Origin of the sequence: Pseudomonas lini (genome assembly GCF_964063345.1) — a bacterium.
GTDB classification, from domain to species: Bacteria; Pseudomonadota; Gammaproteobacteria; order Pseudomonadales; family Pseudomonadaceae; genus Aquipseudomonas; species Aquipseudomonas lini_B.
In genome coordinates this window covers 5620787-5732806 of the sequence record NZ_OZ061318.1, presented here as the reverse complement: position 1 = coordinate 5732806, position 112020 = coordinate 5620787, and the positions used below count along the sequence as shown (strand labels likewise).

General features: G+C 59.5%; 117 protein-coding genes and 4 pseudogenes (2 of these 121 only partly in view). 46 read left to right on the top strand and 75 right to left on the bottom strand.

The features are described 5' to 3' along the window. From AB3226_RS26235 to AB3226_RS26225, 3 genes are all read right to left on the bottom strand, one after another. Positions 1–21: the 5' portion of an ABC transporter permease gene (locus AB3226_RS26235; protein WP_367375234.1), read on the bottom strand. Its footprint begins 1017 nt before the window's first position; the window shows 21 of its 1038 coding nt (coding positions 1–21); the start codon lies at positions 19–21; the stop codon falls past the left edge of the window. Positions 22–84: 63 nt separating this feature from the next. Then, positions 85–1695, bottom strand: coding sequence for an ABC transporter substrate-binding protein (locus AB3226_RS26230; RefSeq protein WP_367375233.1), 1611 nt, complete (start codon positions 1693–1695; stop codon positions 85–87). A gap of 72 nt (positions 1696–1767) precedes the next feature. Next, a complete protein-coding gene (locus AB3226_RS26225; protein ID WP_367375232.1) occupies positions 1768–2922 on the bottom strand; it encodes a mandelate racemase family protein in 1155 nt (384 codons plus the stop codon). 360 nt (positions 2923–3282) lie between these two features. Here AB3226_RS26225 and AB3226_RS26220 point away from each other — a divergent pair, with 360 nt between their 5' ends. From AB3226_RS26220 to AB3226_RS26210, 3 genes are all read left to right on the top strand, one after another. Further along, positions 3283–4008 carry an oligogalacturonate-specific porin KdgM family protein gene (locus AB3226_RS26220; protein WP_367375231.1) on the top strand — a complete coding sequence of 242 codons (726 nt, stop codon included), beginning with the start codon at positions 3283–3285 and terminating at the stop codon, positions 4006–4008. A 93-nt stretch (positions 4009–4101) separates the two neighbouring features. Continuing rightward, the gene (locus tag AB3226_RS26215; RefSeq protein WP_367375230.1) at positions 4102–4944 is read left to right on the top strand and encodes an NAD-dependent epimerase/dehydratase family protein; all 843 of its coding nucleotides are present in this window, start codon (positions 4102–4104) and stop codon (positions 4942–4944) included. After that, the gene (locus tag AB3226_RS26210; protein WP_367375229.1) at positions 4941–5834 is read left to right on the top strand and encodes an SMP-30/gluconolactonase/LRE family protein; all 894 of its coding nucleotides are present in this window, start codon (positions 4941–4943) and stop codon (positions 5832–5834) included. Before AB3226_RS26215 ends, AB3226_RS26210 begins: the two co-directional genes overlap by 4 nt. 17 nt (positions 5835–5851) lie before the next feature. On the opposite strand, the gene AB3226_RS26205 is transcribed toward AB3226_RS26210, so the two are convergent. From AB3226_RS26205 to AB3226_RS26180, 6 genes are all read right to left on the bottom strand, one after another. Next, positions 5852–6595, bottom strand: a complete 744-nt coding sequence (locus AB3226_RS26205; protein ID WP_367375228.1) for a FadR/GntR family transcriptional regulator — start codon at positions 6593–6595, stop codon at positions 5852–5854. Between the two features lie 218 nt (positions 6596–6813). Continuing rightward, positions 6814–7662, bottom strand: coding sequence for an ureidoglycolate lyase (locus AB3226_RS26200; RefSeq protein WP_367375227.1), 849 nt, complete (start codon positions 7660–7662; stop codon positions 6814–6816). 37 nt (positions 7663–7699) lie between these two features. Next, positions 7700–8440 (bottom strand): SDR family oxidoreductase, encoded by a 741-nt coding sequence (locus tag AB3226_RS26195; protein WP_367375226.1) that lies wholly within the window; start codon positions 8438–8440, stop codon positions 7700–7702. After that, complete coding sequence (locus tag AB3226_RS26190; protein ID WP_367375225.1) at positions 8437–9819, bottom strand: MFS transporter; 1383 nt, start codon at positions 9817–9819, stop codon at positions 8437–8439. Before AB3226_RS26190 ends, AB3226_RS26195 begins: the two co-directional genes overlap by 4 nt. Before the next feature lie 90 nt (positions 9820–9909). Then, a complete protein-coding gene (locus tag AB3226_RS26185; protein WP_367375224.1) occupies positions 9910–11490 on the bottom strand; it encodes an aldehyde dehydrogenase (NADP(+)) in 1581 nt (526 codons plus the stop codon). A 127-nt stretch (positions 11491–11617) separates the two neighbouring features. Further along, a complete protein-coding gene (locus AB3226_RS26180; protein WP_367375223.1) occupies positions 11618–12568 on the bottom strand; it encodes a LysR family transcriptional regulator in 951 nt (316 codons plus the stop codon). A gap of 114 nt (positions 12569–12682) precedes the next feature. On the opposite strand from AB3226_RS26180, the gene AB3226_RS26175 reads away from it, so the two are divergent. Together AB3226_RS26175 and AB3226_RS26170 are read left to right on the top strand one after the other, a co-directional pair. Then, complete coding sequence (locus tag AB3226_RS26175; RefSeq protein ID WP_367375222.1) at positions 12683–13864, top strand: fumarylacetoacetate hydrolase family protein; 1182 nt, start codon at positions 12683–12685, stop codon at positions 13862–13864. Positions 13865–13908: 44 nt separating this feature from the next. Then, on the top strand, positions 13909–15693 hold the full coding sequence (locus AB3226_RS26170; RefSeq protein ID WP_367375221.1) for an IlvD/Edd family dehydratase: 1785 nt from the start codon (positions 13909–13911) through the stop codon (positions 15691–15693). A 657-nt stretch (positions 15694–16350) separates the two neighbouring features. Here the strand turns inward: AB3226_RS26170 and AB3226_RS26165 are convergent. Next, positions 16351–16650 carry a hypothetical protein gene (locus AB3226_RS26165; RefSeq protein ID WP_367375220.1) on the bottom strand — a complete coding sequence of 100 codons (300 nt, stop codon included), beginning with the start codon at positions 16648–16650 and terminating at the stop codon, positions 16351–16353. 140 nt (positions 16651–16790) lie between these two features. Here AB3226_RS26165 and AB3226_RS26160 point away from each other — a divergent pair, with 140 nt between their 5' ends. Beyond that, positions 16791–17483 (top strand): SOS response-associated peptidase family protein, encoded by a 693-nt coding sequence (locus tag AB3226_RS26160; RefSeq protein WP_367375219.1) that lies wholly within the window; start codon positions 16791–16793, stop codon positions 17481–17483. Between the two features lie 114 nt (positions 17484–17597). Here the strand turns inward: AB3226_RS26160 and AB3226_RS26155 are convergent. Then, positions 17598–17798 (bottom strand): annotated as a pseudogene (locus tag AB3226_RS26155) (hypothetical protein); the annotation flags it as partial. 90 nt (positions 17799–17888) lie between these two features. Between AB3226_RS26155 and AB3226_RS26150 the strand changes: the two are divergent. Both AB3226_RS26150 and AB3226_RS26145 read left to right on the top strand, forming a co-directional pair. Next, positions 17889–18089, top strand: coding sequence for a hypothetical protein (locus tag AB3226_RS26150; RefSeq protein WP_007895617.1), 201 nt, complete (start codon positions 17889–17891; stop codon positions 18087–18089). A 54-nt stretch (positions 18090–18143) separates the two neighbouring features. Beyond that, entirely contained in the window at positions 18144–18305 is a 162-nt protein-coding gene (locus AB3226_RS26145) for a hypothetical protein (protein WP_367375218.1), read from the top strand. Positions 18306–18412: 107 nt separating this feature from the next. Here AB3226_RS26145 and AB3226_RS26140 read toward each other — a convergent pair whose 3' ends face one another. Together AB3226_RS26140 and AB3226_RS26135 are read right to left on the bottom strand one after the other, a co-directional pair. Then, the gene (locus tag AB3226_RS26140; protein WP_367375217.1) at positions 18413–18751 is read right to left on the bottom strand and encodes a hypothetical protein; all 339 of its coding nucleotides are present in this window, start codon (positions 18749–18751) and stop codon (positions 18413–18415) included. 64 nt (positions 18752–18815) lie between these two features. Further along, positions 18816–19175, bottom strand: coding sequence for a VOC family protein (locus tag AB3226_RS26135; RefSeq protein WP_367375216.1), 360 nt, complete (start codon positions 19173–19175; stop codon positions 18816–18818). A gap of 297 nt (positions 19176–19472) precedes the next feature. Here AB3226_RS26135 and AB3226_RS26130 point away from each other — a divergent pair, with 297 nt between their 5' ends. The 4 genes from AB3226_RS26130 (at position 19473) to AB3226_RS26115 (ending at position 22583) form a co-directional block, all read left to right on the top strand. Next, a complete protein-coding gene (locus AB3226_RS26130) occupies positions 19473–20006 on the top strand; it encodes an HD domain-containing protein (RefSeq protein WP_367375215.1) in 534 nt (177 codons plus the stop codon). 98 nt (positions 20007–20104) lie between these two features. Next, positions 20105–20896: an XRE family transcriptional regulator gene (locus AB3226_RS26125; protein WP_367375214.1), complete on the top strand. Its 792-nt coding sequence runs from the start codon at positions 20105–20107 to the stop codon at positions 20894–20896. Positions 20897–21004: 108 nt separating this feature from the next. After that, entirely contained in the window at positions 21005–21550 is a 546-nt protein-coding gene (locus AB3226_RS26120) for a hypothetical protein (protein WP_367375213.1), read from the top strand. A gap of 358 nt (positions 21551–21908) precedes the next feature. Next, positions 21909–22583: a polysaccharide lyase family 7 protein gene (locus tag AB3226_RS26115; protein ID WP_367375212.1), complete on the top strand. Its 675-nt coding sequence runs from the start codon at positions 21909–21911 to the stop codon at positions 22581–22583. Positions 22584–22672: 89 nt separating this feature from the next. On the opposite strand, the gene AB3226_RS26110 is transcribed toward AB3226_RS26115, so the two are convergent. After that, positions 22673–22918 carry a DUF3079 domain-containing protein gene (locus AB3226_RS26110; protein ID WP_367375211.1) on the bottom strand — a complete coding sequence of 82 codons (246 nt, stop codon included), beginning with the start codon at positions 22916–22918 and terminating at the stop codon, positions 22673–22675. A 160-nt stretch (positions 22919–23078) separates the two neighbouring features. Between AB3226_RS26110 and AB3226_RS26105 the strand changes: the two genes are divergently transcribed. The 5 genes from AB3226_RS26105 to AB3226_RS26085 all read left to right on the top strand — a co-directional run bounded on the left by AB3226_RS26105 (position 23079) and on the right by AB3226_RS26085 (position 26633). Next, positions 23079–23438 (top strand): hypothetical protein, encoded by a 360-nt coding sequence (locus tag AB3226_RS26105; protein WP_367375210.1) that lies wholly within the window; start codon positions 23079–23081, stop codon positions 23436–23438. Between the two features lie 87 nt (positions 23439–23525). Beyond that, positions 23526–24056: an iron transporter gene (locus AB3226_RS26100; protein ID WP_367375209.1), complete on the top strand. Its 531-nt coding sequence runs from the start codon at positions 23526–23528 to the stop codon at positions 24054–24056. Next, positions 24057–24389, top strand: coding sequence for a cupredoxin domain-containing protein (locus tag AB3226_RS26095; RefSeq protein ID WP_367375208.1), 333 nt, complete (start codon positions 24057–24059; stop codon positions 24387–24389). It begins immediately after the preceding gene. Positions 24390–24411: 22 nt separating this feature from the next. After that, the gene (locus AB3226_RS26090) at positions 24412–25266 is read left to right on the top strand and encodes an FTR1 family protein (RefSeq protein WP_367375207.1); all 855 of its coding nucleotides are present in this window, start codon (positions 24412–24414) and stop codon (positions 25264–25266) included. After that, the gene (locus AB3226_RS26085; RefSeq protein ID WP_367375206.1) at positions 25254–26633 is read left to right on the top strand and encodes a 4Fe-4S binding protein; all 1380 of its coding nucleotides are present in this window, start codon (positions 25254–25256) and stop codon (positions 26631–26633) included. Before AB3226_RS26090 ends, AB3226_RS26085 begins: the two co-directional genes overlap by 13 nt. A gap of 16 nt (positions 26634–26649) precedes the next feature. Here the strand turns inward: AB3226_RS26085 and AB3226_RS26080 are convergent, their stop codons facing one another. From AB3226_RS26080 to AB3226_RS26030, 11 genes are all read right to left on the bottom strand, one after another. Continuing rightward, the gene (locus AB3226_RS26080) at positions 26650–27345 is read right to left on the bottom strand and encodes an anaerobic ribonucleoside-triphosphate reductase activating protein (RefSeq protein WP_367375205.1); all 696 of its coding nucleotides are present in this window, start codon (positions 27343–27345) and stop codon (positions 26650–26652) included. Beyond that, positions 27342–27509 carry an anaerobic ribonucleoside-triphosphate reductase gene (gene nrdD / locus AB3226_RS26075; protein ID WP_038982862.1) on the bottom strand — a complete coding sequence of 56 codons (168 nt, stop codon included), beginning with the start codon at positions 27507–27509 and terminating at the stop codon, positions 27342–27344. The genes AB3226_RS26080 and nrdD overlap by 4 nt, the downstream gene beginning before the upstream one ends. A gap of 32 nt (positions 27510–27541) precedes the next feature. Beyond that, complete coding sequence (locus tag AB3226_RS26070; RefSeq protein ID WP_367375204.1) at positions 27542–29557, bottom strand: ribonucleoside triphosphate reductase; 2016 nt, start codon at positions 29555–29557, stop codon at positions 27542–27544. Positions 29558–29827: 270 nt separating this feature from the next. Then, a complete protein-coding gene (gene moaA, locus AB3226_RS26065) occupies positions 29828–30820 on the bottom strand; it encodes a GTP 3',8-cyclase MoaA (protein ID WP_367375203.1) in 993 nt (330 codons plus the stop codon). A gap of 25 nt (positions 30821–30845) precedes the next feature. Then, complete coding sequence (locus AB3226_RS26060) at positions 30846–31805, bottom strand: peptidylprolyl isomerase (protein ID WP_367375202.1); 960 nt, start codon at positions 31803–31805, stop codon at positions 30846–30848. A gap of 10 nt (positions 31806–31815) precedes the next feature. After that, positions 31816–32496 (bottom strand): respiratory nitrate reductase subunit gamma, encoded by a 681-nt coding sequence (gene narI, locus AB3226_RS26055; RefSeq protein WP_367375201.1) that lies wholly within the window; start codon positions 32494–32496, stop codon positions 31816–31818. After that, entirely contained in the window at positions 32489–33244 is a 756-nt protein-coding gene (narJ, locus tag AB3226_RS26050) for a nitrate reductase molybdenum cofactor assembly chaperone (protein WP_367375200.1), read from the bottom strand. Before narJ ends, narI begins: the two co-directional genes overlap by 8 nt. Before the next feature lie 2 nt (positions 33245–33246). Then, entirely contained in the window at positions 33247–34785 is a 1539-nt protein-coding gene (gene narH, locus AB3226_RS26045; RefSeq protein ID WP_038982852.1) for a nitrate reductase subunit beta, read from the bottom strand. A gap of 1 nt (position 34786) precedes the next feature. Next, positions 34787–38560 (bottom strand): nitrate reductase subunit alpha, encoded by a 3774-nt coding sequence (locus tag AB3226_RS26040; protein ID WP_367375199.1) that lies wholly within the window; start codon positions 38558–38560, stop codon positions 34787–34789. Positions 38561–38628: 68 nt separating this feature from the next. Further along, on the bottom strand, positions 38629–40026 hold the full coding sequence (locus tag AB3226_RS26035; RefSeq protein WP_008067109.1) for a NarK family nitrate/nitrite MFS transporter: 1398 nt from the start codon (positions 40024–40026) through the stop codon (positions 38629–38631). After that, positions 40004–41308 carry a nitrate/nitrite transporter gene (locus tag AB3226_RS26030; protein WP_367375198.1) on the bottom strand — a complete coding sequence of 435 codons (1305 nt, stop codon included), beginning with the start codon at positions 41306–41308 and terminating at the stop codon, positions 40004–40006. The genes AB3226_RS26035 and AB3226_RS26030 overlap by 23 nt, the downstream gene beginning before the upstream one ends. Positions 41309–41612: 304 nt before the next feature. On the opposite strand from AB3226_RS26030, the gene AB3226_RS26025 reads away from it, so the two are divergent. The 4 genes from AB3226_RS26025 (at position 41613) to AB3226_RS26010 (ending at position 45293) form a co-directional block, all read left to right on the top strand. After that, a complete protein-coding gene (locus tag AB3226_RS26025) occupies positions 41613–43415 on the top strand; it encodes a HAMP domain-containing protein (protein WP_367375197.1) in 1803 nt (600 codons plus the stop codon). Continuing rightward, complete coding sequence (gene narL, locus AB3226_RS26020; RefSeq protein WP_367375196.1) at positions 43412–44059, top strand: two-component system response regulator NarL; 648 nt, start codon at positions 43412–43414, stop codon at positions 44057–44059. The genes AB3226_RS26025 and narL overlap by 4 nt, the downstream gene beginning before the upstream one ends. 86 nt (positions 44060–44145) lie before the next feature. Further along, the gene (locus AB3226_RS26015) at positions 44146–44820 is read left to right on the top strand and encodes a Crp/Fnr family transcriptional regulator (protein ID WP_367375195.1); all 675 of its coding nucleotides are present in this window, start codon (positions 44146–44148) and stop codon (positions 44818–44820) included. A gap of 74 nt (positions 44821–44894) precedes the next feature. Continuing rightward, the gene (locus AB3226_RS26010) at positions 44895–45293 is read left to right on the top strand and encodes a putative zinc-binding protein (RefSeq protein WP_367375194.1); all 399 of its coding nucleotides are present in this window, start codon (positions 44895–44897) and stop codon (positions 45291–45293) included. 381 nt (positions 45294–45674) lie between these two features. Here AB3226_RS26010 and AB3226_RS26005 read toward each other — a convergent pair whose 3' ends face one another. The 7 genes from AB3226_RS26005 to norR all read right to left on the bottom strand — a co-directional run bounded on the left by AB3226_RS26005 (position 45675) and on the right by norR (position 52520). Then, a complete protein-coding gene (locus AB3226_RS26005; protein ID WP_367375193.1) occupies positions 45675–46145 on the bottom strand; it encodes an SCP2 domain-containing protein in 471 nt (156 codons plus the stop codon). Beyond that, entirely contained in the window at positions 46139–47029 is an 891-nt protein-coding gene (locus AB3226_RS26000) for a U32 family peptidase (RefSeq protein WP_367375192.1), read from the bottom strand. The genes AB3226_RS26005 and AB3226_RS26000 overlap by 7 nt, the downstream gene beginning before the upstream one ends. A 10-nt stretch (positions 47030–47039) precedes the next feature. Continuing rightward, positions 47040–48035 (bottom strand): peptidase U32 family protein, encoded by a 996-nt coding sequence (locus AB3226_RS25995; RefSeq protein ID WP_052964423.1) that lies wholly within the window; start codon positions 48033–48035, stop codon positions 47040–47042. Positions 48036–48249: 214 nt separating this feature from the next. After that, complete coding sequence (glp, locus tag AB3226_RS25990; RefSeq protein WP_367375191.1) at positions 48250–49485, bottom strand: gephyrin-like molybdotransferase Glp; 1236 nt, start codon at positions 49483–49485, stop codon at positions 48250–48252. After that, on the bottom strand, positions 49482–50036 hold the full coding sequence (moaB, locus tag AB3226_RS25985; RefSeq protein WP_367375190.1) for a molybdenum cofactor biosynthesis protein B: 555 nt from the start codon (positions 50034–50036) through the stop codon (positions 49482–49484). The genes glp and moaB overlap by 4 nt, the downstream gene beginning before the upstream one ends. Positions 50037–50264: 228 nt before the next feature. Continuing rightward, positions 50265–50912, bottom strand: coding sequence for a pyridoxamine 5'-phosphate oxidase (gene pdxH / locus AB3226_RS25980; RefSeq protein ID WP_123722322.1), 648 nt, complete (start codon positions 50910–50912; stop codon positions 50265–50267). A 78-nt stretch (positions 50913–50990) separates the two neighbouring features. Continuing rightward, positions 50991–52520, bottom strand: a complete 1530-nt coding sequence (norR, locus tag AB3226_RS25975) for a nitric oxide reductase transcriptional regulator NorR (protein ID WP_367375189.1) — start codon at positions 52518–52520, stop codon at positions 50991–50993. A gap of 154 nt (positions 52521–52674) precedes the next feature. Between norR and ytfE the strand changes: the two genes are divergently transcribed. Continuing rightward, the gene (ytfE, locus tag AB3226_RS25970) at positions 52675–53349 is read left to right on the top strand and encodes an iron-sulfur cluster repair protein YtfE (RefSeq protein WP_367375188.1); all 675 of its coding nucleotides are present in this window, start codon (positions 52675–52677) and stop codon (positions 53347–53349) included. A 75-nt stretch (positions 53350–53424) separates the two neighbouring features. Here the strand turns inward: ytfE and AB3226_RS25965 are convergent, their stop codons facing one another. After that, the gene (locus AB3226_RS25965; RefSeq protein ID WP_367375187.1) at positions 53425–53862 is read right to left on the bottom strand and encodes a hypothetical protein; all 438 of its coding nucleotides are present in this window, start codon (positions 53860–53862) and stop codon (positions 53425–53427) included. 28 nt (positions 53863–53890) lie between these two features. Further along, positions 53891–55081 (bottom strand): NnrS family protein, encoded by a 1191-nt coding sequence (locus AB3226_RS25960; RefSeq protein WP_367375186.1) that lies wholly within the window; start codon positions 55079–55081, stop codon positions 53891–53893. Between the two features lie 593 nt (positions 55082–55674). On the opposite strand from AB3226_RS25960, the gene AB3226_RS25955 reads away from it, so the two are divergent. Beyond that, complete coding sequence (locus AB3226_RS25955) at positions 55675–56358, top strand: Crp/Fnr family transcriptional regulator (RefSeq protein WP_008075049.1); 684 nt, start codon at positions 55675–55677, stop codon at positions 56356–56358. Further along, on the top strand, positions 56355–56555 hold the full coding sequence (locus AB3226_RS25950; RefSeq protein ID WP_367375185.1) for a protein DnrP: 201 nt from the start codon (positions 56355–56357) through the stop codon (positions 56553–56555). The genes AB3226_RS25955 and AB3226_RS25950 overlap by 4 nt, the downstream gene beginning before the upstream one ends. A 229-nt stretch (positions 56556–56784) precedes the next feature. Here the strand turns inward: AB3226_RS25950 and AB3226_RS25945 are convergent, their stop codons facing one another. The 6 genes from AB3226_RS25945 to AB3226_RS25920 all read right to left on the bottom strand — a co-directional run bounded on the left by AB3226_RS25945 (position 56785) and on the right by AB3226_RS25920 (position 62471). Further along, positions 56785–58626 carry a nitric oxide reductase activation protein NorD gene (locus AB3226_RS25945; RefSeq protein ID WP_367375184.1) on the bottom strand — a complete coding sequence of 614 codons (1842 nt, stop codon included), beginning with the start codon at positions 58624–58626 and terminating at the stop codon, positions 56785–56787. Positions 58627–58704: 78 nt separating this feature from the next. After that, positions 58705–60132 (bottom strand): cbb3-type cytochrome c oxidase subunit I, encoded by a 1428-nt coding sequence (locus AB3226_RS25940; RefSeq protein ID WP_367375183.1) that lies wholly within the window; start codon positions 60130–60132, stop codon positions 58705–58707. 3 nt (positions 60133–60135) lie between these two features. Continuing rightward, positions 60136–60576, bottom strand: a complete 441-nt coding sequence (locus tag AB3226_RS25935) for a cytochrome c (protein ID WP_030130714.1) — start codon at positions 60574–60576, stop codon at positions 60136–60138. A gap of 263 nt (positions 60577–60839) precedes the next feature. Continuing rightward, the gene (locus AB3226_RS25930; RefSeq protein ID WP_367375182.1) at positions 60840–61097 is read right to left on the bottom strand and encodes a cytochrome C oxidase subunit IV family protein; all 258 of its coding nucleotides are present in this window, start codon (positions 61095–61097) and stop codon (positions 60840–60842) included. Between the two features lie 11 nt (positions 61098–61108). Beyond that, positions 61109–61696, bottom strand: a complete 588-nt coding sequence (locus AB3226_RS25925) for a cytochrome c oxidase subunit 3 (protein ID WP_367375181.1) — start codon at positions 61694–61696, stop codon at positions 61109–61111. After that, a complete protein-coding gene (locus AB3226_RS25920) occupies positions 61680–62471 on the bottom strand; it encodes a CbbQ/NirQ/NorQ/GpvN family protein (protein WP_367375180.1) in 792 nt (263 codons plus the stop codon). Before AB3226_RS25920 ends, AB3226_RS25925 begins: the two co-directional genes overlap by 17 nt. A 313-nt stretch (positions 62472–62784) precedes the next feature. Between AB3226_RS25920 and nirS the strand changes: the two genes are divergently transcribed. From nirS to AB3226_RS25865, 11 genes are all read left to right on the top strand, one after another. Then, entirely contained in the window at positions 62785–64353 is a 1569-nt protein-coding gene (nirS, locus tag AB3226_RS25915; protein WP_367375854.1) for a nitrite reductase, read from the top strand. A gap of 24 nt (positions 64354–64377) precedes the next feature. Further along, complete coding sequence (locus tag AB3226_RS25910) at positions 64378–64695, top strand: c-type cytochrome (protein ID WP_367375179.1); 318 nt, start codon at positions 64378–64380, stop codon at positions 64693–64695. Between the two features lie 16 nt (positions 64696–64711). Continuing rightward, positions 64712–65038 carry a cytochrome c gene (locus tag AB3226_RS25905; RefSeq protein ID WP_123722308.1) on the top strand — a complete coding sequence of 109 codons (327 nt, stop codon included), beginning with the start codon at positions 64712–64714 and terminating at the stop codon, positions 65036–65038. Then, entirely contained in the window at positions 65035–66213 is a 1179-nt protein-coding gene (locus AB3226_RS25900) for a cytochrome D1 domain-containing protein (RefSeq protein WP_367375178.1), read from the top strand. The genes AB3226_RS25905 and AB3226_RS25900 overlap by 4 nt, the downstream gene beginning before the upstream one ends. A 1-nt stretch (position 66214) precedes the next feature. Beyond that, complete coding sequence (locus AB3226_RS25895) at positions 66215–66673, top strand: Lrp/AsnC family transcriptional regulator (RefSeq protein WP_052964440.1); 459 nt, start codon at positions 66215–66217, stop codon at positions 66671–66673. Then, positions 66670–67185: an AsnC family protein gene (locus tag AB3226_RS25890; RefSeq protein ID WP_367375177.1), complete on the top strand. Its 516-nt coding sequence runs from the start codon at positions 66670–66672 to the stop codon at positions 67183–67185. Before AB3226_RS25895 ends, AB3226_RS25890 begins: the two co-directional genes overlap by 4 nt. Then, a complete protein-coding gene (locus tag AB3226_RS25885; RefSeq protein ID WP_367375176.1) occupies positions 67178–67621 on the top strand; it encodes an Lrp/AsnC family transcriptional regulator in 444 nt (147 codons plus the stop codon). Before AB3226_RS25890 ends, AB3226_RS25885 begins: the two co-directional genes overlap by 8 nt. Next, positions 67596–68099: a nitrite reductase gene (locus AB3226_RS25880; RefSeq protein ID WP_367375175.1), complete on the top strand. Its 504-nt coding sequence runs from the start codon at positions 67596–67598 to the stop codon at positions 68097–68099. The genes AB3226_RS25885 and AB3226_RS25880 overlap by 26 nt, the downstream gene beginning before the upstream one ends. A gap of 26 nt (positions 68100–68125) precedes the next feature. Beyond that, a complete protein-coding gene (gene nirJ / locus AB3226_RS25875) occupies positions 68126–69304 on the top strand; it encodes a heme d1 biosynthesis radical SAM protein NirJ (protein WP_367375174.1) in 1179 nt (392 codons plus the stop codon). Positions 69305–69374: 70 nt separating this feature from the next. Then, entirely contained in the window at positions 69375–70214 is an 840-nt protein-coding gene (gene cobA / locus AB3226_RS25870; protein WP_367375173.1) for a uroporphyrinogen-III C-methyltransferase, read from the top strand. Then, positions 70211–71704: a cytochrome D1 domain-containing protein gene (locus AB3226_RS25865; protein ID WP_367375172.1), complete on the top strand. Its 1494-nt coding sequence runs from the start codon at positions 70211–70213 to the stop codon at positions 71702–71704. The genes cobA and AB3226_RS25865 overlap by 4 nt, the downstream gene beginning before the upstream one ends. A gap of 949 nt (positions 71705–72653) precedes the next feature. Here the strand turns inward: AB3226_RS25865 and AB3226_RS25860 are convergent. From AB3226_RS25860 to AB3226_RS25815, 10 genes are all read right to left on the bottom strand, one after another. Further along, positions 72654–73397: an SDR family NAD(P)-dependent oxidoreductase gene (locus AB3226_RS25860; RefSeq protein WP_367375171.1), complete on the bottom strand. Its 744-nt coding sequence runs from the start codon at positions 73395–73397 to the stop codon at positions 72654–72656. 129 nt (positions 73398–73526) lie between these two features. Further along, positions 73527–74054 carry a nitrous oxide reductase accessory protein NosL gene (locus AB3226_RS25855; RefSeq protein ID WP_367375170.1) on the bottom strand — a complete coding sequence of 176 codons (528 nt, stop codon included), beginning with the start codon at positions 74052–74054 and terminating at the stop codon, positions 73527–73529. 31 nt (positions 74055–74085) lie between these two features. Continuing rightward, positions 74086–74916: an ABC transporter permease gene (locus tag AB3226_RS25850; protein ID WP_367375169.1), complete on the bottom strand. Its 831-nt coding sequence runs from the start codon at positions 74914–74916 to the stop codon at positions 74086–74088. Further along, positions 74913–75836: an ABC transporter ATP-binding protein gene (locus AB3226_RS25845; protein WP_367375168.1), complete on the bottom strand. Its 924-nt coding sequence runs from the start codon at positions 75834–75836 to the stop codon at positions 74913–74915. The genes AB3226_RS25850 and AB3226_RS25845 overlap by 4 nt, the downstream gene beginning before the upstream one ends. Beyond that, a complete protein-coding gene (locus AB3226_RS25840; RefSeq protein ID WP_367375167.1) occupies positions 75833–77125 on the bottom strand; it encodes a nitrous oxide reductase family maturation protein NosD in 1293 nt (430 codons plus the stop codon). Before AB3226_RS25840 ends, AB3226_RS25845 begins: the two co-directional genes overlap by 4 nt. Positions 77126–77152: 27 nt before the next feature. After that, positions 77153–79072 carry a TAT-dependent nitrous-oxide reductase gene (nosZ, locus tag AB3226_RS25835; protein WP_367375166.1) on the bottom strand — a complete coding sequence of 640 codons (1920 nt, stop codon included), beginning with the start codon at positions 79070–79072 and terminating at the stop codon, positions 77153–77155. A gap of 55 nt (positions 79073–79127) precedes the next feature. Next, positions 79128–81251 (bottom strand): transcriptional regulator NosR, encoded by a 2124-nt coding sequence (gene nosR / locus AB3226_RS25830; RefSeq protein ID WP_367375853.1) that lies wholly within the window; start codon positions 81249–81251, stop codon positions 79128–79130. A gap of 168 nt (positions 81252–81419) precedes the next feature. Then, the gene (hemN, locus tag AB3226_RS25825; protein WP_367375165.1) at positions 81420–82808 is read right to left on the bottom strand and encodes an oxygen-independent coproporphyrinogen III oxidase; all 1389 of its coding nucleotides are present in this window, start codon (positions 82806–82808) and stop codon (positions 81420–81422) included. A 22-nt stretch (positions 82809–82830) separates the two neighbouring features. Further along, entirely contained in the window at positions 82831–84177 is a 1347-nt protein-coding gene (locus AB3226_RS25820) for a coproporphyrinogen III oxidase (RefSeq protein ID WP_367375164.1), read from the bottom strand. A 117-nt stretch (positions 84178–84294) separates the two neighbouring features. After that, entirely contained in the window at positions 84295–84738 is a 444-nt protein-coding gene (locus AB3226_RS25815; protein WP_367375163.1) for a CopD family copper resistance protein, read from the bottom strand. Positions 84739–84963: 225 nt separating this feature from the next. Between AB3226_RS25815 and AB3226_RS25810 the strand changes: the two genes are divergently transcribed. Next, entirely contained in the window at positions 84964–85692 is a 729-nt protein-coding gene (locus tag AB3226_RS25810) for an SOS response-associated peptidase family protein (RefSeq protein ID WP_367375162.1), read from the top strand. 86 nt (positions 85693–85778) lie between these two features. Beyond that, a complete protein-coding gene (locus AB3226_RS25805) occupies positions 85779–86192 on the top strand; it encodes a CBS domain-containing protein (protein WP_367375161.1) in 414 nt (137 codons plus the stop codon). Positions 86193–86345: 153 nt separating this feature from the next. Here AB3226_RS25805 and AB3226_RS25800 read toward each other — a convergent pair whose 3' ends face one another. Both AB3226_RS25800 and AB3226_RS25795 read right to left on the bottom strand, forming a co-directional pair. Further along, on the bottom strand, positions 86346–86600 hold the full coding sequence (locus AB3226_RS25800; protein WP_367375160.1) for a hypothetical protein: 255 nt from the start codon (positions 86598–86600) through the stop codon (positions 86346–86348). A gap of 723 nt (positions 86601–87323) precedes the next feature. Next, on the bottom strand, positions 87324–87518 hold the full coding sequence (locus AB3226_RS25795) for a hypothetical protein (RefSeq protein WP_030130625.1): 195 nt from the start codon (positions 87516–87518) through the stop codon (positions 87324–87326). 188 nt (positions 87519–87706) lie between these two features. On the opposite strand from AB3226_RS25795, the gene AB3226_RS25790 reads away from it, so the two are divergent. Beyond that, positions 87707–87901, top strand: coding sequence for a hypothetical protein (locus AB3226_RS25790; protein ID WP_367375159.1), 195 nt, complete (start codon positions 87707–87709; stop codon positions 87899–87901). 265 nt (positions 87902–88166) lie between these two features. Here the strand turns inward: AB3226_RS25790 and AB3226_RS25785 are convergent, their stop codons facing one another. The 4 genes from AB3226_RS25785 to AB3226_RS25770 form a co-directional block, all read right to left on the bottom strand. After that, positions 88167–88397, bottom strand: coding sequence for a hypothetical protein (locus tag AB3226_RS25785; protein ID WP_367375158.1), 231 nt, complete (start codon positions 88395–88397; stop codon positions 88167–88169). 115 nt (positions 88398–88512) lie between these two features. Beyond that, positions 88513–88848: a hypothetical protein gene (locus tag AB3226_RS25780; RefSeq protein WP_367375157.1), complete on the bottom strand. Its 336-nt coding sequence runs from the start codon at positions 88846–88848 to the stop codon at positions 88513–88515. 76 nt (positions 88849–88924) lie between these two features. Further along, positions 88925–89161 (bottom strand): hypothetical protein, encoded by a 237-nt coding sequence (locus tag AB3226_RS25775; protein WP_367375156.1) that lies wholly within the window; start codon positions 89159–89161, stop codon positions 88925–88927. A 98-nt stretch (positions 89162–89259) separates the two neighbouring features. Then, entirely contained in the window at positions 89260–90486 is a 1227-nt protein-coding gene (locus tag AB3226_RS25770) for an RtcB family protein (protein WP_367375155.1), read from the bottom strand. 91 nt (positions 90487–90577) lie between these two features. Here AB3226_RS25770 and AB3226_RS25765 point away from each other — a divergent pair, with 91 nt between their 5' ends. Both AB3226_RS25765 and osmE read left to right on the top strand, forming a co-directional pair. Next, positions 90578–90817 carry a hypothetical protein gene (locus AB3226_RS25765; RefSeq protein WP_192342811.1) on the top strand — a complete coding sequence of 80 codons (240 nt, stop codon included), beginning with the start codon at positions 90578–90580 and terminating at the stop codon, positions 90815–90817. 11 nt (positions 90818–90828) lie between these two features. Beyond that, positions 90829–91191 carry an osmotically-inducible lipoprotein OsmE gene (gene osmE, locus AB3226_RS25760; RefSeq protein ID WP_367375154.1) on the top strand — a complete coding sequence of 121 codons (363 nt, stop codon included), beginning with the start codon at positions 90829–90831 and terminating at the stop codon, positions 91189–91191. Positions 91192–91237: 46 nt separating this feature from the next. Here osmE and AB3226_RS25755 read toward each other — a convergent pair whose 3' ends face one another. Further along, the gene (locus AB3226_RS25755) at positions 91238–91456 is read right to left on the bottom strand and encodes a DUF2188 domain-containing protein (RefSeq protein ID WP_367375153.1); all 219 of its coding nucleotides are present in this window, start codon (positions 91454–91456) and stop codon (positions 91238–91240) included. Positions 91457–91677: 221 nt separating this feature from the next. Between AB3226_RS25755 and AB3226_RS25750 the strand changes: the two genes are divergently transcribed. Further along, positions 91678–92040, top strand: coding sequence for an NUDIX hydrolase (locus AB3226_RS25750; RefSeq protein ID WP_367375152.1), 363 nt, complete (start codon positions 91678–91680; stop codon positions 92038–92040). Positions 92041–92109: 69 nt separating this feature from the next. Then, a pseudogene (locus AB3226_RS25745) lies at positions 92110–92397 on the top strand (LysR substrate-binding domain-containing protein); the annotation flags it as partial. A 1-nt stretch (position 92398) separates the two neighbouring features. Here AB3226_RS25745 and AB3226_RS25740 read toward each other — a convergent pair. The 7 genes and pseudogenes from AB3226_RS25740 to AB3226_RS25710 all read right to left on the bottom strand — a co-directional run bounded on the left by AB3226_RS25740 (position 92399) and on the right by AB3226_RS25710 (position 96374). Continuing rightward, positions 92399–92650: a DUF1652 domain-containing protein gene (locus tag AB3226_RS25740; protein WP_367375151.1), complete on the bottom strand. Its 252-nt coding sequence runs from the start codon at positions 92648–92650 to the stop codon at positions 92399–92401. Positions 92651–92784: 134 nt separating this feature from the next. Then, positions 92785–93684 (bottom strand): polysaccharide deacetylase family protein, encoded by a 900-nt coding sequence (locus AB3226_RS25735; RefSeq protein ID WP_367375150.1) that lies wholly within the window; start codon positions 93682–93684, stop codon positions 92785–92787. 169 nt (positions 93685–93853) lie between these two features. After that, positions 93854–94801 (bottom strand): ABC transporter substrate-binding protein, encoded by a 948-nt coding sequence (locus tag AB3226_RS25730; RefSeq protein WP_367375149.1) that lies wholly within the window; start codon positions 94799–94801, stop codon positions 93854–93856. 168 nt (positions 94802–94969) lie between these two features. Beyond that, positions 94970–95074, bottom strand: a pseudogene (locus tag AB3226_RS25725) (metal ABC transporter ATP-binding protein); the annotation flags it as partial. A 64-nt stretch (positions 95075–95138) separates the two neighbouring features. Next, the gene (locus AB3226_RS25720; protein WP_367375148.1) at positions 95139–95297 is read right to left on the bottom strand and encodes a hypothetical protein; all 159 of its coding nucleotides are present in this window, start codon (positions 95295–95297) and stop codon (positions 95139–95141) included. Between the two features lie 67 nt (positions 95298–95364). Then, positions 95365–95676: an AzlD domain-containing protein gene (locus AB3226_RS25715; protein ID WP_162830927.1), complete on the bottom strand. Its 312-nt coding sequence runs from the start codon at positions 95674–95676 to the stop codon at positions 95365–95367. After that, positions 95676–96374: an AzlC family ABC transporter permease gene (locus AB3226_RS25710; protein ID WP_032830637.1), complete on the bottom strand. Its 699-nt coding sequence runs from the start codon at positions 96372–96374 to the stop codon at positions 95676–95678. Before AB3226_RS25710 ends, AB3226_RS25715 begins: the two co-directional genes overlap by 1 nt. 390 nt (positions 96375–96764) lie before the next feature. On the opposite strand from AB3226_RS25710, the gene dapA reads away from it, so the two are divergent. The 3 genes from dapA (at position 96765) to AB3226_RS25695 (ending at position 98512) form a co-directional block, all read left to right on the top strand. Next, positions 96765–97640 (top strand): 4-hydroxy-tetrahydrodipicolinate synthase, encoded by an 876-nt coding sequence (gene dapA, locus AB3226_RS25705; protein WP_367375147.1) that lies wholly within the window; start codon positions 96765–96767, stop codon positions 97638–97640. Positions 97641–97700: 60 nt separating this feature from the next. Continuing rightward, positions 97701–98087 carry a DUF2784 domain-containing protein gene (locus AB3226_RS25700; protein ID WP_367375146.1) on the top strand — a complete coding sequence of 129 codons (387 nt, stop codon included), beginning with the start codon at positions 97701–97703 and terminating at the stop codon, positions 98085–98087. Between the two features lie 92 nt (positions 98088–98179). Continuing rightward, positions 98180–98512 (top strand): DUF2784 domain-containing protein, encoded by a 333-nt coding sequence (locus AB3226_RS25695; RefSeq protein WP_367375852.1) that lies wholly within the window; start codon positions 98180–98182, stop codon positions 98510–98512. Positions 98513–98526: 14 nt separating this feature from the next. Here the strand turns inward: AB3226_RS25695 and AB3226_RS25690 are convergent, their stop codons facing one another. Both AB3226_RS25690 and AB3226_RS25685 read right to left on the bottom strand, forming a co-directional pair. Further along, the gene (locus AB3226_RS25690) at positions 98527–100104 is read right to left on the bottom strand and encodes a diguanylate cyclase (protein WP_367375145.1); all 1578 of its coding nucleotides are present in this window, start codon (positions 100102–100104) and stop codon (positions 98527–98529) included. Positions 100105–100254: 150 nt separating this feature from the next. Further along, on the bottom strand, positions 100255–100782 hold the full coding sequence (locus tag AB3226_RS25685) for a DUF3087 domain-containing protein (protein WP_367375144.1): 528 nt from the start codon (positions 100780–100782) through the stop codon (positions 100255–100257). A gap of 227 nt (positions 100783–101009) precedes the next feature. Between AB3226_RS25685 and ppnN the strand changes: the two genes are divergently transcribed. Further along, positions 101010–102383: a nucleotide 5'-monophosphate nucleosidase PpnN gene (gene ppnN / locus AB3226_RS25680; protein ID WP_367375143.1), complete on the top strand. Its 1374-nt coding sequence runs from the start codon at positions 101010–101012 to the stop codon at positions 102381–102383. Positions 102384–102628: 245 nt separating this feature from the next. Here ppnN and AB3226_RS25675 read toward each other — a convergent pair. The 9 genes and pseudogenes from AB3226_RS25675 to AB3226_RS25635 form a co-directional block, all read right to left on the bottom strand. Further along, positions 102629–102989 (bottom strand): annotated as a pseudogene (locus tag AB3226_RS25675) (hypothetical protein). Positions 102990–103504: 515 nt separating this feature from the next. Next, on the bottom strand, positions 103505–104932 hold the full coding sequence (locus tag AB3226_RS25670; protein WP_367375142.1) for an FAD/NAD(P)-binding protein: 1428 nt from the start codon (positions 104930–104932) through the stop codon (positions 103505–103507). Positions 104933–104946: 14 nt separating this feature from the next. Then, on the bottom strand, positions 104947–105714 hold the full coding sequence (locus tag AB3226_RS25665) for an ABC transporter ATP-binding protein (RefSeq protein WP_367375141.1): 768 nt from the start codon (positions 105712–105714) through the stop codon (positions 104947–104949). A 3-nt stretch (positions 105715–105717) separates the two neighbouring features. Next, the gene (locus AB3226_RS25660; protein WP_367375140.1) at positions 105718–107058 is read right to left on the bottom strand and encodes an ABC transporter substrate-binding protein; all 1341 of its coding nucleotides are present in this window, start codon (positions 107056–107058) and stop codon (positions 105718–105720) included. A 25-nt stretch (positions 107059–107083) separates the two neighbouring features. After that, positions 107084–108133, bottom strand: a complete 1050-nt coding sequence (locus AB3226_RS25655; protein WP_367375139.1) for a branched-chain amino acid ABC transporter permease — start codon at positions 108131–108133, stop codon at positions 107084–107086. 4 nt (positions 108134–108137) lie between these two features. After that, positions 108138–109019: a branched-chain amino acid ABC transporter permease gene (locus AB3226_RS25650; RefSeq protein WP_367375138.1), complete on the bottom strand. Its 882-nt coding sequence runs from the start codon at positions 109017–109019 to the stop codon at positions 108138–108140. Further along, positions 109019–109795, bottom strand: a complete 777-nt coding sequence (locus AB3226_RS25645; protein WP_008014136.1) for an ABC transporter ATP-binding protein — start codon at positions 109793–109795, stop codon at positions 109019–109021. Before AB3226_RS25645 ends, AB3226_RS25650 begins: the two co-directional genes overlap by 1 nt. After that, complete coding sequence (locus AB3226_RS25640; protein WP_367375137.1) at positions 109792–110697, bottom strand: AMP-binding protein; 906 nt, start codon at positions 110695–110697, stop codon at positions 109792–109794. The genes AB3226_RS25645 and AB3226_RS25640 overlap by 4 nt, the downstream gene beginning before the upstream one ends. Before the next feature lie 516 nt (positions 110698–111213). Then, positions 111214–112020, bottom strand: partial view of an LLM class flavin-dependent oxidoreductase gene (locus AB3226_RS25635; protein ID WP_367375136.1) — the 3' portion only. Its footprint extends 597 nt past the window's final position; only the last 807 of its 1404 coding nucleotides appear in the window; its start codon lies off the right edge, out of view; it ends in the stop codon at positions 111214–111216.

Here is a 112020-nt window from a genome sequence, read left to right as displayed (position 1 = left end):
AGAGGCAGTCATAACAAACATAGTGAGCTCCTGATAAATCGGACACCGCTACAGCCAATACGCGAGGGTCGAGCCTCGCGGTTTTCAGCGCTTCTTATAGACGTCTTTGTAGCGCGTGGTCGCAGCCGTGTGGCCCTGGAAGTCAGCCACATCGCTGTACACCAGCACCGTATCGGTCATCTGCGAAACCGGCAAAATAGCGCCCACTTGCTGATCGAGTTGCTGCTGGATGTCCTGGTACTGCGCCCGTTGCTTGTTGGTATCGGGCTCGACTTCAGCGCTCTCGATCAACTGGTTCAATTCAGGGCTGTAGAACGACGTGCGCCAGCCCTGAAAATTGCTCAGTTTGGCTTCGTCGCGGTTGTCCGGGTTGTACACCAGCGTGCGCAAACTCGAATGCGGATGGCGCTCTGCCCCGCCGCCGCCACGCCCGACGATAATGTCGAAACTGCGCTCACGCATGGCGCCGTAGATCTGGTTACCGGTGCCGGTGATGATGCTGGCCTCGATGCCGGCCTGAGCCAGCGTCGATTGCAGGTTGGAGGCAATGTTGATGAACGGCGGCTCTGCCAGCACACGGATGGTGGTCTTGAAGCCGTTGGGGTAGCCCGCATCAGCTAACAATTTTTTCGCTTCATCGACATTCAGCCGATAACCGGGATCGGGCAAGCGCGCGGCGAGGCCTAGTGGCATCGGCCGCTGGTTGATCACGCCGTAGTGCGGCATGACCGTCTGGTTGATGCCCTGATAATCGATCAATGAGCGCACGGCTTTACGCACGCGGGCGTCGGCAAACATCGGCTGCTTCACACTCAGCGCAACGTAATACAGCGTGCCGCGTTGCAGGGTTTGTGTGCGCACCTTGTCGCTTTTTTGCAGGGCTTCGATATCCGGCGCGGACATGCCTTTGGCGATGTCCAGGTCGCCGCGCTCGATCATCAAACGCAACGATTGCGACTCGGTCATGTTGCGCATGACGATGCGTTTGAGTTTGGCCGGACCACCCCAGTAACCGTCGAAACGGCTCATCAGAATCACGTCGTTGGCGCGCCAGTCATTGAGCACAAAGGCGCCACTGCCGGCCGCATGCGTCACCAGCCACGCGGTGCCCATGTCGTTGTTCTTCTGATGTTCGAGGACTTTCTTGCGATCGAGAATGAACGCACTGGGCGATGTCGCCAGGGTGTTGAGCACCAACAGCGGATCGGTTGGCCGAGGCAGGTCAATGACGAAGGTATTGGCGTCCGTGGCGCGCATCGAACGCTCGACGTTCTCGGCCGTAAAACCGTAGGCCTTCCAGGTCGAGGCCAGCGCCAGATTGAGTTTGAGGACTCGTTGCAGCGACCAGGCGACGTCTTCGGCACTCAAGGAATTGCCGGACTGGAAACGCACGTCGGTACGCAGATTGAAGGTCAACGTCTTGCGGTCATCACTGACTTGCCAACGCTCAGCTAGCGCCGGTAGCAAGCGATCAGGCTGGGCGACATCCTGCACCAGCAACATGTCATAGAGGTTGGCATTGATCTCCGACACGTCCAGCCCGGTGGCTGCCGCCGGGTCGAGGGACAACAGATTGATCATGCTCATGCCGACGATCAGTTGATCGGCCGGCGTCTTGGCATAAGCAACGGGTACAGCGCTGACCGCAAGGGTGGCTGCAAATACCCGCGCCCACAGCGAAGGAAGAATGCTCATAGCGAGAGTGCCTTTCTTATATTTATAGGGCTCTCGGACGGCCCGGCATGTACCGGGCAGCCCGGGTACACGTCAGAAGCTGTTAAGCGTATGGGTCTCGATAAACTCGAAATCGATCTCTTCACCCAGGCCCGGCAAATCGGACAGGTGCACAAAACCATCGTTGTCCATCGGATCGACCAGCCGCTTGAGGTACGCCGGCACCTCGTCGTAATCCAGGTACGGGTGAAGCAACCCACGCTCATACCAGGTGCAGTTTTTTATCGCCCCGACCACCGCCAGGTTCGCTGCGCCATTGCCATGGATTTCGCAATCCATGCCGAAGGATTCGGCCATGTGCGCGACCTTCAGGCACGGTGCGATACCACCGACGCCAGCCACACCGGCACGCAGGATGTCGCAGACGTCATTCTTGACCCAGCTGGCCCGGCTCAAGTGTTTGCCCGACAGGGTTTCCGGCCCCAATACCGGGATGTCCAGTTGGCCCGCCAGCCAGGCATAGGACTCGGCGGACTCTTCCATCATCGGTTCTTCGAACCAGGCAAAGTCGAGCTTCTCCAACTCGCGTCCGATGTAGAGGGCATCGGTGCGGCTGTACCAGTGATAACCGTCGAGCATCAGGGCAATGTCCGGCCCCACCGCTTCGCGCACGGCGGCGCACGCTTGGACGTCAATCCGCGGGCTTGGCGCGAACGACACCGGCGGCATCCAGGTGTGCAACTTGATCGCCTTGTAGCCACGCTTGACCAGGGTTTCGGCGAAACGCCCGTAATCTTCTGGCGTCGCCAAGCCGCCCGGCAGTTCATCGCCGCACATGGTTGAGCCGTAAGCCGGGACCTTGTCGCGGAAACCGCCAATCAACTTGTGTACCGGCACGCCAAGCTTGCGCCCCGCCCAGTCCCACAACGCTTGTTCCACCAAGGCCAAGGCACGATCGGTCAACTGGCTGGCACTGCCACGCTGCCAGTGCGCCAGGTCGTGCCAGATTTTCTCGCGATCAAACGCGTTCTGCCCGACCAGCACTTTGCGCACAAAACCGTCCAGCACATAAGGACGGATCAGTTCCGGCGCACCGAAGGCATAGCCTTCACTGCCGTCTTCGGTCTGGATGCGCAGCAAAGCCATTTGGGCTTGGGTGACATCACCGGGGTGAGCATGACCGGCGCTGTCCACTGCGCGGCGGGTCGGGTAGGCAAATACCTGGACGTTGACTGCTGTGATTCTCATGGACGTCTTTAGCCTTCTTATTGGATTTGTGACAGGAGTGTCGTCTGTTGCTGCCGATCATATGTCATCGTACAACACATGAAAAGACCCAATAAATAACCTACAGCCCCTGCCTTTTTCCTCCATATCCAATCAAAACCCCCGTATTTAAAGACAACCAAGGAATAACACGCGCCTATTGAAAGCCCTATTTACAGGGCACATATGTAACAACATGTTTCAAAACCAGCAATAACCCATAGACGAGTCATCTTGTCGTACGATAACGTATATCGGCACCACAAATGAGATCAATACGCAACGCCATGCTGCTCGTAGTACACGCCAAACGCCCCTAACAAAAACAAAAAAGAAGACCGTATGAACACCACACTACGCACGCTCGTTACTGTCGCGACCCTCAGCCTGCCCTTCTGCGTCAGCGCTGACTCTGCCAGCATCAACTACCGCCACCAGTACACCGAGGAAGACAGCGCCCACGCTGACCGAATCAAGTTCAACTACCGCCTGGACAGTGGACTGGGCTTTGAAGCGGAAATGAAATACCGCACAGCCGGTGACCGTGAAGATGTCGCCTACGACAACATGGTCAACAACGGCCATGAGTTCACGGTCAGCTACAACTACAAACTCAGCGAGCAATCGACGCTGACCCCGGCCTTCCAGATGGACAGCTCGAAGGACTCGACCACTTACAAGTTCGGCCTCAAGTACAACTACAAAATCAACGATGCCTTCTACGTCGCCACGCGCTATCGCCTGGACGCCAAGAAACTGGATCGTGACCAGGTCAATGAAGACATGCCCGACCACATCAAGGATGACCAGACCACCAACCGTTTTGAAGGCTGGCTCGGCTATACGCCGGCGAACAAGTGGGCCTACGAATATCAGTTCATCTATTTCAAAACCGACTACATCCGCTACGACAACAAGAAGAGCGATTACGAACAGAACCTGATCGTGAAATACAAACTCACCAAGAAATGGGCGCCGTTCATGGAAATCGGCGACGTAAAAGTCGACTCCACGTCCCCCGATCGCCAGGCGCGCTGGCGTCTGGGTGTCCAGTACAACTTCATGTAAGACCTGGTATTGCCTGACGATCGCGCATCGATCGCCAGGCAAGCACCCTGCCCCAAACCGACACGCCACTACCGCTCAATGGAGGACCTGACCATGACCACACAACCCACTTCACCTAAACCCTTCAACCGCATCCTGCTGACTGGCGCCGCCGGTGGCCTGGGCCAAATACTCAGAGAAACCCTGCAGGCTCATGCCGAAATCGTCCGGGCCTCGGACATCAGCCCCATGACGCCCAGCCGTGGCCAACATGACGAAGTGATCAACTGCAACCTGGCCGACAAGGCCGCAGTCGCGGCGCTGGTCAAAGGCGTCGATGCCATCGTCCATCTGGGCGGGATTTCAGTGGAGCGGCCCTTCGAGGAAATTATCGAGGCCAACATTCGCGGCACGTTTCATATTTATGAAGCGGCGCGGCAACACGGGGTCAAGCGGATTGTTTTTGCCAGCTCCAACCACGTCACCGGTTTCTATCCGCAAGACGTCGAACTGGATGCACATTCCCAGCGCCGCCCGGATGGTTATTACGGTTTGTCCAAGGCTTACGGCGAGGACATGGCGACGTTTTACTTTCACCGCTATGGCATCGAAACGGTGAGTTTGCGGATCGGTTCATCGTTCCCGGAACCGCGTAACCTTCGGATGCTCTCGACATGGCTCAGCTATCCGGACCTGGAGCACCTGGTAGCGCGAGCCCTGCTGGCCAGCGATGTCGGACATAGCGTGGTTTACGGTGTTTCCAACAATCGCGACCAGTGGTGGAGTAATCGCCATGCCGCCCACCTGGGCTTTGCCCCGCAGGACAGCTCGGAAGTCTTTCGCACGCAGATCGAGCAACAACCCAAACCTGCCGCTGACGATCCCAACAGCCTGTTCCAAGGGGGAGCATTCACGGCTGCCGGGCCGTTCGGTGACCTGTCGGAAACACACCAATGAATGCCGAGCTCATCGTCGACGCACGCAACGCAACGGGCGAAAGTCCGGTCTGGCAAATTCAGGAGAATGCGTTGTATTGGGTGGATATTCCCGCGGGCCGCTTGCACCGGTGGCAGCCAGACGGCAAGACTGACTGTTGGCAGGCGGACGAAATGCTCGCCTGCATCGCCCGTAGTCCGGCGGGTCATTGGCTGGGGGCGCAGGAAAGTGGAGTGTTCAAACTGGTGCCTCAGACTGACGGACGCCTGCGCGCCGAAAAACTCGCCGGCGTCGAGCATGCCCGACCGCAGATGCGCTTCAACGATGGACGCTGCGACCGCCAGGGACGCTTCTGGGCCAGCACGATGCAGACCAACATGGGCGCCGACGCGCTCGGCGCACTTTATCGTTACGATCCGAAAAACGACGGAATCGTCGAACATCTTGCTGCGCAAATCGAAGACCTGGTGGTGCCGAATGGCCTGGCGTTCAGCCCCGATGGCGGCACGATGTACCTGTCAGACTCGCACCCGAGCCGGCAACTTATTTGGGCGTTCGATTACGATATCGACAGCGGCACGCCGCACAACCGCCGCGCCTTCGTCGACATGAACAGCCATCCGGGTCGACCGGACGGCGCGGCCGTGGACGCTGAAGGCTGCTATTGGATCTGTGCGATCGATGCGGGCCAAGTGCTGCGCTTTACACCGGACGGGAAACTCGATCGCTCATTATCGCTGCCAGTGAAGAAACCAACAATGTGCGCGTTTGGCGGCGACCGACTCGACACGCTATTTGTCACCTCGATCCGCCCACAGGGCATCGACCTCAGCGACCAGCCCCTGGCGGGCGGTGTCTTCGCTTTGAATCCTGGGGTGAAAGGCCTGCCCGAACCCCTGACACGCGCCTGAGCCCCGCGCTCAACCGTTCAGGCCTCGACGGCTGCAGCCTCATACGCGCGCCGCATTCGCTCGCGACTGTTGGACAAATGCAGGCGCATCGCGGCACGCGCGGCATCGGCATCGCGTCGGACAATGGCCCTGTAGATGTCTTCGTGTTCGCGACTCAGGCGCTCCAGATAGGGCTCCGAGTTGTCCTTGACCCGCGTGGAATGCAAACGAGTGCGCGGAAGGATGCTGACCCCAAGGTGCAACATGATGTCGGTGAAATAACGATTCCCCGTGGCCAACGCAATCTGTTGGTGAAACTGAAAGTCCGCGGACACGGCGTAATCGACACTGACCGCTCTGGAGTTGAGCGCATCGAGCGAGTCGCGCATCAGTTGCAGTTGCTGGTCGGTGCGTCGTACACAGGCCAGGCCAGCCGCTTCAACCTCCAGGCTGATGCGCAACTCAAGGACCGCCAGCACGTCCTGCAACGTGACAATGCTGGCTGGGTCAATGCGAAAACCGCTCGGGCTCGGGATGTCCCTTACAAACGTGCCAATGCCGTGCCGGGTTTCCACCAGGCCAGCGGCTTGCAGGCGCGACATCGCCTCACGCACCACGGTGCGACTGACTCCATGCTCCTCCATGACTTGAGATTCAGTCGGCAATTTTGTCCCACGCGCAAGTTCGCTGCTGCAAATACGCCGGGATAGTTCGGTGACCAACTCCTCCGCCAGACTTCGATGTCTTCGGCGAACACTCGGTTGGACGTTGTGTTTGTCCATCAGGAACAAATATCTCGAATTTGCGAATAAGTGCTCATCATAGCTCATTAAGTTGTACGACAACGTATCAGCTTAATGATGGTATTTCGTATGTAGCGGACGTTCGATTCGCTGCAACGGCGATGATCGGCAAATGGCGCACCATTGCGCAGCGCACCGGACTTAAACGCCACTCAATGAGGGTCGCTTCTGCGTTTTTTGAGCGGGACAGAGACAGGTCAGTCTGCTTGCATCGTGACCTGATGCTGCTCACCCAATCCTGTAATCCCCAGACGCATGGTCTGGCCCGGGCGCAGGAATACAGGATTAGGTTTGATGCCCAGTCCCACGCCGGGTGGCGTCCCTGTCGAAATGACATCGCCGGGTTGCAAGCTCATGCAACGACTGAGGTAGGCAATCAATTGCGGCACATTGAAGATCAGTGTCCGCGTATTGCCTTGCTGGTAACGGTGACCATCGACTTCCAGCCACAGATCCAGCGAATGCGGATCGACAATTTCATCGCACGTGACCAGCCACGGACCGAGGGGGCCAAAGGTATCGAAACCCTTGCCTTTGTCCCACGTGCCGCCGCGTTCCAGTTGCCATTCGCGCTCAGACACATCGTTGATGACGCAATAGCCAGCGACATGCTCCATGGCGTTCGCTTCATCAATGTAGCGCCCGCCTTTACCGATGACGACGCCCAGTTCGACTTCCCAGTCGGTCTTGAGCGAACCGCGCGGGATCTGAATATTGTCGTTCGGCCCGCAGATGGCACTGGTCCATTTGCTGAAGATGATCGGCTCTTTCGGCACGTCCATATTCGACTCGGCCGCATGGTCGGCGTAGTTCAGACCGATGCAGATAAATTTGCCGACCTGCCCCACACAGGCGCCGATACGTGGCTGACCCGCAACAATCGGCAGGATGCTCGGGTCGATAGCGGCAAGCGCTGCCAGGCTTTCGGGACTCAGGACCTGTCCGGCGATATCCGGCACATGGTCCGACAAGTCGCGGATCTGATTATCGGCATCCAGCAGGCCCGGTTTTTCCGAACCTTTTTCGCCATAGCGCAACAGTTTCATGAAGTTCTCCTGCTCAAACTGAAAGTGGAAACCGGGTTCAGATACTCATGCCGCCATCGATGACATGCACACCACCGGTGGTGTAGGCGGATGCATCACTGCCCAGATACAACGCCAACTGCGCGATCTCCTCGGTGCTGCCGATACGCCCCATGGGCTGGCGTCCGAGAAATTCCTGGTAAATCTGTGCTTCGTCGACACCCTGTTGCGCGGCCTGGGCGGCGATGCGCTGACGCAGCGACGGAGACTCCACGGTACCTGGGCATATCGCGTTGCAGCGGATGCCCTGCCCGATGAAATCGATAGCGACGGCCTTCGTCAAGCCTACCACCGCAGCTTTACTGGCCGCATAGGCGAAGCGGTTGGGCACGCCTTTGACGCTGGAGACCACCGACGACATGTTGATGATCGACCCGCCACCACGCGCTAACATGCCCGGCAAAAACGCGCGGATCATCCGGTACATCGCCGTAACATTGATGTCCATGGAGCGTGCCCAGGCATCCTCGTCACACTGCAGAATATTGCCGCTGTGCACGTAACCGGCGCAGTTGAACAGCACGTCCAGCGCGCCGATTCGTTCACAGGCATCGGCAATCGTACTCACCGAAGTCACGTCCAACGCGATGGCGTTGATACCCTCAATCCCCTCCAGCCCGCTGACATCGATGTCACTGGCAAACACCTCGGCACCGGCCCGGGAAAAGGCAATGGCGCTGGCCATCCCTATACCCTGCCCGGCCGCTGTAATTAACACCCGCTTGTTCTGCATGTTCATGCCGTTTCCAACGTCGCTGTGGTGGCTGCGGTTTTTGGCGTTCTGCCGAGCATAGATGCGGGAATGGCCAGGATCAGTCCGCCGCTGACGAACAGACACAGGGCCAGCACGTAGGTGCCGTTGTTGATGTTGCCGGTGAGATTTTCAGCCACGGCGGTGATCATCGAACCGGTGAAACCCGACAGGTTGCCGATGGCGTTGATCATGCCAATGCCGGCTGCGGCAGCTACGCCCGACAACACGGTCCCCGGCAGGGTCCAGAAAATCGGCATCAGGCTGAGAATCCCCGAAGCGGCGACGCTAAGGAAGAGTACGGACAACACCAGGTTGTCGGCGAAGAAAGCACTGAGGATCAGGCCGACGCCACCGATGAAGGCAGGAATGGCCGCGTGCAGGCGCCGCTCACCGGTGCGGTTGGAGTGTCGTGCGTTGAGCAACATCGCCACCGTGGCCACCGCGTAGGGAATGGCGGTCAGGAAGCCGATGTGCAAACTGTTGGTGATACCGGTGCTCTTGATGATCGAGGGCATCCAGAACGCCAAGCCGTAGAAACCGGTGTTGAAGGTCAGCAAAATCAGCACCAGCAACCACACCCGCGGGTTGAAAAACACTTCGCTCAAGCGGGTCGCCTTGCCCTGGTTGTCGGTTTGCAGATTGGCCTTGAGCAGGGCTTTTTCCGCGGCTGAAAGCCATTTGGCCTTGTCGATGTTGTCGGCCAGGCAAACGATCACCACGAAAGCCATGATGATCGAAGGGATGCCCTCGATGATCAACATCCACTGCCAGCCCGACAGGCCGTGCACGCCCTGCATGCTGTTCATCAGCCAGCCGGACAGTATCCCGCCCAGTGTCAGGCTGATCGGCATGGCCATCAGGAATCCGGACATCACGCGGCTTTGCCGATGAGTCGGAAACCAATAGTTGAGGTACAGAATCACGCCGGGAAAAAAGCCGGCTTCACAGATACCCAGGAGGAAGCGCAACACATAGAACATGGTGTTTGACTGGATACCGAAGAACCCCGCCAGTGGCACGGTGTAGGCCACAGCCATGGAAATCACCGCCCAACTGAGCATGATCCGGGCGATCCAGAATCGCGCCCCGAAGCGATGCAGCAGTAGGTTGCTGGGGACTTCGAAGAGGAAATACCCCCAGAAAAACATACTGGCGCCCAAGGCATAGATCGTGTTGCTGAACTGCAGCTCATTGAGCATGTCCAGCTTGGCAAAGCCGATGTTGACCCGGTCCAGGTAGGCGGCCATGTAACACAAGAGCAGGACGGGAAGGATGCGCCAGATGACCTTGCGGTAGGTCCGGTCTTCAAAGTCGAGTTCGCGGGCTTGCGCCTGCGCGGGCAAATGCTCGGATATGGTTTGCATGAGGTAACCCCTGGGCATGTGGACATGCCTGATTGTTTTTATTGAATGGGTCACGCCGAATGAGCAATTCACCCGGCGGTGGAGCAATGATTACAGTGGCTGGGCGGTGTGTTCTCCGTTGACCAAGCGCATCAGCCCCAATGGATTGCTGTTCTTCAAGGCATCGGGGAGTAAGACATCGGGGAAGTTCTGGTAGCACACCGGGCGCAGGAAACGATCGATGGCCAGGGTACCCACTGACGTGCCGCGGGCATCGGACGTCGCCGGCCAAGGCCCGCCATGGACCATGGCATCGCTAACCTCTACACCGGTCGGATAGCCGTTGATCAGCACGCGACCGACTTTTTGCTCAAGCACGGCCACCAGGTCGGTGCACTGCTCGAGTTCAGTCGGCTCACCGATCAGGGTGGCTGTCAGTTGACCGCGCAAACCTTGCAGAGCCGCCAACAGCTCAGCCCGATCAGCCACTTCCACCACTACCGTGACCGGGCCGAAGATTTCTTCCTGCAGCAACGCGCTGCCCGTCAACAGCAGTTCAACGTCGGCCTGGAACAATTGCGCCCGGGCCTGGTTACCCTGCTGTACCTGCCCCGCCAAGTGGTTGATCTGCGGGTGCGCCAGCAAGGCTTCACAACCCTGAACATAGCTGCGCAGGCCACTGGCATTGAGCATGGTTTGCCCCGGTTGATCGGCCAGCAACGCACTTAGCGTTTGCACGAAGCGGCTGAATGCCACTGAACGAATGCCAATGACCAAACCAGGATTGGTGCAGAATTGCCCTGCGCCCATGACCACCGACGCCGCCAATTCGGTAGCGACACGCTCGCCGCGAATCTGCAACGCCTCTGGCAATATCAGCACCGGATTGATGCTACTCATCTCGGCAAACACCGGGATCGGTTGCGGGCGTGCAGCGGCCATGTCGCACAGCGCCCTGCCACCCTTGAGTGAACCGGTGAAGCCGACGGCCTGAATCAACGGATGCTTGACCAGTGCTTCACCCACGCCGGCACCGAAGATCATGTTGAACACCTCCTTGGGCATGCCGGTCTGCTCGGCGGCCCGGATGATGGCTTCGGCCACCCGTTCAGCGGTCGCCATGTGCCCGCTGTGGGCCTTGAACACCACCGGGCAGCCGGCAGCGAGCGCAGCCGCGGTATCGCCTCCCGCGGTGGAAAATGCCAAAGGAAAGTTACTGGCGCCGAACACCGCTACCGGGCCGAGGCCCAAGCGGCACTGGCGCAGGTCGCCCCGGGGCAATGGTTGGCGGGCAGGCAGCGACAAGTCGATACGCGCACCGTAAAAGTCACCGCGACGCAGGGTCTGGGCAAACAGGCGCATCTGGCCACTGGTGCGGGATCGTTCACCCTCAATACGCGCCACTGGCAACGCAGTTTCCTGACGGACAAGGTCCACGAAGTCGTCGCCCAGGGCGTCCAGTTCACTGGCGATGGCCTCAAGAAATTGCGCTCGGCGCACGGCCGGCAGATTGCGAAAAACTGGATAGGCCTCGGCAGCAGCCATGGCAGCGGCATTCACTTCCTCGACCGTGGCCTGGACGAAACCTGTGGGCAATGGTTGCCCGGTAGTGGCATCAATGCTGTTCAGCAACACCGACCCGGCAGCGCTGCGGCCACCGGCGATGAAATTGTGTCCGGACAGTTCGGGCATGACAGTCTCCTGACCCAGATGGGAATCTGGTCGGTACTCTACTGCCGCGAATCGATTCTTTCCCAATGGCATTTGTTGATTATCCGATAACGATCCGTTATCGGAATAATCGTTAGCTCTCTCCGCTTCAACCGGCCTGATCGCTGGCCAGACGGGCGTTTTCCTTGAGTATTTCAGCGAACTCCAATGCCGCCCCTACCAACTGCTCGCCTTTTCGCGTGAGGATGCCGTAATCCTGTGGCACCAAGTGCAGCGGTGTATGGAGGGTCTTCAGCTGGCCGCTTTCGAGCAGCGGGTTGACCATGGCGTTGGGCAGCATCCCGATCATTGGTCCGCGCTGCAGGACCTGGAGGAAGGTCTGCATGGAAATAGTGTCAACGGTATTGCGCGGCATCCCTACCCCGGCCTCGGCGAAGGCCTGTTCCATGCGTCCACGAATCGGTGTGCCGACCGGATAGAGAATCCACGGCAAATCCACCAATTGTTGCAACGAGAGGGGGCCTGCGTCCGCGAGCGGGTGACGACTGTTGACCACGATGCAAAACGGTTCAGGGGCCAAGGGCTGGAAGTCATAACGCTGCTGCTGGCTTTGATCGGTAAAACGGGCCACCGCCAGATCGAGCTTCTTCTCTTCGAGCATCTCCATCAGGTGATTACTGGTCTGCTCCACGACTTCAATCGAGAGCAACGGCCAGCGCTGCTTGATCTGCAGGATCGCGTCGGGCAAGGCCACCGCCGTTGCAGCAAAAATCCCGCCGACCTTGAGATAGCCGTGGCCGCCTTCACGCAGGCTGCTGATTTGCTCGACAAACGAACGCGCGTCATTCAAGGCGATCTGCGCATAACGCAGCACATGCTCACCCAGGGCCGTGGGCGGCATGCTCCGAGGCAGCCGTTCGAACAAGGCGAAGCCGAGCAGGCTTTCGATTTCCTTGAGCATCTTGCTGATGGCCGGCTGGCTGAGATTCATTTGCTGCGCCGCCAAGTGCATGTTGCGTGTGCGTCCCAAGGTGTCGATCAGCAGCAAGTGCCGGAATTTGAGCCAGCCGCAGAAGCTGGAGAAGGATAGATCTGACATGGATATTCCTCGGGCCACCAATAACCTGACGTTATCAATTACTGAATATATCTCATTGGAGTTTATCGAATCCCCGCCCTAGCGTGAAGGCTTTACGAACCAGGAAGATTCGCCATGTCGCTAATGCTTACTCCCGAAAACACCCTGCCGGTCGATGGTGTAACCGGTACCTTGATCGGCCGCGCCTGGGTGCCAGGCCGGGTCGCAGGCCCCTCGCCGATAGTGCTGCGCAGCGATGGTGTGTTCGATCTGTCGGATCGTTTTGCGACATTGAGTGACTTGCTGGAAACAGAATCTCCACTGGCAGCCGTGAGGCAGACGCCCGGCATCTTCATCGCCAGTGTCGAAGCGTTGCTAGCCAACACCGGCCCCGCGCCCGATCCGTCAAGCCCCTACTTGCTTCCGCCCCTGGACTTGCAAGTTATCAAGGCCGCCGGCGTGACCTTCGCCGCCAGCATGATCGAGCGTGTGATCGAGGAGCAGACCGGTGGTGATGCGGCTAAAGCCGAAGCCGTACGCGCCACTGTGCACAGCGTAATCGGCGACAACTTGCGCTCGATCGTTCCTGGCTCCGAGCAAGCCATGCGCCTGAAAGCCTTGCTCATCGAACAGGGCATGTGGTCGCAGTACCTGGAAGTCGGCATCGGCCCGGATGCGGAAATCTTCACCAAGGCACCGGTTCTCGCCGCCGTGGGAAGCGGCAGCCGCATCGGTATTCATCCCGGCTCGCAATGGAACAACCCGGAACCCGAAGTGGTGCTGGCGGTGAACAGCCGTGGCCAGATCCACGGCGCCACCTTGGGCAACGACGTCAATCTGCGGGATTTCGAAGGCCGCAGCGCGCTGTTGCTGAGCAAGGCCAAGGACAACAATGCGTCCTGCGCCATTGGGCCGTTTATTCGCCTGTTTGACGAACACTTCAGCCTGGATGATGTGCGGGCCTGCGTGGTCGATCTGCAGGTACAAGGCGAAGACGGTTACCGGATGCACGGATCGAGCTCCATGAGCCAGATCAGCCGCGACCCGCAGGACCTGGCGGGCCAGACGCTCAACGCCAATCACCAATACCCGGATGGTTTTCTGCTGTTTCTCGGTACCCTGTTCGCCCCCACCGAAGACCGCGATCATGCCGGCAGCGGTTTCACCCACAAACTGGGTGACCGGGTCAGTATCAGCAGCCCCTTGCTTGGTAGCCTGCATAACCTGGTGACCCACAGCTCTGACGCCACACCCTGGACCTTTGGCGTGAGCGCCTTGCTGCGTAACCTGGCATCCCGGGGCCTGCTCGCCCGCTGAAGCCACAACAGACGATTCATCCAATTACAAGAGAGAAATGAATCATGAGTGAAACTCCAAAACGTCGCCTGCGCAGCGAGCAATGGTTCAACGACCCTGCCCACGCGGACATGACTGCCCTCTACGTCGAACGCTACATGAACTACGGGATGACCCGCGAAGAGCTGCAGTCGGGCCGCCCGATCATCGGCATCGCCCAGACCGGCAGCGACCTGACACCCTGCAACCGTCACCATCTGGAGCTCGCGCAACGGGTCAAGGCCGGTATTCGTGATGCCGGGGGCATTCCCATGGAGTTCCCGGTGCATCCGATCGCCGAGCAGTCGCGTCGGCCCACCGCTGCACTGGACCGTAACCTGGCTTATCTGGGGTTGGTGGAGATCCTCCATGGTTACCCATTGGACGGCGTGGTGCTCACCACCGGTTGCGACAAAACCACCCCCGCCTGCCTGATGGCCGCCGCAACTACCGACCTGCCCTCCATTGTCCTGTCCGGCGGCCCGATGCTCGACGGTCACCACAAGGGTGAATTGATCGGCTCCGGCACCGTGCTCCGGCATGCGCGCAATCTGATGGCCGCCGGTGAGATCGATTACGAAGGTTTCATGGAGATGACCACGGCGGCATCGCCGTCCGTGGGGCACTGCAACACCATGGGCACCGCCCTGTCGATGAACGCGCTGGCCGAAGCGCTGGGCATGTCGTTGCCCGGTTGTGCGAGCATTCCAGCGCCCTATCGTGAGCGCGGGCAAATGGCTTATGCCACCGGCAAGCGCATCTGCGAACTGGTACTGCAAGACGTACGCCCGTCGCAGATCATGACCCGCGATGCATTCGAGAACGCGATCGCCGTCGCCTCGGCACTGGGCGCATCGAGCAATTGCCCTCCGCACCTGATTGCGATCGCCCGGCACATGGGCGTCGAGTTGAGCCTGGATGACTGGCAACGGATTGGCGAGGACGTGCCGCTGCTGGTCAATTGCATGCCGGCGGGCAAGTACCTCGGCGAAGGCTTCCACCGCGCTGGCGGTGTGCCGGCCGTGATGCATGAACTGCAAAAAGCCGGGCGTCTGCATGAAGACTGTGCCACGGTCAGCGGCAAGACCATCGGCGAAATCGTCAGCAGCTCCCTGACCAGCAACACCGACGTGATCTATCCCTTTGAAACCCCGCTCAAGCACCGCGCTGGTTTCATCGTGCTCAGCGGCAACTTCTTCGACAGCGCGATCATGAAGATGTCGGTGGTTGGCGAGGCGTTTCGTAAGACCTATCTGTCCGAACCCGGCGCAGAGAACAGCTTCGAAGCACGGGCCATCGTGTTCGAAGGACCAGAGGATTATCACGCCCGGATCGACGACCCGGCGCTGGATATCGACGAGCGCTGCATCTTGGTGATCCGCGGTGTTGGTACCGTGGGCTACCCCGGCAGTGCCGAGGTGGTGAACATGGCCCCTCCGGCCGCGCTGATCAAACAAGGTATCGACTCCCTGCCCTGCCTGGGCGACGGGCGTCAGAGCGGTACTTCGGCAAGTCCGTCGATTCTCAACATGTCTCCAGAAGCGGCGGTAGGTGGTGGCCTGGCGCTGCTGAAAACCAACGACCGGCTGCGGGTGGACCTTAATACCCGCTCAGTAAACCTGCTGGTGGACGAAGAAGAAATGGCCCGCCGTCGAGCGGACTGGAAGCCAAGCTTTCCGCCATCGCAAACGCCCTGGCAGGAACTTTATCGGCAACTGGTAGGACAGCTTTCTACAGGTGGCTGCCTGGAACCTGCCACTTTGCATCTCAGAGTGATCGCCCGCAGCGGTGAGCCGCGCCATTCCCACTGACAACGGTAAGCCTGCTCCCTCGCTACCGCTGAAGTTTGTAGCGTGGGGGTACACTGCGAACCAGTCAGTGATGACGCAATTACGCTCAATTGCATGGTTGTAGAGGCAATGCACGCCCTCCGCTCAGGATGCCAAAGTCCCTGTTTGGGAGCCTCGCATTGCCACCAAGCGCCGCGCCTCGTCTCCATGACAATCGGATCCTGGCCACCCTGAAGGCAGAGCAGTGACGCCTGCATGCGGCTCGCCGCCGTTGCTAAATCAAGTTGATCCAGGAACCCAAGTACGTCGGCTTCGCTTGCAGAGTTGCCTAGTATCCGGCCAAATCGTTGAAGGACACGTGGGGACTTGAGCAGGCCCTGTTTCAATTCGGGAGTTCCGCCATTGCTGTAGCACGCGCTGATCCGCGAATCGGCTACTGCGGCCGCCAGCGCGAGGGTGCCACCAGCACTGTGTCCTAAGACTCCAAAACGATTTTCTGCCGCGAGTGAAGTCCAGTGCGAGGCAAGAACCGTCGCGAAGTTGCGCCAAACCTTGGCCGGGGAGTTCAAGCAAACACACCGACAAGCCACGTTCCAGGTGCCTGGTAAACTGCTGCCGGCGGGCTCACGAACGACGTTGTTTTGACCCTCCTGCGGCGTCCTGCCGACCGATACACAATCAAACCTCCCTGCAATACCAAGACTGCGCATACAGAACACCATCGACCTCCTCCAGACCACTCAGCGTGAAGCCGAGCGTTGCCATGCTGGTCAGGCGAGCATCAAGAAGCGGCCGAATCGGTGGCGAATCACCCGGCCAGGCGCCGTGTCGCAGCGATGCGGTATTGGCTGTTCTCTTCAAAAGGTCAGACGGCGCGCTGGAGAAAATGATATCGCCCTTTACTGGATCGGCACTGGCGATATCCCTTGTCGATCTGGCGACGCCGCGCTCTCTCATGGGCACAATCAGGAAATGCATTGCTTGCTCGATACTGGATAAATAAACAGTATCATGAGGATTTGGCGATTGCTCAATTGGCCGCTGACGATCGGTAACGTTTCGTCCTTATGCAGTAGGGGGCTGGACTATGCTGAAAGCACTGGTGGAGGACTTGATCCATGTGTGGACGACTTTCCCAATACAGCGGCATCCACGACTTTGTGGCGGCGCTGAGCATGCCCAACGCTCTGATCAACTATGCAGGCAACCAACCTTTCGAGCTCTACAACGCCGCGCCGTCCACTCAGCTCGCCCTCTTTCACCAGGAAGGTCAGTTTCTGCGAGCCGACATGGTTCGCTGGGGATGGCGGCCGCACTGGGCCAAGGACCGAACCGCACCAATCAATGCCCGGGTAGAGAAAGTCGCCCACGGAGCATTCTTCAAAGCAATCTGGCCACACCGGGCAATCATCGTAATCAACAACTGGTTCGAATGGGTCGATGAAGGTGGACCGAAGAAACACCCTTACCTGATCCGCCGTAAAGACCGTGCACCGATTCTGTGCGCCGCGATCGGACAATACCCAAACGCCGAGTTTGGTCCGAGTGAATATGACGGCTTCGTGATCATCACCGCCGACAGCAAGGGCGGCATGCTGGACATGCACGATCGCCAGCCGGTGACGCTTTCGCCGGAACTGGCTCGGGAATGGTTGAATCCGGCTACACCCATGGAGCGCGCCGAGCAGATGATACTGTTGCAGGGAGAGCCCGCCGAGGCTTTCGAGTGGTTTAAGGTCGACCGCGCTGTGGGCAATGTCCGCAATCAGCAAAACGGCTTGATCAACCCAATCAGCGATTCACTTCTCTGACGTAGGCTTGCACGCCGATGGCTGACAAGGTAAAAACGCATTTAGGTAAGTGATTACTGACGCGAAGGATCGTAGATTTTCCGCCTTCTCATCGGCAGGCTGTCGCCGCAAAAACAATTCCCGCTCATGTCCGATCCGTTGTCGACGTTCAGCCAGCAGTGCCCTCACCTTTACCTCAAGCGAATCCGCTTTTCTCAAACTCGCGGCAGTGAATGCCGGCGCCGTCACCTCTGGCACACGACAAGGAACCGACACAGGCACCTCTACCCGCACAGAGCGTACTTCCGGTTCTCGGCCGGCGCGCGCCGCTCTCATGCAGACGATATCGTCGACGGCGACATGTACGCGATCAACCACAACGGTCAGCTCCGCGTGAAGCTGGTCTACCTGAAGAAGGGTTGATCAATGCCAAAGAAACATCAGGAAAGCAAAGCAGCGACTGCTGCTGACATTGAGCGCTCTATCCAGGCGCTGAACAAAATGGCTGAACGCCTCTGGGGCGATGGCCGGGAAGCTGAGGCGAAAGCCCTCCTCGATGCCTTGGATGCGTTAAACAGGGCGCTCGATCGGATCAGGATTGGAGAGAGCCGCAGGGTTCTTCATTGAAACGTACACGTCCCGGCTGAAGGCTGGGTGTATAAACAGCAAGGTAGATGGCTGATGGGACTGCTCGAATTTTTATCCGACCTTCTCGGTGGGCTTGCTAATCTTCAGCCTTACGAAAAGCCTCGCAGGGTCTTCACGCGCGGCTTTGTTGCATTCTGCGTGCTGGTGGCTGTTTTTGAGCTGATAGCACTGAACCAGTTCTATGGCGCGCGCTGATCGGGAAGATCTGCTAGCGCCCGGTGCGAACGAAACTGCGGCTAATACCGCCCACCTGCATCACCAAAGCGAATCGTGAGCAACGAGCGCCAGCAAGGCGAACCGAACTACTTTGCGCCGTAGCTTTTGCACATATCCTGTGCCATGGCCGCCATACCCGAGCTGTTCAGGGATTGCATCATAAGTCCGACCTCGACTTTGTAAGCAGGGTCTGAGCTCACTTTTCGGGTTTCGGCCTTGGTTGCTTCGTCCATCTTGGGATCGCTGGCCATAGCATTTTCGATAGAGCCATTTAAGCCAGGGTTTGCCTTATTGCAGAGCTCCCCCATTGCAACAAGCGTTACGGCAACTTGATGCGTATCAACGGTTTGATTCGCAAAAGAGCTGCTGGCGAAGCCAAAGCTCACAAGAGACATGCACAGCGTTGCGTTCCTTAATGAAAACATTCAACAGCTCCTGGACGTTCAAATAAATAAGTATGTTCGTGCAGCCGAGTGATTTTGGATCAGGTCACGATCTGAATGCACGACTGGAAATGCTGACATTATTTTGGTCTGGATCTTTGGCATTGGAAAAACTGTACCCCTCTGCCTCGTGTGTCGGGCCAAAAAGCAGTCCCCTTTCTGCCGAGGTCTCCTTGAAAGCCTGAACGTCATCCACGTCAAAAACGATTTTGACGCACGCCTGACCGTTCTTCAGGCCTTTGGCCGCCTTGTGCAGAAGTAGCTTGGCGCCACCTGCCGACGAAGTCAGTTCCGTGATGCCATTGAGTTCCGGCAATGCGGAAAACCCAAAATGCCGAGTGTAGAAATCAGATGTCTTCGCGACATCCTTCGCATAAATGATCACCGCATTGATTGCTGGCTTCATATCACCCTCCCTGGTTGGCCACTCAAATCAGCTAGCCATCTTAGATGTAAATTCTCAACACGCCACCATCCAACTCATCCCGCCACCCTGGAGGCGCCCATGTCGGCACAACGCAAGGCTCAGTTCCCATACGACAACCTTCTGCTGCCTCCGGTGAGCGAAGACGACCTGGCTAAGATTGATTGGCTGGAAGCGAAGACGGAAAACCTGATCCGGCTTCGTCGCCAGTTGGGGTATCCGTGCAGATGCGCGTCCAAGCCTATAAAGTAGCCACCTCCAAACAAGGAGGATGGAATATTGCTCATCAAAATTGAGCTGCTGGACGAGCTGCTTCAGCGCTATGCCGGATACCTCGGCAATGACTTCACCGGATACCGGAATCATGTGTACCGAGTCATCAACTTTTGTTGCTCGCTCAACATGCTGGATGCTGTAGACCTGGAAAAGATAGTTGTGGCCGGGGTATTTCATGACCTCGGCATATGGACGGCCAAGACGTTTGATTATTTGCCCCCGTCAGAGCAACTGGCAAAAGACTTCCTTCGGGAAATCGATAAGCTGGATTGGGCGCAAGAAATTATCTCGATCATTCACAACCACCATAAAATAACTCGCTCCCATACCGATCCACAGAACCTTGCAGAGGTTTTTCGGAAAGCCGACTGGATCGACGTATCCCACGGAGCGGTTACTTTTGGACTCTCGCGACAGAAGCGACGCGAGGTGTTTTCGGCCTTTCCTGATGCAGGATTTCACTTTCGCTTAGTTCAGCTTTCGCTCAAGCGACTGCTAACGAACCCACTGAGTCCACTGCCAATGATGCGGCTCTGAATGTAGTCATTCACTCCACCCTTGATAGCAGCAGCGCTGCTCCCACTGGCAACAAATTACCAGCAGCGCTATTTGCTGAAATATCATACCCTGTCGCCATGAAAACACGTCGCCCCCTCACCCCTGAAGAAGTCGCCGAAAGCATCAGGCTCAAGGCTATTTACGACCAGCGAAAGTCTGCTGCCAAAGCGGCTGGATCAAATCTCACTCAAGCGGATGTGGCTGCGGCCTGCGGATGGTCTGGCCAAAGCGCCTTCAGTCAATATGCAACCGGCAAGGTTCCACTGAACGTCGAGGCACTCCTGAAACTGGCAAAAGCCTTGCGCTTCGATGCCAGCGAAGTGAGCCAACGCCTGATGTCGACCGTTGCCAGCGTCCAGCCTTCCGAGCGCATCCAGCCCAGCGTATTGATGTCAGACATCCAACCTTGGGATGACGACACTCCCCTGGATGCCGATGAGGTCTACGTTCCCTTCCTGCGCGAAGTGGAACTGGCGGCCGGATCAGGCCGTTTCGTGATTGAGGAAAGTGACAGCGCCCGGCTGCGCTTTTTCAAGAAAGACCTTCGCCATAACGGCGTTCAGTTCAGCAACGCGAAGTGCGTGGTTGTCAGCGGCAACAGCATGCTGCCAGTGCTGCGTGACGGCGCAACCGTGGGCATCAACGTTGGCAAGAGCTCACTGGGCGATATCGTTGACGGCGACATGTACGCCATCAACCACAACGGTCAGCTACGGGTGAAGCAGGTTTACCGCCTACCGACGGGCATCCGCCTGCGCAGCTTCAATCGCGACGAGCATCCGGATGAGGACTACACCTTCGCAGAGATCCAGGAGCAGCAAATCGTGATCCTGGGCCACGTGTTCTGGTGGGGGATGTTTGCCCGCTGATTGGCGTTCACATGCCCGGTAGGCGATGTATACGCAATGATGCACCCGGACTGGCAACGGTCAGCAGTTTTATGAAAGCAACCCACTCTTTATGGATACGGAAATTCAATGAAAAACCCTAAGCTTTTGTTCTCCCTGTCATGCGCCATTGCCATCTCGCTGCTGAGCGGCTGTGCAGCTTCCGTAAAAAGCGGCGGCACTGAAACGCTGGCTATTCAAGAGTCAGCCAAGCAAAACCTGGTCGTTAACTTCCAAGGGAATAGCAAGGTTCAGCAGAACGAAGACTGGCCTCGCTTAAAGCAGGAATGGAATGCGGCGCTGCAAAACGAAGCCACTCGAGCGGGCTACAGCCTTTCCGAGACTCAGGCATTAAGCCCCTCCGGCAAAGACGGTGTTGACATCAAGATCAACGTGACCAACTTTCGATACCTGACGCCAGGTGCGCGCTACGGTGCCGGCGTGATGGTCGGTAACGCCTGGGTCAACTCAAGCGCAGATTACTCAGACTTGAAGTCGGGGCGCCTGATTGGCACCCGGACCTATGACACGTCATCGTCTGCGTGGGAGGGTGTCATGTCAGCCATGACCAAAAAGCAGGTTGAAGCTATTGCGCAGCAAATCATAAGCGACATTAAAAACGCCAAGGCGAACTAACCCGGCACGCTCGACATGTGTTTGGGTTGCAGCTAAAAAGCCGAAGCATCCAAAAACCCGCCTGGCGCGGGTTTTTTTACGCCCGGCAAAAATATTATTAGCAGCGCTATTTACATATAATATAAGCACTGCTACTTTTATATTCAAGGGTCGAAGGTCGCACCACCCTTTCGATCTGCGACGGCGGACGAGGTGTTAATCGAACGGACACATGACCCGGAACCGGAACCGGACGCGAGCAACAACGAAAGCATCACTTCTGCCCATTCATCGAGTGGGCAGTGGGATGTAGGCCTACATCAAAAGCGCAAGGCTCAACGGAGCAAAAGGTGACATCAATGAATTAAGGAAAATGACCATGACCGTAGATATCAGCAACTACACAATCGCTACACCGCTTCCTATCTCCGACACCAACCCCATCGCACTTGAACTCATCGGCTGGCGGGCACTGCTTGAATGTCCGCAAGTCGTATCGATGCTTCCAGATGGCTCGCTGCAAATGACGGCGCCGACGCTCGGCGCTTCGAGCAAAAGCACGCACCGCACCCGCTGCGAGTGGAAGGAGCCGGGTTATTGGCTGTTCGCCAGCGCTGCTGACCACTGGAACCGACAAGAAATGCGGCTGACGAAAGTCAACTCGCTGCAGAAGGTCGTGATCAGCCAGATTCATGTGCAGGGTTCGGAGCGACCACCTGTAAAGGTGTTCTGGAACAAAGGCCGGATCACCATGGGGTTCCGGTCGAGCTATCTTCAAGAAGACCCGGTGAACACGACGGTTCTGGAAGACGTGCCGCTCGGGGCACTGTTCAAAATCAACATTCACGCCAATTCGAGCGGCGCAGTGTCCGTTTCGGCGAGCTGTAACGGGGTCAAATCGACTTCCGCAATCATGCGTCTCGACAACACCTGGGACACGAAAACGCTGGCCTTCCACGGCGGTGTGTACAACCAGATCGACTACTCCGATACCACCGACCCCGAAGACGGTTCGGTGTGCATCATCAGCGACCTTTCCATCACCCACGCTTGATATGAAATCGGACCTGTAGGAGCCGACTTGTCGGCGAAGGCGTCCTTAAGCGCGCCTTCGCCGGCCAGCCTGGCGCCTACAAAAACGGATCAACTCTTTGCGGGCAGCGCATTATCGGGCAGTGATTGAAAGTCATCCGCCGCCTTGTCTGTAGTAATGACCGCATCAATGCCCCAGTCGCTTGGCAGATGCCAATCCTCTCCAAACAACTCCGCCGGATGCATCGTCCGGTCGGAACCATTGCCGCACGCCAGGGACTTCGCCGGACAATACAGGTCGCATCCCCAACAGATCCGCTCGGGGTGCTTAGGGTTGATGGGGAAGTTCTTGGCCATACCGATCTCCGATCATTGAGTGGAGTTCTTCCAACCTACAGCCCTTGCGCAACGCCAGCCTTGATACATATCAAGAATCGACATCAAACGATGTTCCCTCCCCCCATCGCGATCCTGCAGCTAAGCTTCTAACGCCTGAACAGACCTGGAGACGTCGCTCATGCTCAATAAAAATCCTTTCCCAAGCGTTGGGGCCCCGGACCATCCAACCCTGTCGACATGGGACGATCAAAACGCCGTAACATCCATCGATAGCGACGAGTTTACCGCCCCGCCCGCCTTGACCAACGCCGAACTGGTTCACTTGCGTGTCCGGGTGATTGCCTTGGAAAACCTGGTCATCGCGCTGCTGGCAGAAGCTTCGGAACGTCAGCTCGCCATTGCCCGGGAAATGGCCGACTACATTTCTCCCAGACCCGGTTTTACCCAGCATCCCTTGACCGTTCATGCGGCGGCACAGATGACCCACAGCGTTGAGCGCGCTCAGCGATTTAGCCAACGTGACGAGCCAGCCGTTTAATTGCTCAAAACTTGATAACAATCATTATTGTTCGCAGCAAAGCTTCCTAGACTCGGGCTCCTACTCGTCAGTGTTCAGGAAGCTATTATGCGTACCCCTTTTTCGCTATCACTCGCCCTGCTCTTGCTATCGCCGCTGGCTCACGCCAAGGAATACCCGATCGGGGAACCACAGTTGTGTCCCGGGCTGGAAGTCGGGGCGGTGTATTTGCAGCCGATAGAAATGGCACCTGCGGGGATGATGCGCGCCACCGCGGATTCCGACGTCCACCTGGAAGCCGATATCCGGGCCACTGCGGACAATCGGCAGGGCTTTCAGGAAGGCAGTTTCGTGCCCTACCTGAACGTCTCTTTCAACCTGAAAAAACAAGGCAGCGACCCCGAGATCAAAGGCGATTTCCACGCCATGGTGGCCAATGACGGTCCGCACTATGGCGACAATGTAAAGCTGCTTGGCCCCGGTAAATATCAGCTGACGTTCACCGTCCTGCCTCCCGGCGGTCATGGCTCCCTCGGGCGCCACACCGATAAGGAAACCGGTGTCGCTCCCTGGTTCGAACGCTGCGAACTGCACTACGAATTCATCTACGCCGGCATCGGTAAAAAAGGCGGCTATTGAATGAAGCGCCTGCGCATTGCCTGGCTGATCCTCGCCGGAGCCGTCATGCCAGTGACGGCTTATGCCCAGTTACCCAGCTTTGAGCTGAGCCTTCGCGATGGCCACTTCACGCCGGCCTTGCTGGAGGTGCCGGCCGGACAGCGTTTCAAGATCGTTCTGAAAAACGTCGGCCAAGGGCCGGCCGAGTTCGAGAGCACACCGTTGCGGGTTGAAAAAGTCCTGTCGCCGGGCGTGACGACCTTCGTGGTCATTCACCCCCTGAGGCCCGGTCACTACCCCTTTTTCGACGAGTTCAATCCGCAATTGCCCGAGGGCGGCATCCTCGCGAAATAACCTGTTAGTGCACGGAGCTTCCATGAATCAATCAATGTTCATCGTCTGGCGCGAAAGCGTCGAGGCGTTGCTGGTGATCGGTATTCTCCAGGCCTGGGCCAGCCAGCAAGGCCAACGTAATCGTCTGGTCAAATTCCTCTGGGCGGGTGTGGTGCTGGGGTTGATGCTCTCAGGCCTGCTGGCGGTGTTGATTCTGTTTGCCGGTGAGGCCATGAGCGGGTCGGCCAGCGAATGGTTCCAGGCCACCCTTGCGCTGGTTGCCAGCCTGTTGATGGTGCAGATGGTGGGCTGGATGCGCCGCCACGGGCGCAGCCTCAACCACGACTTGCGACGACACGCCGATAGCCACCTGGCCCGGCAAGGTGGCGCAGGTTTATTACTGCTGGCCATGCTCGCGATCAGCCGTGAAGGCAGCGAAACGGTGGTATTTCTCTATGGCGCCGGCGCCCGATTGCGAGGTCCGCAGCTCGGTTTGTTTGCCGTCGGCGGCGTATTGGGACTGGTGCTGTCGGCGCTGACCATCACGCTGCTGCACAGCAGTCGTCGATTCATTTCATGGCAACGATTTTTTGCCATCAGCGAAGTCATCTTGCTCATGCTCGGCGCGGCCTTGCTGGTCAGCGGCACCGAGCGAATCGGCGGCCAATTGCTCGCCATGGATTTGCCGGACATGGTTTACAGCCTCGTTGGCGAAGCGCTTTGGGACAGCAGCACGTTGCTGAGCGACAGCCATGGATTGGGTGGCTTTCTTGCAGGTTTTGCCGGTTATCGGGCAAGCCCCAGTGGTCTGACCTTGTTGGTGTGGATCGGTTATTGGCTGGCCGTCGGCGGCTGGCTACGGCAACGGACTGCGGAAAATCTGCCATGCCCGACCTGAGCCGGCGCAATCAATGGCTCCAGCGCCTGGGTGACGGGATGCGTCGCCATGCGCCCGTCATCCGTGCGGTGCAGTGGGCTGTTGTAGTGTTTTACGCGGTGCTGTTGGTGACCCCGGCGCTGTTGCCGCTGCCAGACAGCCAGGCACGGATACTCGACAACCTGACCTTGCTCGCGCAGTTTTTGTTCTGGGGAATCTGGTGGCCGTTCGTGTTGCTGTCGATGCTGTTCTTCGGCCGACTCTGGTGCGGCGTTCTGTGCCCGGAAGGTTCGCTCAGCGAATGGGCCAGCCATTACGGTAAAGGCCTGGGTGTGCCGCGCTGGTTGCGCTGGGGCGGCTGGCCGACATTGGCGTTCTGCCTGACGACCCTCTACGGTCAGTTGATCAGCGTCTATGACTACGCCCAGGCCGCGCTGTTGATTCTGGGCGGTTCGACCGTGGCAGCGGTCATCGTCGGGTTATTGTTCGCCCGGGGCAAGCGGGTCTGGTGCCGTTACCTGTGCCCGGTCAGCGGCGTCTTCGCCCTACTCGCAAGACTCGCCCCCGTGCACTTTCAGGTCGATGAACAACGTTGGCTAGAGAATTCCGCAGCGCGCCTGCCGCCACCCAACTGCGCTCCCCTGCTCGATATCCGCCGCCTGCAAGGCGCCAGTGATTGCCACGCCTGCGGACGCTGCAGCGGGCAACGCGGGGCCGTTCAGCTGATCGCCCGCTCCAGCAATCAGGAGATTCTTCACGCGACGGCGCAGACGCTGTCCCCCTGGGATACGCGCTTGCTGCTGTTCGGCGTGATCGGCTTGGCCATGGGCGCGTTTCAGTGGACGGTCAGCCCATGGTTTGTCGTCCTCAAACAACACTTGGCCGAGTGGCTGGTCGAACATAACCAGCTCTGGGCCCTGCAGGACAACGCCCCCTGGTGGCTGCTGACCCATTATCCGCAGCTCAACGACAGCTTCAGTTGGCTCGACGGTTTCAGCATCGTCGCTTACCTGAGTTTGAGTTCGATCGTGCTCGGCACGGCGTTGATGCTGCTCCTGCGCCTGACGGCCCGACTGGCACGGGATCGCACACTGTATTGGCCCCTGGCGCTGACACTCACGCCTCTGGGTGCTGCCGGACTGTTTCTCGGGCTGTCGGCCACCACCGTCAAATTACTGCGTTATGAAGGTCTGCTGCTGGAGTGGGTGCAACCGGCCAGGGCCTGTCTGTTATTGGCCGCGATGGGCTGGAGCCTGCTACTGGGTTGGAAACGGCTGAGTCGCGAAAATCTTTCCCAAGTACGACGCGGGTCCGCCATCGCTTGCCTGCTCCTGGCCGAAGGCCTGGTGGGATTTGGCTGGTGGTTGCAATTCTGGGGCTGGGCTTGAGTTCCCCCAGCCCCCGTTACCCCCGCAACACGAAGGCTGGAAACAACTCGCGCATGGCCTCCCACAACTCTGGCAGCAATGCTTGAGCCGGAGCGCTCGGCAGCAGTGGATCGAACATCCGCTCGGTGCGAACCAGTTGCACGGCAAAGCGTTTGACGCCGAGTGCATTCAAGCGTTTTGCCAGCGTCAGAAGACGCGCCGGCTCGAACAGATGCCAATGCACGGTGGTGCGACATTCGTAGTCGACACCACTGGCCAGCAGATGTTCGAGGCTGCGCCAATTGGCGGTTCCACTGCCCTCGACCCGGGTGATGGCCTGGCAATCCTCGGGTAACGCCTTGACGTCGAAACCGACCCAATCAGCACCGGTCAATGCCTTGGCGAATGCAGCAGGCTTGATCCCGGCGCTGTGCAAGCCGATGCGAAATCCCATGTCCCGCACTTCATCCATGGCGCCAAGCAAGCCGTCCTGCAGAGTCGGCTCACCGCCGCTGAACACCACGGCATCGAGCAGGTCCTGACGACGTTGCAGAAACGCCAACACCCGCCGCCAATCCACTTCCTCACTGCCACGAGGGGGAATCAACTGCGGGTTGTGACAATAACGACAACGCCAGGCGCAACCCTGGCAAAACAGCACGCAGGCGAGCTGTCCCGGATAGTCGATAGTGGTCAGGGGCACCATGCCCCCGACCCGAAGCATTCGACTCATTGGCGCCCGGCCAGTGCCGCGCTTTCAGTGAAGTGCGCCCGCTCACGGTGCTCCGATTGTTTGCCCGGATTGAACGCCGACACAGGACGGTGATAACCCATTACCCGGGTCCAGACTTCGCAGCGTTGACGTTGAGCCTGGGGCAGTGTTTGCGATGCAGTCATGGTGAAGCTCCTTGCGGTTGAGTGGATAAAAATCAATGAACAGCGCCGGCCTTCTGCTCTTGCAGCAGCAGGGCCTCGTCGCATTTGGGGCAGAACTCATGTTCGCCATCGAGGTAGCCGTGCACCGGGCAGATCGAGAAGGTCGGGGTCACGGTCAGGTACGGCAGGCGGAAGCGGCCAAGGGCTTTGCGCACCAGTTGCTTGCAGGCTTCGGTCGAGGAAATTCGCTCGGCCATGTACAGGTGCAGGACCGTGCCGCCGGTGTATTTGCATTGCAGTTCATCTTGAAGTTCCAGCGCTTCGAAGGGGTCTTCGGTGTAGCCCACGGGCAGTTGCGAGGAGTTGGTGTAATACGGCGCCTGCACACTGCCAGCCTGGAGAATGTCGGGATAGCGCTTGAGGTCTTCCTTGGCGAAGCGGTAAGTGGTGCCCTCGGCCGGTGTTGCTTCCAGGTTGTACATGTGGCCGGTTTCTTCCTGGAAACGCAGCAACGTGGCACGCACATGATCGAGCATCTTCAGGGCAAACTGCCGGCCGTGCTCGGTGTGCATGCCCTCCTCGTCGCCGGTGAAATTGCGCAGCATTTCATGCATGCCATTGAGGCCGATGGTGGAGAAATGGTTGCGCAAGGTGCCCAGGTAACGCTTGGTGTACGGGTACAAACCGGCATCCATGTGGTGCTGAATGACTTTGCGCTTGACCTCCAGGCTCTCCATCGCCAGCTCCATCAGTGTGTCCAGGCGCTGCAACAAGCCACTGGTGTTGCCCTTGAACACATAGCCCAGACGCGCGCAGTTGATGGTGACGACGCCGAGCGATCCGGTCTGTTCCGCCGAGCCGAACAAACCACCGCCGCGCTTGAGCAACTCGCGCACATCCAGCTGCAACCGGCAGCACATCGAACGCACCTGATTGGGCTGCAGATCCGAATTGAGGAAGTTCTGGAAGTACGGCAAGCCGTAACGCGCGGTCATCTCGAACAGACGATCGGCGTTTTCGCTGTCCCACGGAAAATCATGAGTGATGTTGTAGGTCGGGATTGGAAAGGTGAACACCCGCCCTTTCGCATCGCCGGCCTGCATCACCTCGATGTAGGCGCGATTGAGCAGCTCCATTTCGACTTGCAGGTCGCCATAGGCAAACGGCATTTCTTCACCGCCGATGACGGGTATCTGCTCACGCAAATCCTGCGGGCAAACCCAATCGAAGGTCAGGTTGGTGAACGGCGTCTGGGTGCCCCAGCGCGACGGCACGTTGAGGTTGTAGATGAACTCCTGAATCGCTTGACGCACCTCCTGATAACTCAGCTGGTCCTTGCGCACATAGGGCGCCAGATAGGTGTCGAACGAGCTGAACGCCTGAGCACCGGCCCATTCGTTTTGCAGAGTGCCAAGGAAATTCACCATCTGCCCTAAGGCACTGCTCAAGTGCTTCGGCGGACCGGCTTCGACACGCCCCGGCACACCGTTGAGCCCTTCGTGCAACAGGGTGCGCAGCGACCACCCGGCGCAGTAGCCGGCGAGCATGTCCAGGTCGTGCACATGCAAATCCGCCTCGCGGTGGGCCTGGCCGATGGCCTCGCTGTACACCTCGTCCAGCCAGTAATTGGCAGTGACTTTGCCCGATACGTTCAACACCAGCCCGCCCAGGGAATACCCCTGATTGGCGTTGGCCTGGACCCGCCAGTCTTCTCGGTCCAGGTATTCGTTCATCGAGGTCGCCACTTCGACCATGGTCCGGCGGTCACGACGCAAGCGCCCGTGTTGTTCGCGGTAGACGATGTAGGCGCGCATGGCGAAGAAGAAACCGGCGTCCATCAACACCCGTTCGACACGGTCCTGGATCTGCTCGACATTCAGCCTTGGCAGTCCGTCCAGCCGAGCGAGTACCGCCTGAAGCAAACCTTCAACCTCAACCTCGGTGTACTCCCCGGTTGCCTTGCCGGCGGCAATCAACGCCTGGCGGATCTTGTCGGCATCGAAGGCGACCAGACTGCCATCGCGCTTGTGCAAGCGGTTACATCCTACTGAGATCAGCGTGCTCTGCATTCGGCCTCCAGATACTACATATAGATGTTTATAGATAAACAAACACAACATGCAGTGAAGACTACGGACAAAGGGCTGATCTGCAATTGATCGATATCAAGATTTGGCGGTGAAAAAAACTACCCAAAGACGGCGAGGATCTAATGTGGGAGCGGGCTTGCCCGCGAAGAGGCCATCACATCCAACATAAATGTTGACTGATAGACCGCCATCGCGGGCAAGCCCGCTCCCACATGGATTGGTTGTATTTTTTGAATCGTGCAAAACAACTCAACCTCCACTCATGTTCATGAACCGCACTATCTGCACCTCCCCTTCCGGACTGAAATCGTGGCGCAACGGCTTGCCGCGCAAGGCCTTCTGCACCGCATTGATCACGGGTTGATCATCCAGCGGATAACGCCGCAACAACCCTCTTAAATCCAGCGCGTCCTCCTGCCCCAGACAAAGCAACAGCTTCCCTTCCACAGTCATCCGCACCCGATTACAGCTGCCACAAAAGTTGTGGCTGTTGGGTGAAATGAAACCGATCCGGGTATCGGGATGGCGTTCCAGGCGCACGTAGCGCGCCGGTCCGCCGCTGTTTTCGGTGCTGTCGAGCAACCGATGCTGGCTGGCGATCAGTGCCCGCACCTCTTCGCTGGAACAAAACGATTCGCCCCGGGAACGCCCGACGTCGCCTAAGGGCATTTCTTCGATAAAACTGATATCGATGCGCTGATCGATGGCGTATTGCACCAACGCCGGGACTTCATCGAAGTTGCGCCCTTTCATCACCACGCAGTTGAGTTTGATCCGTTCAAACCCCGCGTCCCGCGCCGCCTCAATGCCGTTGAGCACCTGATCGAGATCGCCGATGCGAGTGATTGCGCGAAATTTCTGCCCGTCCAGGCTATCGAGGCTGATGTTCATCCGCTTGACCCCCGCCTCCGCCAATGGCCGGGCCAGACGGCCCAGTTGCGAGCCGTTGCTGGTCATCACCAGTTCGCGCAAACCGGGCAGCGCGGCGATGTTGCGGCACAGTTCGACAATACCCGGACGAATCAGCGGTTCGCCGCCCGTCAGGCGGATTTTGCGTACGCCCAACCCGACGAACAACGTTGCCAGACGCTGCAACTCTTCCAGCGTGAGCACCTGCTGACGCGGCAGGAAGGTCATGTTTTTCGCCATGCAATACACACAGCGAAAATCACACCGGTCCGTCACCGACATCCGCAGATAATCGATCTGCCGTCCAAAGCCATCCTGCATTACAGCGTTCATCACATCTCCCGGTTTGCCTCGATGCTCACTGCACCAGCGGTGAGTCGGCGCCCTGCAAGTGGATGCCGCGAATATCCGCCGCACCGATCAGGGTTTGCAGGTACTGCACCAGCGCTTTTTGCCAGACGCCTTGCTGCAACTGCGTGCGGATCGCCGTCGACACCACTTCATAGGGCAACGGCATGCCTTCGATCCGCTGATCGACACTGACCACATGCCAGCCGTAGCGACTTTCCAGCGGTTTGCTGGCCAGGCCCGGCGCCAGAGTGAACAGCTGACGTTCCAGTTCGGGCACGGTCTGGCCCTTGCTGATCTGTCCCAGGGAACCGCCCTGAGCCTTCGACGGACAGGCCGAATATTTCACGGCCAGCTCGGCGAAACTGCCAGGGAAATCCTCCAGACGTTGCAGCAGAACTTCCGCCTGATCATGCGCAACGGCGCGCGCCTCGACATCATCCGGCGCGCATTCGAGCAGGATGTGCCGAACCGCCAGCAACGGGGCGCTGTGAAAGCGCCCACGATTGTTTTCGTAGTAACGAAGACTGGTTTCCTCGTCGCACTGCGGCACGTGCACCTCGCGTTCAAGCAACAAGCGCGTGGCCGCTTCTTCTTCGTTCTCGCCGGCACCGATTTCCAGCGACACGCCGAGTTCGGCAATGCGCTGCTGCAACAATTCGCGGATCACCAGCGCCCGGGCGGCCAGATAGACCGCCTCCTCGCGGCTTTCGGCCGGGTGATATTGCAGCTCCTGGGCCATCGCTTCCGGGGTGATCGACACCTCGTTGACGCTGATGATCGGCCACTCCTGTTCGCTGCTGGCGATCAACTGCGCCGGGGCATCATCGGCAGCCGCCGGCTCAGTCGGGAGTGCTTCAAACTGCGCCTCTGCGACTGGTGCGATGTCGAGAACGTCCTCGGCTTTTTTGGAAGATCCGCAGCCACCGCTGCCGCCGTTACCACCACCACATCCACATCCACCTGACATGATTGTCTCCTCAGTATTTCTGACGAACGATTTGATAACGACGCCCCAGGTACCAGATCGGTGCGCTGATCATGTGTACGAGACGGGTGAAGGGGAACAGCACAAACAGGGTCAAACCGAGAAACACGTGCAACTTGTAGGTCAGCCCGACCGGTGCGATGGACGCCGCCGCTTCCATCGGCCGCAACAGCACGGTGTTCTGCGCCCAGTTGGCGAGCATCACCATCACCGAGCCATCCATATGCGCGGTGGACGCCGCAATCGTCAGCAGACCGAGCAGTAACTGCGCCAGCAGCACCAGCAAAATCAGGATGTCCGAAGGGCTGGAGGTGGCACGGACCCGAGGGTCGGTGAGCCGCCGATTGACCAGCATCAGCAAGCCGATCAAGCACAGCAGGCCAAAGAATCCACCGGACACCATCGCCAGCAACTGCTTGTTCTCAGTGCTGATCACGTGGTGATAGACCGACGCAGGCGTCAGCAGCCCGACGAAGTGCCCGGCCAGCACGAACAGCACACCGACATGGAACAAGTTGCTGGCCACGCGCATCCCGCGCTGATTGAGCATCTGGCTCGAACCTGCCTTCCAGCTGTATTGCGACAGATCGAAGCGTGCCCAACTGCCAATCAGGCAAATGGCCAAAGCGACATAGGGATAGATCCCGAACAACAACAGGTTCCATTTAGACATTGCCTACCTCCTTGGCTGGCGCGGCGGCCAACCCTTCATGCTGAAAATCCACCCAGTGCAACGGCACCGCGCTTTCTTCCCGAGCCTTGCCCGGTGCGCTTGGCAGCCCACTGCAACGGTCCTGCTGTTCGGCCTGGAGGAAGTCCACGGCCTCCTCTTCCCAAATCTTGTCGAGGGCTTCGAGGGAGTCGTCGCGCGGCTCCGCCGCCACCTGCGCTCGCAGGTCGGCCACCGCCTGATGCGGTTCGGCCCCGGCGATTTGCAGCAGCGCGCGGAAGCAACTGGCATAGGCGCTTTCGCGCTCTTCCAGGCGTGCGGCGAGCAAGGCCAGCAAGTGCGAAACATCTGCCAGGCCCTCGCGGGCCTCGATGTCTTCGCGGGTGGACAGGTACTCCAGGTACAGCGGGATATAGTCCGGCAGCTCTTTGACACCGATGGCAAAACCGGCTTCTTCGTATTGCGCCATCATGTCGACCATCGCCTGACCACGGTCGCGGGACTCGCCGTGCACATGCTCGAACAGCAGCAGCGACAGCGAGCGCCCTCGGCCGAACAGCGCACCGTAGTGCTCCTGCCCGTCCATCAGGTCATTGGCGCAGATCAGCTCGAGCAATTCGAACAACGCGCCGCGCTGTTTAGGGCTGATTTCCCGTGACTGGATAATCGCCTGCTCCAGTTCGTCGCGACCGCCAATCAACGTCTCGGTCGGATAATCGAGCAGCAGCGAGATCACTTTGAGAATTTGCATGCTCATTCCTCCCACAACTGGACGGTTTTCAGGATGTCGCGGCGGTTGGCTTTCTTCGCACCGAACATGTTGGTGTCGGAACTGCCGCTGCAGCCGCTGCCGAAACTGAAGCCGCAACCGGAGCGCTCGGCAAAGGCGTCGCTCATGGCGTCTTCACGGTGCGCGCTCGGTACCACAAAGCGGTCTTCATAGTTGGCGATCGCCAGGTAGCGATACATCTCCTCGACCTGCGCCACGCTCAAACCGACATCCTTGAGCACTTGCAGGTCCTGAACGCCATCGACTTGCTCGGAACGTTTGTAGGCGCGCATCGCCAGCAAGCGTTTTAGCGCACGCTTGACCGGTTTTTCATCGCCCGCCGTCAGCAGGTTCGCCAGGTACTTGAGTGGAATACGCAGGCTGTCGACGTCCGGGATCACCCCGTTCATACCGACGGTGCCGGCCGTGGCGGCGTTCTGGATCGGCGACAGCGGTGGTACGTACCAAACCATCGGCAAGGTGCGGTACTCCGGGTGCAGCGGCAGTGCGAGTTTCCAGTCCACGGCCATTTTGTAGACCGGCGAACGCTGGGCGGAATCGATCACCGACTGCGGTACGCCATCGGCCAGAGCCTGACGAATCACTGCCGGGTCATTCGGATCGAGGAAGATCTCCAGTTGTTTCTCGTACAGGTCCTGCTCATTGGCGGTGCTAGCCACTTCGCTGATGCGATCGGCGTCATACAGCAGCACACCGAGGTAACGGATGCGCCCGACGCAGGTTTCCGCGCAAACGGTCGGCATCCCGGCTTCGATCCGCGGGTAGCAGAAGATGCACTTCTCGGACTTGCCACTTTTCCAGTTGAAGTAGATTTTCTTGTACGGGCAGCCGCTGATGCACATCCGCCAGCCGCGGCATTTTTCCTGGTCGATCAGGACAATCCCGTCTTCTTCGCGCTTGTAGATCGCCCCGCTCGGGCACGACGCCGCGCACGTCGGGTTAAGGCAGTGCTCGCACAGGCGCGGCAAATACATCATGAAAGTGTTTTCGTACTCGCCGTAAATGTCCGCCTGAATCTTGTCGAAGTTCTTGTCCTTGCGACGCTTGGCGAATTCGGTGCCGAGGATTTCTTCCCAGTTCGGACCCCACTCGATTTTCTCCATGCGCTTGCCGGAAATCAGCGAGCGCGGACGTGCAGTCGGCTGATGCTCGCCCAGCGGCGCGGTGTGCAGGTGCTGGTAATCGAAGTCGAACGGCTCGTAGTAATCGTCGAGGCTCGGCAGATCCGGGTTGGCGAAAATGTTCGCCAACACGCGGAATTTACCGCCGATGCGCGGGTTGATCGTGCCGTTGGCATTGCGGATCCAGCCACCCTTCCACTTGTCCTGGTTTTCCCATTCTTTCGGATAGCCGATCCCGGGTTTCGATTCAACGTTGTTGAACCAGGCGTATTCCATGCCTTCGCGGCTGGTCCAGACGTTTTTGCAGGTGATCGAACAGGTGTGGCAACCGATGCATTTGTCCAGGTTCAGAACCATGCCGATTTGTGAGCGAATTTTCATCTCAGTTCTCCTCGATATCGGTCGGCAGCGGACGTGGCAGGTCATCGCCACTTGAACCATCGAGCCAGTCGACTTTGGACATTTTGCGCACCACGACGAATTCGTCGCGGTTGCAACCGACCGTGCCGTAATAGTTGAAACCGTAGGCCTGCTGGGCATAGCCGCCGATCATGTGGGTCGGCTTGAGCACGACGCGGGTGACCGAGTTGTGATGGCCGCCACGGGTCTTGGTGGTTTCCGAACCTGGCACGTTCACGATCCGTTCCTGTGCGTGATACATCATCACCATGCCGTCCTTGACGCGCTGGCTGACCACCGCACGGGCGGTCAGTGCACCGTTGACGTTGAAGCATTCGATCCAGTCGTTGTCCTCGATGCCGGCGCGTTTTGCGTCGTTCTCCGAGAGCCAGACAATCGGCCCGCCGCGGCTGAGGGTCAGCATCAGCAAGTTGTCGCTGTAGGTACTGTGAATGCCCCACTTCTGGTGCGGAGTAATCCAGTTCAGGACGATTTCGATCTCGCCGTTGCTGCGCTTGCCTTTCACCCCTTCGATGGTGCGGGTGTTGACGGGCGGGCGATAACTCATCAGTTGCTCGCCGAACGCCTGCATCCACGGGTGATCCTGGTAGAACTGCTGGCGACCAGTGATGGTGCGCCATGGGATCCCTTCGTGAACGTTGGTGTAACCGGCGTTGTAGCTGACGTGATCGTCTTCGAGACCCGACCAGGTCGGGCTGGAAATGATCTTGCGCGGCTGTGCCTGAATGTCGCGGAAACGAATCGCCTCGTGGGCCTTGGACAGCGCCAGGTGGCTGTGGTCGATGCCGGTGAATTCCGACAGCGCGGCCCAGGCCTTGACGGCAACATGGCCGTTGGTTTCCGGCGCCAGGGACAGAATCACTTCGGCGGCATCGATCGCCGTGTCGATTTTCGGACGGCCGTGGCTGATACCGGCATTGCCTTCTTTGTGATTGAGTTCACCGAGGAATTTCACTTCGGTTTCGGTGTTCCAGTTAATGCCCTTGCCACCGTTGCCGTGTTTTTCCAGCAATGGCCCGAGGGACGAGAACTGCTTGTAGATGTTCGGGTAGTCACGCTCCACCACATGCAGGTTCGGCGCGTTCTTGCCCGGCTCCGGTGCCACGCCAGCACTTTTCCAGTCGGTGCCGCCAAACGGTTGGGCCAGTTCGCCAACGCTGTCGTGCATCAGCGGGATGGTCACCAAGTCCTTCTCAACGCCCAGATGCCCTTCGGCCATGCTGGAAAAAGCCTTGGCGATGCCTTTGTAGATTTCCCAGTCGGAACGCGATTCCCATGCAGGGTCGATCGCTGCCGACAATGGGTGAATGAACGGGTGCATGTCCGAGGTGTTCATGTCGTCTTTTTCGTACCAGGTGGCGGTCGGCAACACGATGTCGGAATAGACGCAGGTCGAGGACATGCGGAAGTCCAGCGTGGTGACCAGATCGAGTTTGCCGATAGCGCCCTCGTCCACCCATTCGGCTTCTTCGGGTTTGCAATCGCCGACCTGGCCGATGTCTTCGTTCATCACCCCGTTCTTGGTGCCGAGCAGGTACTTGAGCATGTACTCGTGGCCCTTGCCCGAGGAGCCCAGCAGGTTGGAACGCCAGATAAACATGTTGCGCGGGAAGTTGACCGGGCTGTCCGGCTGTTCGCAGGAGAAGCGCAGCGAACCGTCCTGCAGTGACTTGACCACGTAGTCTTTCGGGTCCATGCCGGCCGCAGCCGCGTCGCGGCAAATGTGCAAAGGGTTAGTGTTGAGTTGCGGTGCGCTGGGCAACCAACCGGCGCGTTCGGCGCGGATGTTGTAGTCCAGAGCGTGCTCGGGAAACTGTGATTTATCGGCCAAAGGTGAGAGCACGTCGTGCATGCTCATCTTCTCGTGGCGCCATTGCGAACTGTGGGCGTAGAAGAAGCTGGTGCCGTTCATTTGACGAGGCGGACGGTTCCAGTCCAGGCCGAATGCCAGGGGCAGCCAGCCGCATTGCGGACGCAGTTTTTCCTGGCCAACGTAGTGCGCCCAACCGCCACCGGTCTGGCCGACACACCCGCAGAGCATGAGCATGTTGATCAGCCCACGGTAGTTCATGTCCATGTGGTACCAGTGATTCATCGCCGCGCCGACGATGATCATCGAGCGACCCTTGGTCTTGTCGGCGTTGTCGGCGAACTCACGGGCAATCTGGATGGCTTTCTCGCGGCTGACGCCGGTGATCTGCTCCTGCCACGCCGGGGTGCCGGGCACCGAGGCGTCGTTGTAATCCTTGGCGACGTTTTCGCCACCGAGGCCGCGATCGATCGCCAGGTTGGCGGCCGACAGGTCGAACACGGTGGCGACTTTGGCCACGCTGCCGTCCGCCAACACTACGTTATGCACTGGCACGCGGCGGTATTGCACGGCATCGCCGGCCACGTGCTGGAAGTGCTCGTGGGACTCGCCGGCAAAATACGGGAACGCCACTTCGGCAACGTCATCGCCGATCAGGCTCAGTTTCAGATCGATCTCACGGCCTTCGCCACCTTCACGAGGCAGGATGTTCCACTTGCCCTTCTCGCCCCAGCGATAACCGATGGAGCCTTGAGGGGAAACCAGTTCGCCGCTGACATCCAGGGCGATGGTTTTCCATTCCGGGTTGTTTTCCTGGCCGAGGTTGTCGGTCAGGTCGCTTGCACGCAGGAAGCGATCCGGCTGGTAACCGGCGCCCGGTGCCTTGTCGACCATTTGCTTGAGCAGCACCAGCACCGGCAAATCGGTGAAGCGCTTGGCGTAGTCGGTGAAATAGGCGCTCGGTTTGTCCAGGTGGAATTCTTTGAAGATCACATGGTTGAACGCCTGCGCCAGCGCCGCGTCGGTGCCTTGCTTAGGGTTCAGCCACAGGTCGGTGAGCTTGGCGACTTCCGAGTAGTCCGGGGTGATCGCCACAGTCTTGGTGCCCTTGTAGCGGACTTCGGTAAAGAAGTGCGCGTCGGGGGTACGGGTTTGCGGAACGTTGGAGCCCCAGGCAATGATGTAGTTGGAGTTGTACCAGTCGGCCGATTCCGGCACGTCGGTCTGCTCGCCCCAGACCATCGGCGAGGCCGGTGGCAAGTCGCAGTACCAGTCGTAGAAACTCAGGCACGCGCCACCGATCAGCGACAGGTAACGCGCACCTGCGGCGTAGCTGACCATCGACATGGCCGGGATCGGCGAGAAGCCGACGATCCGGTCCGGGCCGTACTGCTTGATGGTGTAGACGTTGGCCGCGGCGATGATCTCGTTGACTTCCTCCCAGTTGGAACGAATGAAGCCACCCATGCCGCGCTTGCTTTTATAGGAGTCGGCCTTGGCCTTGTCCTCGACGATGCTGGCCCAGGCTTCCACCGGCGCCATGGTCTGCCGCGCATCACGCCAGAGCTTGAGCAACGGCTTGCGGATTTTCGGGTACTTGAGCCGGTTGGCGCTGTAGATGTACCAGCTGTAACTGGCACCACGCGGGCAGCCACGGGGCTCATGGTTAGGCAGATCGTTGCGGGTACGCGGGTAGTCGGTCTGCTGGGTTTCCCAGGTGATCAGGCCGTTCTTGACGTAGATTTTCCACGAGCAGGAGCCGGTGCAGTTCACCCCGTGGGTGGACCGTACGATCTTGTCGTACTGCCAGCGCGAACGGTAGACGTTCTCCCAGTCGCGCGACTCTTTTCGGGTCTCTCCATGACCGTCGGAAAACTCGTTTTGCTTACGGTTGAAAAACCGCAATTGATCCAGTAAATGACTCACGGTGTAGTCCTCTCAGGCTTTGTCGCGGAGTCTGTGCCCCGCCCACGCAATGGTTGAATTCGGGTTTCTCAGCAGGGTGTCGCGGCGCCTTTGCGCGCGTACCACCACCAAGTCACCACGATGCAGCTCAGGTAAAATCCGACGAACATGTAGAAGGCCATCTCCGGGCCGCCGGTCAGGGCCATCGAAGAGCCGAAGGATTTGGGAATGAAGAACGCACCGAAGGCGCCCATGGCCGAACTGAAGCCCAGGACCGCAGCTGATTCTTTGCCGGCATCCTTGAGCGCTTGTTCGCGCACTGCTGGTGGTTTACCGGCCGAGGCTTTTTCATGTTGGGTGCGGAAGATCACCGGGATCATCCGGAAGGTGGAGCCGTTGCCGACGCCAGTGGTGATGAACAGCAGCATGAACAGGCCGAGGAAGCCGTAGAAGTTGCCGCCGGTACCGTTCTGCGGCAGGAAGTGCATCACGCCGAAGACCATCGCGATCATTGCCACGAAGTTCCACAAGGTCACTTTCGCGCCACCGAGCTTGTCGGCCAGCCAACCGCCCAATGGACGTACCAGCGCACCGACCAACGGGCCGAGGAAGGCAAACTTCAAGGCAATCACGTCAGGGAAGGAGGTTTTGATCAGCAGCGGAAACGCGGCGGAAAAACCGATGAACGAACCGAAGGTCGCCAGGTACAGCCAGCACATCAGCCAGTTGTGTTTGCGCTTGAAGATCACCGCCTGTTCGCTGAACGAAGCGCGGGCACTGGACAGGTCATTCATGCCGAACCAGGCCAGCACTGTGACCAGGACAATAAACGGCACCCAGATGAAACCGGCGTTCTGCAGCCACAACTGACCACCGTCCGGCAGTGCTTGCGGCGAGCCGCCCATGAAGCCGAACACACCGAAGGTAATCACCAGCGGCACACAGAACTGCATCACCGAAACGCCCAGGTTACCCAACCCGGCGTTGAGGCCCAGGGCTGTGCCCTGCTGCGACTTGGGATAGAAGAAGCTGATGTTGGACATGCTCGAGGCAAAGTTGCCGCCACCAAAACCGCAGAGCAAGGCAATCAACACGAACACGCTGTAAGAGGTGCTCGGGTCCTGCACCGCGAAGCCCATCCAGATCGATGGCAGCAACAACGACGCGGTGCTCAGGGCGGTCCAGCGACGGCCACCGAAGATCGGCACCATAAAGGAATAGAAAACGCGCAAGGTTGCACCGGACAGCCCCGGCAACGCCGCCAGCCAGAACAGCTGGTCAGTGGTGAAGGTGAAGCCGATGGCGTTCAAACGCACAATCACCGTGCTCCAGACCATCCACACCGCGAAGGCCAACAACAGCGCAGGAATGGAAATCCACAGGTTGCGAGTGGCGGTCTGTTTGCCGCTACTTCCCCAGAACGCGGGGTCCTCGGGGCGCCAGTCATGAATGACCGGGCCTTTGTCAGGCTTTTGCAGAACGGACATGTTCTTCTCCTAGGGCAATGCTGGAAATCGGGGACGGGGTCAGCAGCGGCGCTTTACCCAGCACCGGGCTTTTGCGTATTTCGCTGAAGTACATCCAGGTGAGGGAGACCCAGACCACGCCGTACATCAACATGAAGCAGGAAGAGCGCACGCCGGTGAGGTCCACCAGGGCGCCAAACAGAATCGGCAGCACAAAACCGCCCAGGCCACCGGCAAGGCCGACGATGCCGGACACCGCGCCCATGTTTTTCGGGTAGTCATTGGCGATGTATTTGAAGACCGAGGCCTTGCCGAACGCGAAGGCGATGCCCATGACGAACAGCAGCACGGTGAACAGCGCAGGGCTCAGGCCGATGTGGAAATCCAGCGGACCGTTGATGGTCTGCACTTGCAGTTGAGTCTGGGGATACGAGAGCAGGAACAGGCAGATCCAGCTGACCCACAACACCCACCAGGTCACGCTTTGCGCGCCCCAGCGATCCGACATCCAGCCGCCGACGGCGCGCAGCACGCCACCGGGCAGGGAAAAACAGGCCGCCAGCAGTGCCGCGCTTTGCAGGCTGAAACCGTATTCCTGCACGTAGTACTTGGTCATCCACAGTGCCAGGGCGACGTAGCCGCCGAAGACGATCGAGTAGTACTGGCAGTAGCGCCACACCGCAGGGTCTTTCAGCGAGCGCAGTTGCTCACGCAAACTGGCGCCGGAGGCACTGCGGTGGTCCTTGTTTTCGGCACTGAGGAACCAGAACAGCAGCGCGGTAATGAAGAGGATCGCGCTAAAGACTTTCGGCACCAGTTGCCAGCTGCCGACAGCAATCAGTGCCGGGGCGAGAAACTTGGTCACCGCAGCCCCGGCGTTACCGGCGCCGAAGATGCCCATGGCGAAGCCTTGATTCTCCTTGTCGAACCATTTGGCGACGTAGGCAATCCCGACCGAAAACGAGCCGCCGGCCAGGCCGACGAACAAGCCCAGCACCAAAAACTGCCAATAGGCGGTGGCGTGGCTGATCAGGTACAGCGGTGCGACGCAAGACAGCATCAGCAGGAAGAACACGCTGCGCCCGCCGAAGCGGTCGGTCAGCAAACCCAGCGGCAAACGCACCAACGAGCCGGTCAGCACCGGGGTCGCGGCCAGCAGGCCGAACTGGGTTTCGTTGAGCTGGAGCAGTTCCTTGATCGGCACCCCGAGCACGGCAAACATCATCCAGACCATGAAGCACACAGTGAAGGCCAGCGTGCTCATGCCCAGCACCAAGCCTTGTCGTACACGCGGTGGGTTCACAATGCTCTCCAGTCAGTTAGCCATGCCGGCAGACTAGAGAGGCCAACCCCGCAAAAACTTGATCCATGTCAACGAAGCCCTAGGGGACATAGGCCTATGCTTGTGCGGTCTACCTCTAAGGAGGTAGTTCGAGACAACCTTAAAACCCTTTATTTATCAGCTTGTTAAGGGTTTTAACCGATGCTTTTGCTGACAAGGAACCGTCGGCAACTCTTTAGAGGTAGCGCGCCTGGGATCGGCGGCAAAAACCCACTTTGGTGCTGCACATGCTCTGTTTTCCTTATTTCTTGCGAGGGCTGCGCTGATGATGCGCTGGTTGCGTAGCTCCCTGCCCGCTCGCGCCGGGCTGGCGGTGATCCTGATCGCCGTGCTGGCGCTCGCCAGTTCGTTGAGCGCCGGGCTGATCGCCTGGTTCAGCCAGGGTGATGCCGCCGCCATCAACACCGCAGGCTCGGTGCGCATGGAGACCTATCACCTGAGCTGGAAACTCGTCGCGGGTGCAACGCCCTCAGAAATCACCGCCATCACCGACAGTCTGCAAACCCGTCTCACCAGCCAGTCACTCAAGGCCGTGCTGGAAGATGGCCCGACCACCGCCCTGCAAGTCAGCTATGGGCAAATCCAGCAACAATGGAACGAGGATTTACGTCCGGCACTTGCGCGCGGCGATGCTGCGGCCTTTCAGGTCCAGGCCCACTCCTTCGTTGAGCAACTGAACCAATTCGTCAATCTGTTGCAGCGCCAGAGCGAACAAAAGCAAGGCTGGCAACAGGCGATCCAGGGCATGGCCCTGTTCACCACCATGATCGTCCTGCTGATCGGGTTATATGAGTTGCAGTACGGCGTCGTCACCCCTTTGAAAGAGTTGGTGGACGCAACCCAGCGCTTTCGTCGCGGCGACTTCAAGGTGCGGGTCAACCATCAATCCCAGGACGAACTGGGTCAGTTGGCCATGAGTTTCAATAGCATGGCCGAGACCATCGAAGAGTCGCATCGCACTCTGGAAAGTCAGGTCCTGCAAAAAACCCTGAACCTGCAACAAGCCAATGCCGCCCTGGAGCTCCTGTATCAAACCAGCCGAAGCCTGGCCACACGCTTGGCCAATGCCGAAGGCCTGGATGAATTGATTCGACGCTTCCAGCAACGCCTGCCCGGCTTGCGCCTGTCGCTGTGTCTGCAAGGCCAACTGCAGGCACCGGCCCAGCAGTTGCTCGCCCTGCATGGCGCGAGCATCCGGGAAGTCTGCGCCAGTAGCGACTGTGCAACCTGCGAGCGGCACCCTAAAACTAACCCGCAAATCTTCAGCATCAGCAACCAGGGCAGTGAACTGGGTGAACTCAAGGCGCACTTTGTCGACGGTCATCCCATGCAAGCCTGGGAAACCCAGCTGATCCAGGCCCTGGCCAATCTGATCGGCACCTCGCTCTCGCTCAAGCGCCAACGGGAACAGGATCATCGCCTGCTACTGCTCGAAGAACGCACGATCATCGCCCGCGAGCTGCACGATTCACTGGCCCAGGCCCTGTCCTACATGAAGCTGCAAGTCAGCCGCATGCAGACCCTGATGCGCCGGGGCGAACCGGTCGAAACCCTGGAAAACGTCACCGCCGAACTGCGCGAAGGGCTGAACAATGCCTACCGCCAGTTACGCGAGTTGCTGACCACCTTTCGCTTGCAGATTCACGACGCGGGACTGGTGCAAGAGCTCAAGGACACCGCCGAGGAGTTCTCTCGTCGCGGGGAATTCCAGGTGCACCTGCACGTCGACGCGCTGGCCTTTCAGCTATCGGCCAGCGAACAAATCCATATCCTGCAGATCACCCGCGAGGCACTCTCCAACTGCTTGCGTCACGCCCATGCGCAAAACGCCTGGCTACAACTGCGTCAGGACGGCGAGACGGTCAGATTGTCGATCGAAGACGACGGTCGCGGCTTCAGCGGCAACGTCGACCAACGCGAACACCACGGCTTGAAGATCATGGATGAGCGGGCCCGCAGCTTGCACGGCCAGCTGCAGATCATCTCCAGGGAACCCCAAGGCACCCGTGTCCAACTGGAATTCCACCCGGAATTTCTCGGACAGCAAACAGAAGGCAGCACCCCATGAACCCGTCCCCACAACACAGAATCCTGCTGGTTGACGATCACCCGATGATGCGTCACGGCATTCGCCAGATGCTCGAACTCGAGGATGATTTCCTGATCGTCGGCGAAGCCAGCCAGGGTGAAGAAGCACTCAGTCTGATTGAGCCGCTTCGACCGGACCTGGTCTTGCTCGACAACAACATGCCGCAAATGAATGGCATCGAAACCCTGCGCCGACTACGGGCCATGCACTACACCGGCAAAGTGCTGCTGTTCACCGTGTCGGACGCCGAAGACGATATTCGCGATGCACTGCGCCTGGACGCCGACGGCTATCTGCTCAAGGACATGGAACCGGAACTGTTGATCCAGTACATCCGCGATGCCTTGAACGGCGCCTTGGTGATCAGCCCCGGCCTGACTCAAGTCATGGCGCAGGCGCTGCGTTCTCCACCACGCCAGGCCGTGGTGGAATTGACCGAGCGTGAACGTCAGGTGCTGAAAACCATCGCCAGCGGCTTCAGCAACAAGGTCATCGGGCACAAGCTGGGCATCACCGAAGGAACGGTCAAGGTGCACGTGAAAAACCTGCTGCACAAACTCGGCTTGCGCTCGCGGGTGGAGGCGGCAGTGTGGGCCATGGAGCATCTGCGCAGTGCGGGCTGACGGGCATCCCTCCTTGGAGGTAGGCCTGCAGAGGCATAGGTCATTTGGCCTGCGCTCTCTACTATGACGGTCAGCGGAGGTACGCCATGCTGACCCACCCTTCCATCGTTTTAACGTTACGCCGTCATCATTTATTCAGCCAACTCCCGGAGAAAATCTTCGAGGAAGTCTGCAGCCTGGCCATGCTCAAGCGCCTGAGTTGTCACAGTACGCTCATGCATCAAGGGGATCCGGCCAGGCGTTTTTTCCTGCTGGTCAGCGGCCAGGTCAAGTTGTACCGGCTCACCGGCGAAGGCCAGGAAAACCTGGTGGAGATCATCCAGCCCGGCCAGACCTTTGCCGAAGCCCTGCTGTTCAGCCAGGCCCGGCTCTACCCGGTGAGCGCCACGGCCCTGAAGGACAGCGTGCTGGTGAGTATCGAGGGCAACCATTACCGCAATGCCCTGGAGGACCAGCCGAAAGTCTGTCTGGCGATCCTCGCGAGCATGAGCGTTCACCTGCACCTGCGTCTGCGTGACATCGATACCTTGACCATGGCCAGTGCGAGCCGTCGGGTGATCAATTTTCTGTTCCAGGAACGCCACCCGGTGACCGGCCAGATTGTCTTGCAGGTGTCCAAACGCCTGGTGGCGTCGAAGCTTGGGATTCAGCCGGAAACCTTCTCGCGGATTTTGCATCGCCTGGTGGAGTGCGGCCTGATCGCCATGGAGCGTCGCCATATCAGCATCCTCGCTGAAGAGGAGCTGGCGGCTTTTCAATAGTCGGAATTGATCGTCATCAAGGCGCAATGCCACGCACCTTGCACACTGACAGAGTCCATCCACGGAGAGTGAAAATGCCCCGTTCAACCCTGCCTTTGGTTTACTCCTGCTCAGGTTGCTCCAACGTCGCCCAACTGGCCAATACCCTGGCGGTGCGACTGGACCGCAGCGGCCTGGCTGAAATGTCCTGCATCGTCGGTGTTGGCGGGCATGTGGCGGCGCTGGTCAACAAGGCACGCTCGGGGCGCCGGATCTTCGCGCTGGATGGCTGCCCGTTGCAATGTGTTGAAAACTGCCTCAAGCAGCATGGGCTGCAGGCTGATGTGCATCTGATTCTGAGTCAGTACGGGCTGCGCAAACGCTATGGCGAGGACTGCACGGATGCACAGAGTGATGAGTTGTTTGAAGGGATCAGCCAGTTGATTGCCAGTGATGCTCGCCAGCATGTAAGCCGGCAGGAAACGATGGCCTGAAGAACAACATAAACCCTGTGGAGGCGAGTACCGCAAAGCCGCGCGAGGCGGCCTACCGGCCGGCCTTTCTCTTCAAGCGTACGCATTTCCCTGTGGGAGCGGGCTTGCCCGCGATGGCGGACTGACCGCCGACCTATAATTTTGGTCGGAGTACATATCCATTTCTGCGGTAACGGCTTCTATTGGTTTCGCTTTTCCAAAGTGACCCGCCGTAAGGGCGGAACCCTAAGCCGCCGTTACGGCAGAAATGGATATGTACTCAGCCCTGGTGCTGGCACATTCAACATTGATGTCGATTGTTCTACCGCTATCGCGGGCAAGCCCGCTCCCACAGGGTTATGCGTGGAGCACAAACATTGCGAACATTTTGATCTGTATTGGTCATCCCGCCGCCACCCCCTTCCCCGCCCGCTCCAGATTGCGCCACAACCAAACAGGCAACACATCAGGATCCAGACTGTCGATCAGATTCTTCAACGCCAACCCCAGCTCCGTATCACCTTCAATCACCAAACGCCGGCGAAAAAACAGCGTATCCGGATCCTCCTGACGGCTCGCCAGCAGTAAAAACTCCCGCCAGTTGCCACTGATCGTCACATGCGCCATGGCATGCTCGGCAATCCGCAACCCTTTACCACTGAGCGTCAGATACCAGGACAAACCCAAATCCGGAATCCGCAGGCACAACCAACGCCCACGCAACACCTCAAACTCGCCATCACGCAACGGCCCGGCAAGGCAACGATTCAGCGCCTGTTGCAACCCCAGACGCTGCACGGCAAAAGGCACCCGGCGCACCAGCGGCAACAACCGGTCGGCACCTTTCAACAGCCACTTTTTTCGATTCAACACAGGCCGACCTCCTCGACACGCAGCATGCCGGCCTGGCCATGCCAATAACCATTGCACCCTTCGACGAACAGCGGCGGTGTCTCGCCCAGACGAACCCGTTGATAGGCCTCGACCACTTCGGCCATGCCCTGGGCACGAGGACTCAAGCGCAACAGATCGGCACCGCAGGCCACCAGCCCGGAGTAATCGGCCAGCAGATTGGTCACCTCGGCCGACATCGTTTGAATACCGTTGATGGTGAACAGCGACTGCCCTTCCTGGCTGGTCAATGCCAAGCCGTCGGGGTAGTTGATGCAGCAAAACTGGCAATCGTCCTTGGGCCGGTTTTCCGCCCGAGCCGTAAAGCAGCGGGCGGAATAGGCCAATGGCAAATGCCCATAGGCAAAGATTTCAACTTCCGGCACTGCATGGCCCAGTTCGCGTACCTGTTCGATCACATCACCAATCAGCGCCGCCGAACATTCCACGGGCGGCACCCAGCGGGTCATGCCGCTGTCGAGCAATTGCGCCAATGAGTGACCGTTGTACAAATTGAGGGCCGGGCCGCCCACGAACGGCAACTTGCGCTCGGCCAGGAACTGCACCGCGCCCATGTCGTTGGCTTCCACCAGCAATTGGCCGTTGTCGCACAGCCGGCGCAGGCTGGAGAGTTCGGATGCCGCTTCGATCAGCGTCAGGCTGGAAAGCACCAGTTGTGCCTGGCTGCATTCCTGCAACTCACGACCCAAACCCAGCCATTGATCCAGCGAAAAAGCCCGACGTTTCGAGCACACGGTTTCCCCCAGGTAAATCACATCCAGGGGCAAGGCCGACATCTCGGCGTAAAAGTTGCTGAGTTGCTCTTTGTCCCAATAAAACAGGACCGGTCCCAGGCTGAGTTTCATGTCGAATCCCTCATTGCCATGATCGATGATAAGCACCCAGAGTGGTCTGGCTGCCTTCGGACAAACCGGCCAGCACCTGACGCCATTCCTCCTTGACCCGAAAGCTGCCCGGCGCGCCACGATGGGCGTCCAGTGCCGCGCGCCAGACACGGGTGACTTGTTCGACATAGGCCGGGCTGCGTTGACGACCCTCGATTTTCACCGCTTCGACGCCGATGGCCGTCAGTTCCGGCAGCAAATCCAGGGTGTCGAGGCTGGTGGGTTCTTCCAGCGCATGAAAGCGTTTGCCGCCGACCAGGAAGCGGCCCTTGCACAAGGTCGGGTATCCGGCCGGTTCGTCAGGGGTGTAGCGATCGATCAGCACTTCGCTGAGGCGTGCGCTCAAACCTTCGGCGTCCTCGCTCCAGCGCACCGCTTTGGCCGGCGAACAAACACCGCACAGGTTCGGCGACTCGCCGGTAATGTAGGAAGACAGATGGCAACGCCCTTCGGCCATGATGCATAAGCTGCCGAAACCAAACACTTCGATGGGCACCGGGCTGCTGGCAGCAACCTGGCGCACTTGCGCCAATGACAACACCCGCGGCAGCACCGCGCGACGAATGCCGTAGCGCTGCGCATAAAACTCCAGCGCCGCGGCATGGGTCGCCGAGCCCTGGACCGACAGGTGCAACGCCAGTTGCGGGTGGCGCTGACTGGCGTAGTTGAGCACCCCGGGGTCGGCGGCGATCAGCGCATCGACGCCGAAATCGGCGGCACGATCCACCGCCCGCTGCCAGCGCTCCCAGCCCTTGGGCTGCGGGTACGTGTTGACCGCGACGTAGAGTTTGCGTTGATGCTGGCGAATGTGGGCGACCGCGGCGTCGAACTGCTTGTCGTCCATGTTCAGCCCCGCAAAATGCCGGGCGTTGGTGTCATCACGAAAGCCGACATAGACGGCATCGGCGCCTTGGCGCACCGCCGCTTTAAGCGCAGGCAGGTTCCCTGCCGGGCAGACCAGTTGCATGGGTAATCCTCATCAAAAAGCGTAGTCCGGAACCTAATCGGTCATGGTTGGAATGCGCTTGTGGCGAGCGAGCTTGTTCCGGGCGGCGTTCCGACGCTGGACTGCGCAGCAGGCCTAAATAACAGGGCTGCTTTGCGACCCAGCGGGAGCAAGCTCCCTCGCCACACAGTCTAGCCAGACCGGCAGGCACGGCCTTGACGGCAATCAATTGCCATCAATGCATCAGGTCGGCGAAGGACAGGAACATCACGTTGTCGTGCTTGAGCACTTGCTGCTCGCACTCGATCACCGCCAGCCCATCGGCCCAGCACGCGGCGGTCAACATGGCCGAGCTTTGCTGAGGGTGCAGTTCCACGCTCAACTGGCCGTCGGCGCCGGGCGTCAATCGGGCCCGCAGGTACTGCCGACGCTTGTTACGCTGCAACCAGTCGAACCCGGCGGGCACGGACATTGGCACCGGCAACACGTCTTTCACACCTTGAGCCCTGAGCAGGAACGGACGCACCACCACCAACGCGGTAATCAGCGCCGCCGAAGGATTGCCCGGCATGCCGATCCAGGGTTTTCCGGCCACTTCGCCGAAGGCCAGCGGTTTACCCGGTTGAATGGCTAGCCGCCAGAAATCCAGGCTGCCGAGTTCCTCGATCGCTTTTTTGAGGTGATCTTCCTCACCGACCGAGACGCCACCGGAACTCAACAACAGGTCGCATTCCGAGGAAGCCAGGCTCAAGGCATGCCGGCTGGCGGCCAACTCATCGGCCATCACGCCATAGTCATGCACTTCGACGCCCCAACTGCTCAACAACGCCGCAAGGCAGTAGCGATTGCTGTTATAAATCTGCCCCGGCGCCAACGAATCGCCCGGCTCACGCAGTTCATTGCCGCTGCTGAGCAGGCACACCTGCAACGGCCGATAGACCTCGACCCGCGCGATCCCGGCGCCGGCCAGCAACCCCAGTTCTTGTGCGCGCAGGCGTTTGCCGGCCTTGAGCAACAAATCCCCGCGACGAACTTCCTCGCCCTCCTTGCGCACGTGATCGCCCACGGACACGGACGGGAACCAGACGCGCTCGCCCTCGACCCGGCAGCGCTCTTGCGGCACCACGGTATCGGCGCCCGGTGGCAATGGCGCGCCGGTAAAGATCTGCACCGCCTGCTGCGCGAGCAACGGCGAGCACGCCTGATCCCCCGCCGCAATTCGTCCGCCAATCAACAAATAGCCACCGTCCGGTGGCAGATCAGCCGCCCTGAGGGCAAAGCCGTCCATAGCACTGTTGTCCCAGGCCGGCAGGTTCACCGGGGAATGAATGTCCGTCGCCAGCACCCGCCCCATGGCTTGATCCAGTCCGATCTTTTGCGCCAGGGGTGGCGGCGGTGCCTGGTCCAGCAGACGGCTGATGGCCTCGTCCACGGGCATCAGGTTGCCCATGTCGCACACCCGCCCGGTCATGAGCGTGTCCCGCAGGCGTCGATGACCCGCTGCGCTTGCGGTTTCAAATGCGGGGCGAAATTGCACGGGCCGGTGCGACTGTCCAGTTGTTCGAGCAGGATCTTGTTCCAGGCCGTCCGGCAGGCACCCGGCGAGCCTGGCACGCAGCACACCAGCACGCCGTTACTCATGCCGGCCAGTGCCCGGGACTGCAGGCTGGACATGCCGATTTCCTCCAGAGACACCTGGCGGAACAGTTCGCCGAAGCCTTCCACATGCTTGTCCAGCAATGGCAAGACTGCTTGCGGTGTGTTGTCGCGAGCGGTGAAACCGGTTCCGCCTGTCATCAAAACCACTTGCACCGTGGGGTCGGCGATCCACCGGGAAACGGTGGCGCGGATCTGATAAATGTCGTCCTTGACCAGCTCACGATCGATCAACACATGCCCGGCCGTTTGCAGCAAATCCGTCAGGGTCTGCCCCGACGTGTCGGTGTCAAAAGTGCGCGTATCGCTGATGGTCAGTACGGCAATGTTCAGGGGTTCAAACGTGCGTTGCGCCAGATGGGCCATATCCAGGTCTTCCCGTAGATGAGGGTATGGCCCAAAGCCTGAACCGGAATAGCGAGCGAGCCTATTCCTCCAAGGAGGTACCTCGTCGGGGACATAAGAAAATTGTGCCGGGCACACAAAACCTGTGGGAGCAGGCTTGCCCGCGATGGCGATACTCGACTCAACACATGTATTGACTGAAATGACGCCTTCGCGGGCAAGCCCGCTCCCACACTGTCCCCATCGTGTTCAAGGCGCCAACCGGCTCCGTTTCCACAATCCATCGCGCAACCGGTAATCGAGTCGATCATGCAAGCGGTCGGCCCGCCCCTGCCAGAACTCCAGACGCTCAGGGTGCAGGCAGTAGCCGCCCCAGTGCTCGGGGCGCGACACGGTCTGGCCAACGAAGCGCTTGATGGTTTCAGCCAGCATGGATTCCAACGCTGCGCGACTGGTCAGCGGGCGGCTCTGCGGTGAAGCCCAGGCCCCCAGGCGACTGGCCATGGAACGAGAATCGAAGTACGCATCCGACAACGCTGGGTCGAGTCTGGACACCTGCCCTTCGATACGCACCTGACGCTCCAGCCCCGGCCAGAAAAACGTCATCGCTGCATAGGGATTGGCGGCCAATTGCTGACCCTTATCGCTCTGATAATTGCCGAAAAACGTAAACCCTTCATCGCTCAACCCCTTGAGCAGCAGGACCCGGCAGTGCGGCCGCCCTTCAGGGTCGACCGTCGCCAGCACCATGCTATTGGCCTCGACAGGTGCGCACTCGGTGTCGCGGGCCTGTTGCAGCCATTGCCGGAACATCGCCAGCGGATCGTCCAGCGCCGCCTCATCTTGCAGGCCATTAAGGGTGTAGTTACGGCGCATCTGAGCCAGGGAAAGCGGCATGACGGTGATCTCCAGAAGGTTTTACGCAGTGTGCGAGGCACTGCGCAAAGCCACCTTGACCGCCATCAACACTGTCGCCTACTTGAGACGCAGCCGCCGCGCCAGTTTGTGCAGGTTGCTGGGGTCGACTTCCAGAATCCGCGCGGCGCTGGCCCAGTTTTCCCCGGACAGGCTCAGGGCCTGGAGGATTTTCTTGCGCTGGTAATCATCGACAGCTTCGCCCAAGGGCTGGAACGGCAGATCAGCCGTAACGTCCGGGGATGGTTCGACCACCGTCCCCGATGCCGCCATCGCGCTGTCGAGATCGAGAATTTCAGGCTCCAGCGTCATGATCAACGCGCGACTCGTCCCGCGACTGAGCTGCTTTAACGCCGCTCGGCTGATCACATGCTCCAGTTCGCGCACATTGCCCGGCCAGGTGTAAAGCAGCAGCGCGCGCTCGGCCGCCGGCGACAGGCGCAAACCACGCAGGCCAAGCCGCGCCCGATTGAGTTCAAGGAAATGCCCGGCCAGCATTAACACATCGTTACCGCGCTCGCGCAGGGGCGGAATCGGCACTGGATACACCGAGAGCCGGTGATACAGATCGGCGCGAAACAAGCCGTCGCGGATGCTGTCCGGCAGATGCCGGTTAGTGGCGGCGATGATCCGCACGTCCACGTGCAACGGCTTGTCGGCGCCGAGGCGCTGGATCTCGCCGTTCTGCAGGGTGCGCAGCAACTTCGCTTGCACGGCCAATGGCAATTCACCGACTTCATCGAGAAACAGAGTGCCACCGTTGGCGGCATCGAAGCGGCCGGCACGGTCACTGGTGGCGCCGGAAAAGGCGCCTTTGACATGCCCGAACAACTCACTCTCCGCCAGCGACTCCGGCAAAGCGGCGCAGTTAACGTGTATCAGCGGTTTGTGGTGGCGCCTTGAAAGACGATGCAAGCGCCGGGCAAACAGCTCTTTGCCGACGCCGGTCTCGCCCAACAGCAATACCGGCAGATCGGAGTCGGCCAGTACATCCAGCTCATTGAGCAACTGATGCAACACCTCACTCTGCCCAAGGATCTCGCCCTCCTCGACCGGCATTCGCAAGTCCTGGGGATCGCTGCGGGACAGACGCAAGCTGCGGTTTTCCTGCTCAAGCCGGGTGACCCGCACGGCGGCTTCGATTTGCAAGGTGCAGCGCTTGAGCTCTTCCCGCGCCCGACTGTCGAAGGTCCCGGCGTGCAGCGCATCGAGGGTGATCGCGCCCCAGATCCGCCCCTCGACATACAGGCTCACGCCCATGCAGTCATGCACCGGCAGCGGTTCGCCGACGTGGTTATCGAGCAAGCCGTCATAGGGGTCCGGCAGACGACTGTCGGGTTCGAACCAGGTCGGCTCGCGCGACGCCATGATTGCCGCCAGCCGGGGATGTTGGGCGATGACGAACCGGCGCCCCAACGCTTCATGAACCAGCCCCACCGTCGCAACGGGCCTGAGGCTGTCGTCATCCAGACGCAACAAGCCCACGGCACCACTGTTGAAGTATTCGCGCAGGGTCTGGACCAATCGTTGCAATCGTACGGCATTGGGCAACTCGACAATCAGGTCGGCTGCCAGGCTTTCTCGCAGCATGGTAGTAAACACCCTCTATGGTTGGATTCACCCTAAAGCGTCAGGGTGACTATCACCACAACTAAAAAATAATCGATGTTTTTCAATGATTTAAATATGGCATGCCGGATGCAATGGACCAGGGGAACCGTTGAAACCTAAACAAGGAACCCTGATGAGCCAGACCCTATTGGAACAAAGCCTCGGCCAACTGGCCTGCGACATTCCCGGTGCCACCCGGATCTTCCATACCTTCAAACTGGACTTCTGTTGCGGCGGGCATAAAAGCCTGCGCGAAGCGGCCCTTGGCAAAAACCTCGATCCGATCCTGATTGCCGACGCCCTGAACATTCTGCAAGACGCCGGCGAAACCCAGCACGACTGGCGTAACGAACCTTTGGAACTGTTGATCGCCCACCTTCTGACGCGCTACCACGCCCGTCATCGCGAGCAACTGCCGGAACTGATCCGTCTGGCTCGCCGCGTCGAGCAGGTTCATGGTGCGCGTAGCAGTTGCCCCAACGGCCTGGCCGATCTCTTGACCGACATGCAGCAAGAACTCGAAGGCCACATGCTCAAGGAGGAACAAGTGCTGTTCCCGATGCTGCAACAAGGCATCGGTGCTCAAGCGGCTCCGCCGATCCAGGTGTTGCGCTTCGAACATGATCAACATGGCGAGGCACTGGAGAAAATGCTCGCCTTGACCAATCACATCATCCCGCCTGCCGATGCCTGTAACACCTGGCGCGCCCTCTATCGCGGGCTGCTGGAATTCAAGGATGACCTGATGCAACACATCCATCTGGAAAACAACGTGCTGTTCATCAACGCCCTGAACCCTCGTCACTGATCGATCGCCAGTCACACCCAACCCGCGCCAGCCCACCGGTTGATGCGGGTTTTGTTTATCCGGGACTGCATGCGATCAGCCGTGCCAATAGAACATCGCCTTGGCCAGGATCACGATCAACACCATGTGTCCGAGAATGCTGCGGCGAATCCAGCTGGCGCGAGTCGCGGTCAGGCGCGCATGGGTCAGCCAATAGGCCAGCAGCAAGTAATGGCCGATGATGCTCAGGGCCAACAGGATCTTCAGGCTCAACAACGTGCCAAAGCTGCTGGCCAGCGGCTGACTCAATGCGCCCCGATACTGCCACGCCAGGCCGATGCCGGCGCCATACAACAGCAACACCACGCCATGCAGGACCTTGCGCGAGCGCACGGCAATCGCCTGATCCGCCGTGGATTGCGCGGTATCCGCCAACTGCTGACGGGCGCGATGCCAGATAACCACCTCGAAAAACAGCGTGCCGATGAAGGCAATCGCTGCCAGCAAATGCGTGACCAGTAAAAAGGGATACATCAGCGCCAGCCTCTGTCAGTTCGCGTGCTCATCCCGAATGACCGTCGACCCGGGTCCGCAGCAGCATCGGTCCATAGCGCCAGGCATACAGCGCAAACGCCAGCGCCCAGCACAGACCGGCCAGCCACAATGCCGGCAAGGGAAAGAACTCGATCAACACCACCCGGCTCAGGCACGCCAGGTTGAGCAAAATGAATGCCAGGGTCATCCCCGACGGAGGCTCCAGTGCGCGGCCGGTATGCCCGAGGCTGACTCGGGCGATCATCGCCAGCACCAGGCCGCCCATGGCACCGATCGTCAGGCAATGCACCGCCAGGCTCGGGTTGATCGGCGCGCCGAAATGCCACAGCGCCATCCCGAGACACGCCACCGCCAACCAGCCATAAGCCAGGTGCAGCGACCACAGCAACGGTACGTGCCAGAGTGCCCGGTCATGCCAGCGCACCAGTCGCACCAGATGCCCCGCCGCCAGCACCGCGAACAGCAGGCCCACCCAGACATTGGGGTTAAGCGCAGGCCCTGCGGCATATAACAACGCCACCAGCGGCGAACCTACCAACAACAATCGATCCAGCCAGGGCCAGGCGGCAACGCCTTCCACCCGACCAAGGCCACGCTGGGTGAAGAACGGAATCACCCGCCCACCGATCAACCCCATCATCGCCGCCACCAGCCAAATGCCGGTCAGCACGCCTTGGCGCTGCCAACCTTCATGCCCCTCGACCAGGCCGTACAAGGACAACCCGTCGGCCACGGCCAACAACAGCAGAACCACCACAATCGGATAGTTACGTTTCTGCCGCACCTTCCACAGGGTGAAACCCATGAGCACCGCCACCGCCAACGGGAACGCCATTTCCAGCACCGCGAGCAACGGCCACGGCACATTGGCCAGCCAGGCCACTCGCGCCAATAACCACAGCAGCGCCAGAGCGGCCAACGGTTTGCCGCTGAGGCCGGGGCGACCGGTCCAGGTCTGCACGGCCGTCAGCAGAAAGCCCGCGATAATCGCCAAGCCGAACCCGAACAACAATTCATGCCGATGCCAGCCCAGCCAACCGCCTGCCGGCTGCCAGTCGGATATCGAACCGCTGAAGGCGGCCAGCCATAGCGGAATGGCCAGCACCGCCAACAGGCAGCCAGCGAGGAAAAACGGCCGAAAGGCCAGCCGTAACAGCGGCGCGATTGCCATCGCTTTACGGCGGTCAAGCACTTGCATAAAGCCACTCCTCTACCTGTTTGCTGACCTGGCGCCAACCTGCACGCGCCGAGGTAAATCCAGGGCCAATCATCGGGTATTACCGATCCATTGCCTTTGTCACAGATCAAGTGTGCAAGGGACGTGCCCCGATGCCGAGCGCGCGCCCTTTGTGGCGAGGGAGCTTGCTCCCGCTCGGGTGCACAGCAGCCGCAAACTGGCTGACGCGTTGTATCTGAAGGATAGCGATGGCCGATGTTTGGGAATGCTTCGCACTCCAGCGGGAGCAAGCTCCCTCGCCACAAGGTACTCCCGACCAGGGTACAAATGACCCTTTAATGGTCATTTAAACCCTAATGATCACGGTATTTTTAACCCTGACCGCTGACACCCCCAATAAACACGGCTCTCCACGCCTGGCCCGCGTCTTGCTCTGCATGGGCAACCTTTTAGAAATCCTGGATCCTTCTCGATTACCCGGAGTCGTCATGAAAAAAGTCATCCAGCCACTGGCCTGGTTTGTTGTGTTGACCTCAATCCTGGCCCTGGCCAGCGGCGTTTCCCTGGTTCTCGTCTGACTTGATCCCCCTTCTCTATCTTCAGGATGAATTCTCATGGTGCTTCATCGCGTCCACCACCAGATTCTGCGCAGTCATCACTTGTTCGAGCCGTTGAACGAAGAACAGCTGGATGAATTGATGAGTACCAGCCACTTGCTGAGCATCGACAAAGGCGAACCGTTATTCCGTCAGGGTGAGCCGGCCGATTCGTTCTATTTCATCATTGCCGGCGCGGTGAAAATCTACCGGCTGACACCCGATGGGCAGGAGAAAGTGTTCGAGGTCATCAGCGATCGACAAACCTTCGCCGAGGCGATGATGCTGATGGACACCCCGAACTATGTGGCCTCGGCCGAAGCGATCTGCCCCACCCAGCTCTACCGGTTATCCAACAGCACCTACATGCGCCTGCTGCAGAGCAATAGTCGGCTGACCTTTGCACTGCTGGGCAAGCTCTGCGTTCGCTTGCATCAACGGGTCAACGAAATCGAGACCCTGTCACTGAAAAACGCCACCCACCGGGTCGTGCGTTATCTGCTGACGCAACTGGTGCGCCAGCAAACCGTTGACAGCCAATTCGAGCTGCCGATGGCCAAGCAACTGATTGCCGGGCATCTGTCGATCCAGCCGGAAACCTTTTCGCGGATCATTCGCCGTTTGATCGATGAAAACATCATCACTCAGGACGGCCGTCAGATCGCCATTCTTGATCGCTTGCGCCTGGAACAGTTCGAGTGAGTGCCATGCCCGTCTGCCTGTACTGCCAACACACCAACCCACCACAAGACATCGAGTGCCGCCAATGCGGCATGCCCCTGCCGGCATTGGCCGCACATGCAGCGCAACGTCGGTTGCGCCGATTCAAGTGGTTCTGCATCGGCCTGACAATCTTTTGCGTGACGATGTTTTTCTGGCTGCCGCGCAGCATTTCCTGAGCCACACCGCAACGTTCACTCCTACACCTGTGGCGAGGGGGCTTGCCCCCGTTGGGTCGCGAAGCGGCCCTAACCTGGTGATCACGTTGTGGCAGATAAAACACTCTGGCTGTTTTTACGACTGCTTCGCAGCCGAACGGCTCGATGCGGCGTTCCGACAAGCCCCCTCGCCACAGAGTCTGCGCTTTGCAGGCTCGGCAGCTGCTACAAGGAAGGTTGGTCAAGGACATCACGGTTGAGTCAGCTGGCGGTACAACTGCGGCAAGCGCAGGGGTAACTGCTCGGGCTGACGGATCAAGGTGTAGCCATTGGCGCCGAACATGTACGGCAAGTAATCCCCGGCCTCGCGATCGATCGTGATACAGAACGGCGTCAGCCCCTGACGCCGCGCTTCCAGCACCGCCTCGCGGGTGTCTTCAACACCGTAGCGCCCCTCATACAGATCCAGATCATTGGGTTTGCCATCCGTGAGCAGCAGCAACAGTTTGCTGCGCCGCTTGCTCGTGCCCAATAGTTGCGTGGCCTGGCGAATGGCGGCGCCCATGCGGGTGTAATACCCCGGTTTGAGCCCTTGAATGCGACCTCGAGTGTTGTCGTCATAACGCTGGGTGAACGACTTGAGTTCCTGCATGCGCACTTGCTGACGGCGCAGCGAGGAAAACCCGTACAGAGCGAAATCATCACCCAGCACCGACAGGGTTTCGCCGAACAACAGCAGGCTGTCGCGGATGACGTCGATGACGCGATGCTCATCGTTCAGGTGGGCGTCGGTGGACATCGACACGTCGGCCAGCAACAGGCACGCCAGGTCGCGGCGAGTCTGCCGCTGCTCCATGAACAGACCGCGTTCGGCACACTGACCATGCTCGCGCTCAACGTGAAAATCCAGCCAGGCCTGCATGTCCAGCTCAGAGCCCTGGGGTTGCTGGCGTAACCACTGACGATCATTGCGCAGGTGCTCGAACTGGCGCCGCAAGCGGTGCGCCGAAGCCTTCAGGCGTGGCGGCAATGGCTGCGCCTCACAGTCACGGGGCACCATCATTTGCAGATTGACGAAGCTGTCCTGCATTTGTTGCTTGCGGTAGTCCCACTCTGGCAACTTAATGCCCTCGCCGAGGGGAATATCGTCGACATCGGCCGGTGGCAAATCCAGGTGCAGCTTGAGACCACCGCCCTTGCGCAGACGGGTGCGCGACAGCGTCAGTTCATCCAGGTCATCGGCAACTCGGGCGGCGTCCGGGTCTTCGCTGTCGTCCGACCAGCGATCCAGGTCGACGTGCTCGGTCCAGCTGAACAGGTTCTCCAGGCGCACGATTAACAACCCGCCGTCGCGACTGCCTTCATCGATCCGCGTCGCGCGTTTACGCCCGCTTTTCTGTTCGCCGGGCGGCGTGGTCAAAGACTCTTCGGATTCATCGCCCAGATCGGCAGCCTGCGGGCTGGCGAGGTTTTGCGGCGGGTACAACCACAGCGGCAGCGGCCAGGCGGCCCGTTCGCTGCGAGGGAAATGTTCGACACTGCCGGGGTCGCGCAGCGCCTGGCATAACGCCCGTTCCAGTGCCGCTTCGCTGGCGTTCAACGAGGCCGGATCGGGGCGCAATTGCAGATGGGCATCGACCAGTCGTTTGTAACGAGCACGCAGCGCGGGATAGCGTCGCAACAACTGTTGCGTCCAGCGTTGATTGTCCCGACCCCAGTGACGCATCTGCCCGGCCTGTGCCGCCAGCAACGCGAGCCAGCGATAGAGTTCCTCGTTCAGTGCGACTTCAGGAAACACCGCCAGGCTCGATGGCAGCCGCAGATTACTCGCGTCACACCACGCCAACGGCACTTGTTTGCAGGTGCCGGCGATCTGCTGCAACACGTTTCGGCGCAGCAGCAGGTCGCGGTCGCTGGCGGCTTCCACACCGATGCCATTGGCACCGCCCATGGCACGAAACAACAGCGCCAGCGGGCGTTGCTGGCTGGCCAGTTCAACCCGTGCTTCAGGGAAATCCGGGCTGGCACGCCGGGTGATGAAACGATGCCAGACACTGCCTACCCACTCTTCCAGTTCGACGGTAAACGCCATGATGCTTGCCCTTCCTGGAAACCAAAAAAACGGCCCGCTGTATCAGCCGGGCCGACCTTTTCTAGCCATTGCACTCGTTCATGAAGGTACAACCGCAGCCGGGGCGCGCAAGGCGGCGCGGCTACGTTGCTTGAAGCTGAGCAAGTAACAGAGCAAGCCTGCGAAGAAGCCGAGACCGGCGCCCAGACGCGCCCAGAACAGCACCTGCAGATGTTCGACCGTGGACATGAATGGCAACGCAATCCCGTCGGCCTGCCAGCGTTGCAGGTAAACCTGGACGACACCGGCAGCGGTCAGGAACAGCGTGATCATCACCATCGACAGGGTCATCAACCAGAAGCCCCAGATTTCGAAGGTCTGCGAACGCTCGTCAGCGGCTTCACCCAGCCCGCGCAAACGCGGCATGGCGTAGCTGATCAAAGTCATCACGATCATCGCGTAAGCACCGTAGAAAGCCAGGTGACCGTGAGCCGCCGTCAGTTGCGAACCGTGGGTGTAGAAGTTGACCGGTGCCAGGGTGTGCAGAAAACCCCAGACGCCCGCACCGAAGAACGCGGTGACCGTAGTGCCCTTGGCCCACAGTGTGGCGGCGCGGTTCGGGTGTTGCCGGCGACGATTCTTCACCATGCTGAAGGCGAAAATCACCATGGCCAGGAACGGTAGCGGTTCGAGTGCCGAGAAGATCGAGCCGACCCACAACCAGACCTCAGGCGCACCGATCCAGAAGAAGTGGTGACCGGTACCGATGATCCCGGTAATCAGCGCCATGGCGATGATCACGTACAGCCATTTCTCCACGACTTCCCGGTCGACACCGGTGATCTTGATCAGGACAAAAGCGAGCATCGAACCCATGATCAGTTCCCACACGCCTTCCACCCAAAGATGCACCACCCACCACCAGTAGAACTTGTCACGGGCCAGGTTGCCGGGGTTATAGAAGGAGAACAGGAAGAACACCGCAAGGCCGATCAACCCGGTCATCATCACCATGCTGATCGTGGTCTTGCGACCTTTGAGCAGGGTCATGCCGATGTTGTAAAGGAAGCCCAGGCACACCACTACAATGCCCATCTTGGTGATGGTCGGCTGCTCCAGGAACTCCCGGCCCATGGTCGGCAGCAACTCATTGTGAGTCAGTTTGGCCAGGCCCGCATAAGGCACCAGCAGGTAGCCGAGGATCGTCAACACGCCCGCGGCGGCGAATACCCAGAACAGGATGATCGCCAACTTCGGACTGTGCAGTTCGCGGTCGGCCTCTTCCGGAATCAGGTAGTAGGCAGCGCCCATGAAGCCGAACAGCAGCCAGACGATCAACAGGTTGGTGTGCACCATCCGCGCCACGTTGAAGGGAATGATCGGGAACAGAAAGTCTCCGATCACGTATTGCACGCCCATGATCAAACCGAACAGCACCTGACCGAGAAACAGCATCAGGGCAAACACGAAGTACGGTTTGGCCACGGCTTGCGAGGCGAATTTCAGATGCGGATTAGCAATGCTCATCGCTTAGCCCTCCTTGTTTGGCGGCCAGCCATTGGTGTTGATGTTCGAACTCCATTTGAGGAACTCGGCGATGTCATCCACCTCCTGCTCGCTCAACTTGAACTGCGGCATCGCTCGCCGGCCCGGTACGCCCAGCGGCTGCATTTTCATCCAGGCATGTAGAAAGGGTTTGAAGCCCGCCTCCCCGCCGCGCCGCTGAAACACGTTGCCCAGCTCAGGCGCAAAGTAGGCGCCCTCGCCCAGCAGCGTATGGCAGCCGATGCAGTTGTTTTGCTCCCAGACCGTCTTGCCGCGGATCACTGATTCGGTTAACTGCGCTTCATTGCTGCGCACTGGAAAGGTCTGTTCGGTGTGATAGGTCAAGGCCAGGAATATCAGGAAGAAGAAGATGCTTCCCCCGAAGTAGATATTCCTGGCCATGCCTTTGGTGAAGGTCTCTGACATGGTCGCTTCCTCTTTGCTTGGCCCGTCCATGATAGGAAGCGAAGGGTTGAAACCTGCTTGATGGCGATCAAGAAAGGCAGATGGTTTGGGTCGGGTATTGGCATCATGAAGCCGGGCACCTTCCCTGTGGCGAGGGAGCTTGCTCCCGCTGGGGCGCGCAGCGGCCCTAAAAACAGTCACCGCGAATATTCAGATAGAAAGCAGGCACAGGTTTTACGGCTGCTTCGCAACCGAGCGGGAGCAAGCTCCCTCGCCACAGGTGATTAACCGACTGAAACCAGCGTCAGCCCCACAACCACCGCCAACACCACCGCCCAGCTCACCATCAACCAGCGCCACAATCGCGGCGCATGGCGCATTTCCATAAAGCCATCGGCAATCAGCCAGGCCTTGCCAACCGCCACCAGCAAAATGACCACCGACAGCAGCCACGTCGCGCCCGCCTGTGCCAGCACCACCGTGCACACGCTTAACGTGGCCAGTGCTGCCCAGCAGACCAGCAAAAACCTGGAAGCGGACATCAGAACCTCCGTCAATTCAGAACGTAGACCAGCGGAAACAGCACGACCCAGATCAGATCGACCATGTGCCAATACAGCACACCCGATTCAAGTCCGCTGCGGTTGGCCGCGTTATACAGGCCACGTCGGCAACGCTCGGCCAGCCATCCGAGGATGACCATGCCGAGCAGTACATGGAGAAAATGAAAACCGGTGAGTATCCAGTAGAGGGTGAAAAACGTGTTGTGCTCCATGCCCAGCCCCGAGGCCAGCAAGTGCCGGTATTCCGTGATCTTCAACACCACGTAGACACTGGCGGCGAGCAACGCGGCCAGCAGGTAGACAGCGCCGTAGCGAGACCGAGAACGCTTGACTTGCTCCTGGGCCAGCGCGGCGAACAGCCCGGCGGTGAGCAGGCTCAGGGTCATCGCCAGGCCGGTAGAGGTGTTGAGCAACAGTCGGCTTTCGCCAAACAGCTGCGGCTTGAGTGCCTGGGTCACGGCGAACGCCAGAATCAGAATAGCGAACACCGACAGCTCGGCCAGAATGAAAAACCACATCGCCAGATCGCCCGGCAAGTGACCCGACGCAACGCGTCTGGCCTCAGCCGAAGTGGACATCAACCACGCCCATCAGTGCCGCAACCGTCAGCGGATCATCGCTCAGCGGCTCGGCCAGGCAGGCCATGCACGCCTCACGCGGGCTCATGCCGGAGCGGATCATTCGCGCAGTAAAGATCAGCAGCCGCGTCGAGGCGACTTCCTCCAGGTCATGTTGATCCAGCCTTCGCAGGGCCTGCCCCAACCTCACCACTTGCGCCGCCAGCGCGGTGTCCACCTGCGCTTCCCGGGCGACAATGCGCTCTTCATCGGCCACCGGCGGATAACCGAAACGCATCGCCACGAAGCGTTGTCGAGTGCTGGGTTTCATGCCTTTGAGCAGGTTCTGGTAGCCGGGGTTGTACGACACCACCAGCATGAATGACGGCGGCGCCTGCAGCACTTCGCCGGTGCGTTCCAGGAACAACTCGCGACGATCATCGGCCAGCGGATGCAGCACCACCACCGTGTCCTGGCGCGCCTCGACCACTTCATCCAGATAACAAATGCCGCCTTCACGCACCGCGCGGGTCAGTGGCCCGTCCTGCCACCAGGTGCCCTGGGCACCGATCAAATGACGGCCGATCAGGTCGGCGGCGCTCAGATCGTCATGGCAGGCCACGGTGTACAGCGGCAGTTTCAACCGATGGGCCATGTGCTGGACGAAGCGGGTCTTGCCGCACCCCGTCGGGCCTTTGATCAGCACCGGCATGCCGTGTCGCCAGGCTTGCTCGAACAGCGCCTCCTCATTATTGAGCGGTTGATAGAAGGGTTCGCAAGACTGGATTCGGTCCATGGGCTGTCTGTTCCAAAAGCGGATTCAAGCCACACGCTACGGGCCCCTGCGACAACCTGGCAAGTGACATGGCCGGCAAACTTGATCGCGGTCAAGCGAGCATTGGCCTGCTCGGGCATAGCCTTGCACGGCACTAAGAACCTGCGTTCTGCGCTGCCGTTTCAGCACATCGCAAAGGTCTTGCCTGAGGAGAAATGGAATGCTGATCAGCAATAGAAAAACGTTTGCTCTGACTGTCGCCACATTGTGTTCGGCGCTGGCCCTTGCGGTGACTCACGCGGCTAGAGCCGACGAGCCTGCTACCACACCACCCATGGTCAAAACCGCTGGCGCTCCCGACATGAGCCAGGCCGAGTTCGACGCTTCCAAGGAAATTTACTTTCAGCGTTGCGCCGGTTGTCACGGCGTTCTGCGCAAAGGCGCCACCGGCAAACCACTGACGCCAGACATCACCCAGTCCCGCGGGCAACCGTTTCTGGAGGCGTTGATTACCTACGGTTCACCGGCGGGCATGCCGAACTGGGGAACGTCGAATGCGCTGACCAAGGATCAGATCACGTCAATGGCCAAGTTCGTTCAGCACACGCCACCGACACCGCCTGAATGGGGCATGGCCGAGACGCTGAAAACCTGGAAAGTGCTGGTCAAGCCTGAGGATCGTCCGAAGAAGCAATTGAGCAAACTCAACCTGCCCAACCTGTTTTCGGTGACGTTGCGCGATGACGGCAAGATTGCCCTGATCGACGGTGACAGCAAGAAAATCGTCAAGCTGATCGAGACCGGTTATGCGGTGCACATCTCGCGAATTTCCGCCTCCGGTCGCTACCTGCTGGTGATTGGTCGAGACGCGCGGATCGACATGATCGACCTGTGGCCGGTGGAGCCGACCAAGGTCGCCGAAGTCAAAGTGGGCATCGAGGCGCGCTCGGTGGAGACCTCCAAGTTCAAGGGCTACGAAGACAAATACACCGTCGCCGGCTCCTATTGGCCGCCGCAATTCACCATCATGGATGGCGAAACCCTGGAGCCAAAACAGATCGTCTCGACCCGTGGCATGACCGTCGACAAGCAGGAATATCACCCCGAACCCCGAGTCGCGGCGATCATCGCCTCCCACGAATGGCCGGAGTTCATCGTCAACGTCAAGGAAACCGGCAAGGTCATGCTGGTCAACTATCAGGACATCAAAAACCTCACCATCACCTACATCGATGCCGCACCCTTCCTGCATGACGGCGGTTGGGACAGCACCCACCGCTACTTCATGACCGCCGCCAACAACTCCAACAAAGTCGCCGTGATCGACTCCAAAGATCGCAAATTGGCAGCTCTGGTGGAGGTCGGCAAAACCCCTCATCCGGGGCGCGGCGCCAACTTCAACCACCCGACCTATGGGCCAGTCTGGGCCACCAGCCACCTCGGTGATGACGGCATTTCCTTGATCGGTACCGACCCGATCAAACACCCGCAATATGCCTGGAAACAGGTCGCCTCGCTCAAGGGCCAGGGCGGCGGATCGCTGTTTATCAAAACCCACCCTGACTCCCGTCACCTGTATGTCGACACCACCCTCAACCCCGACGCCAAGCTGAGCCAGTCGGTAGCGGTGTTCAACATCGACAAACTCGACGCCGGCTACACCGTGCTGCCCATCGCCGAGTACGCCGGCATCAAGCAAGGCGCGATGCGGGTGGTACAGCCGGAATACAACAAGGCCGGCGATGAAGTCTGGTTCTCCGTGTGGAGCGGTCAATCAGAGGAATCGGCGCTGGTAGTGATCGACGACAAAACGCTGAAGCTCAAATCAGTCATAAAGGACAAACGACTGATCACACCCACCGGAAAATTCAACGTCTACAACACCCAACACGACATCTATTGAGCTCCATCAATGCAAGGAACCATCATGAAAAATACACTTTTTGCACTGTTCGCCCTGACCGCTGCGCTGAGCGTGCAGCCGGCCATGGCTGCCGAGGACGGGCCGGCGCTGTTCAAGAGCAAACCCTGCGCCGCCTGCCATTCCATCGACACCAAGATTGTCGGCCCGGCGCTCAAGGACGTCGCGGCCAAGAACGCGGGCGTGGCCGGGGCAGTGGACACCCTGGCCAGCCACATCAAGAACGGCACGCAAGGCAACTGGGGCCCGATGCCAATGCCGGCCAACCCGGTGACGGATGAAGAAGCGAAGACACTTGCAACCTGGGTCCTGAGTCTCAAATAGCCAACTGGAGGGCGTCATGAAGGTTTATCGACACGCTGCGATTCTGGCGGCCCTCCTCCTCATTTGCGCAACCTCGGTTGCCGCGCCTGATGCCAAGCGTCAGGCACAACTCGAACACCTGCTGGCCCAGGACTGCGGCGCCTGCCATGGCCTGCACATGACCGGCGGGCTGGGTCCCGACCTGACCCGCGCAACGCTGGCGGGCAAATCCAGGGACAGCCTGATAGCCACCGTCAGCCAAGGCCGGCCCGGCACCGCGATGCCCGGTTGGGCCCCGTTGCTCAGCCCGGATGACATCCGTTGGCTGGTCGATCTTCTTCTCCAGGGATATCCCGCACCATGATCCGTTCAACCCTGCTTTTAGCGGCGACCGGGCTGTTGTTGTCCGCGTGTGTTCAGCCACCGTTGCGTGGTACCGGCGATCTGGGCGTGGTGGTGGAGCGCGCCACCGGCAGCGTGCAAATCATCGAAAGCGACACCCGCACGGCACTGGTCCGACTCGAGGGTTTGGGCGATCTGTCCCATGCCTCGGTGGTGTTTTCCCGCGACCAGCGTTATGCCTATGTGTTCGGTCGCGACGGCGGGCTGAGCAAGATCGACCTGCTGACCCAACGCATCGATCAACGGGTGATACAGGGCGGCAACAGCATCGGCGGCGCGATCAGTCAGGACGGCAAACTCATCGCCGTGTCCAACTATGTGCCCGGCGGGGTCAAGGTATTCGATGCCGAAACCCTGCAACTGGTGGCCGATATTCCGGCCACGCCCCTGGCTGATGGCAGCAAGCGCTCACGGGTGGTCGGCCTGGTCGACGCGCCCGGTCAGCGTTTTGTGTTCAGCCTGTTTGATACCGGCGAGATCTGGACCGCCGATTTCAGTCAGGGCAACACGCCACAGATCAGCCGTTTCACCGACATCGGCCAGCAACCCTACGACGCGTTGGTGACCCCGGATGGTCGCTATTACATGGCGGGACTGTTCGGCGAAGACGGCATGGCGCAACTCGACCTCTGGCATCCGGAACGCGGGGTGCAGCGGGTGCTCGGTGATTACGGACGCGGCCAGGCGAAATTGCCCGTCTACAAGATGCCGCATCTGGAAGGTTGGGCCGTTGCCGACAATCAGGCCTTCGTACCCGCCGTCGGCCGGCATCAGGTGCTGGTGATGGATTCGCGTACGTGGAAGCAGACCGCTGCCATCCCGGTGGCCGGTCAACCGGTGTTCGTCACGTCGCGGCCGGACGGTCGGCAGCTGTGGGTCAATTTCGCCTACCCGGACAACGATCGGGTTCAAGTCATCGACAGCGAAACCCATGCCGTGGTCGCCGATCTGCGGCCAGGGCCGGCGGTGCTGCACATGGAGTTCACCGCTCGCGGCGACCAGTTGTGGCTGTCATTACGCGATGGCGATCAGGTTCAGGTCTGGGACCCGTACAGCCTGAAGCAGCTGAGCACCCTTCCCGCCACCGCGCCGAGCGGCATCTTCTTCAGCAGTCGCGCGCAAAAAATGGGCTATTGAAATGAACCTCGACCTGCTCAGCCGCCAACTGATCGACCGCTTCCAGCATGGCATGCCGCTGTGCGCGGAACCTTACAAAGAGATGGCGCGGATTCTCGGTTGCCGCGTGGCCCAGGTGATGGCTTGCCTGGAAGAAATGGATCAGGCCGGCACCCTCTCACGGATCGGCCCGGTGTTTGAACACAGTCGCGCCGGGGCCAGCACCCTCGCCGCCCTCGCCGTGCCCGCCGAACGCTTGCAACAGGTCGCCGAGCACGTCAGCCAATACCCCGAGGTCAACCATAACTACGCGCGGGAGCATTTCTACAACCTGTGGTTTGTGCTGACCGGCCCCGATCGCCAACACATCGAACGCGTTCTCGAACAACTCGAGAAAGACACCGGCCTCATGCCGCTGGATCTGCCGATGTTGACCGCTTACCGCATCGACCTTGGTTTTGCCCTGGGAGAAAGCCCATGACGCCGGGGTTGAGTCCCAAACAGGCACTGGCGCTGCGTCGGCATCTGGAAGGCGGATTGCCGCTGGTATCGCGTCCCTATCAGGCCCTTGCCGAACGGATAGACACCGACGAAAACCAGGTGCTCGCGCAAATGCATCAGTGGCATGAGCAAGGGCTGTTTCGCCGGATCGGCCTGGTGCTCAACCATCGCGCGCTGGGTTTTACCGCCAACGCCATGCTGGTGCTGGATGTTCCGGACGCGCTGATCGACGAAGTCGGCCAGCGCCTGGGGCGAGCGCCCGGCATCACCCTCTGCTACCAACGGCCGCGGCGTCTGCCGCAGTGGCGCTACAACCTGTTCTGCATGGTTCACGGGCGCCAACGTGAGCGGGTCGAAGCGCAGATCCAAACGTTGCTGGAAGAACACCTGCTGAGCGACCTGCCCCACCAATTGCTGTTCAGCACTCACGCGTTCAAACAGTGCGGCGGCCGCTTCGCACCCTCGCCAACCGGAGCCCCTACCCATGGATGACCTCGACCGTCGGTTGATCAACCGCTTGCAACTGGGCCTGCCGCTGGTGCGCCACCCGTGGCAGGCACTGGCCGCCGAACTGGAGAGCAGCAGCACCGAACTGCTCGACCGCCTCCATGATTTGCTGGAAGACGGCATGCTCACGCGCTTCGGCCCGATGTTCGACATCGAACGCCTGGGCGGCGCCTTCACCCTCGCGGCGCTGGCGGTACCGGAAGAACGTTTCGACGAGGTCGCCGAGCAACTGCACGCCCTGCCTGAAGTGGCGCACAACTACCGACGCGAACACGCCTGGAACATGTGGTTCGTGCTCGGTTGCCCGACCGAACAAGGTATCGCCGAGACCCTGCAACACATCGAAACCCTGACCGGCCTGCCGCTGCTCAACTTGCCCAAAGAGGAGACCTACCATGTCGGTCTGTACTTCCCGGTCTGAAGACACCCTGGCTCAGCGTCTGATCGAGTTGACCCAGGCCGGCCTGCCATTGCTGGACGACCCGTGGGCCTGGCTCGCCGAACAGCTGGAGCTGAGCATCGAATCCACCCTGGATTTGCTCAGGCGCTTGCAGACCGAGGGCGCCATCCGGCGCATCGCCGCCGTCCCCAACCACTATCGCCTGGGCTATCGCTACAACGGCATGACCGTCTGGGATGTGCGCGACACGGACATGCCGCGCCTCGGCGCGCTGATCGGTGCGCAGCCCTTCGTCAGCCACTGTTATCGACGCCCACGACGAACCGCGTGGCGCTATAACCTGTTCGCCATGGTTCATGGTCGCAGCCGCGAGGAAATCGACAGCTACCGCGAACACCTGCGCTACTTGCTGGGCGACGCCTGCGCCGCCGACGAGATGCTGGTGAGCAGCCGCATCCTGAAGAAAACCGGTTTGCGGCTACCGCCAGTGCCACGCTGAACACGCGTTTGCTCAAGGAGATTTGCATGTTGAGGATCAGCCAATACCTGCGTGCCCTGACCGGCCAGGCGCCGGCCCCCAGAACCAGCCCACCGGGCAGCAACCGGCCGCCGGTGGTGATCTGGAATTTGCTCAGGCGCTGCAACCTGACCTGCAAACACTGCTACGCCACGTCCGCCGACAGTGTCTTTCGCGACGAACTGGATACGCCCGCCGCGCTGACCGTGATCGACGATCTGCACGATGCCGGGGTGAAGGTCCTGATACTTTCCGGCGGTGAACCGCTGTTGCGCGACGATCTGTTTGTGCTCAGCGCCTACGCCCGCGACAAGGGTTTCTTTGTGGCGTTGTCCACCAACGGCACGCTGATCAATGAGCAGAACATCGCAAAGATCCGCGCGGCGAATTTCGACTATGTCGGGATCAGCATCGATGGTCTGGAGGCTACCCATGATGCATTCCGCCAACTCAAGGGCAGTTTCGCCAGTTCCATGCGGGCAATCCGGCTCTGTCGTGAACAAGGCATTCGCGTCGGCCTGCGCACTACCCTGACCCAAGAAAACCATCAACAACTGCCCCAATTGCTGGCGCTGATGCGCGAGTACGACGTGCAGAAGTTTTATCTGTCGCACCTCAACTACAGCGGTCGCGGCAAACGCAGCCGCAAGCTCGACGCCCGGCAGCAGATGAGCCGCGAAGCGATGACGCTGATCTTCGAACAGGCCTGGGAAGACATCGAGCACGGTCGCGACAGCGATTTTGTCAGCGGCAACAACGATGCCGATGCGATTCTCTTGCTGCAATGGGTGGGCCTGCATCTACCCGAACATTACCCGCGCCTGGAACACATGCTCCGGGCCTGGGGCGGCAACGCCTCGGGCAGCGGCATCGCCAACATCGACAACACCGGCGAAGTGCACCCCGACACCTATTGGTGGCAGCACTCGGTGGGCAATGTCCGGCAAACGCCCTTTCGCACGCTCTGGCTGGACCAGCCGGACGCCTTGTTGCAGCAGCTGCGTGTGCATCCACGCGTCGTCGGTGGCCGTTGTGGCCAATGTCGCTGGTTGAACATCTGCAACGGCAATACCCGCACCCGCGCCTGGGCCGAAGGCGACCTCTGGGGCCAGGACCCCGGTTGCCACCTCAGCGATGAAGAAATCGGTATGCCGCCATTAATGACCATCCCTTGCGTCATGCACTGAAACACCCGCCTGGCGAGCCATCTGGCAAAGGATGGGGCCGGCCAACCTGATGAAGAACCAAGGACGTCCCATGCACCCATCGATTGTTTTACCGGCCGCACTTGCGTCTCCGTTCAGACCGGGCGAAGTGGCTCTGGTCGGCGCCGGCCCCGGTGATCCACGCTTGCTGACCCTGCGTGCCTGGAGCCTGTTGATGCAGGCCGACGCCGTGGTTTATGACCGCCTGATCAGCCCCGAGCTGCTGACGTTGATCCCCCTCACCTGCGCCCGGCATTACGTCGGCAAGGCCAGCGGCTGCCACAGCCTGCCCCAGGAACAGATCAACGAACTGCTCGCCGACCTCGCCGATTCGGGGCAACGCGTAGTTCGGCTCAAGGGCGGCGACCCGTTCATCTTCGGCCGTGGCGCCGAGGAACTGGAGTATCTGCTGCAACGCAATATTGACTGCCAGGTAGTCCCGGGCATTACCGCCGCTTCCGGCTGCAGCGCTTATGCGGGCATTCCGCTGACCCACCGGGACCTGGTCAACTCCTGCCGCTTCATCACCGGTCATTTGCAGCGCGATGGTGAGTTGCAATTGCCGTGGAGCAGCCTCGCCGACAGTAGCCAGACCCTGGTGTTTTACATGGGGTTATCGAACCTCGGGATTATCGCCCAGCGCTTGATCGAAGCCGGAATGGCCGCCGATACACCGGCGGCGCTGATCAGCAATGGCACGCGTCCCGACCAGCACGTTGCGCGAGGCATGCTGCACCAGTTGCCAACCCTGGCGCTGGATTGCCCACCGGGCATTCCGACGCTGACGGTGATCGGCAAAGTGGTCGATCTGTTCGCGACCCAACAGCAGGAATACCCGGCGCGTTTTTACCCCGCCCCAATGTTGCAACGCCACGGCAAGGTGGCGATATGAGGCGCATGCTGCTTGCCCCCTTGTTATGGATCGGTGCAGCCCATGCCGGTGCAGCGCTTCCATCCTCCGACGCGGCCGCCGACCTCTACCAACAACATTGCCAGCGCTGCCACGGCGCCAACCGTTTCGGCGGCACGGGGCCGGCCTTGCTGCCGGAAAGTCTGAGCCGGATCAAACCCGATGAGATCCGCAGTGTCATCCAGAACGGCCGCCCCGCAAGCCAGATGACCGGGTATGCCAACGTGTTCAGTCCCGCACAGATCGACGCGCTGGTTGATTACCTTCAGCAACCACCCGCCACCCCGCCCACCTGGAATAACGATGACATTCGCGGCAGTCATTCCCTCCTCGCCGATATCAGCAAACTGCCCGACACGCCCCAGCACGGCGCTGATCCGCTGAACCTGTTTGTGGTGGTGGAAGCTGGCGACCACCACATCAACATCCTCGACGGCGATCGTTTCGAAGTGCTGGCGCGGTTCGCTTCGCACTTTGCAGTGCATGGCGGGCCGAAGTTCTCGCCGGATGGACGCTTCGTCTACGTCGCCTCACGCGATGGCTGGGTCAGCCTGTATGACTTGCACAACCTGAAGCTGATCGCCGAGGTCCGCGCCGGGCTCAATACCCGCAACCTGGCGGTGAGCAAGGATGGCCGCTGGGTGCTGGTGGGCAACTATCTGCCGGGCAATCTGGTGGTACTCGATGCCCGGGATCTGTCGCTGGTCAAAACCATCCCGGCAATCGGCCAGGACGGCACCGCGTCACGGGTCAGCGCGGTCTACACCGCGCCGCCACGAGACAGTTTCATCGTGGCGCTCAAGGATGTGAAGGAAGTCTGGGAGTTGTCGAGCGCCGGCACACCGGACTTTGAACCGCGCCGCATCCAGGCCGAGGATAGGCTGGACGACTTTTCCTTTTCACCGGACTACAAGCAACTGCTGGCCACATCACGCAAGGCCAAGGGCGGCCAGGTGATCGACCTCGACAGTGGCAAGGTGGTCACCGACATACCGCTGCCGGGCATGCCGCACCTGGGGTCCGGAACCTACTGGAAACGTAACGGTGAGTGGGTGTTCGCCACGCCGAACATCAGCAAGGGACTGATCTCGGTCATCGACTTCAAGACCTGGACACTGATCAAGGAAATTCCGACCCTGGGGCCGGGCTTCTTCATGCGCAGTCACGTTAACTCGCGGTATGCCTGGACCGACGTGTTCTTCGGGCCCGACAACGATGCGATCCACCTGATTGACAAGCAGACTCTGGAAATCGCCCACACCTTGCGTCCGATGCCTGGCAAGACGGCCGCCCACGTTGAGTTCACTCGCGATGGTCGCTACTTGTTGCTGAGCGTCTGGGCCACCGATGGCGCGTTGATTGTGTATGACAGTAATACGCTTGAGGAGGTTAAGCGCATTCCGATGAACAAGCCGTCGGGCAAATATAACGTGGGGAACAAGATTGAGTTTGTGGAGGGGACTTCGCATTAGGGCTTGGGTTTGGGCTTGGGTTTGGGTTTGGGTTTGGGTTTGGGTTTGGGTTTGGGTTTGGGTTTGGGTGTATATCCGTTTCTGCGGTAACGGCTTCTATTGGTTTCGCTTTTACAGCGAGTCACTTTCGAAAAGCGCGAAAGTAACCAAAGCGCTTCTGCCCCTTTCGTTCGGTGGCTCGCCTAGGCTCGCCATGCCCTCGCTCCGGTCCTGCTCCGTGGGCCCGCCGCCATCGGCCATCCATGGCCGGGGGCGGCTAACCCGGCATCCATGCCGGGTTGCCCACTGCGCAGAACCTCCTCTCGGCCTCTCGAGGGGGCGAGCACCGCAACAGCACTGCGAGGCGGCCTACCGGCCGGCCTTATTTCGGGTTGTGTACACCCTGATGATCGTTCCCACGCTCCGCGTGGGAATGCATCCCGTGACGCTCCGCGTCACCAGTGCGCAGGACTCAAGTCTTGCGTCGCGAGCGGAACGCGGAGCGTCCCCGGCGGCATTCCCACGCAGAGCGTGGGAACGATCAGTGTGGGAACGACTCCTGTTGCTTTGGCTGTTGCTTTGGCTCTGGCTGTTGATCTGGCTTTTGATCTTGACTTTGATCTGCCCCGTCGGAAGGCCGAACGCAGGTTCTGCGCAGTGGGCACCGCGGCAAGGATGCCGCGGTAGCCGCCCCCGGCCATGGATGGCCGATGGCGGCGGGCCCACGGAGCAGGACCGGAGTGAGGGTATGGCGAGCCACAGCGAGGCACCGTACGTCAGGGGCCGAAGCGTTTTGGTTACTTTGGCGCTTTTCCAAAGTGACCCGCCGTAAGGGCGGAACCAATAGTAGTCGTCACCGCAGCAACGGATATGTACACCATCAAAACCTAGTCGGCTGTCAGGCCGCCATCGCAGGCAAGCCAGCTCCCACAAGGCTCCGGGAACATCCGCAAAATTGTGAGTTCACCCATCATCCCAAGGTATAACCGTTATCAACTTTCCAGTCCTGCCCATAGACACCCCGTGCGCCTTGGGACAGTTGAAAAATAATCACATTGGCCACCGCCGACGCATCGAGAAAATGACCAGGCAGCAGACGCTTGCCAAGGGTATCAGCGACGTCATCAAGCTCACCGTCGCTCAACCCCAGGCTGTCCCACATCGAGGTCGCGGTCGGTCCCGGCGAGACCAGATTGATGCGCACGTCATAACGCGCAAACTCCACCGCCAAGGTGCGCGCCTGAGCCGCCAGCGCGGCCTTGCTGGCAATGCAGGCAGCCAGACCGGGAAAGCTCGAACCGGTCAGGAAACTACCGACAAACACCACCGAAGCCGGGTTCGCCAACTCACCGCGCAACGCCGCCAGGGTATTCAGCGCCCCGGCACCGTTGACTGCCCATTGGCGCTGGAAGGCCGGCATGTCCAGGCTGTCGGCCATTTCGGCAATGCCCGCGTTGGGCACCAGATAATCCACCCTCCCCAGCGCCGCCGCCCGCCGGGCCAGCCCTTGCAGGTCTTCCTCGCACGTGACGTCCCCGGCACACCATTGCAGCCGTTCACCGTAGATCTGCTGCAACGCTGGCAATTCACCGACGGTGCGTGACATCGCCAGCACCTTGACCCCACGCGGCAACAGCGCGGCGCACAACGCCAGGCCAATCCCGGAGCTGGCGCCGGTGATCACCGCCAGACGATCCTGAAACTCGGTTTGCATCATGTTCTCCTGGGCATCGTTAATGCCAAGCACTGGGGACGTTGTGAGCCCCTATCTTTGAACAGACACAGAAATACCGACTTGACGGCGATCAGATTTTCTCGATGACGCCTCGGATAATCGGCCAGCTCAATGAGTCGAGTGCGACATCGCTGCCTGCTGCTGAAGCACCGCCTGATCGATCTCGCTGAACCGCAGCACACGACCGCCCTGGTCGGCGGCCAGTTTTTCCGCAGCCTGCTGGCTGGAGAAAGACGCCAGCACTACACCCATGGCGCCTTTGAGCTGGGTGCCGACCACGTAAAACGCATCCTTGGCATCGATCAGATGGGCATCATTGGGGGCGTTCCACGGACTGCGGCCCATGTCGTGGACATACAACCGGGCCTCGCCATGATGATTTTCCGGTTGCAGCCACCAACCGATCATCTCCGCCGTGGAGCAGAATTTCTTGATGCCGCTGCGCTCGACCACTTCGCCCTTGGGCCCGGGGAAGCCGTCGATGATCATGCCGCAAACATGGCATTCATCACTGGGATGGAAGGCAGCGGCGGCGTCGCTGTAGGTGGCTTGCACCGGTTTGTCACAGGCCGCCAGCAGCAGACAGACCATCAGGCCCGCCACGGCGCGTACCGTCGTCGAATACAGATTACTCATCGTCAGATGCTCCAAAAACCAAGGTGTGAATTCATGTCGCCCGTCGACGGAACAGCAACCAGGCCAAGCCCAAAGGCACCGCCACCCATAGCAACAGGCACAACCAGAGCATCGAACCCGGTACAGGCAAATCGCTGCCCAGGGTCAGCACGCCAGCGCTGCCGGCGCCGGGCTCGAAACCGGAAAGATTGATCAGGCGATAGACATCGGCGGGGTTGAGCAGCAGTAACCACGGCAGCACCTTCGGGTTGAACTGCCCTTCGCTCAGCACCAGCAGTGCCAACAGCGCCAGGTCGAACACCAGCACGAAGAAGAACCACACCCCCAGCGCCAGCCCGGCGGCGGTGGATTTCTCGGCAGACACACTGCTCAGCACATAGGCCAGCCCTAGGAAGCCCCAGCCCAGTAACGTCGACGACAGCATGAATCGTCCAAACGCCCAGAGCAGCAGGTTCAGTTCGACGTCCTCCACCAGCACCGCAATCGCGAGCATCGCGCAGCCGAAACCGATGAGGGTGGCCATCGCCAGGATCAATCCGTGACCGACGAACTTGCCGAGCAGAATGTGTCCGCGCCCCAGCGGATAGGTCAGTAACAGCAGCAACGTGCCGCTTTCGTCTTCGCCGACGATGGCGTCATAGGCCAGCAGCAAGGCAATCAGCGGCATCAGGAACGTCGCCAGACTGGCCAGGCTGGCGATGGTGGCAGGCACCGAGGTGAAGCCCAATTGCCCCGAAGCCGCCGCCCCCAACCAGGCGATGCCGGTCGCCAACACAGCGAACAACAGGCTGATCGCCAACAACCAGCGGTTGCGCAAACCGTCATTGAATTCCTTACGAGCCATGTTCCAGATCGGGTTCATACGGTCTCTCCACTGGGGGTCGCGCCGGCCCGGCCCATGTAATAGCGGTAGATGTCCTCCAGGGACGGTGGATCGATTTCCACGTCGGCCGGCTCGTGCTCATTGAGCAATTGGCGCAACAGGTCCAATTTGTTGCCATTGAGCGCAGCCACTTCAAGGCCCTCCACGCCCCAGCGCTGGGTGATGTGCCCGGCGTTGTTCCAGGATCGCTGCAATGGCTCGGGGTGCTTGAGCCCATTGGCGCGAATCAGCGTCGGCAACCCGGCTTCCTCGCGCAAACTGCGCAGGCTGCCGAGGGCCAGCAGGCGCCCCTGGGTCAGAATCGCGGCACGGTTGATGTGCGCCTCGACGCCCGGCAATACGTGGGAACAGAGAATGATGCTGGTGCCCTGGCTGCGCAGCCGATCGAGCAATCGATAGAGGTCTTGAGTGGCGATAGGATCGAGGCCAACGGTCGGCTCGTCGAGCAGCAACAAGCGCGGCTCGCCGAGCAAGGCTTGCGCCAGTCCCAGGCGCTGACGCATGCCCTTGGAGTAGGTTTTGACTCGTCGATGTGCCGCGTTCGCCAGGCCTACTTCATCCAGCAGCACGTCTACTTGCGCGGGCGCTGCACCTTTGAGTCGGGCGAAATGACGCAAGGTCTCCTGGCCGCTCATCTGCGGATAGAAGGTCACGTTCTCCGGCAAATAGCCCAGCAAACGCCTTACGTGCGGATCACTGGGCAAGCGGCCGAATACCCTGACCGAACCTTCACTGGCCTGAAGCAGGCCGAGCACCAGTTTCATGCTGGTGGTCTTGCCCGCGCCGTTATGCCCGAACAAGCCCAGCACTTCACCTTCGCCCAGGCTCAGGTTCAACTGATGCAACACGGTGGTGTACCCATAGCGCTGGCTGACGCCTTCCATGTCGATGACGTTCATGCGGTGGGCTCCTGGGTCAGGGGTCGTGTGGTGGGATTCATCAGCGGATGGCTGTCCAGGACGCCCGGCGATTTCATCACCGGAAAGGCCCGTTGCACCCAACGCAGCAATTCGATCCCGGGGCTGTTCATCAACAGCCGCACTTGCGGGTACAGCCACAGCAAGCGGTCGACGTTGTCGTTAGGTTCATAGGCGATATCGCCCAGGCCATCGTTGTTGCGATCCCAACCCAGGTAATCGCTCCAGTAATTGCCCCGGCCATCCGCCGACCATTCCTGCAAGCGGGTGGCGACGTATTTGACCTGCCGTTGGTTGCCGACAAAGGCGTTGTCGGCGATGCGGTTGTCTTCGGAGCCGGCGGTGAGGTGAATGCCCACGGCGCTGTGCTCGAAGTGGTTGTGTTCGATGCTGTTGAACAGCGAGTTGTAGATGAACAGCGCCTTGCCTTCGGCGCCGCTGATCATGCTGTCGCCGGTCGAGCCGTCGCGCACGTCCGTGACGAAGTTGTCGCGCAAGGTTGAATAGGTGATGTAGTTCATCAGGATGCCGTAGTTCTGATCCTGTTCGGAGCGGTTGCCGATCACCGTGAGCTTGCGGCTTTGCATCAAGGCGTAGCCGGTACGGGTGCGGCGCGTGGTGTTGTCGATCAGCCGGTTGTCGTTGGCGAACATGTAATGCACGCCGTAACGCAGGTCTTCCAGGGTGTTGCCCTGCAGCAAGTTGCCGTTGGAGGTGTCGATGTAGATGCCATCGCGGGTGTCGCGCACCTGGTTGCCGATGACCCGGGCGCCATGCACCGCATACAGATGAATACCGTTGCCGCGATCCTGGGAGCGCAGCGCCGGATCCCCCTGGATGCGGTTGTCGATCAGACTCGCATCCTGCGTACCGTCGACCCAGATACCGAAACCCTGGCCCTGCAGGCGATTGCCTTTGATCACCGCGCCACGGGCCTTGGGCTGGAGGAACACCGCCGCATTCATGGCCGTGAGGTCGTGCCCCCAATCCAGAAAGGTACAGCCCTCAATCCGCACATCGGGCGCGCTGACGATCACCCCGTTGCCCTGCCCTTGCGCCTGAAACACCGCGCCGGGCTCGCAAACAATTTGCATCGGTTGATCGACGCTGAACGAGCCACGGTACTCGCCCGCCGGCAGGTGCCAGCGTTGTTGCGCGTCAACCCGCAACGGCAACGTGGTGATCGGTTGCACCGCCGCCAGTGCGCCGCCTGATATCAACAGGAGCACAAGGGCAATGGCCTTCACCGGACTTTCCTTGATATCGGTCATCGGCCTGCTCCCGTTGATTGGCAACCGTCAGGCTCGCTCGACCTTCATGCGGCCGACCATTTCCATGTGCAGCGCATGGCAGAACCAGCTGCAGTAGTACCAATGCAGGCCGGCCTTGTCGGCGGTAAAGGTGATGGACGAGGTTTGCTGCGGGCTGATCTCCATGCTGGCGCCATGGTTAGTCATGACGAAACCGTGAGTCACGTCTTCAATCTGGTCGATGTTGGTGATGGTCACGGTGACCTCGTTGCCCTGCTTGACGGTGAACTCGGTCAGACCATAGGCCGGCGCCATGGACGTCATGTAGACCCGCACATGATTGCCGTCGCGGATGACCTTGTTGTCGGTCTCCAGGTTGATCCCGTCTTTCTTGGCCAGCTCCACGGTGGCGGCGAAGAACGGGTCGTTGCGGTTCCAGATCTTTTGGGTCTTGATCTGGTCCCGGCGCGCCAGGATGCAATCGTGAGGTTCGGCAAACGCAGGGCCGTCATGCACCAGCTTCATCTCTTCGCCGGAGATATCGATCAACTGGTCATTTTCCGGGTGCAGCGGCCCGGTCGGCAGGAAGCGGTCCTTGGAGAATTTGCACAACACCACCAGCCACTTGCCATCCGCTTCGCTGGTTTCGGTCAGCGAGGCGTGGTTATGGCCGGGCTGGTACTGCACGTCGAGCTTCTGCTTGATGTAATTGACCTTCTCGCCCTTGTAGGCACGTATCGCTTCCTCCATGTTCCACTTCACCACCTGGCTGTCGATGAACAGCGTGGTGTAGGCATTGCCGCGACCGTCGAAGGTGGTGTGCAAAGGGCCAAGGCCCAGTTCCGGCTCGGCGACGATAACCTCGCGCGGGTCCTTGAATTTATCGGCGAACAGGTCGTCCAGCCGGTCGATGGCGATCATCGAGACCGTCGGCGACAGCTTGCCGTTGGCAATGAAGTACTTGCCATCGGATGAGGTGTTGAGGCCGTGGGGGTTCTTCGGCACCGGGATGTAGCGAGTGAATTCGGAATCCTTGCCGTCGGTTTTACGACCGTCGACCACCGGCACTTTCGAGTCTTCCAGGGTGATGAACTTGCCAGCCTTGATCGCGGCCTCGATGCGCGGGATGTTGAACACCACGACCCAGTCGCGCTCATTGCGCATCATGCCGCCAAGGTCGTAAGCCTTCTCCGAGTTGTAGCAGGTGGACGCGGCGTACTTGCCGGTGTAATCGGCGTCGGAGTTGTCCAGGTTGCCGTCGACGATCACCTGGAAGGCCATCTCCATTTTCTCGGCATCGATGGCGTTGAACATGGTGAAGCTGTTCTTGTCTTGCAGGTCGAAGGTGCTGCCGTCATTGGGGTGCGGGATGACGAATTCGGCATTGGCGAACACGTACTTGGTGTAAGGCACTTTTTGCAGACGCAGGCCGTGAATGGCCTGCACGTTCGGCACGGTGAGAATCTTGTCGCACTTCATGATGTCCAGGCGGATGCGCGCGACACGGGAGTTGGCCTTGTCGTTGATGAACAGGTACTTGCCGTCGTACTTGCCGTCGGTCATGGAGATATGCGGGTGATGGCAATCGCCATTCTGAAACTTTGCACTGTCGCCCAGGATCCGCTTGCTTTCGTTGGTCAGGCCCCAGCCGGTGGCCGAGTCGACGTTGAACACCGGAATACGCATCAACTCACGCATCGACGGCACGCCCAGCACTCGCACTTCGCCCTGATGACCACCGCTCCAGAAGCCGTAGTATTCGTCCAGCTCACCGGGGCCGACATGGATTTTCGCCTGCGCATCCTTGACCGCTGCCGCCCACGACTCGCGGCTGAACACTGCGCCGCCCAACGTCGCGGCACCCGCCAGCACCGCACCGGTGACGGCACTGCTGCCCAGAAAACCGCGCCGGCTGAGTCCGGTCTGTTCCTCTTCCTGCATGGCTTTTTTGGATTCTGTGTCAGTCATGTTGCGTACTCCTTGAAGAGATAAAACGGTCACTGCGCACATGCGCTCGCAAGCTTCATTCAGCAGCCGGCACTTGCACGACAGGTATCAGTTGCACCGCCACGGGTGCCGATTTGCCGCGCTTCTTGCGCTTGTTGATCAGCGGCGGGCATTTGTCTTCGTTGTGGTAAGTCATCTGGCAATCGAGGCAGTAGTGGCACTCATTGGCATTGATCCGGCCATCCGGGTGAATCGCCTGGATCTCGCATTCCTTGGCGCACAACTGGCAGGGACTGCCGCACTCCTTGCGGCGCTTGAGCCAGTCGAACAGGCGCAATTTGGTCGGGATCGCCAGCGCCGCGCCCAAGGGGCAGATATAGCGGCAATAGACTTTGCGCGTGAAAAGGTTGATCACCAGCAGCCCCACCGCGTAGAGCACGAACCACCACTGGCGGTCGAACTTGAGGGTGATGGCGGTTTTGAAGGGTTCCACCTCGGCGAACAGTTCGGCGGTGGACATCGATTCCAGGGAGATACCGAAGAGCAGCAGCAAAATGATGTATTTGATCGCCCACAGCCGCTCATGCACCGCAAAGGGCAATTCGTATTGGGGAATTTTCAATTTGCGCGCGGCTTCGTTGATCAACTCTTGCAAGGCGCCAAACGGGCACAGCCAGCCGCAGAACACACCACGGCCCCACAACAAAATGCTCGCGGCGGTGAAGACCCAGAGCATGAAGATCAGCGGATCGGTGAGAAACAGCTCCCAGCGAAAGTGCTCGAACAGCGCATGAACAAAGGTCAGGACATTGACCACCGACAATTGCCCCAAGGCATACCAGCCCAGAAAGACCACGGTAAAGAGCAGGTAACCACGACGCAGCCAGTGCAGAAAGCGTGGCCGGCGGGTGAGTTTGTCTTGCAGGAACAGGATGGCCGTCAGCAGCAACAACGCACTCGCGAGGACGGCGATCTGGAAGTGTTTCTGGTACCAGATGTTCAACCACATCGGCCGGCTGGCTTCCTCGATGGCCGCCCGTTCCTCGGCACTGGGCGCGGGTCGCTCAAGGTAGGGCTCGGGCAGTTGATAAGGCAGTTCGAAGCTGCTGAAGGTGCCGCTGACCGGTCCCGTCTGACGCCGCACCAGGAGCTCCAGCGACCAGGGCGATCCCGGATCGAACCCCGCCGGTTTGCGCACAATGAAAATCGACATTTCATTGAACTCGGGCATGCCCTTGGCAAATACGTCGGAGAGCCGCTGATGGTCCATGTCGCGAAAGCTGATGACGTTGCCGAACTGACGCAATTGCACCCGATCGAAAATCCCGCCGCGCACATAACCCGAGCCTTTATAGGAAAACAGCCCACGACCCAGCACCAGGATGGCTTGCTCGCCAGGTTTGAGTTCCTGCATGAGGAAGCGATATTGATTGTCGCCCAGCAGCGCGCGGCCAATGGTCGGTGGGTTCAAGTCGGCGGTGTACAGCTCGATAAAGGTGTCATCGACTTGATCCGGGCCGGCGTTGTCGACGCCTTCGGCTTCGGTGCCCTTGAAGGCTGCATCGACTTGTCCACGGGTCAGGTTCAACCGGCGAATGGCGCCGTTTCCGGTCAGTTGCTCCCAGGTGGCGGGCTCGTAAAAATCCTGGCGCACGGTGGCGGGTTTGTTCACCACCCCGCCCTTGTCCTCGATCAGCTTCAACGATACGGCCACCTCATGGGCGGCACGCATGATGACCTCATTGACCACCATAGCGGTGACCGTTGCGCCGGCGATGGCATCCACGGTGACCGCGCTCGGGTCGCTGGAATGGCCGACCACCACCCGCTGGCTGACCTTGATCCCTTTGTATCGGGCACTGAAACCGTGGAGTTTTTCTTCGGGGATGCCGATCAGCAGAATCGGTTCGTGGTGCTCCAGCACATAGGCGTCCTGAATCACGCCGGCGGTGTCGAGGATCACCTGGGTGTTGATGGGTTTGCCCGAGTAGGCCGGAATATCCACCACATCCAGGCTCTGGAACACGTACCCGATAACCTTGCCGGCCGCCGACAGCGTGCGCACCTTGAACTTGCCTTCGGCTGCGGACACCGAATCGGTTTGAGGGAAGACTTTCTCGATGCGCTGCTGCTCGATGTCACCGTATGACTTGGCCTGCACCGTCGCGAACGCTGCGATCATCAGCAAGACCATCACCATCAGCCCGACGCTCCAGATGCGCAGGTTGCCATGTGTCGAAGGCTGATGGATTGTCATGAACTCGCTGATTTCAAAGGGGCTTGCGGCCATGTTAGGCAGCGTTGTGCACCCTGCCCTTGATTGAAATCAACTCAATGGAACTCCTTGCACCTATAGCGTCCAGACGCCTCAAACGGTGCGGGAAAACCGGCCTTTTTGCTCCCCTCCCAGATAGGCGTCAAACGCCATCGCGGCACTGCGCATCATCAAATGCCCTTGCGGCAACAGCACCAATTCGTCGCTGTGAATCTGCAACAGTCCGTCACGCACCTGCTCGTCCAGTTGCGCCAGCGCATCGGCAAAATACTCGGTGAAGCAAATGCCATGACCCGCTTCGAACTTGGCGAAATCGATCCTGCCGTGGCACATCAGGTCGCTGATCACTTCGCGGCGCAGCAAGTCATCGGCGCTCAAGCGATAACCACGATGCACCGGCAACAAGCCTTGATCGATACGGGCGTAATACTGCGAAAGCTCCTTGACGCTCTGGCTGTAGCTGTCACCGACCTTGCCGATCGAAGACACCCCAAGGCCGATCAAATCGCAGTCGGCATGGGTCGAATAACCCTGAAAATTGCGTTGCAGGGTGCCATGGGTGCGGGCCAACGCCAGTTCATCATCCGGCAAAGCGAAATGATCCATGCCGATATAGACATAACCGGCCTCGGTCAGACGGCGGATGGTCAGTTCCAGCAACTCCAGCTTGCGCTCCGGTGGCGGCATGTCCGCCGGGCGAATCAGCCGTTGCGCACGCACCAGCTCCGGTAAATGGGCGTAGCTGTAAGCGGCAATCCGGTCCGGACGCAGGGCGATGATCTTGCCGAGGGTGACGTCGAAACTGTTCACCGTTTGCAGTGGCAGGCCGTAAATCAGATCGACGCTGATCGACTTGAATTGCGCCTCACGCGCTGCCGCGACCAACGCATAAATCTGTTCTTCGCTTTGTTGCCGATTGACCGCGGCTTGTACGTCGGGATCGAAGTCCTGCACGCCAAAACTCAGACGATTGAACCCCAATTGACGCAGCGACTGGATCTGCTCGGTGTTGATGGTGCGTGGATCGACCTCGATGGAAAACTCATGGTCATCGCTGTCGTCCATGTCGAATGCCTGGTGCAAACAGTCCATCAGGTCCGCCAGCTGTTCACTGGTCAAATACGTCGGCGTGCCCCCGCCCAGGTGCAGTTGCGTGAGTTTGCGCGTGCTGTCGAACAACGCGGCCTGCATCACGATTTCACGCTTGAGGTACGTCAGGTATTCGACCGCCCGATGGGTTTTCTGGGTAATGATTTTGTTGCAGGCGCAGTAGTAGCAAAGGCTCTTGCAGAACGGAATATGGATATACACCGACAATGGCTTGGGCACCGCCGCCAGGTTGCTGTCGGAGGCGGCACGCTGATAGTCGTCGACGGCAAACGCCTGATGAAACTGTGGCGCCGTGGGGTAAGAGGTGTAGCGCGGCCCGGGGCGGTCATACTTCTCGACCAGGGCTCGATCGAAATCGAATGCAGGTTTCATGATCAATCAACTCGCAGGTGGGTTAATGCGTTGCACTGCCCAAATCCTTTTCAAACAGGTTGCAGATGGCATCTGCTTCCGGCCGACCGGCGGGAAGAATGCTGATAAAACGGTCCGACAATTCAATCAACCCGTCACGACTCAATTGCTCCAGCAATGGCCAGACAGATGCAAAATACTTGGAGAAAATCAGCCCATAGCGCCGCTCGATGGCGCGGATATCCAGCTCTTGATCACACGCCAGTCGCTCCATGACCATGTGCCTTATCTGATCCCCCGCCTCGAAACGCCAGCCACGAGACGTCGGCAATTGACCCCGGTCCAGTTGCTGCTGATAACGCTCGATTACATCGGTGTTTTGCGTATACAAATCGTCGATCTGACTGATAGCCCCCAGACCGAAGCCGATATGGTCGCAATAGCCGTGACGGGTAAAACCGTCACAGGTGCGACGCAACCGGCCGCGCTCCTGAGCGATCGCCAGATCATCGTCGGGCCGCACAAACTGCCCCATACCGATGTAGTGATAGCCCACGGCGATCAACTGTTCGAAGGCGATCTGGCGCATCGCGCCTTTATCGTCCTGGCTGCACAGTTCCCTGACCTTGTCGCCGAGCCTTGGACGATAACGGCGAGGTGGTCGGGCATAGTCGAACACCATCAGCCTGTCCGGCTCCAGCTCAATGATCGCCGCCAGCTTCAGCGCGAAGCTTTCTGGCGTTTGCCAGGCATGACCAAAACCCAGATCGACATTGATCGATCGATAACCAAAGGTGCGGGCGGCATCGATCAGTGAATGAATGGGGGCCGGGTTCTGGTAGCAGGCCACCGACATGTCACAGTCGGTATCGATATCCGGAACGCCAATGCTGACGTGATTGAATCCCTGGTTGCGCAATGCGCCCATGGTCGACCAATCGGTAGGGTGAAGGTCGACGTCGACGCTGTAGTCGCCGCACTCATGCTGGAGAAAGTTGAATCGACCACGCAGATGATTCATCAGGTGTTCGAGATGAGCGATGGTGGGTGTTCCGCCGCTCAGATGAAATTGTTCGACCCGTTGCTCCGCTCCCAGATGACAACCGGCGAGGTCGATCTCCTGTTCCAGGCGTTGAAGGTACTGTTCGATGTCGCCGTGCTCGCAGGCGACATCGCGCGGGGAACAAAAGGCTGGCTTGAGGCTGGAAGGCAACTGCACGTTCAGGGCGATCGGGCGTCGTTTCTGGCGGCTGACGCGCAAGGCACGAAGCAAATCCAGAGAGCCGATGCCGTCATGAAATTTTTGCGTGTCGGCATGGCAGTTGGGGTCGAGTACGCCCTGATCGCACCGAGCGATCAGATCGCCGGGGGCGTGAGAAAAATCGAGCATGACAGGTCTCCGAGACTGGCTGCGGATCAACAGTGTCCGGGATTGGCGAGCAATGCTCCTTGACTTGTATCAAGCGCAAGCCAACTGCTTGCAGGACAGACCTTGGGGCAAGGCCGCTCACCACGTCAGGTAAAACATACCCTTGGCCAGCAGGACGATGACGACCATATGGCAGAACACACTGGCATGGATGAAATGCAGGTATCGAGCGTTCATTCGGCCGCTTTTGAACAGAAACATGGCGGCCAGGAAATGCAGCAGCACGCTCACGGCGACCATGATTTTCAACAGCAACAAGGTGCTGAACGATGAGGCCATTGGCGTTGCAAGGACGGGCAAATAGCGCAGCCAGACCATGCCCAGCCCCGCGCCGAACAATACCAGCAGCACCCATGGCATCAGGGTGCGGGCTCGGCGGCCAATACTCTCTTCGACCAGCAGCATCACCTTGGCGGGCAACTGTTTGCGGATGCTTTCCAGAAAAAGGACTTCGAAAAACACCGTGCCGATAAAGATCAGGGCGGCAAACAGATGAAAGGTTAGAAACAGCGGATAGAGCATGAATGTTCTCCCTCTATTCAGCTGTCGGTTTCTCCAGAGAATACAGAGCAGGTCGACTCAGGTGATTGACATCAATCAAGAAAACCGCGAATCCCGGATGCGTCCTGGCCGCGTGTCGCGAACGCAAGCGGCGATCCTTTTTTTGAAGGCCATGCGGGTTAGACAGCCTCAAAGCTCACCTTGAAACTATTGTCTAAGCTTAAGCTTCAGCATGAGGGCTCAGCCATGTGCGGACGACTTTCGCAGTATCGAGGCATTCACGAATTCGTGGCGGTGCTGAGTATGCCCAACGCCTTGGTCAATAATGCTGGCGAACAGCCGCTCGAGCTCTACAACGCCGCGCCGTCGACTCAGCTCGCCCTCTTCCACGAAGAAAGCGGCGTGCTGCACGCCGACAGGGTTCGTTGGGGCTGGCGACCGCACTGGGCCAGGGATCACGCGACACCAATCAACGCCAGGGTTGAGAAAGTTGCCCACGACCCGTTCTTCAAGGATATATGGCCGCACCGGGCAATTATTGCCATCGACAACTGGTTTGAATGGGTTTACGAGGGTGGCCCGAAGAAACAGCCTTACCTGATCCGTCGCAAGGATCGCGCGCCGATCCTGTGCGCCGCCATTGGTCAGTATCCAAGGTACGAAAAGGAACCGGATGAGCATGACGGCTTCGTGATCATCACCGCGGACAGTGAAGGCGGCATGGTGGATATTCATGACCGTCGGCCTGTGACGCTCAATCCCGAACTGGCCCGGGAATGGATTGACCCCTACACGCCCAAGGAGCGCGCCGAGCAGATACTCCTGCAGGAACGCGAACCTTGCGACGTCTTCGAATGGTTCAAAGTGGACGTGGCCGTGGGCAATGTGAGGAACCAGGGCTCAGAACTGATAGAGCCTATCGACGGCCCGCCTGAATCTCCTGTGACGCCCCGCCACCATGACGAGCGGAGATAAAACAATCTGAACCCGCACGTCCCCTCCAAAGTCGAAGAAATTGGCAGCCCTTAATCACTGAAGCATCACTTTAAAGGAGTCTTTTCATGAAGATTTCGGAAGTTATGACGAAAGATGTTTTAACAGCCAAGCCAAGCCAGACGATCCAGGAAGCCGCGAACATGATGGCCAGGATCGATAGCGGCGCCATCATGGTTGAGCAACAAGAGCGTCTGATTGGCATGATCACGGACCGGGATATAGCCATTAGAGCCGTAGCCGAAGGACTCCCCGGCAAAACCCCTATCAGTAAAGTAATGACTGGCGGCATCCGCTATTGCTTTGAGGATGAAGACATAGAGCAGGTGGCAAAGAACATGGCGGACGTGCAACTGCGTCGCCTGCCCGTGCTCAACCGAGACAAGCGTCTGGTGGGTGTCGTATCGCTGGGAAACATCGCCAGCACTCGATCTCAATCTGCCGCTGCTACGGTTTTGCGCGGGGTGGCACAGGCTCATTGACCGGGCCGCTCGCCTGGCCTGGGATCCCGTTCGAAACCCGGCTTCAGGGTCAGGCGAGTCCTTTAGCACACAGCTGCTGCAACAGTCTCGCCGAGATAACCTTTCCACACCCAGTGCGTCGTTCGCTGGGTCGCATGTTGATTGCACGACACATCAGTTTGGCTCGACGAGCAGGTCTTTGTCCTCCGCGCCTAGCGCCGGCTCTTGATCTTCCAATTTGTCGGTTTCACGTTTCTTTTTCAGCCGGGCTCGAGCGCGCTCGGTGTCATAGGTCTTTGCGTCGGCCAAGCCATTCAGGGTTGTTGAAATCCGATAGAAACCACCGCACGGCTCACAATAAATGCGCAAGCCGCCCCCGAACGAAAGATCTTCCAGCGCATTAGTGTTTCCACACAGAGGACAGTTCATAGCCACCGCCTGATCATTCAGTTAGCCGCTTTCAGCCCGCCATCAATGCTGACAACCCGGATCGGGAGGGTAACTAATAGCGGGGACATGTTGATATCGACAGGGGCTATCCATGGAGGTTGCTTGTTTTTTTGTCGATAGATCGAGCAATACCTGCGTGAGCTTCTGTAGGCGCTGCCGAAGGCTCGGGCCGCGTTCGGACGATCTTTTGATCTTTCAGGAGCCGCTGAAGGTCAAAAGATCGCAGCCTTCAGCAGCTCCTACGGGGGACAGGGTTATAGCCAGGACAGACGAATTCTAATCCGAAGTCAGCGGCTGCCTGGAGCGAATCGGCGCGATGACCGACCTATCCTCAGTGTCACGATGCAATAAGGAAACGTTGTAATCGTAGGTGGATATCAACGGCACCGGCTCATCATTGCGGGACATTTTAAGCCATCGTCTTGTGCGTTCGATGTCAAAGAACTCGTTCTTGAATTTCATTTTCGCCACAAGGTTCGCCGAGACCTTGTAGTGTCCACATCCGGCCGGGCATTTGACTTCTGACCAGTCTCCAGCCGCGTGAACCGTATTAGAGACAGCCTGACAGATTAGGCACTTCATGTTCGATCTCCGTATCCATGAATTACCAACTGTAGACGATCCTCGACCAAGGAGCGTTCACTTGGAAGAAAGATAAGAACATCAAAAAGTGAAGAGCCCAGCGCAATGGCCGGGCTCCGGTTATCTTCTGTTTTCCAGCATCTTATCGGCGAGTGCTTTGGCCCTTTGGATTAACAGATTCTGCCTGTCTTCGTGGGTGGCTTCTCCTACCACCGGTGCCGTCAGATTGCTTTCCGCAATCAACGCGGCACAGAAGTATTGATCCCAAACAGCGCTTTGCTCCGACTCCTGTCTATTCATTTGGTCGGCGATCATATGCGGCTCCTTTTGATGAGGTAGCCTCTTAAGTTTACGCCCGAATCGTGGACTACCCCCGTCGCGAAGGATGATCGGCACCTCATTGCAATCCGTTCACTGGCGACAAGTCGTTTCCTCAACTAGGATTTTTAGCGCACAGGACTTCGCCCACTGTGTTGTCGGGCGATTCATCAAAGGAGAGATAGATGACATCTACTCGAATTTCCGAGCAAACCTATCGTCGATGGTCCAGCCCCATCTTGCTCGAACTCAAGGAGAGAGAAGATCAGTTAAGCCCTTCGGCACGCCAGGCCCTGCAAAATGTCCTGGTCGAGAGGAGGCTTCTTGACACTGGCAACCCATCTGGCAGCGATCGGCGCAGGGCTGATCCGGCCAGGTAACGACAGGCATCAATAACGTTTGTCCATCACGCTCACCATTGACGCTGCTGGCTCTCTGCCGGCAGCGCGCTCATAAAGCCATTCCAAACTCCAGACAAAAAAAAAGCCCAGGCAGCTGATGGACGCCTGGGCTTTAAAAATGCATAAACCGTGGTGGTGAACGCGGGGCAATATTACCCAATCGCGCGACTTGTAACAAGATATTCTGACTCACTATCCAGTTACTAAATCTCCTAACTCATTAAATATCCACACTATTTTTAAGTCATCTGCTGACGACTCCACTCCCGACACCATCGATCGAAGCGGAAATAGCCCCCCGTGCATCGCGCACCAGCTCACGCCATTCGGCGTTGTTGATGAGGCCGGCGCCCTCCATTTCATCCGCCACTTTCAGCAGTTTGTCGTAGTGTTCTTCACAATCCATCCCGGCTTCCGGTTCTCTCAAGAGCCGGTACCAGGCATCGAGGGCTGCCTTTTTTCGATCATCATTCATAGCCAAACTCCCAAGAACTGTTTGCTCTTGGAAGTTAGTTGAGGAGTAACCGTTCCTGGATTCCGACATATGGCTGCGACATACGGCACAGGCCGTCACCCATAAACGAACAACGTTACAAACAATCCCGAACAGCTTGGCGCAGCGCCCCTGACTTGGCCCACGGTGGCCCCTGGTAAAGCGATACCCGGCTGCCATCCTTTGATCTCACGATAACCAGAATTTCGTCAGCCGTGATGATGCTCGGCGCGGTGATCCGGTAGCCATTGGAAATCGCCGATTGCGTCGATCCCGGAATGTCCTGACGCCACAACGGCAATACACACGCGGCATATTCCTTGGGCGCCTTATCGCTGTATTTGCTGATATTGGGCTCGCCGGGCACCACGGATGCGGGTAATGAACAGCCCGCCAACACCGCCACCGCTATTCCCGCTATCAACATGCGCATAACGTTTCCTTATCCTGAAAAACGGGAAATGTAGCCTGTACTTATGCATACATCCAGCGGACAGCCGGCGATGTCTCTATAACGGGGCTTCGCCCTGCCCCGGCTCGGCCCCCGAGCCGGAATCGGGATACAACCTCGCATTCAGGTACGTCATCCATCGCTCGTACGCTTCATGCTGCCATTTCGTGACCCGCTCCCATTCCGGGCCGCTCAACTGATGGGCCGAGATCAGTTTCATCATTTCCGTGGTGGCCGCATCCAGGTCAACGATCAGCTCATGCGCGTGGTGTCTGAAATCATCGGTAGTCGTCATTTGAGATGGCCTCCCTAGCGAATAGATCATTACCTCAATACGACAGCAGAGCTGTTCACTCGCGTTAATGTTCCCGACCAATGGAAGCCCTTCCCTTCCTATCCCTTCACACAGACCACCTGTCGCAAGGTGTGCAGTACTTCCACCAGATCACGCTGGGCGTACATGACTTTGTCGATGTCCTTGTAAGCCATCGGAATCTCGTCGATCACCGCCGCATCCTTGCGACACTCCACATGAGCGGTCGCGCGGATCTGGTCCGCGACGGAGAAGGTATTTTTGGCTTTGGTGCGGCTCATGGTCCGACCGGCACCGTGACTGCAGGAGCAGAACGATTGCTCGTTGCCGAGACCTCGAACGATGAAGCTTTTGGCCCCCATGGAACCGGGGATGATCCCCAGTTCGCCCTTCTTCGCCGACACCGCGCCCTTGCGGGTGACCAGGACGTCTTCACCGAAGTGCCGCTCTTTCTGCACGTAATTGTGGTGGCAGTTCACAGCCTCCAGCGCCACCTCGAAGGGTTTTCGGATCACTTGCCGCGCCGCCTGAATCACCGCCTGCATCATCAACGCCCGGTTCTGCCGGGCGAAGTCCTGAGCCCAGCCCACCGCTTCGACGTAGTCATCGAAGTGCCGGCTACCTTCCTTGAAATAGGCCAGATCGCGGTCCGGCAGATTGGCGATGTGCTGGCGCATGTCCGCCTGGGCCAACTGAATGAACAGGGTCCCAATGGCATTGCCAACGCCGCGAGAACCGCTGTGCAGCATAAACCAGACGCGGTTGGCCTCGTCCAGGCAGACCTCGATGAAGTGATTACCGGTACCGAGGGTGCCCAGATGCTGACGATTGTTGGTGCTGGCGAGTTTCGGGTATTTGTCGGTGATTGCCTTGAACCGTGAGCTCAGCGCCGCCCAGGCTTGATCGGCTTGCTGTGGAACGTGATTCCAGGCGCCTTCATCGCGGCGGCCACGGCTCAACGTGCGGCCATGGGGCACGGCTTTTTCGATGGCGCTGCGCAGGCCGTGCAGGTTGTCCGGCAAGTCGGCGGCGGTCAGTGAAGTGCGCGCGGCAATCATGCCGCAGCCGATGTCGACTCCCACGGCCGCCGGAATGATCGCGCCCACGGTGGGGATCACGCTGCCGATGGTGGACCCTTTGCCCAGATGCACATCCGGCATCACCGCCAGGTGCCTGAAGATGAACGGCATCTTCGCGATATTGATCAATTGCTGCCGGGCTTCGCTTTCAACCGGCACACCCTCGGTCCAGAGTTTGATCGGCTTGCCGTTGGCGACTTCCAGCAGTTGGTAGACAGGTTGTTGCATGATTTCGGCTCTCTTGCGATCAGACGAACATAACGCTCCAGACAGGTAAATGGGATTACTATTTCGTAGCGGGGAATTGCAGGAGGTCATCATGTGGCTTAATGAATATGAACAGCAACTTCGGCGCGACCTGCAAGGTGTAGCCTCGGACCTGAGGTGGTCGGCGGTAGAGCTTTTGCGCATCGCAGAGCAGTTGCGCCTGGCCGGCAATGATGTGGATGCAGAGGCAACGCTAAGGCTGTGCGCGTTGTTCCAGGGCGATGAAGAGCGACTGGCGGGCTATGCTGAAGAAGTGAAAGCAAAATCCATCACTCGAACGAAAGCTCACTAGAGAGCGCTGCCATGAACAAGCGTCTATGCGCGCTGATCGCCGTGCTGGCGGCGTCAGGTGGCTGCAACACGGAATCACACGTCTATCGAGACCAACCGCTGGTCGCCAAGGTCGAGACCGGCATGAGCAAGGAACAAGTCCAGCAGATTGGCGGCCAGCCTTTATCGATAACGCAGCGCACGGTGGAACCTGGCACCTGCTTTGACTACAAGCTGACCCAGGCCGGCCATCAGCAGCCGTACAATGTCAGCTTCGACGGCACGGGCAAGGTCGACCACAAAAGCTTCATGACCTGTGCGCAATGGAGTCATGCCCAACAAAGAGCCAGAGAATACTCCCCCTCCACAGGCGGGATGGGTGGCGGCGGTTACTGATTCCCGACCTGCTATAAAGCCCCGGCGAACCGGGGCTTCAAGTGCACTATTTATCTGATTTCTGGCTTTCTGATTTGTGGCTACGCGACGCTTTGCCCGACCGGGTTCTGTAGGCGGGAAGCGCAGCCGCATAGGCCAGCGCTTCCTCTCTGCTGCCAAAGGCTCCAAGCCGGTCACCTTTGGTGCACACCCGCCAAGGGCCGTTGTTCACGCTGAGTACGTCATAGCCGTTCATGTGCATTTTAGTCAGCATCGGAACGCTCATAGTCACCTCCATTTCGGCAGTGATAGTCCTGGATCGACTCAACTACCTTACACCCGACCTTCACTGAAGTGCCAACCAGACGTCGCGTCAGGATTCCGGCATTTCATTGCACTTTCAGCCGCCCTGTCGACTCAAACCCTTGAAGCAGACACTTCTGCGGATTTCGGTCTGAATATTGCATTTTTATGTCTATTTTGTGACAGGCGGCAGTCAGGTAACCCATGAAAGTACGTGCAACCGTCATTTGCGAGCAGGATCGGCATATCCTCCTCGTGCGCAAGCCCAGGGGGCGCTGGACCCTGCCGGGCGGAAAAGTCGAGCCTGGCGAAACTGCTGCGGGCGCGGCCACAAGAGAGCTTTACGAAGAAACAGGGCTTGAGGTCGACGACCTGCTGTACTTGATGGAGTGGGAAACCGCCAGCACCCGGCACCATGTCTACGAGGCGTTGGTCGTAAACATCGCAGAGGTTCGGCCGCAAAATGAAATCTTCGACTGCATCTGGTATCCGCTGGACGCGGTACAGAACCTGAACACAAGCGACGCCACACTCAGAATCGTCAAAGCGTTTCAGCGCCGCTTGTAGGCGGCAGGTTATCCAGAATCGGGCCAATTTTGCGGCGCACGCCACGACCGGCCGTTTCGAACGCCAGGCGCCGACCACGTGATCGCGTTATTCGAATCCTATAGCGTACACATCAACGTGGCGCAATGGACCAACGAGCTGCAAACAGCAATCGGTCTGGTGGGGGCGGGAATCGGGGTGACGTAGGTGCCGGCCTCAGTGCAGTTGCTGCACCGCGACGACATTGGCTTCACGCCGGTGCAGGAAGAAAACGCGACCTCGCCGATTATTCTCAGCAGGCACGTGGGCGATGTATCGCCGGGGTTGAATCATTGTTTGCAGATGATCGATGAACTGCTGCCGAGAGAAGACTCGTAAATCAGGCCATCACACCGGCAAAGGCTCTGCGCCCGGCGCGCATTTCTGTGCGAAGTTCGCCGATCAGGTTGGAAATATCGCGGACACTGGTCAACTCTTCGGGCGATACACCGGTGATCAACAGCTCTATCCGCCCGGTGATGCGATCGAAGACCTTGATCCGCAACGTTTCATCGCGATTCACGGTGCATTCGCAGGACAGCGGCTTGAAACCGGACTCAATAATTTGGCGAAGCTGCGCAAGTGGAACCATGGCGGACGCCCTCCTTGACGGTTTTCCGATTGGATCCACCCAGAGTAGATCAACTTCAATCATCCTGCGCCAGCGAACGCTATCAATTAGTGTTAGCTACTTCTCACTTCGAACAATCAATCGCCCGGCATCGTTCAGTGAGCATCCCCGTCCCACAACCAGTTCCAGATCCCTGGCAACTCAACCGCCTCTGAACTGTCATGGACAGTACGCGCCATGGCCGCCCGCTGTAGCGCTGCCGTGTCGTCGTAAAACGCTTTCTGCGCCGTGACCAGACCTGCGGCACTGGCACTGTCGAGCAGGATTTGCAGGTATTCCCGGGTATGCCGGGCGGTGTAGCGATTCAGGTCATGAAAGGTCACCACCACCGGAATCACCCCGTCCACTGTCGGCAACTCACCGAGGGCAATGCGCTCGCGGACTTCGGACACCTGCCGCAGCATATTGGCCCGCCGACGGGGGCTGGCGTTGAAGCCCCAGATCTTGCCGTCATTGGCGCTCAGGTCGGTCAGCAGTACGTGCATGCCATGCTGTTGATAGGCCGCGAAGGTGCGCTTGTCGTAGTTCCAGAATGGCGGGCGCACCAGGGTCGGCGAGGCGTTGGTGATTGCGGCGATGTCTGCGCTGCCATCAGTGAGCGACTGTTCCAGTTCTTCCGGGTCCAGCGAACGATGGTTGGTGTGCCGGGGCGTGGCCGTGTGGAAGCCCAACAGGTGACCTTCGGCATGCTCGCGACGCATGATCTGCCGGCCCATGTCACTGCCGCCGGCGCGTGAGGCCCGGGTCTGCACGAAGAACACGGCTTTAATGTCCGGTTGCAGCGGATTGCGCGCGAGGCTGTCGAGCACGGTGACCGTCGGGTTGTAAAAACCGGACGCGCTGGGCCCGTCGTCGAAGGTCAGCAGAAAGCGGATCGGCGCTTGCGTGCGCAGCCCCTGTTGCGTCTGCGGCGTCATTTCAATGGGCGCGGCGATGCAGCCAAACAGCCCGACTGCGATGGCGAACGCGGAGAAAACCTTAACCAACTGCTTCATGTTTTGCCTTGGACCAGACCCTGCGGTCATCACGTTTAATGGCAAAATTCCCTCGCCCATTCATCCTTCGACCGACCCGCAGATCGCTGCGAGCCGAGGTTGGATAAGGGTACACAGAGTTTGGTTCCGGCGCCCGCTCCCGGACTCGCGTTATGCCTTCGATTTTCGGTTATTGCGCCAGCGCCTGCTGGAACGAGCTGTCGATAATCGGTGCCGTCGCCAGGGCGGCCGGCAATGCCTTGACCTTGAACAGGAAGTCCGCGGTGCTTTGCAGATCTGCTGCGGCTTGTTGATCCACCGGGCCGACGGTCATGTGCGCCTGGCGCAGCCAATGGCGCGAGACGTTCTGGTCCAGATTGGCCTTTTTCGCCCAGAGATCTGCGTACTCGTCAGTGTGGCTGTCGACCCAGGCCCGGGCCTTTTTCAGGCGGACCAGGAAGTCGGCGATGGCTTCACGTTTGCTGTCGATCGAAGGCGTCGAAGCGGCGATGGCACTCAGGCCGGGCATCAGGTTTTTGGCGGTGAGAATCGGCCGGGCGCCGGAGAACAGAATCTGCTGGGAAATGTAGGGTTCCCAGACCGGAAACGCATCGATGCTGCCTTGAGGTAATGCGGCGGCAGCGTCAATCGGCATCAGTTTGATGAAGTCGACGTAGGTCTCCGGCAAATCGGCTTGCTCCAGAGCGCGCAAGGTCAGCTGCTGGCTCCAGGCGCCGGGCCAGTAAGCGACTTTCTTGTCCTTGAGATCGGCGATGGTCTTGACCGGCGAATCCTTGGGCACCAGCAAGGCGATGGTGTCCGGGTTCTGCCGCGACACGCCGATCAGCTTGACCGGTGCCTGTTTGGCGGCCAGAAACAGAAAACCCGAATCGCCGAGAAAACCCAGGTCCAACGCGCCGGTATTCAGCGCTTCGGCCAGCGGCGCAGCGGCCTGGAAGTGTTTCCAGTCGACGCTATAAGGCGCTCCTTGCAACACACCCGATGCCTCCACCGAGGCGCGAATGTTGTAGTAGTTCTGATCGCCGACGTGCAACACCACGGGGTCGGCGCCGTAGGTCAAAGGCACGGCAAACAGGGCGCTGGCCAACAGACCGCGCAGGTATTGGGAGAGATTCATCGGGACTCCTGGAGGGTTATTTTTATAGACCATAACGCTCTTACAGGGGCAATTTTAAATTCTATTTGTGCATAAGCTCATGACCGGGAACAGTGAGTGTTTACCCAGCAACAGTGAGTCAACAGTCTGCATTTCCCGGTACATTTCTTTGTCTGCGGCACATTGCCTTAGCTGTGGGAGCGGGCTTGCTCGCGAATGCGGTGTGCCATTCAGCATTGATATTGACTGACACACCGCTTTCGCGAGCAAGCCCGCTCCCACAGGTGATTGCATTTCAGGCTGCTGAAACTAAAAAGCCCCGCTATCTAAGGCGGGGCTTTTGGCATGTGCAGATCTGTCAGGGCTTCAGCGGGCGCTCCTGATCGCGGTCCGACAGTTCTTTACCGTCGTCGGGATGCTTCCAGTCCGGCGTCGAACGCCTCTGCTGCTCGAGCTCTTCCTCCGTCGGTTCATCGATATCCTCATCCGGGTCCGGACGCGTTGGTTCAGTGGCCATGTCCACCTCCCTTCCTCGAAAGATCAGTCATCTGTTTTAAGCGTAGAACAGTTTCGGATGGGACGACTCAGAGCCACCACCGCAACAAAAAGAAGAACCCCATGCTCAACAACATGCTGAGCAAGGTGTTGCGGGTGTAAAGCACCAGGCCCACCGCCACCAGCGAACTGATCAGATAGGGATTGTCCCACTGCAGGTTCAGCTGCTTGTCGGGCATGAACACAATCGGCCCGCAGATCGCGGTGAGCATGCCCGGCACCGCGAAACCGAGGAACTGCCGGGCATTGCTGCTCAAGCGCACCGGCAGTCGAGGCTCGAGAAATACGTAGCGGTTCAGGAATACCAGCAGGCCCATCCCGATAATCACAGCCCAGACCATCATGTGCGCCCCACATAGAGTTTGTTGCAGATAAAGCCTGCGGTCATGCCCGCCAACCCCGACAACACCAACGCCGAGCCCCATTGCCAATAGCTGAACAGCACCGAACAGAACAGTGAGACCGCCACGCAGACCACCGTCGGAACGTTGCGCACCACTGGCGTGATCAATGCGATAAAAGTCGCCGCAATAGAAAAGTCCAGCCCCAGGTGTTCAAGGCCCGGAATGCTGCTGCCCAGCACAATGCCCGCCAGGGTGAAGAGGTTCCACGCGATGTAAAACGTCAGGCCCACGCCCAAGGCGTACCAACGATTGAACTGCTGTTTGTCATGCTGGCTGGTCAGGGCGAACAACTCATCGGTGAGCAAAAAACCCAGCCCCACACGCCAGCGGCCCGGCAACGGGGAAATCACTGAACGCATGCTCATCCCGTAAAGCAAATGCTGGGAGGTCAGCAACAACGTGGTCAACAGAATCGAAAAGACCCCGGCGCCGCCCTTGAGCATGCCGATGGCGACCAATTGCGCCGCGCCGGCAAATACGATGCTCGACAGCCCCTGGCCTTGCAGCGGTGTGAGATTGGCCTCGATGGCCATGGAACCGGCCAGCAACCCCCAAGGCGCGGTCGCCAGGGACAACGGCATGATGGCCGCGGCACCGCGAAGGAATGCGCTGCGCGGCATGAGTGAGTTGGACATAACGCTCTACAACCAGGGAAAGACCCCACTGTGCCAGCAGTCGCCACCGATGGCTTGAACAATCTTGCGCACTTGCATGCAACCGGTGCTGATTTTCGAGATTGACAAATACTCCGCCGACTTTTAAAACTGAGCACCTCATTCAGGGTGTAAGCAACCATGTCCGCAACCTTCAACCTCAACACTGTCGTCATTGGCTTGAATGCCAAGGCGCAAGGTTGTGTTGCGCACGCCCTTAAATCGAAGAAACAGTCGCTCATGTGACCGGGGCGCGCTGTCCCGTCAGATGAGCTGACAGGACATTGAGCGCGGCGGACACTCCCTCCTCTTGCTGACTTCCTTCTACGCTTCTGACGGTGACGAAATCGGTCAACCTTCAGGAGAAAGTGCATGTCATCGTTTCAAGGTATCTGGGTTCCCATCGTTACGCCGTTTCACAACGGCGCGATCGACTTCGCCGGGCTGCGGCGGCTGGTCAGTCATCTGCTGGAAAAAGGCGTCGATGGCATTGTGGTCTGCGGCACCACCGGGGAAGCCGCGGCGCTGGGCAAACATGAGCAACTGGCGGTGCTCGATGCGGTGCTGGAACAGGTTCCGCCAGAACGTGTGGTCATGGGCCTGGCCGGCAACAACCTTGCCGAGTTACTGACATTTCAAAGCGAAATCCTCAAACGTTCTCTGGCGGGTTTGCTGGTTCCGCCGCCGTACTACATCCGCCCGTCCCAGGCCGGCCTCGAAGCTTTTTTCAAGACCGTCGCCGATGCTTCCAGCGTCCCGGTGATTCTCTACGACATACCCTATCGCACCGGCATCGCCTTCGAACAGGCAACCTTGCTGCGGATCGTCGCCCATGAACGGATCGTCGCGATCAAGGACTGCGGCGGCAATCCAGCCACCACGCTTGCGCTGCTCTCCAGCGGCAAAGTCGATGTGCTGTGCGGTGAAGACAACCAGATCTTCGGCGCTTTGTGTCTGGGAGCCAAAGGCGCGATTGCTGCCTCGGCCCATGTTCATCCCGAGCTGTTCGTGACGCTGTATCAACAGATCCGCGACAACCAGTTAGCGGCCGGTCGAACGACCTTCTTCCAGTTGCTGCCGCTGATTCACAGCCTGTTCATCGAGCCCAATCCTGCCCCGGTGAAAACCGCCCTGGCCCTTGAGGGGTTGATCCACGACGAGCTGCGCGCGCCGATGCAACGCAGCAGCGAAGCCACGACGGTGCGTTTGAAAGAAGTATTGGCCGTGCTCGAAAACAGCAATCAATAGAGCACACGCGTCCAGCCCGAGTACCATGGAGCGATTCACATAACGCGTCAGGGAATCGACATGCTTTACCGAATCGCCGCCGACGGGCTGGTGCTGTCTCACTTGCTGTTCATTCTGTTCGTGCTGTTCGGCGGGCTGCTGGTGCTCAAATGGCATCACCTGGCCTGGTGGCACCTGCCCGCCGCCGCGTGGGGCGTGATCGTGGAAGTTTTCCACCTGACGTGCCCACTCACCGAATGGGAAAACCGCATGCGCCATGCGGCCGGGCAAACCGGTTATGGCGGCGGTTTTATTGAACATTACGTGTGGCCGATTATTTATCCGGCCGGGCTGACACCCACGATTCAGCTGGGGCTGGGCAGCGTGGTGCTGGCGATCAACGTGCTGATCTACCTGCGGCTGATCCGCTTATGGAGATTGCGGCACCCGACTCGTTCAGGGCAGTAACCGGTCTGGCTGAGTTCAGTTGGCAATGACGCTCATGTTCCGGCCACTGGCCTTGGCCACATACAGCGCCTTGTCTGCTGCGCCGATCAAGTCTGTTCGTGCTGTTCGGCGGGCTGCTGGTGCTCAAATGGCATCACCTGGCCTGGTGGCACCTGCCCGCCGCCGCGTGGGGCGTGATCGTGGAAGTTTTCCACCTGACGTGCCCACTCACCGAATGGGAAAACCGCATGCGCCATGCGGCCGGGCAAACCGGTTATGGCGGCGGTTTTATTGAACATTACGTGTGGCCGATTATTTATCCGGCCGGGCTGACACCCACGATTCAGCTGGCACTGGGCAGCGTGGTGCTGGCGATCAACGTGCTGATCTACCTGCGGCTGATCCGCTTATGGAAGCTGCGACACTCGACTCGTTCAGGGCAGTGACCGGTCGGTTGAACTCAGTTGGCAATGACGCTCATGTTCCGGCCACTGGCCTTGGCCACATACAGCGCTTTATCTGCTGCGCCGATCAAGTCCTCGGGCTGGCTCTGCGCCATCTGGTTATAGGCGCAGACCCCCAGGCTGACCGTGACCACGCCTTCGGGACTGCCACTGTGCTTGATGTCGATTTGCTGAACCGCGCGACGGATCTTTTCGGCGACGAGAAACGCTCCCACGTAATCGGTGCCCGGCAGCACCACCGTGAACTCCTCGCCACCGAAGCGCGCAGCGAGATCGCCGGGGCGCTTGATATTGTCGGTGATGACAGCGCTGATTTTGCGCAAACACTCATCCCCCGCCAGATGACCATACTGATCATTGAAACTCTTGAAATGATCGACATCGATCATCAGCAACGCAAGGCTGGTGTGGGTACGCCTGGCGCGACCCATTTCCGCCAGGATGAATAAATCGAATTGACGCCGATTGGAAAGCCCGGTCAGCGCGTCCTCCAAAGCCAGCAACTTAAGGCTGTGATTGACCTCGATAAGTTTTTCCTGAGCCTCCAGCAATTCGCTCTGAATATTATTCTGCTGCTTCATGACGCGGATCAGGCGATAGCCGAGAACGCCCAGGAACCCCAGCAGCACTGACACAATGCCTGCACTGCGTATGGACTCCTGCTTCCAACTGGCCAGGACTTCATTCTTGTCGAGCGCGGTAAAGACAATAAGCGGATAACCCTGGACCCGCCGAAACCCTGCCACGCGCTCCACCCCATCCACGTAGGACTTGACCGTTGCCGTACCGGAATCGCCTTTGGGCAACAGTTGGGTGAACAGCGGCCCACTGGCGACGCTGGTGCCAACATCGGCTTCGTTGAACGGGCGGCGAACGACGATGCTGGCGTCGTCGGCGATCAGGTTGATCACCCCGTTTTTACCCATGTCGATGCTGTTGTACAGGCCCAGGAAGTGATTGAGGTAGATCGAAGCCACCACCACCCCGGCAAACCGGCCATCGGCGTGATTGATCCGGCGTGACACGGTCATGATCCATTCGCCGGTGGAGCGACTTTTTATCGACGGACCGATATGAGGACCACGGTCGGGATGATCACGGTGGTAGATGAAATATTCACGATCGGCATTATTGGCATCGGCCGGCACGATGTTAATGGCATTGGCGAGCCAACGTCCTTCTTCGTCGAAAACGAACAGTCCGTGGATCTGTGCCAATTCACCGCGCTGGGCCTGGAGCAAACGTTGCAATCTGGGAAATTTCGCCGGCTCCATGCCGTCGTTTTCGAGGCGATCCACCAAGGCAAACAGTAATGTGTCGGCCTGTTTGATCGATGCCTGCGCCTGCGAGGCCAGGGTTTGCGCCAGGTTGGACATCGCCACCTCGCTATCCCGCAAATGATACTGACGCGCGTTCCAGCCTTCCCCGATCACAATGGCCGTCATGGACAGGCACACTGCAACCAGCAGGAAGACTGCGTATCGAACCTTGAGTCTCGACTCAACCTGCTCAGGCACCCAAGGCGTGGCGAGGCGGGTGTTTTCAGTACGATCTTTGACGAACGGATGCCCCATGACGCTCCCTGATTCCCTTATGACATGGCGAATTTTCCCGTTCGCCCTTTTAGCGCCAGCCAGCCATGGCTGGCGCTCAGACCTCTATGACTCATCAACGAATACGATAGGTGATTTGCACGAAAATGCTCATCTCCAACGATCGTAGGGCTACATCTGCGCCTGTTTCACCGCCTCAAGCCACGCCGGGTTCAATTGCGTCTGTTCAGTCTCGATGCCCAGCACTTCCATCCGTGCCTTGTGCTGGTCCATCTCACGGGTCAGCTGGCTATGGTCGCTGGAATTGCCGTCCAACTGGTGCATCTGGCTCAGTCCCAGATGATAAAAACGCAGCAGCTTCATGGCGCTCGGATCGCCCTTCTCCACCGCCGCCGTCACCTGGTGCATGACATTGGTGATGCTCATCAGGCTGCGTTTGAGCTGCCAACCGTAGACTGCTGGCGCCATCCATTCCTGGGTCCAGAACGTGCCGCGTATCAGCGCCGCCATCAGCAATAACGCGGAAAATACGCCGCCCACGTTAAAGCGCAGATTGTCACCGCCAGGTTCACCGAACAGCGCCACCGCCGCCGTGGACAGCACCATCGCCAGCGCCAGGAACATCAGGGCGATGATCACCGTGCTGCGTCGTGTCTGGCGTCGATAGGTTTCGGCTTTCATTGGCTGGATTTCGAACATCGCGACGGGGTTCCTTGCATCAATGGTAAAAGGCTCTGTGGCAAAAAGACTGCGGGGCATTATCGCCTCCCCGAAAGATTTAGCTATGCTGGAGCGCCTTTTCATCTTTTCATCGTCAAACGGGGAACATGGCGATACAGCGCAGTTCGTGCCATCTTCATCATGGATACACACTATTCGGATGCCATGCGCCTGCCGGCGGGTGACATCGTTTTAAGGATCATTGAATGACCCAACGACACGTAATCAACGCCTCGGTCAGCCCTAAAGGCAGCCTGGAAACACTGTCCCAACGTGAAGTACAACAACTGAGCGAAGCCGGAACCGGCGTCACCTACACCCTATTCCGCCAGTGCGCCCTGGCCATCCTCAATACTGGCGCCCACGTCGATAACGCCAAGACCATTCTGGAAGCCTACAAAGACTTCGAAATCCGTATTCACCAGCAAGACCGTGGCGTACGCCTGGAACTGCTGAACGCCCCGGCCGACGCTTTCGTCGACGGCGAAATGATCGCCAGCACCCGGGAAATGCTCTTCAGCGCCCTGCGCGACATCGTCTACACCGAAAACGAACTCGACGCCTTGAGCATCGACCTCAGCACCTCCCAGGGCATCAGCGACTACGTCTTCCACCTGCTGCGCAACGCCCGCACCTTGCGCCCCGGCGTCGAACCGAAAATCGTGGTGTGCTGGGGCGGCCACTCGATCAACACCGAAGAATACAAATACACCAAGAAAGTCGGCCACGAACTCGGCCTGCGCAGCCTGGATATCTGCACCGGTTGCGGCCCGGGCGTGATGAAAGGCCCGATGAAAGGCGCGACCATCGCCCACGCCAAACAGCGCATCCACGGCGGCCGCTACCTCGGTTTGACCGAGCCCGGGATCATCGCCGCCGAAGCGCCGAACCCGATCGTCAACGAACTGGTGATCCTGCCGGACATCGAGAAACGCCTGGAAGCGTTCGTCCGCGTCGGCCACGGCATCATCATTTTCCCGGGCGGCGCGGGCACGGCCGAAGAATTCCTGTACCTGCTCGGCATCCTGATGCACCCGGACAACGAAAGCCTGCCGTTCCCCGTGGTCCTCACCGGGCCGAAAAGCGCCGCGCCGTACCTGGAGCAGTTGCACGCCTTCGTCGGTGCCACCCTCGGTGAAGCTGCGCAGCAACACTACGAAATCATCATCGACGACCCAGCGGAAGTGGCGCGGCAGATGACTCAGGGCCTCAAAGCAGTCAAACAGTTCCGTCGCGAGCGCAACGACGCGTTCCATTTCAATTGGCTGCTGAAGATCGACGAAGGCTTCCAGCGCCCGTTCGACCCGACCCACGCCAACATGGCCAACCTGCAACTGAGCCGCAATCTGCCGTCCCACGAACTGGCCGCCAACCTGCGCCGCGCGTTCTCCGGCATCGTCGCCGGCAACGTCAAGGACAAGGGCATCCGCCTGATCGAAGAACACGGGCCATACCAGATCCGTGGCGATGCCGCCGTCATGCAACCGCTGGACAAACTGCTCAAAGCTTTCGTCGCCCAGCACCGGATGAAACTGCCGGGCGGCGCGGAGTATGTGCCGTGTTATCAGGTGGTGGCGTAACAATATTGAAGTGAGCAGGCTCGCTTGAAAGAAACCCCGCATGATGCGGGGTTTCTTGTTTTTGGGGACTGTGTCAGTGGATCTCATTGTGGCGAGGGAGCTTGCTCCCGCTGGGTTGCGAAGCGACCCCAATCCTGCAACCGCATCTTTTCAGGCATACCGCATTCATCGGCTTTACGACTGCTGCGCAGCCGAACGGGAGCAAGCTCCCTCGCCACAGATGACCAATCACTTCAGATCCAGTGTCAGACAGGCGGATCGAGGTTATCCAGTACCCGGTTGACGGCCAACTCCCCGAGCATCACCACCGATTGAATCCCCAACATCATGTTGCGATGTGGCATGTCCATCAACCCGGCAAACTCACTGAGCATCATGCTCGCCGACGCCAGGGTTTCACAGGCATTGACCAGTAGGGTTTCGTTATCGACCTTCTCACCCACATGGTAAATGGTGCTGGGTTTGCGCTTGGTGTCTTTGGGGATGGGCGGCTTGAGGTAATGGTCGAGGGCGCGGTTGGCGGCTTCGTTGAGTTTTTTTTAAATCGAGGGAATCGTAGGGGGATGTTGGATCGGTTTCCGGTGGGTTGGGTGTTGGTTTGATCATGATGAAGCTCCTAGAGTCATGGAGCGGCCACGGTTCGCTGCGAGACGAAAAGAGGTGGCAGCTATACGCAGGTCGCAGACCGGGACTCTAGAACCGGCAGACCCGAAGGTCTCCCACGTACAGCCGCCATAACATGAACGGACAGGCGTACCTGTTCACGAACGGAGGATGTTGTGCGTCTAGAGATACACAGGCTGCGAGACCCGATCGCTGATTCGTCAGCGACCCGGAAACGATAGAGTCCGGCCTCAAGGCGCACAAGCCGGCGGATTCTGGCGCAGTCGTAGGCAACGGCGCAAGGTTGTGTAGCCTGAGTGAGTATCTGGAAGTGTCGTTTAAACATCGTTTGTTTAATGGTCTGACACCGAGCCTTGTAGCGGCTGTACTGGCCTCATCGCGGGCAAGCCCGCTCCCACAGGTATCTGCTGTGACCAAAGAATGTGTGAACGACACCAATCACTGTGGGAGCGGGCTTGCCCGCGATGAGGCCCGAAAAAACACCCTCCACCTTTCGGTCAATCCACCAATCGCGCCGCAAGAGACTTGGCCTGGCTCGCCACGTCGGTCACCGCCGTGCTCTCCCACCACATCCCGCGCAACGGTGGGCCCATGGCGAACAAACGGCTGGCGACCTGCCCATCGGCGCTGAGTACCGCGCCGTCATCCGCGGCGGCAATCCCCAACGCCAATGGCCCCGGCCGCACCAGCCCGCGCGCCAATAGCTGCTGCGGCAATGGCCGCGCCACCCGGCGCCAGTCGTATTCGATGCCACTGGAGTTGATCAGCGCCGCGCCCTGCACCACGCAGGTTTCGGCCTCGCCACGCCGACGGATGCGAATGCTGACCTCCCCGTTCAACGAAGGCTCAAGCCCTTTGAACGACGCCGCCTGAATCCGCAACCGCCCTTCCCCGTGCAGCCGCGCCACCAACTCGGCGCTCAACGGCGGAGAGCGATGGTGATGGCTTTCCCACCACGGCCGCACATGCCGCACAAACTGCCGACGTTGCACATCCGTCGCCTGACTCCACAACCGCCCGATGTGCGCCCGCACGGTGTCGAGCGGTGCTTGCCAATCGATGCCCTGAGCGATGGCGTCGCGGCAATGCCGGCGCAGTTCGCGCATCAACTGACGCGGCGTGCGGATGCTGTGATCCTCGGCCAAAAAATCCGCCCAGGCCGGCGGCTGTCGCCGTACATGAGGCAATAGCCCATGCCGGGAAAACACTTCGATCGGCCCGCGATGCCCGGCCTGCTCCAGCGACACCACGGCATCGACCATGGTCAGGCCCGAGCCGATGATCAGCACCGTCGACTGCGGATCGAACTGACGCATGGCGCTCACACCCCATGGGTCGAGCGCCGCTGTGTTCAAGCCGCTGGATTCGGTTTGCGGCGTGCGCGCGGCGGGGAACATGCCCGTGGCCAGCGCCGCATAGGCGCCCTGCAAACGTTGCCCGTCACTCAAAGTCAGCAATACGGCGTTGTCCCGGGTTTGCAGGTCGACCACCTCGGCCCGTACATGCTCGACACTCGAACCATTCAATGCGCCCACCGCCTGCGCCTCGGCCAAACGCTGCTGCACATAAACGCCAAACAGTCCGCGCGGCGCAAACAGCTCGCTGATCGGCACATGCTGCTGATCCGACTCCGGCCAACCACCCGCCGCGATGTACTCGGTCAGCCATTGGGTCAAATCATCAGCATTGTCGGGATCGACGCTCATCCGCGCCGCATTGCCGTTGAGCGTATGGCCCAGTTCAACCGCGCTGTACGCTTCGCCCCGACCAACTTCGGCCCGGGGTTCGATCACCAGCACCTGACGCTTGCCCGGCAAGCGCAGCAACTGCGCCGCCAGCATCGCGCCGCTCAGGCCGCCGCCGATGATCAGGATGTCCGCGTGGCGGATGGCGTCGGTTGCCTGTCCGCTTGGGGTGTCAGTCATGGCGTTCTCATTGATCAGTGTTTACCTAAATAGAAGTCGTGCAGATCGCCCCGTGCCAGTAACTCATCGGCGGTACCGGACAGCACCACGCGACCGGTGTCGAGGACGTAGGCCTTTGAGGCGTACTTGAGTGCCACGTTAATATTTTGCTCGGCAATCAGGAAGCTCACCTGCTCGTCTCGATTGAGTTGCGCCACGATTTCGAAAATCTCCTGGACGATAATAGGCGCCAAACCCATGGAAGGTTCGTCGAGCAATACCAAACCAGGACGGGTCATCAACGCCCGGCCGATGGCGACCATTTGTTGTTCGCCACCGGAAGTGAGCCCGGCCCGGGTCTTGCGCTTGGTTTTCAGGCGTGGAAACCAGGCGTAGATGCGCTCCAGATCCGCCGCCAGGTCCTTGCCGCTCAGACCGCGAACGAAGCCGCCGCTGCGCAAATTGTCCTCCACGGTCAATTGCGCGAATACGTGCCGGCCCTCCAGCACATGCACCATGCCTTGGCGAACGCGAACGCTCGGATCGATCCCTGCGATATCGCGCCCGAGAAACTCGATCGTCCCTCGACTGACTTCCGCGCGCTCGGCCCGCACCAACCCGGAAATCGCCTTGAGCGTGGTGCTTTTGCCCGCACCATTGGCCCCGAGCAACGCGACGATGCCGCCCTTGGGCACCGTCAGCGACACCCCGGCCACGGCCAGGATCGCTCCGTCGTAGATCACCTCGATGTCTTTGACTTGCAACAGGTCACTGGCAGCAATGTCGCTGGCGGCTTGGCTCATACGTTATTCATCCCCGGTGCAGGTGCGTGGCGTCAGGCCTTTTTCCTTGGCGAACGCGGCGGATTTTTCATCGATCAATGGCCGCAGCAAGGCGCGGTCGGCGGGGATCCAGTCGCTGATCAGCGTCCAGTTGGCGCCGTCCCACTGTTGAACCCGCGCCGAACCGCCACCCTCATGATCCTTGCAAGACAGCTTGAGGTTCTGCATCAGGCCGAAGTAGCCCATGTCCTTGAGCCGCGCGTCGTCGATGTTCAGGTGTTCCAGGCCCCAGCGCCCTTCTTCGCCATTAAGCGGTCGCTTGCCGAATTTGCCTTGGGCGGTGCGGATCGCTTCCACCATCACTGCCGCGTTCACCAGCCCGGAGTTGTAATAGACGCTGCCGAAATTCTTCAGGTCCTTGAGGTCGCTTTTGCCTTTGTCGAGAATGGCTTGCTTGAGGCGTTTGTGGATCTCGAATTCGCTGCCGGCCGGGTATGGCGTCAGCGCCAGATACCCTTTGGCGGCGGCGCCCGCGGGCAACACGTCTTCGCTGGAACTGGCCCAGATGTCGCCGACGATGTGATCCACCGGAAAACCGAAACGTGCCGCCGTCTTGACCGCTACCGGCGTCGATACGCCCCAGGTGCGCAGGAACACCCAGTCCGGGTTGGCCTGGCGCACTTGCCGCCATTGCGCCGATTGCTCGTTGCCCGGATCGGCCACCGGAATCTGGATGTTTTCGAAGCCGTATTTTTCAGCCAGCAGTTTCAACGGACCTAGGGTTTCCCGACCGTAAGCCGAGTCGTGATAAACCGTGGCGATCTTCTTGCCCTTGAGTTTGTCGAACCCGCCCTCGCGCTGGGCGATGTAGTTGATCAGGCTCGAAGCCTCGCTGTAGAAGGTCAGCATCACCGGAAAGTTGTAAGGGAACACCGTGCCGTCGGTGGCTTCGGTGCGACCGTAGCCGAGGGTAATCAGCGGGATCTTGTCGACTTCCGCCCGCTCGCTCAGCGCATACGCCGCCGGTGCACCGTTGGGTGAATAGATCGCCACCGGGGCGCCATCCAGGCCTTTCTTGAAGCGCTCATAGCACTCGATGCCCTTCTCTGCCGTCCACTCGGTTTCGCATTCCTGCCAGACCAGTTTGACGCCGTTGATCCCGCCTTCCACATCATTGATGTAGTTCAGGTAATCGAGCATCCCGGCCCACACTTGCACACCACTGGAGGCGTAAGCGCCGACACGGTAAGTGGCCAACGGGAAGAACTGCTGGTCCGGCGAGGCCTGGACCATCGGCACCGCGCTGCCGAATACCGCCAGCGTCAGAGCGGCGCCGGCCAACGAACGTTTCAAGGATGCACGCATATTGTCTCTCTACCAGGTTGGGGATTCAGAAGCGCAGCGGCCAGTGACTCAGCCGTTCACGAAGGTTGCTCAAGAGGCGTATCAGGCCTTCCGGTTCCTTGATCAGAAACAGGATGATCAGCACGCCGAAGATGATTTTTTGCAGGTTCTGCAACTGGCCGGCGTCCACCGAACCACCGAACAAGGCTTGCCCGGCGTGGCTGAGCAGGATCGGCAGCAGGCTGATAAACGCCGCGCCGACGAAGTTGCCGGCGATGCTGCCCATGCCACCGATAATGATGATGAACAGGATCTGGAACGATCGGTTGATATCGAAGCTGCTGGCGCTGGCCGTGCCCAGATAAGCAAAGGCCCACAGCGCCCCGGCGATGCCGAGGTAAAACGAGCTGACGGCGAACGCCAGGTGCTTGTAACGCACCACCGGAATGCCGATGACAGCAGCGGCGGTGTCCATGTCGCGGATCGCCATCCAGTTGCGGCCGATCTGGCTTTTCACCAGGTTCACTGCAACCCAGGTCAACAGCAGCACCGTGGTCAGGGTCAGCAGATAGCGGCCCAATGGGCTGTTGAGGTCATGGCCGAACAGGGCCAGTTTCGGCGCGGAAATGGTCCCGGACGAACCGTAGTTGTAGAACCAGGGGAATTTGACGAACAGCCACTCCAGGAAAAACTGCGCGGCGAGCGTGGTGACCATCAGGTAAAAGCCCTTGATCCGCGAACTCGGCAGGCCAAAGACAAACCCCACCACCGCGCTGATCAGCCCGCCGCCGAGCAGCGCCACCGGCAAGCCCAGCTCTGGCAAACGCAGCAGAAAACCGTAGGTGGCAAAGGCGCCGACCGCCATGAACCCGGCCGCGCCGACAGAAGTCTGCCCGGTGTAGCCGGTGAGTAAGTTGAGGCCAAGCCCGGCCAGGGACAGCACCAGAAACGGGATCAGAATCGCGTTCAGCCAATAGTCGTTGCCGGTCAGCGGCACGACCACGAAGGCGATCAACAACAGCGCAATCAAGCCAATCGGCACACGGCGCTGGATCAACACCGCTGGCGCGGTTTCGCGGGTAAGGGAAATCGACATGGGTTCAGACTCGCTCGATGGCGCGCTCGCCGAACAGGCCGGCGGGACGGATGTACAGGAAGGCCAAAGCCAGGACGTAAGCGAACCACGGGGTAATGCCACCGCCGATCAGCGGGCCGATGTACACCTCGGCGAGGTTCTCCGCCGCACCGACGATCAACCCGCCGACAATCGCCCCGCCAATCGAGGTGAAGCCGCCGATGATCAACACCGGCAAGGCCTTGAGCACCACCAGCGACAGCGAGAACTGCACGCCTTGGCGCGCGCCCCACAACAATCCCGCCACCAGCCCGACGATGCCGGCCACCGCCCAGACGATCTGCCAGATGCGGTTGAGGTTGATGCCGATCGACAACGCGGCGGTGGTGTCATCCGCCACCGCGCGCAGGGACACGCCAATGCGGGTTTTGTTGAACAGCAGCGCCAGCACCGTCACCAGCACGATGGCGGCCGCTGCGGCAATCAGGTCGAACTGGCTGACCATCAGCCCGCCGATAAACAGCGGCACGTCGTCGATGCCCAGATCCAGCGCCCGCACTTGCGACCCCATCAAGCCCTGAGCCAGGCCTTCGATGATGAACGACAGCCCGAGGGTGGCCATGAACAGGGTGATCTGCGAGCGATTGACCAGTGGCCGCAACACCAGCCGTTCGATCAGCAACGCGCCGATGATCATCACCGCAACGGTCAGCAACAGCGCCAAGGCGAACGGCACGCCTTGATCGTGCAGGCTGACAAAGGTCAACGCGGCGAACAGCAGCATCGCGCCCTGGGCAAAATTGAACACGCCGCTGGCCTTGTAGATCAGCACGAAGCCGATCGCGACCAGCGAATACATGGTCCCGGCGAGCAAGCCGCCGAGCAGGGTTTCGAAGAAGAACGTCATCAGTGCACCACTCCCAGATATGCCGCGATGACTTCAGGATTGGCCTGCACCTCGGCCGGCGTGCCGTCACCGACCTTGCGCCCGTAATCGAGCACCACCACATGGTCGGACAGGCCCATGACCACGCTCATGTCGTGCTCGATCAACACCACCGTAGTGCCGAGGTCGCGGTTGATGTCGGCGATGAAGCGGGCCATTTCCTGCTTCTCTTCGGCGTTCATCCCGGCCATCGGCTCATCGAGCAACAACAGGCTGGGGCCGGCGATCAAAGCACGGCCAAGCTCCACACGTTTTTGCAGGCCGTAGGACAGCTTGCCCACCGGCACATCGCGATGGGCTTGCAGTTCGAGGAATTCGAGAATGCCCTGGGCCTGCCTCCGGAAGTCTTCAGCCTCACGCCGGGCTCTTGGCAGGTTCAGCGCTTGCTCAATGAAACGGCTGCGCAAGTGCCGTGACAGGCCGGTGAGGATGTTGTCGATCACACTCATTTTCTTGAACAGCGCGTTGTTCTGGAACGTGCGGCCGATGCCCCGGCGTGCGGCGCTCAACGGGTCGATACGCTTGAACGGCTGTTGCTCGAACACAATCGAACCGGCATCGAAGCGGTACACGCCGTTCAGCACGTTGAGCAACGAACTCTTGCCCGCGCCGTTGGGGCCGATCAGCGCGCAGATCTCGCCCCGGCGCACGTCGAACGACAGTTCATTGATCGCCTTCACGCCTTTGAAGGACAGGGATATACCGCTGACTTGCAAAATGGAATCAGTCGAGCTCATGCGATGTCCCGTTTGAATTCAGCGAGCCAGGTCGGCTCGGGTTGAGCATCGGAAATGCGGGTGGCTTGCCAGATGAAATGCAGGTTGTGGAAGCCCAACAGGCGGCGAACGCGATTCTTGATCAACCGTTGCAGGCCTTTTTCGGGATGGGCGATAGCCCAGTCGCAGAGGCGTCGACGCCAAGTGCCATTGGGGGCGAGGCGGCTTTCGATTTCCGCGGCCAATAGTTGCAGGCGTTCGACCGACAGCAGCAGCCCGGACGGCGCCACTTCACGACGGTCGCGGCTGGCGCTGCCGGGGCTTTCCGGGAAAGCCAGGGATTGGCCGCTGCTCAGCCATTGTTCCAGCAGCACCGTCAGGCCGTGCTGCCACTGGGTGCCCTCTTCGCTCCACAGTTGTGCGTCTTGATTCCAGCGGTTGAGGCGTTGCGCAGGGTCCACCGGGCCGAGTAACTCGGCGAAATTCAGCAGAGGCTGGCCTTGATTGATCCAGAGTTGCTGCGTCTGTCGTCCCTGGACGAACGCGTGGGTCGGCCGGCTGCGCCACAGGGTTTTGTGCAGGGCTTCGGGGTCAAGGTTGTCCGGCAGCGTCAGCAGTTCGGCACCGATATGGCGGGCGGCCAGTGCGAGCAGCAACAGATTTGGCTCGAACACACCACTCAAGGCCAGGCGCGAGTCTTCGGTAAAACCCTGCTGACGCAAACCATCGGCCAACCGCTCGACATCGCGCAAAACATCGATCCAGCGCCAGACGAACCACTGACCATGGCGTTTGTGGCGCAAGGCCGGCTGCAACGGACTGACCTGCGCCCAGTGCTGCAGCTGCTCCAGGGCACGAGGGGCCCTGACCTGCCATTCGGCGGTGTCCGCGATAGGCGGACGCTTGAGTTCATGCACGCTCATAGGCTTACCTCTTATCCATGGGCAAAAGCGTGCGGTGGTCCGCTGGGCTGAAGGGTTAACACAATCTTTAAAACACCGCCGCGTCCCCAGTGGGAGCGAGCCTGCTCGCGATGGCGGCGTGGCAGGCGACATCGATGTTGGATGTGCCGGCCTCTTCGCGGGCAAGCCCGCTCCCACAGGGTTTTGTGTCGTCCACAAATATCGCCAGCGATACGAAACCTGTGGGAGCGTGGCTTGCCCGCGATGGCGGTGTGACAGGCGACATCGATGTTGGATGTGCCGGCCTCTTCGCGGGCAAGCCCGCTCCCACGGGGTTTTGTGTCGTCCACAAATATCGCCAGCGATACGAAACCTGTGGGAGCGTGGCTTGCCCGCGATGGCGGTGTGACAGGCGACATCGATGTTGGATGTGCCGGCCTCTTCGCGGGCAAGCCCGCTCCCACAGGGTTTTGTGTCGTCCACAAATATCGCCAGCGATACGAAACCTGTGGGAGCGTGGCTTGCCCGCGATGGCATCTAGGCAGACACCACTTTCTTCTCCTGCTGACGCAATACCGCCAGGTTTCGATAACCGGCCCCTGGATGGATATCCGGTAATCTTGGGCCCTCACCAAACAACTTCTCGCGCAAGGTCCCCGGCGCATAGTCGGTCTTGTACACCCCGCGCTTTTGCAACTCCGGCACCAGCAACTCCACGGCGTCGATGAAGGTTTCGTGGGTCAGCGCATAAGCCAGGTTGAAGCCATCCACATCAGTCTCCTCGACCCATTCCTGCAGCAAATCGGCGACGGTCTCGGGGCTGCCGACAAACAGCGGCCCGAAACCACCGATCCCGACCCAATCGGCCAGTTCGTTCGGCGTCCAGACCTTGTTCGGGTCCGCCGTGGAGAACGCCTCCACCGCCGATTGAATCGCATTGGTGTGCACGTGTTTGAGCGGCTCATCCGGTTTGAACTGGCTGAAATCGATCCCGGTCCAGCCCGAGATCAACGCCATGGCGCCCTCATAACTGACCCAGGTTTTGTATTCTTCGAACTTGGCGTTGGCCTTCGCGTCGGTCTCGCCGAGGATCACGGTTTGCAGATTGAAGATCAGGATCTTCGACGGATCGCGCCCCGCCTCGGCCGCGCGACGACGGATGTCGGCCACGGTTTTCTTCAGCAGCACTTTCGACGGCGCGGCGACAAACACACACTCAGCATGCTCGGCAGCAAACTGCTTGCCGCGACTCGAGGCGCCGGCCTGATACAGCACCGGCGTACGTTGCGGTGAAGGCTCGCAGAGGTGAATCCCCGGCACCTGAAAGTGTTTACCAACGTGCCG

Bases quoted from the DNA above. Each gene is read 5' to 3' on its own strand.
- AB3226_RS26230 (WP_367375233.1), bottom strand. From the start codon at position 1,695: ATGAGCATTCTTCCTTCGCTGTGGGCGCGGGTATTTGCAGCCACCCTT.
- AB3226_RS26225 (WP_367375232.1), bottom strand. From the start codon at position 2,922: ATGAGAATCACAGCAGTCAACGTCCAGGTATTTGCCTACCCGACCCGC.
- AB3226_RS26220 (WP_367375231.1), top strand. From the start codon at position 3,283: ATGAACACCACACTACGCACGCTCGTTACTGTCGCGACCCTCAGCCTG.
- AB3226_RS26215 (WP_367375230.1), top strand. From the start codon at position 4,102: ATGACCACACAACCCACTTCACCTAAACCCTTCAACCGCATCCTGCTG.
- AB3226_RS26210 (WP_367375229.1), top strand. From the start codon at position 4,941: ATGAATGCCGAGCTCATCGTCGACGCACGCAACGCAACGGGCGAAAGT.
- AB3226_RS26205 (WP_367375228.1), bottom strand. From the start codon at position 6,595: ATGGACAAACACAACGTCCAACCGAGTGTTCGCCGAAGACATCGAAGT.
- AB3226_RS26200 (WP_367375227.1), bottom strand. From the start codon at position 7,662: ATGAAACTGTTGCGCTATGGCGAAAAAGGTTCGGAAAAACCGGGCCTG.
- AB3226_RS26195 (WP_367375226.1), bottom strand. From the start codon at position 8,440: ATGAACATGCAGAACAAGCGGGTGTTAATTACAGCGGCCGGGCAGGGT.
- AB3226_RS26190 (WP_367375225.1), bottom strand. From the start codon at position 9,819: ATGCAAACCATATCCGAGCATTTGCCCGCGCAGGCGCAAGCCCGCGAA.
- AB3226_RS26185 (WP_367375224.1), bottom strand. From the start codon at position 11,490: ATGCCCGAACTGTCCGGACACAATTTCATCGCCGGTGGCCGCAGCGCT.
- AB3226_RS26180 (WP_367375223.1), bottom strand. From the start codon at position 12,568: ATGTCAGATCTATCCTTCTCCAGCTTCTGCGGCTGGCTCAAATTCCGG.
- AB3226_RS26175 (WP_367375222.1), top strand. From the start codon at position 12,683: ATGTCGCTAATGCTTACTCCCGAAAACACCCTGCCGGTCGATGGTGTA.
- AB3226_RS26170 (WP_367375221.1), top strand. From the start codon at position 13,909: ATGAGTGAAACTCCAAAACGTCGCCTGCGCAGCGAGCAATGGTTCAAC.
- AB3226_RS26165 (WP_367375220.1), bottom strand. From the start codon at position 16,650: ATGCATTTCCTGATTGTGCCCATGAGAGAGCGCGGCGTCGCCAGATCG.
- AB3226_RS26160 (WP_367375219.1), top strand. From the start codon at position 16,791: ATGTGTGGACGACTTTCCCAATACAGCGGCATCCACGACTTTGTGGCG.
- AB3226_RS26150 (WP_007895617.1), top strand. From the start codon at position 17,889: ATGCCAAAGAAACATCAGGAAAGCAAAGCAGCGACTGCTGCTGACATT.
- AB3226_RS26145 (WP_367375218.1), top strand. From the start codon at position 18,144: ATGGGACTGCTCGAATTTTTATCCGACCTTCTCGGTGGGCTTGCTAAT.
- AB3226_RS26140 (WP_367375217.1), bottom strand. From the start codon at position 18,751: ATGTTTTCATTAAGGAACGCAACGCTGTGCATGTCTCTTGTGAGCTTT.
- AB3226_RS26135 (WP_367375216.1), bottom strand. From the start codon at position 19,175: ATGAAGCCAGCAATCAATGCGGTGATCATTTATGCGAAGGATGTCGCG.
- AB3226_RS26125 (WP_367375214.1), top strand. From the start codon at position 20,105: ATGAAAACACGTCGCCCCCTCACCCCTGAAGAAGTCGCCGAAAGCATC.
- AB3226_RS26120 (WP_367375213.1), top strand. From the start codon at position 21,005: ATGAAAAACCCTAAGCTTTTGTTCTCCCTGTCATGCGCCATTGCCATC.
- AB3226_RS26115 (WP_367375212.1), top strand. From the start codon at position 21,909: ATGACCGTAGATATCAGCAACTACACAATCGCTACACCGCTTCCTATC.
- AB3226_RS26110 (WP_367375211.1), bottom strand. From the start codon at position 22,918: ATGGCCAAGAACTTCCCCATCAACCCTAAGCACCCCGAGCGGATCTGT.
- AB3226_RS26105 (WP_367375210.1), top strand. From the start codon at position 23,079: ATGCTCAATAAAAATCCTTTCCCAAGCGTTGGGGCCCCGGACCATCCA.
- AB3226_RS26100 (WP_367375209.1), top strand. From the start codon at position 23,526: ATGCGTACCCCTTTTTCGCTATCACTCGCCCTGCTCTTGCTATCGCCG.
- AB3226_RS26095 (WP_367375208.1), top strand. From the start codon at position 24,057: ATGAAGCGCCTGCGCATTGCCTGGCTGATCCTCGCCGGAGCCGTCATG.
- AB3226_RS26090 (WP_367375207.1), top strand. From the start codon at position 24,412: ATGAATCAATCAATGTTCATCGTCTGGCGCGAAAGCGTCGAGGCGTTG.
- AB3226_RS26085 (WP_367375206.1), top strand. From the start codon at position 25,254: ATGCCCGACCTGAGCCGGCGCAATCAATGGCTCCAGCGCCTGGGTGAC.
- AB3226_RS26080 (WP_367375205.1), bottom strand. From the start codon at position 27,345: ATGAGTCGAATGCTTCGGGTCGGGGGCATGGTGCCCCTGACCACTATC.
- nrdD (WP_038982862.1), bottom strand. From the start codon at position 27,509: ATGACTGCATCGCAAACACTGCCCCAGGCTCAACGTCAACGCTGCGAA.
- AB3226_RS26070 (WP_367375204.1), bottom strand. From the start codon at position 29,557: ATGCAGAGCACGCTGATCTCAGTAGGATGTAACCGCTTGCACAAGCGC.
- moaA (WP_367375203.1), bottom strand. From the start codon at position 30,820: ATGAACGCTGTAATGCAGGATGGCTTTGGACGGCAGATCGATTATCTG.
- AB3226_RS26060 (WP_367375202.1), bottom strand. From the start codon at position 31,805: ATGTCAGGTGGATGTGGATGTGGTGGTGGTAACGGCGGCAGCGGTGGC.
- narI (WP_367375201.1), bottom strand. From the start codon at position 32,496: ATGTCTAAATGGAACCTGTTGTTGTTCGGGATCTATCCCTATGTCGCT.
- narJ (WP_367375200.1), bottom strand. From the start codon at position 33,244: ATGCAAATTCTCAAAGTGATCTCGCTGCTGCTCGATTATCCGACCGAG.
- narH (WP_038982852.1), bottom strand. From the start codon at position 34,785: ATGAAAATTCGCTCACAAATCGGCATGGTTCTGAACCTGGACAAATGC.
- AB3226_RS26035 (WP_008067109.1), bottom strand. From the start codon at position 40,026: ATGTCCGTTCTGCAAAAGCCTGACAAAGGCCCGGTCATTCATGACTGG.
- AB3226_RS26025 (WP_367375197.1), top strand. From the start codon at position 41,613: ATGATGCGCTGGTTGCGTAGCTCCCTGCCCGCTCGCGCCGGGCTGGCG.
- narL (WP_367375196.1), top strand. From the start codon at position 43,412: ATGAACCCGTCCCCACAACACAGAATCCTGCTGGTTGACGATCACCCG.
- AB3226_RS26015 (WP_367375195.1), top strand. From the start codon at position 44,146: ATGCTGACCCACCCTTCCATCGTTTTAACGTTACGCCGTCATCATTTA.
- AB3226_RS26010 (WP_367375194.1), top strand. From the start codon at position 44,895: ATGCCCCGTTCAACCCTGCCTTTGGTTTACTCCTGCTCAGGTTGCTCC.
- AB3226_RS26000 (WP_367375192.1), bottom strand. From the start codon at position 47,029: ATGAAACTCAGCCTGGGACCGGTCCTGTTTTATTGGGACAAAGAGCAA.
- AB3226_RS25995 (WP_052964423.1), bottom strand. From the start codon at position 48,035: ATGCAACTGGTCTGCCCGGCAGGGAACCTGCCTGCGCTTAAAGCGGCG.
- glp (WP_367375191.1), bottom strand. From the start codon at position 49,485: ATGACCGGGCGGGTGTGCGACATGGGCAACCTGATGCCCGTGGACGAG.
- moaB (WP_367375190.1), bottom strand. From the start codon at position 50,036: ATGGCCCATCTGGCGCAACGCACGTTTGAACCCCTGAACATTGCCGTA.
- pdxH (WP_123722322.1), bottom strand. From the start codon at position 50,912: ATGCCGCTTTCCCTGGCTCAGATGCGCCGTAACTACACCCTTAATGGC.
- norR (WP_367375189.1), bottom strand. From the start codon at position 52,520: ATGCTGCGAGAAAGCCTGGCAGCCGACCTGATTGTCGAGTTGCCCAAT.
- ytfE (WP_367375188.1), top strand. From the start codon at position 52,675: ATGAGCCAGACCCTATTGGAACAAAGCCTCGGCCAACTGGCCTGCGAC.
- AB3226_RS25965 (WP_367375187.1), bottom strand. From the start codon at position 53,862: ATGTATCCCTTTTTACTGGTCACGCATTTGCTGGCAGCGATTGCCTTC.
- AB3226_RS25960 (WP_367375186.1), bottom strand. From the start codon at position 55,081: ATGCAAGTGCTTGACCGCCGTAAAGCGATGGCAATCGCGCCGCTGTTA.
- AB3226_RS25955 (WP_008075049.1), top strand. From the start codon at position 55,675: ATGGTGCTTCATCGCGTCCACCACCAGATTCTGCGCAGTCATCACTTG.
- AB3226_RS25945 (WP_367375184.1), bottom strand. From the start codon at position 58,626: ATGGCGTTTACCGTCGAACTGGAAGAGTGGGTAGGCAGTGTCTGGCAT.
- AB3226_RS25940 (WP_367375183.1), bottom strand. From the start codon at position 60,132: ATGAGCATTGCTAATCCGCATCTGAAATTCGCCTCGCAAGCCGTGGCC.
- AB3226_RS25935 (WP_030130714.1), bottom strand. From the start codon at position 60,576: ATGTCAGAGACCTTCACCAAAGGCATGGCCAGGAATATCTACTTCGGG.
- AB3226_RS25930 (WP_367375182.1), bottom strand. From the start codon at position 61,097: ATGTCCGCTTCCAGGTTTTTGCTGGTCTGCTGGGCAGCACTGGCCACG.
- AB3226_RS25925 (WP_367375181.1), bottom strand. From the start codon at position 61,696: ATGTCCACTTCGGCTGAGGCCAGACGCGTTGCGTCGGGTCACTTGCCG.
- AB3226_RS25920 (WP_367375180.1), bottom strand. From the start codon at position 62,471: ATGGACCGAATCCAGTCTTGCGAACCCTTCTATCAACCGCTCAATAAT.
- nirS (WP_367375854.1), top strand. From the start codon at position 62,785: ATGGTCAAAACCGCTGGCGCTCCCGACATGAGCCAGGCCGAGTTCGAC.
- AB3226_RS25910 (WP_367375179.1), top strand. From the start codon at position 64,378: ATGAAAAATACACTTTTTGCACTGTTCGCCCTGACCGCTGCGCTGAGC.
- AB3226_RS25905 (WP_123722308.1), top strand. From the start codon at position 64,712: ATGAAGGTTTATCGACACGCTGCGATTCTGGCGGCCCTCCTCCTCATT.
- AB3226_RS25900 (WP_367375178.1), top strand. From the start codon at position 65,035: ATGATCCGTTCAACCCTGCTTTTAGCGGCGACCGGGCTGTTGTTGTCC.
- AB3226_RS25895 (WP_052964440.1), top strand. From the start codon at position 66,215: ATGAACCTCGACCTGCTCAGCCGCCAACTGATCGACCGCTTCCAGCAT.
- AB3226_RS25890 (WP_367375177.1), top strand. From the start codon at position 66,670: ATGACGCCGGGGTTGAGTCCCAAACAGGCACTGGCGCTGCGTCGGCAT.
- AB3226_RS25885 (WP_367375176.1), top strand. From the start codon at position 67,178: ATGGATGACCTCGACCGTCGGTTGATCAACCGCTTGCAACTGGGCCTG.
- AB3226_RS25880 (WP_367375175.1), top strand. From the start codon at position 67,596: ATGTCGGTCTGTACTTCCCGGTCTGAAGACACCCTGGCTCAGCGTCTG.
- nirJ (WP_367375174.1), top strand. From the start codon at position 68,126: ATGTTGAGGATCAGCCAATACCTGCGTGCCCTGACCGGCCAGGCGCCG.
- cobA (WP_367375173.1), top strand. From the start codon at position 69,375: ATGCACCCATCGATTGTTTTACCGGCCGCACTTGCGTCTCCGTTCAGA.
- AB3226_RS25865 (WP_367375172.1), top strand. From the start codon at position 70,211: ATGAGGCGCATGCTGCTTGCCCCCTTGTTATGGATCGGTGCAGCCCAT.
- AB3226_RS25860 (WP_367375171.1), bottom strand. From the start codon at position 73,397: ATGCAAACCGAGTTTCAGGATCGTCTGGCGGTGATCACCGGCGCCAGC.
- AB3226_RS25855 (WP_367375170.1), bottom strand. From the start codon at position 74,054: ATGAGTAATCTGTATTCGACGACGGTACGCGCCGTGGCGGGCCTGATG.
- AB3226_RS25850 (WP_367375169.1), bottom strand. From the start codon at position 74,916: ATGAACCCGATCTGGAACATGGCTCGTAAGGAATTCAATGACGGTTTG.
- AB3226_RS25845 (WP_367375168.1), bottom strand. From the start codon at position 75,836: ATGAACGTCATCGACATGGAAGGCGTCAGCCAGCGCTATGGGTACACC.
- AB3226_RS25840 (WP_367375167.1), bottom strand. From the start codon at position 77,125: ATGACCGATATCAAGGAAAGTCCGGTGAAGGCCATTGCCCTTGTGCTC.
- nosZ (WP_367375166.1), bottom strand. From the start codon at position 79,072: ATGACTGACACAGAATCCAAAAAAGCCATGCAGGAAGAGGAACAGACC.
- nosR (WP_367375853.1), bottom strand. From the start codon at position 81,251: ATGGTGATGGTCTTGCTGATGATCGCAGCGTTCGCGACGGTGCAGGCC.
- hemN (WP_367375165.1), bottom strand. From the start codon at position 82,808: ATGAAACCTGCATTCGATTTCGATCGAGCCCTGGTCGAGAAGTATGAC.
- AB3226_RS25820 (WP_367375164.1), bottom strand. From the start codon at position 84,177: ATGCTCGATTTTTCTCACGCCCCCGGCGATCTGATCGCTCGGTGCGAT.
- AB3226_RS25815 (WP_367375163.1), bottom strand. From the start codon at position 84,738: ATGCTCTATCCGCTGTTTCTAACCTTTCATCTGTTTGCCGCCCTGATC.
- AB3226_RS25810 (WP_367375162.1), top strand. From the start codon at position 84,964: ATGTGCGGACGACTTTCGCAGTATCGAGGCATTCACGAATTCGTGGCG.
- AB3226_RS25805 (WP_367375161.1), top strand. From the start codon at position 85,779: ATGAAGATTTCGGAAGTTATGACGAAAGATGTTTTAACAGCCAAGCCA.
- AB3226_RS25800 (WP_367375160.1), bottom strand. From the start codon at position 86,600: ATGAACTGTCCTCTGTGTGGAAACACTAATGCGCTGGAAGATCTTTCG.
- AB3226_RS25795 (WP_030130625.1), bottom strand. From the start codon at position 87,518: ATGATCGCCGACCAAATGAATAGACAGGAGTCGGAGCAAAGCGCTGTT.
- AB3226_RS25790 (WP_367375159.1), top strand. From the start codon at position 87,707: ATGACATCTACTCGAATTTCCGAGCAAACCTATCGTCGATGGTCCAGC.
- AB3226_RS25785 (WP_367375158.1), bottom strand. From the start codon at position 88,397: ATGAATGATGATCGAAAAAAGGCAGCCCTCGATGCCTGGTACCGGCTC.
- AB3226_RS25780 (WP_367375157.1), bottom strand. From the start codon at position 88,848: ATGCGCATGTTGATAGCGGGAATAGCGGTGGCGGTGTTGGCGGGCTGT.
- AB3226_RS25775 (WP_367375156.1), bottom strand. From the start codon at position 89,161: ATGACGACTACCGATGATTTCAGACACCACGCGCATGAGCTGATCGTT.
- AB3226_RS25770 (WP_367375155.1), bottom strand. From the start codon at position 90,486: ATGCAACAACCTGTCTACCAACTGCTGGAAGTCGCCAACGGCAAGCCG.
- AB3226_RS25765 (WP_192342811.1), top strand. From the start codon at position 90,578: ATGTGGCTTAATGAATATGAACAGCAACTTCGGCGCGACCTGCAAGGT.
- osmE (WP_367375154.1), top strand. From the start codon at position 90,829: ATGAACAAGCGTCTATGCGCGCTGATCGCCGTGCTGGCGGCGTCAGGT.
- AB3226_RS25755 (WP_367375153.1), bottom strand. From the start codon at position 91,456: ATGAGCGTTCCGATGCTGACTAAAATGCACATGAACGGCTATGACGTA.
- AB3226_RS25750 (WP_367375152.1), top strand. From the start codon at position 91,678: ATGAAAGTACGTGCAACCGTCATTTGCGAGCAGGATCGGCATATCCTC.
- AB3226_RS25740 (WP_367375151.1), bottom strand. From the start codon at position 92,650: ATGGTTCCACTTGCGCAGCTTCGCCAAATTATTGAGTCCGGTTTCAAG.
- AB3226_RS25735 (WP_367375150.1), bottom strand. From the start codon at position 93,684: ATGAAGCAGTTGGTTAAGGTTTTCTCCGCGTTCGCCATCGCAGTCGGG.
- AB3226_RS25730 (WP_367375149.1), bottom strand. From the start codon at position 94,801: ATGAATCTCTCCCAATACCTGCGCGGTCTGTTGGCCAGCGCCCTGTTT.
- AB3226_RS25720 (WP_367375148.1), bottom strand. From the start codon at position 95,297: ATGGCCACTGAACCAACGCGTCCGGACCCGGATGAGGATATCGATGAA.
- AB3226_RS25715 (WP_162830927.1), bottom strand. From the start codon at position 95,676: ATGGTCTGGGCTGTGATTATCGGGATGGGCCTGCTGGTATTCCTGAAC.
- AB3226_RS25710 (WP_032830637.1), bottom strand. From the start codon at position 96,374: ATGTCCAACTCACTCATGCCGCGCAGCGCATTCCTTCGCGGTGCCGCG.
- dapA (WP_367375147.1), top strand. From the start codon at position 96,765: ATGTCATCGTTTCAAGGTATCTGGGTTCCCATCGTTACGCCGTTTCAC.
- AB3226_RS25700 (WP_367375146.1), top strand. From the start codon at position 97,701: ATGCTTTACCGAATCGCCGCCGACGGGCTGGTGCTGTCTCACTTGCTG.
- AB3226_RS25690 (WP_367375145.1), bottom strand. From the start codon at position 100,104: ATGGGGCATCCGTTCGTCAAAGATCGTACTGAAAACACCCGCCTCGCC.
- AB3226_RS25685 (WP_367375144.1), bottom strand. From the start codon at position 100,782: ATGTTCGAAATCCAGCCAATGAAAGCCGAAACCTATCGACGCCAGACA.
- ppnN (WP_367375143.1), top strand. From the start codon at position 101,010: ATGACCCAACGACACGTAATCAACGCCTCGGTCAGCCCTAAAGGCAGC.
- AB3226_RS25670 (WP_367375142.1), bottom strand. From the start codon at position 104,932: ATGACTGACACCCCAAGCGGACAGGCAACCGACGCCATCCGCCACGCG.
- AB3226_RS25665 (WP_367375141.1), bottom strand. From the start codon at position 105,714: ATGAGCCAAGCCGCCAGCGACATTGCTGCCAGTGACCTGTTGCAAGTC.
- AB3226_RS25660 (WP_367375140.1), bottom strand. From the start codon at position 107,058: ATGCGTGCATCCTTGAAACGTTCGTTGGCCGGCGCCGCTCTGACGCTG.
- AB3226_RS25655 (WP_367375139.1), bottom strand. From the start codon at position 108,133: ATGTCGATTTCCCTTACCCGCGAAACCGCGCCAGCGGTGTTGATCCAG.
- AB3226_RS25650 (WP_367375138.1), bottom strand. From the start codon at position 109,019: ATGACGTTCTTCTTCGAAACCCTGCTCGGCGGCTTGCTCGCCGGGACC.
- AB3226_RS25645 (WP_008014136.1), bottom strand. From the start codon at position 109,795: ATGAGCTCGACTGATTCCATTTTGCAAGTCAGCGGTATATCCCTGTCC.
- AB3226_RS25640 (WP_367375137.1), bottom strand. From the start codon at position 110,697: ATGAGCGTGCATGAACTCAAGCGTCCGCCTATCGCGGACACCGCCGAA.